At 69.9% G+C, this 98,404-nt stretch carries 85 protein-coding genes, 8 pseudogenes and 1 riboswitch; of the genes and pseudogenes, 25 read left to right on the top strand and 68 right to left on the bottom strand.

Going from position 1 to position 98,404, the window contains the following annotated elements; translation table 11 throughout:
* Positions 1-117 precede the first annotated feature (117 nt).
* From fxsA to ACZ7IB_RS19250, 4 genes are all read right to left on the bottom strand, one after another.
* Complete coding sequence (gene fxsA / locus ACZ7IB_RS19235) at positions 118-705, bottom strand: FxsA family membrane protein (protein ID WP_470913818.1); 588 nt, start codon at positions 703-705, stop codon at positions 118-120.
* A gap of 85 nt (positions 706-790) precedes the next feature.
* Positions 791-1,558 (bottom strand): polyprenol monophosphomannose synthase, encoded by a 768-nt coding sequence (locus ACZ7IB_RS19240; protein WP_470913820.1) that lies wholly within the window; start codon positions 1,556-1,558, stop codon positions 791-793.
* 550 nt (positions 1,559-2,108) lie between these two features.
* Positions 2,109-3,755 carry an amidohydrolase gene (locus ACZ7IB_RS19245; protein WP_470913822.1) on the bottom strand — a complete coding sequence of 549 codons (1,647 nt, stop codon included), beginning with the start codon at positions 3,753-3,755 and terminating at the stop codon, positions 2,109-2,111.
* Positions 3,756-3,801: 46 nt separating this feature from the next.
* Positions 3,802-4,242, bottom strand: a complete 441-nt coding sequence (locus tag ACZ7IB_RS19250; protein WP_024493538.1) for an Lrp/AsnC family transcriptional regulator — start codon at positions 4,240-4,242, stop codon at positions 3,802-3,804.
* Positions 4,243-4,445: 203 nt separating this feature from the next.
* Between ACZ7IB_RS19250 and ACZ7IB_RS19255 the strand changes: the two genes are divergently transcribed.
* Positions 4,446-4,844 (top strand): hypothetical protein, encoded by a 399-nt coding sequence (locus ACZ7IB_RS19255; protein WP_470913824.1) that lies wholly within the window; start codon positions 4,446-4,448, stop codon positions 4,842-4,844.
* A 467-nt stretch (positions 4,845-5,311) separates the two neighbouring features.
* Here the strand turns inward: ACZ7IB_RS19255 and ACZ7IB_RS19260 are convergent, their stop codons facing one another.
* Positions 5,312-6,484: an acyl-CoA dehydrogenase family protein gene (locus ACZ7IB_RS19260; RefSeq protein WP_470913826.1), complete on the bottom strand. Its 1,173-nt coding sequence runs from the start codon at positions 6,482-6,484 to the stop codon at positions 5,312-5,314.
* Between the two features lie 376 nt (positions 6,485-6,860).
* Between ACZ7IB_RS19260 and ACZ7IB_RS19265 the strand changes: the two genes are divergently transcribed.
* A complete protein-coding gene (locus ACZ7IB_RS19265; protein WP_470913828.1) occupies positions 6,861-8,120 on the top strand; it encodes a glycoside hydrolase family 18 protein in 1,260 nt (419 codons plus the stop codon).
* Between the two features lie 260 nt (positions 8,121-8,380).
* Here the strand turns inward: ACZ7IB_RS19265 and ACZ7IB_RS19270 are convergent, their stop codons facing one another.
* The 4 genes from ACZ7IB_RS19270 to ACZ7IB_RS19285 form a co-directional block, all read right to left on the bottom strand.
* Positions 8,381-8,848 (bottom strand): hypothetical protein, encoded by a 468-nt coding sequence (locus ACZ7IB_RS19270; RefSeq protein WP_470913831.1) that lies wholly within the window; start codon positions 8,846-8,848, stop codon positions 8,381-8,383.
* Between the two features lie 204 nt (positions 8,849-9,052).
* The gene (locus ACZ7IB_RS19275) at positions 9,053-10,258 is read right to left on the bottom strand and encodes a cytochrome P450 (RefSeq protein WP_470913833.1); all 1,206 of its coding nucleotides are present in this window, start codon (positions 10,256-10,258) and stop codon (positions 9,053-9,055) included.
* 13 nt (positions 10,259-10,271) lie between these two features.
* Positions 10,272-11,663 carry an NAD(P)/FAD-dependent oxidoreductase gene (locus ACZ7IB_RS19280; RefSeq protein ID WP_470913836.1) on the bottom strand — a complete coding sequence of 464 codons (1,392 nt, stop codon included), beginning with the start codon at positions 11,661-11,663 and terminating at the stop codon, positions 10,272-10,274.
* Positions 11,660-11,887, bottom strand: a complete 228-nt coding sequence (locus ACZ7IB_RS19285; protein WP_470913839.1) for a ferredoxin — start codon at positions 11,885-11,887, stop codon at positions 11,660-11,662. The genes ACZ7IB_RS19280 and ACZ7IB_RS19285 overlap by 4 nt, the downstream gene beginning before the upstream one ends.
* A 685-nt stretch (positions 11,888-12,572) precedes the next feature.
* On the opposite strand from ACZ7IB_RS19285, the gene ACZ7IB_RS19290 reads away from it, so the two are divergent.
* Both ACZ7IB_RS19290 and ACZ7IB_RS19295 read left to right on the top strand, forming a co-directional pair.
* Complete coding sequence (locus ACZ7IB_RS19290; RefSeq protein WP_470913841.1) at positions 12,573-13,412, top strand: SDR family oxidoreductase; 840 nt, start codon at positions 12,573-12,575, stop codon at positions 13,410-13,412.
* Between the two features lie 6 nt (positions 13,413-13,418).
* Positions 13,419-13,598: a hypothetical protein gene (locus ACZ7IB_RS19295; protein WP_470913844.1), complete on the top strand. Its 180-nt coding sequence runs from the start codon at positions 13,419-13,421 to the stop codon at positions 13,596-13,598.
* A 202-nt stretch (positions 13,599-13,800) separates the two neighbouring features.
* On the opposite strand, the gene ACZ7IB_RS19300 is transcribed toward ACZ7IB_RS19295, so the two are convergent.
* Positions 13,801-15,621, bottom strand: coding sequence for a glycoside hydrolase family 15 protein (locus ACZ7IB_RS19300; protein WP_470913847.1), 1,821 nt, complete (start codon positions 15,619-15,621; stop codon positions 13,801-13,803).
* Positions 15,622-15,712: 91 nt separating this feature from the next.
* On the bottom strand, positions 15,713-16,096 hold the full coding sequence (locus ACZ7IB_RS19305; RefSeq protein WP_470913849.1) for a hypothetical protein: 384 nt from the start codon (positions 16,094-16,096) through the stop codon (positions 15,713-15,715).
* 937 nt (positions 16,097-17,033) lie between these two features.
* Here ACZ7IB_RS19305 and ACZ7IB_RS19310 point away from each other — a divergent pair.
* Positions 17,034-17,627 carry a GNAT family N-acetyltransferase gene (locus ACZ7IB_RS19310; protein WP_470913851.1) on the top strand — a complete coding sequence of 198 codons (594 nt, stop codon included), beginning with the start codon at positions 17,034-17,036 and terminating at the stop codon, positions 17,625-17,627.
* Positions 17,628-17,779: 152 nt separating this feature from the next.
* Here the strand turns inward: ACZ7IB_RS19310 and ACZ7IB_RS19315 are convergent, their stop codons facing one another.
* On the bottom strand, positions 17,780-18,205 hold the full coding sequence (locus ACZ7IB_RS19315) for a hypothetical protein (RefSeq protein WP_470913853.1): 426 nt from the start codon (positions 18,203-18,205) through the stop codon (positions 17,780-17,782).
* 153 nt (positions 18,206-18,358) lie between these two features.
* Between ACZ7IB_RS19315 and ACZ7IB_RS19320 the strand changes: the two genes are divergently transcribed.
* Complete coding sequence (locus ACZ7IB_RS19320) at positions 18,359-18,931, top strand: O-methyltransferase (RefSeq protein WP_470914122.1); 573 nt, start codon at positions 18,359-18,361, stop codon at positions 18,929-18,931.
* Between the two features lie 638 nt (positions 18,932-19,569).
* Here the strand turns inward: ACZ7IB_RS19320 and ACZ7IB_RS19325 are convergent.
* Together ACZ7IB_RS19325 and ACZ7IB_RS19330 are read right to left on the bottom strand one after the other, a co-directional pair.
* Positions 19,570-20,436 carry an RNA polymerase sigma-70 factor gene (locus ACZ7IB_RS19325; protein ID WP_470913855.1) on the bottom strand — a complete coding sequence of 289 codons (867 nt, stop codon included), beginning with the start codon at positions 20,434-20,436 and terminating at the stop codon, positions 19,570-19,572.
* The gene (locus tag ACZ7IB_RS19330; RefSeq protein ID WP_470913858.1) at positions 20,433-21,011 is read right to left on the bottom strand and encodes a carboxymuconolactone decarboxylase family protein; all 579 of its coding nucleotides are present in this window, start codon (positions 21,009-21,011) and stop codon (positions 20,433-20,435) included. The genes ACZ7IB_RS19325 and ACZ7IB_RS19330 overlap by 4 nt, the downstream gene beginning before the upstream one ends.
* Positions 21,012-21,620: 609 nt before the next feature.
* Here ACZ7IB_RS19330 and ACZ7IB_RS19335 point away from each other — a divergent pair.
* Positions 21,621-21,827 (top strand): annotated as a pseudogene (locus ACZ7IB_RS19335) (tyrosine-type recombinase/integrase); the annotation flags it as partial.
* Positions 21,828-21,839: 12 nt separating this feature from the next.
* Here the strand turns inward: ACZ7IB_RS19335 and ACZ7IB_RS19340 are convergent.
* Positions 21,840-23,207, bottom strand: a complete 1,368-nt coding sequence (locus tag ACZ7IB_RS19340; RefSeq protein ID WP_470913860.1) for a peptidase C39 family protein — start codon at positions 23,205-23,207, stop codon at positions 21,840-21,842.
* A gap of 175 nt (positions 23,208-23,382) precedes the next feature.
* Between ACZ7IB_RS19340 and ACZ7IB_RS19345 the strand changes: the two genes are divergently transcribed.
* Complete coding sequence (locus tag ACZ7IB_RS19345) at positions 23,383-24,012, top strand: uridine kinase family protein (protein WP_470913862.1); 630 nt, start codon at positions 23,383-23,385, stop codon at positions 24,010-24,012.
* Positions 24,013-24,372: 360 nt separating this feature from the next.
* Positions 24,373-26,280, top strand: coding sequence for an AAA family ATPase (locus ACZ7IB_RS19350; RefSeq protein WP_470913865.1), 1,908 nt, complete (start codon positions 24,373-24,375; stop codon positions 26,278-26,280).
* An 83-nt stretch (positions 26,281-26,363) separates the two neighbouring features.
* Here the strand turns inward: ACZ7IB_RS19350 and ACZ7IB_RS19355 are convergent, their stop codons facing one another.
* The 10 genes from ACZ7IB_RS19355 to ribD form a co-directional block, all read right to left on the bottom strand.
* Positions 26,364-27,464 carry a hemolysin family protein gene (locus tag ACZ7IB_RS19355; protein ID WP_470913867.1) on the bottom strand — a complete coding sequence of 367 codons (1,101 nt, stop codon included), beginning with the start codon at positions 27,462-27,464 and terminating at the stop codon, positions 26,364-26,366.
* Positions 27,461-28,831, bottom strand: a complete 1,371-nt coding sequence (locus tag ACZ7IB_RS19360) for a hemolysin family protein (RefSeq protein ID WP_322108756.1) — start codon at positions 28,829-28,831, stop codon at positions 27,461-27,463. The genes ACZ7IB_RS19355 and ACZ7IB_RS19360 overlap by 4 nt, the downstream gene beginning before the upstream one ends.
* A 185-nt stretch (positions 28,832-29,016) precedes the next feature.
* Positions 29,017-29,481 carry a PH domain-containing protein gene (locus ACZ7IB_RS19365; RefSeq protein WP_266422241.1) on the bottom strand — a complete coding sequence of 155 codons (465 nt, stop codon included), beginning with the start codon at positions 29,479-29,481 and terminating at the stop codon, positions 29,017-29,019.
* A gap of 35 nt (positions 29,482-29,516) precedes the next feature.
* Complete coding sequence (gene hisG / locus ACZ7IB_RS19370) at positions 29,517-30,365, bottom strand: ATP phosphoribosyltransferase (RefSeq protein WP_093894540.1); 849 nt, start codon at positions 30,363-30,365, stop codon at positions 29,517-29,519.
* 81 nt (positions 30,366-30,446) lie between these two features.
* Positions 30,447-30,719, bottom strand: coding sequence for a phosphoribosyl-ATP diphosphatase (locus ACZ7IB_RS19375; protein WP_018524273.1), 273 nt, complete (start codon positions 30,717-30,719; stop codon positions 30,447-30,449).
* A 35-nt stretch (positions 30,720-30,754) separates the two neighbouring features.
* A complete protein-coding gene (gene ribH / locus ACZ7IB_RS19380) occupies positions 30,755-31,240 on the bottom strand; it encodes a 6,7-dimethyl-8-ribityllumazine synthase (RefSeq protein WP_093894539.1) in 486 nt (161 codons plus the stop codon).
* A gap of 29 nt (positions 31,241-31,269) precedes the next feature.
* Positions 31,270-32,568 carry a bifunctional 3,4-dihydroxy-2-butanone-4-phosphate synthase/GTP cyclohydrolase II gene (locus tag ACZ7IB_RS19385; RefSeq protein WP_470913873.1) on the bottom strand — a complete coding sequence of 433 codons (1,299 nt, stop codon included), beginning with the start codon at positions 32,566-32,568 and terminating at the stop codon, positions 31,270-31,272.
* Positions 32,565-33,209 (bottom strand): nicotinamide mononucleotide transporter family protein, encoded by a 645-nt coding sequence (locus ACZ7IB_RS19390; protein ID WP_470913876.1) that lies wholly within the window; start codon positions 33,207-33,209, stop codon positions 32,565-32,567. Before ACZ7IB_RS19390 ends, ACZ7IB_RS19385 begins: the two co-directional genes overlap by 4 nt.
* Positions 33,206-33,823, bottom strand: a complete 618-nt coding sequence (locus ACZ7IB_RS19395; RefSeq protein WP_470913878.1) for a riboflavin synthase — start codon at positions 33,821-33,823, stop codon at positions 33,206-33,208. Before ACZ7IB_RS19395 ends, ACZ7IB_RS19390 begins: the two co-directional genes overlap by 4 nt.
* Positions 33,824-34,924 carry a bifunctional diaminohydroxyphosphoribosylaminopyrimidine deaminase/5-amino-6-(5-phosphoribosylamino)uracil reductase RibD gene (ribD, locus tag ACZ7IB_RS19400; protein WP_470913881.1) on the bottom strand — a complete coding sequence of 367 codons (1,101 nt, stop codon included), beginning with the start codon at positions 34,922-34,924 and terminating at the stop codon, positions 33,824-33,826. It abuts the gene before it with no gap.
* Positions 34,925-35,080: 156 nt separating this feature from the next.
* A riboswitch (FMN riboswitch) is annotated at positions 35,081-35,211 on the bottom strand.
* A gap of 269 nt (positions 35,212-35,480) precedes the next feature.
* Between ribD and ACZ7IB_RS19405 the strand changes: the two are divergent.
* Both ACZ7IB_RS19405 and ACZ7IB_RS19410 read left to right on the top strand, forming a co-directional pair.
* A pseudogene (locus ACZ7IB_RS19405) lies at positions 35,481-35,831 on the top strand (chitinase); the annotation flags it as partial.
* A pseudogene (locus ACZ7IB_RS19410) lies at positions 35,818-36,036 on the top strand (nucleoside-diphosphate sugar epimerase); the annotation flags it as partial. The pseudogenes ACZ7IB_RS19405 and ACZ7IB_RS19410, both read left to right, overlap by 14 nt.
* Here ACZ7IB_RS19410 and ACZ7IB_RS19415 read toward each other — a convergent pair.
* On the bottom strand, positions 36,020-37,210 hold the full coding sequence (locus tag ACZ7IB_RS19415; RefSeq protein ID WP_470913883.1) for an ROK family transcriptional regulator: 1,191 nt from the start codon (positions 37,208-37,210) through the stop codon (positions 36,020-36,022). The pseudogene ACZ7IB_RS19410 and the gene ACZ7IB_RS19415 sit on opposite strands and share 17 nt — an antisense overlap.
* Positions 37,211-37,360: 150 nt before the next feature.
* Here ACZ7IB_RS19415 and ACZ7IB_RS19420 point away from each other — a divergent pair, with 150 nt between their 5' ends.
* Positions 37,361-38,593, top strand: a complete 1,233-nt coding sequence (locus tag ACZ7IB_RS19420; RefSeq protein ID WP_470913885.1) for an MFS transporter — start codon at positions 37,361-37,363, stop codon at positions 38,591-38,593.
* Positions 38,594-38,624: 31 nt separating this feature from the next.
* On the opposite strand, the gene ACZ7IB_RS19425 is transcribed toward ACZ7IB_RS19420, so the two are convergent.
* Positions 38,625-39,920 (bottom strand): alginate lyase family protein, encoded by a 1,296-nt coding sequence (locus tag ACZ7IB_RS19425; protein ID WP_470913887.1) that lies wholly within the window; start codon positions 39,918-39,920, stop codon positions 38,625-38,627.
* Between the two features lie 249 nt (positions 39,921-40,169).
* Between ACZ7IB_RS19425 and ACZ7IB_RS19430 the strand changes: the two genes are divergently transcribed.
* Positions 40,170-41,561, top strand: a complete 1,392-nt coding sequence (locus ACZ7IB_RS19430; protein WP_470913888.1) for a uracil-xanthine permease family protein — start codon at positions 40,170-40,172, stop codon at positions 41,559-41,561.
* 134 nt (positions 41,562-41,695) lie between these two features.
* Positions 41,696-42,430 (top strand): DUF5995 family protein, encoded by a 735-nt coding sequence (locus tag ACZ7IB_RS19435; RefSeq protein WP_470913890.1) that lies wholly within the window; start codon positions 41,696-41,698, stop codon positions 42,428-42,430.
* A 36-nt stretch (positions 42,431-42,466) separates the two neighbouring features.
* Here ACZ7IB_RS19435 and ACZ7IB_RS19440 read toward each other — a convergent pair whose 3' ends face one another.
* Both ACZ7IB_RS19440 and ACZ7IB_RS19445 read right to left on the bottom strand, forming a co-directional pair.
* Entirely contained in the window at positions 42,467-43,399 is a 933-nt protein-coding gene (locus tag ACZ7IB_RS19440) for a GNAT family N-acetyltransferase (RefSeq protein ID WP_470913892.1), read from the bottom strand.
* Positions 43,396-45,555, bottom strand: a complete 2,160-nt coding sequence (locus ACZ7IB_RS19445; protein ID WP_470913893.1) for a peptidase C14 — start codon at positions 45,553-45,555, stop codon at positions 43,396-43,398. The genes ACZ7IB_RS19440 and ACZ7IB_RS19445 overlap by 4 nt, the downstream gene beginning before the upstream one ends.
* On the opposite strand from ACZ7IB_RS19445, the pseudogene ACZ7IB_RS19450 reads away from it, so the two are divergent.
* The 3 genes and pseudogenes from ACZ7IB_RS19450 to ACZ7IB_RS19460 all read left to right on the top strand — a co-directional run.
* Positions 45,547-45,774: pseudogene (locus ACZ7IB_RS19450) on the top strand (dihydrodipicolinate synthase family protein); the annotation flags it as partial. The gene ACZ7IB_RS19445 and the pseudogene ACZ7IB_RS19450 overlap by 9 nt on opposite strands.
* A complete protein-coding gene (locus ACZ7IB_RS19455) occupies positions 45,758-46,780 on the top strand; it encodes a hydroxyacid dehydrogenase (RefSeq protein ID WP_470913895.1) in 1,023 nt (340 codons plus the stop codon). The pseudogene ACZ7IB_RS19450 and the gene ACZ7IB_RS19455, both read left to right, overlap by 17 nt.
* Before the next feature lie 73 nt (positions 46,781-46,853).
* Positions 46,854-47,702, top strand: coding sequence for a fumarylacetoacetate hydrolase family protein (locus ACZ7IB_RS19460; RefSeq protein ID WP_470913897.1), 849 nt, complete (start codon positions 46,854-46,856; stop codon positions 47,700-47,702).
* Positions 47,703-47,730: 28 nt separating this feature from the next.
* Here the strand turns inward: ACZ7IB_RS19460 and ACZ7IB_RS19465 are convergent, their stop codons facing one another.
* From ACZ7IB_RS19465 to ACZ7IB_RS19485, 5 genes are all read right to left on the bottom strand, one after another.
* A complete protein-coding gene (locus ACZ7IB_RS19465; RefSeq protein WP_470913899.1) occupies positions 47,731-49,437 on the bottom strand; it encodes a flavin monoamine oxidase family protein in 1,707 nt (568 codons plus the stop codon).
* Between the two features lie 48 nt (positions 49,438-49,485).
* Entirely contained in the window at positions 49,486-50,283 is a 798-nt protein-coding gene (locus ACZ7IB_RS19470) for a carbon-nitrogen hydrolase family protein (RefSeq protein ID WP_470913901.1), read from the bottom strand.
* Between the two features lie 289 nt (positions 50,284-50,572).
* Positions 50,573-51,028, bottom strand: a complete 456-nt coding sequence (locus ACZ7IB_RS19475) for an Lrp/AsnC family transcriptional regulator (protein ID WP_114243475.1) — start codon at positions 51,026-51,028, stop codon at positions 50,573-50,575.
* Positions 51,029-51,140: 112 nt separating this feature from the next.
* Positions 51,141-52,598: an aldehyde dehydrogenase family protein gene (locus ACZ7IB_RS19480; protein ID WP_470913903.1), complete on the bottom strand. Its 1,458-nt coding sequence runs from the start codon at positions 52,596-52,598 to the stop codon at positions 51,141-51,143.
* A gap of 197 nt (positions 52,599-52,795) precedes the next feature.
* On the bottom strand, positions 52,796-54,262 hold the full coding sequence (locus ACZ7IB_RS19485) for a GuaB1 family IMP dehydrogenase-related protein (protein WP_470913905.1): 1,467 nt from the start codon (positions 54,260-54,262) through the stop codon (positions 52,796-52,798).
* A gap of 306 nt (positions 54,263-54,568) precedes the next feature.
* On the opposite strand from ACZ7IB_RS19485, the gene ACZ7IB_RS19490 reads away from it, so the two are divergent.
* Positions 54,569-55,591, top strand: coding sequence for a terpene synthase family protein (locus ACZ7IB_RS19490; protein WP_470913907.1), 1,023 nt, complete (start codon positions 54,569-54,571; stop codon positions 55,589-55,591).
* Positions 55,592-55,729: 138 nt separating this feature from the next.
* On the opposite strand, the gene ACZ7IB_RS19495 is transcribed toward ACZ7IB_RS19490, so the two are convergent.
* The 4 genes from ACZ7IB_RS19495 to fmt all read right to left on the bottom strand — a co-directional run bounded on the left by ACZ7IB_RS19495 (position 55,730) and on the right by fmt (position 60,336).
* Positions 55,730-56,746, bottom strand: coding sequence for a sugar-binding transcriptional regulator (locus ACZ7IB_RS19495; RefSeq protein WP_470914124.1), 1,017 nt, complete (start codon positions 56,744-56,746; stop codon positions 55,730-55,732).
* 152 nt (positions 56,747-56,898) lie between these two features.
* Positions 56,899-57,582, bottom strand: coding sequence for a ribulose-phosphate 3-epimerase (rpe, locus tag ACZ7IB_RS19500; protein ID WP_470913910.1), 684 nt, complete (start codon positions 57,580-57,582; stop codon positions 56,899-56,901).
* A gap of 314 nt (positions 57,583-57,896) precedes the next feature.
* On the bottom strand, positions 57,897-59,330 hold the full coding sequence (locus ACZ7IB_RS19505; protein ID WP_470913912.1) for an RsmB/NOP family class I SAM-dependent RNA methyltransferase: 1,434 nt from the start codon (positions 59,328-59,330) through the stop codon (positions 57,897-57,899).
* 73 nt (positions 59,331-59,403) lie between these two features.
* Complete coding sequence (gene fmt, locus ACZ7IB_RS19510) at positions 59,404-60,336, bottom strand: methionyl-tRNA formyltransferase (RefSeq protein ID WP_470913914.1); 933 nt, start codon at positions 60,334-60,336, stop codon at positions 59,404-59,406.
* A 390-nt stretch (positions 60,337-60,726) separates the two neighbouring features.
* Here fmt and ACZ7IB_RS19515 point away from each other — a divergent pair, with 390 nt between their 5' ends.
* A complete protein-coding gene (locus tag ACZ7IB_RS19515) occupies positions 60,727-61,275 on the top strand; it encodes a hypothetical protein (protein ID WP_470913916.1) in 549 nt (182 codons plus the stop codon).
* A gap of 81 nt (positions 61,276-61,356) precedes the next feature.
* Here ACZ7IB_RS19515 and ACZ7IB_RS19520 read toward each other — a convergent pair whose 3' ends face one another.
* The 14 genes from ACZ7IB_RS19520 to pyrR all read right to left on the bottom strand — a co-directional run bounded on the left by ACZ7IB_RS19520 (position 61,357) and on the right by pyrR (position 78,083).
* A complete protein-coding gene (locus tag ACZ7IB_RS19520; RefSeq protein WP_470913918.1) occupies positions 61,357-63,501 on the bottom strand; it encodes a primosomal protein N' in 2,145 nt (714 codons plus the stop codon).
* A 205-nt stretch (positions 63,502-63,706) separates the two neighbouring features.
* A complete protein-coding gene (gene metK, locus ACZ7IB_RS19525) occupies positions 63,707-64,930 on the bottom strand; it encodes a methionine adenosyltransferase (protein WP_470913920.1) in 1,224 nt (407 codons plus the stop codon).
* A gap of 243 nt (positions 64,931-65,173) precedes the next feature.
* A complete protein-coding gene (coaBC, locus tag ACZ7IB_RS19530; RefSeq protein ID WP_470913922.1) occupies positions 65,174-66,376 on the bottom strand; it encodes a bifunctional phosphopantothenoylcysteine decarboxylase/phosphopantothenate--cysteine ligase CoaBC in 1,203 nt (400 codons plus the stop codon).
* A gap of 132 nt (positions 66,377-66,508) precedes the next feature.
* On the bottom strand, positions 66,509-66,781 hold the full coding sequence (gene rpoZ / locus ACZ7IB_RS19535; protein ID WP_003970369.1) for a DNA-directed RNA polymerase subunit omega: 273 nt from the start codon (positions 66,779-66,781) through the stop codon (positions 66,509-66,511).
* 80 nt (positions 66,782-66,861) lie between these two features.
* Positions 66,862-67,479 (bottom strand): guanylate kinase, encoded by a 618-nt coding sequence (gmk, locus tag ACZ7IB_RS19540; protein WP_470913924.1) that lies wholly within the window; start codon positions 67,477-67,479, stop codon positions 66,862-66,864.
* A gap of 38 nt (positions 67,480-67,517) precedes the next feature.
* Entirely contained in the window at positions 67,518-67,841 is a 324-nt protein-coding gene (locus ACZ7IB_RS19545) for an integration host factor (protein ID WP_014157387.1), read from the bottom strand.
* Positions 67,842-68,085: 244 nt separating this feature from the next.
* Positions 68,086-68,925 (bottom strand): orotidine-5'-phosphate decarboxylase, encoded by an 840-nt coding sequence (gene pyrF, locus ACZ7IB_RS19550; RefSeq protein WP_383972240.1) that lies wholly within the window; start codon positions 68,923-68,925, stop codon positions 68,086-68,088.
* Positions 68,922-70,031, bottom strand: a complete 1,110-nt coding sequence (locus ACZ7IB_RS19555) for a quinone-dependent dihydroorotate dehydrogenase (RefSeq protein ID WP_470913927.1) — start codon at positions 70,029-70,031, stop codon at positions 68,922-68,924. Before ACZ7IB_RS19555 ends, pyrF begins: the two co-directional genes overlap by 4 nt.
* 65 nt (positions 70,032-70,096) lie before the next feature.
* Positions 70,097-73,405 (bottom strand): carbamoyl-phosphate synthase large subunit, encoded by a 3,309-nt coding sequence (carB, locus tag ACZ7IB_RS19560; RefSeq protein WP_470913929.1) that lies wholly within the window; start codon positions 73,403-73,405, stop codon positions 70,097-70,099.
* Positions 73,398-74,540, bottom strand: a complete 1,143-nt coding sequence (gene carA, locus ACZ7IB_RS19565; protein WP_470913931.1) for a glutamine-hydrolyzing carbamoyl-phosphate synthase small subunit — start codon at positions 74,538-74,540, stop codon at positions 73,398-73,400. The genes carB and carA overlap by 8 nt, the downstream gene beginning before the upstream one ends.
* Positions 74,537-75,118, bottom strand: a complete 582-nt coding sequence (locus ACZ7IB_RS19570) for a PH-like domain-containing protein (protein ID WP_266363169.1) — start codon at positions 75,116-75,118, stop codon at positions 74,537-74,539. Before ACZ7IB_RS19570 ends, carA begins: the two co-directional genes overlap by 4 nt.
* Positions 75,115-76,401: a dihydroorotase gene (locus ACZ7IB_RS19575; RefSeq protein WP_266363167.1), complete on the bottom strand. Its 1,287-nt coding sequence runs from the start codon at positions 76,399-76,401 to the stop codon at positions 75,115-75,117. Before ACZ7IB_RS19575 ends, ACZ7IB_RS19570 begins: the two co-directional genes overlap by 4 nt.
* A 2-nt stretch (positions 76,402-76,403) precedes the next feature.
* A complete protein-coding gene (locus ACZ7IB_RS19580; RefSeq protein ID WP_470914126.1) occupies positions 76,404-77,405 on the bottom strand; it encodes an aspartate carbamoyltransferase catalytic subunit in 1,002 nt (333 codons plus the stop codon).
* Positions 77,406-77,498: 93 nt separating this feature from the next.
* Positions 77,499-78,083, bottom strand: coding sequence for a bifunctional pyr operon transcriptional regulator/uracil phosphoribosyltransferase PyrR (pyrR, locus tag ACZ7IB_RS19585; RefSeq protein ID WP_114243494.1), 585 nt, complete (start codon positions 78,081-78,083; stop codon positions 77,499-77,501).
* A gap of 222 nt (positions 78,084-78,305) precedes the next feature.
* Here pyrR and bldD point away from each other — a divergent pair, with 222 nt between their 5' ends.
* Together bldD and ACZ7IB_RS19595 are read left to right on the top strand one after the other, a co-directional pair.
* Complete coding sequence (gene bldD, locus ACZ7IB_RS19590; protein ID WP_014044812.1) at positions 78,306-78,806, top strand: transcriptional regulator BldD; 501 nt, start codon at positions 78,306-78,308, stop codon at positions 78,804-78,806.
* Positions 78,807-78,908: 102 nt separating this feature from the next.
* Positions 78,909-79,792: pseudogene (locus ACZ7IB_RS19595) on the top strand (IS30 family transposase); the annotation flags it as partial.
* 81 nt (positions 79,793-79,873) lie between these two features.
* Here ACZ7IB_RS19595 and nusB read toward each other — a convergent pair.
* The 13 genes from nusB to ACZ7IB_RS19660 all read right to left on the bottom strand — a co-directional run bounded on the left by nusB (position 79,874) and on the right by ACZ7IB_RS19660 (position 93,149).
* Positions 79,874-80,305 carry a transcription antitermination factor NusB gene (gene nusB, locus ACZ7IB_RS19600; RefSeq protein ID WP_470913937.1) on the bottom strand — a complete coding sequence of 144 codons (432 nt, stop codon included), beginning with the start codon at positions 80,303-80,305 and terminating at the stop codon, positions 79,874-79,876.
* Between the two features lie 2 nt (positions 80,306-80,307).
* Positions 80,308-80,874: an elongation factor P gene (gene efp, locus ACZ7IB_RS19605; protein ID WP_266745095.1), complete on the bottom strand. Its 567-nt coding sequence runs from the start codon at positions 80,872-80,874 to the stop codon at positions 80,308-80,310.
* A gap of 50 nt (positions 80,875-80,924) precedes the next feature.
* Positions 80,925-82,031: an aminopeptidase P family protein gene (locus ACZ7IB_RS19610; RefSeq protein ID WP_470913940.1), complete on the bottom strand. Its 1,107-nt coding sequence runs from the start codon at positions 82,029-82,031 to the stop codon at positions 80,925-80,927.
* Between the two features lie 104 nt (positions 82,032-82,135).
* Positions 82,136-82,948, bottom strand: a complete 813-nt coding sequence (locus ACZ7IB_RS19615) for a Pro-rich N-terminal domain-containing protein (protein WP_470913942.1) — start codon at positions 82,946-82,948, stop codon at positions 82,136-82,138.
* Between the two features lie 138 nt (positions 82,949-83,086).
* Positions 83,087-83,527: a type II 3-dehydroquinate dehydratase gene (gene aroQ / locus ACZ7IB_RS19620; protein ID WP_266735872.1), complete on the bottom strand. Its 441-nt coding sequence runs from the start codon at positions 83,525-83,527 to the stop codon at positions 83,087-83,089.
* On the bottom strand, positions 83,524-85,170 hold the full coding sequence (aroB, locus tag ACZ7IB_RS19625; protein WP_470913946.1) for a 3-dehydroquinate synthase: 1,647 nt from the start codon (positions 85,168-85,170) through the stop codon (positions 83,524-83,526). Before aroB ends, aroQ begins: the two co-directional genes overlap by 4 nt.
* Positions 85,167-86,351: a chorismate synthase gene (aroC, locus tag ACZ7IB_RS19630; RefSeq protein WP_114243501.1), complete on the bottom strand. Its 1,185-nt coding sequence runs from the start codon at positions 86,349-86,351 to the stop codon at positions 85,167-85,169. Before aroC ends, aroB begins: the two co-directional genes overlap by 4 nt.
* A 148-nt stretch (positions 86,352-86,499) precedes the next feature.
* On the bottom strand, positions 86,500-87,336 hold the full coding sequence (locus ACZ7IB_RS19635; protein WP_470913948.1) for a shikimate dehydrogenase: 837 nt from the start codon (positions 87,334-87,336) through the stop codon (positions 86,500-86,502).
* Positions 87,323-89,095, bottom strand: coding sequence for an endolytic transglycosylase MltG (gene mltG / locus ACZ7IB_RS19640; RefSeq protein WP_470913950.1), 1,773 nt, complete (start codon positions 89,093-89,095; stop codon positions 87,323-87,325). Before mltG ends, ACZ7IB_RS19635 begins: the two co-directional genes overlap by 14 nt.
* A gap of 95 nt (positions 89,096-89,190) precedes the next feature.
* Positions 89,191-89,664, bottom strand: a complete 474-nt coding sequence (gene ruvX / locus ACZ7IB_RS19645; RefSeq protein ID WP_470913953.1) for a Holliday junction resolvase RuvX — start codon at positions 89,662-89,664, stop codon at positions 89,191-89,193.
* 8 nt (positions 89,665-89,672) lie between these two features.
* Positions 89,673-92,342, bottom strand: a complete 2,670-nt coding sequence (alaS, locus tag ACZ7IB_RS19650; protein ID WP_470913956.1) for an alanine--tRNA ligase — start codon at positions 92,340-92,342, stop codon at positions 89,673-89,675.
* Positions 92,342-92,704, bottom strand: a complete 363-nt coding sequence (locus ACZ7IB_RS19655; RefSeq protein ID WP_266363141.1) for a DUF6167 family protein — start codon at positions 92,702-92,704, stop codon at positions 92,342-92,344. The genes alaS and ACZ7IB_RS19655 overlap by 1 nt, the downstream gene beginning before the upstream one ends.
* Positions 92,705-92,711: 7 nt before the next feature.
* A complete protein-coding gene (locus ACZ7IB_RS19660) occupies positions 92,712-93,149 on the bottom strand; it encodes a DUF948 domain-containing protein (RefSeq protein ID WP_383077936.1) in 438 nt (145 codons plus the stop codon).
* A 224-nt stretch (positions 93,150-93,373) separates the two neighbouring features.
* Here ACZ7IB_RS19660 and ACZ7IB_RS19665 point away from each other — a divergent pair.
* Positions 93,374-94,025: pseudogene (locus tag ACZ7IB_RS19665) on the top strand (AAA family ATPase); the annotation flags it as partial.
* Between the two features lie 87 nt (positions 94,026-94,112).
* Here the strand turns inward: ACZ7IB_RS19665 and rpsD are convergent.
* Positions 94,113-94,727, bottom strand: a complete 615-nt coding sequence (gene rpsD / locus ACZ7IB_RS19670; protein ID WP_030918857.1) for a 30S ribosomal protein S4 — start codon at positions 94,725-94,727, stop codon at positions 94,113-94,115.
* A 188-nt stretch (positions 94,728-94,915) separates the two neighbouring features.
* Between rpsD and ACZ7IB_RS19675 the strand changes: the two genes are divergently transcribed.
* On the top strand, positions 94,916-95,614 hold the full coding sequence (locus ACZ7IB_RS19675; protein WP_470913961.1) for a DUF2470 domain-containing protein: 699 nt from the start codon (positions 94,916-94,918) through the stop codon (positions 95,612-95,614).
* 28 nt (positions 95,615-95,642) lie between these two features.
* Here ACZ7IB_RS19675 and ACZ7IB_RS19680 read toward each other — a convergent pair whose 3' ends face one another.
* Positions 95,643-97,001, bottom strand: coding sequence for a replication-associated recombination protein A (locus tag ACZ7IB_RS19680; protein ID WP_470913963.1), 1,359 nt, complete (start codon positions 96,999-97,001; stop codon positions 95,643-95,645).
* A 69-nt stretch (positions 97,002-97,070) separates the two neighbouring features.
* The gene (locus tag ACZ7IB_RS19685) at positions 97,071-97,706 is read right to left on the bottom strand and encodes a vitamin K epoxide reductase family protein (RefSeq protein ID WP_470913966.1); all 636 of its coding nucleotides are present in this window, start codon (positions 97,704-97,706) and stop codon (positions 97,071-97,073) included.
* A 147-nt stretch (positions 97,707-97,853) separates the two neighbouring features.
* Here ACZ7IB_RS19685 and ACZ7IB_RS19690 point away from each other — a divergent pair.
* Both ACZ7IB_RS19690 and ACZ7IB_RS19695 read left to right on the top strand, forming a co-directional pair.
* Positions 97,854-98,228 (top strand): annotated as a pseudogene (locus ACZ7IB_RS19690) (ATP-binding cassette domain-containing protein); the annotation flags it as partial.
* Positions 98,206-98,316 (top strand): annotated as a pseudogene (locus tag ACZ7IB_RS19695) (ABC transporter permease); the annotation flags it as partial. The pseudogenes ACZ7IB_RS19690 and ACZ7IB_RS19695, both read left to right, overlap by 23 nt.
* Positions 98,317-98,404: the final 88 nt, after the last annotated feature.

Below are 98,404 nucleotides of genomic sequence, written 5' to 3' on the forward strand. Positions count from 1 at the left end.
CCCCCCCCCACCCCCCCCCCCCCCCCCCCCCCCCACCCCACCCCCCCCCCCCCCCCCCCCCCCCCCCCCCCCCCCCCCCCCCCCCCCCCCCGGCTCCGTCGCGTCACGGTCCGGAAATCAGGGGGTCAGCGGTGGCCGGTGGCCCTCGTCGGGGCGGGAACCCGGCTGTGTGCCTTCCTGGCGGATGACCTCACCCTGCACGATCTTTCCGTCCGGCCGGTGAATACGGGCCTGCTGGAAGGCGTCGGAGAGGCTGCCGGGGTTCGCGGCGCGCATGCGGCGCTCCAGCGACCGCTCCGCGTACCGGCCCGTCATCGAACGAACCGGCGGCACTAGCAGCAGAAGCCCCGCCACGTCCGAGATGATCCCCGGAATCATCAGCAGCAGCCCGGCCAGCATCAGGAAGCCGTTGCCCTTGCTGCCCGAGGGTGCGGCCTGCGGAGCGGCGGCCCCGGGCTGCCCCGGCATCTGCTGGAGCGTCTCGGTGAGATTGCGGAAGGCCCGGCGGCCGGCCCGCTTCATCACCGCGGCCCCGAGCACGATCCCCGCCACCAGGAGCAGCAGCACGGTGAATCCGCCCGCCGTGTCGGCCACGACGGTGAGCAGCCAGATCTCCAGCACCGCCCAGGCGGCGATGGCGAGGGGGACGAAGGTACGGGCGCGTGAGCGCCTGGGGGCGGTCGGGGGCGGTGTGCCGGTCGTCATGGTCCCCAGTGTGCCCGTACGGACGTCCGATCGACGTATGGGGGTGATCACGAGCGACGGACCGGCGCCCGCCGCCTTCGGTGGATCAGGTCACCTTGCGGCCGAGGACCCGGTTCGTACGGGAGGTGACACCCCAGGAGGTGACCCGCCAGAGCGCCTCGACCAGAATGTCGCGGCTCATCTTGGAGTCGCCGATCTCGCGGTCCACGAAGGTGATAGGGACCTCGACGACGTGATACCCGGCGTCGATGGCGCGACGGGCCAGGTCGACCTGGAAGCAGTAGCCCTGTGAGGCGACCCGGTCGAGGCCGATACCCTCCAGGGTCTCGGCGCGGAAAGCCCGGTAGCCGCCCGTGACGTCCCTGGTCCGCAGCCCGAGGAGGAGCCGGGAGTACGTACTGCCGCCGCGAGAGATCATTTCCCGGGACTTGGGCCAGTTGACCACCCGCCCGCCCGGCACCCAGCGGGAACCGAGCACCAGGTCGGCGCCCTTGAGCGCGGTGAGCAGACGGGGCAGCTCCTCGGGCTGGTGGGAGCCGTCGGCGTCCATCTCCACGAGCACGCCGTAACCGTGCTCGATGCCCCAGCGGAAGCCCGCGAGGTAGGCCGCGCCCAGCCCTTCCTTGCCCTTGCGGTGCAGCACCTGGACCTGGCCATCGGCCGAGGCGAGCTCGTCGGCGATCTTGCCGGTGCCGTCGGGGCTGTTGTCGTCGGCGACAAGGATGTCGGCTTCCGGCACAGCGGCGCGCACCCGGCTCACGATCGGCTTGATGTTCTCGGCCTCGTTGTAGGTCGGAATGATCACCAAGGTTCTGCCGAGCGGGCCGTATCGCCTCTGACCGCCGTCGTTCACTTACTGCCCCTTAAGTCCGTACGCAGGTGCACACCATATCGAGCGGGCGGGGGCCCGATACCGACGCGGTCAGGCGGGAGCGGACACCGCCACGGACAGAAGGAGGGAAGTACGGACAGACCCCCTGACGGGAACCGACGGGAACTACGGATGGGGGCCCAGCGCCCTTCGGGCCGACCTGGGACCCGCTGGCTGCGGGTCGACCTAGAGCCGTTGTCTACTGAACGTCCGGGCCCCACCCGGGTCGCACCTACCGTCCGGCTGAAACCTTCCCTCGCCCCCGAGGCGCGGGCGCTGAACCTGGCTGTCAGTGGTGGTGCGCCGGTGCGGCACACCACCCCATGACCCAGCGGCGTTCGACGACTGCGTGGAGGTTTAACCGGTCGGACGTCCTGTGGTGGACTCGGCCGAACCTACCGGCCGGTGGGCGCGTTCTGTCAATAGCGGCCTGACCTGCAATGATTACGGAACTTGCCTGGTCAGTAGCGAAGATCCGCAGGTCGCGGCGGAGCGGGGACGTCTTCGATCGGCGGTACGAAATGTCCCGACGTCACTCGTTCGGCCGTACGTAGACATTTTGTCCGAAGACCGCGGTGCTCAGGCAGACCGGGAGCTCGGCACCCGGGGTGAGGTCCGGCAGGCCGGGCGTTCCCGACCTCGGGTCGGTCGACCAGCGGGCGACCCGGTCGTCCGGGGCCTGGACCACCAGGTCAGTGGTGCGCCAGATCGCATAGTCGGCCGGGGCGCCGGGTACGAGGATCCCCGCGTCGTCGCGGCCGATGGCCCGCCAGCCGCCCCTGGTGTGAGCAGTGAAGCCGGCTCGCACGGAGATCCGGTGTTCGGGCGTGCGATGGAAGGCGGCGGCCCGTACGGTCCCCCACGGGTCCAGCGGGGTCACGGGGCTGTCCGAGCCGAAGGCCAGGGGCACACCGGCCCGCAGGAGCGCCGCGTACGGGTTGAGGGTCCTGGCCCGCTCGGCGCCGAGCCGCTGCGCGTACATGCCCTCCTCGCCGCCCCAGGCCGCGTCGAAGGCAGGCTGCACGGAAGCGGTCAGACCCAGCTCCGCGAAGGCGGCGACGGTCTCGGGGGTGAGCATCTCGGCGTGCTCGATACGGTGCCGGGCGGCCCGGATCCGGGCCAGGCCGAGCGTCTCGGAGGCGGCCCGGACGCCCTCCACCACGGCGGAGACCGCCGCGTCGCCGATGGCGTGGAAGCCGGCCTGCAGCCCGGCCTCGGTGCAGGCGGTGACATGGGCGGCGATCCGCGCCGCGTCCAGGTGGGCGGTGCCCGTGTGTCCGGCCGGACCGTCGGCGTACGGCTCGTGCAGGCAGGCGGTGTGCGAGCCGAGCGAGCCGTCGGCGAAGAGGTCCCCGGCGGCGCCGATCGCACCGAGTTCCCGGATGCGGCGGGCGTCCTTCTCGTCGCCGACCTGCTCGGCCCAGTAGCCGAAGACCCGTGGCCCGATCTCCGTCGCGGCGAGCTTGAGCAGCGCGACGAAGTCCTCCTCGTCGGAGATGTCCGGGCCGCCGCACTCGTGGACGGTGCCGATGCCGAGCGACGCGGCGTGGCGCAGAGCGGCGCGCTGGGCGTCGGCGCGCTGCTGCTGCGAGACGGCGCCGTGGGCCGCGGAGCGCACCGCGTGGTGGGCGGCGCCGGTCAGCGGGGCGCCGGGGTGGTACCCGGTCAGTTGGGTGACGCCCGGAACCAGATCGAGCAGGGCGGTGGTGACGGCCGCGGAGTGCACATCGATACGGGGCAGGTACACCGGTCGTCCGCCGGCGGCCGCGTCGAGCTCGCCGCGCGACGGCGGGCGTTGCTCCGGCCAGCGCGTGGCGTCCCAGCCGTGGCCGAGGACGACCCGGTCCGCGGGGTGCGCCGCCACGTACGCGCGCAGGAGACCGAGCGCCTCGTCGAGGGTCCGGGCACCGGAGAGGTCGAGGCCGGTGAGGGCCAGGCCGGTCGATGTGGTGTGGACGTGGGCGTCGGTGAACGCGGGGGTGACCAGCGCACCTTCGAGGTCGATCACTTCGTCGACGCCGCTCGCGAAGGCGTCGGCGGCCCCTTCCGAGCCCACCCAGGCGACATGGCCGCGTTCGACCACCATGGCGGTGGCGAAGGGGTCGGCGGGGCTGTGGACGTCTCCACCGCGCAGCAGCACGGTGCGGTGTTCGCTCTGGCGGGCGGTGCTCTCGGTCATGGGACCAGTCTCGCGCCTGCCCGGACCCGCGCGTTCCGCGGCCCCCTCAGATCTGCGGAGGCCGGGCCTCGTACGGCGTGGAGAGTACGACGGTGGTCCGGGTGGAGACACCGGCCAGCGAGCGGATCCGGGTGAGCAGGTGTTCCAGCTCCAGCGGGGTCGCGACACGTACCTTGAGGATGTAGTTCTCGTCGCCCGCGACGCTGTGACACGCCTCCAGCTCCGGGACGCCCGCAAGCCGCTCCGCGATGTCGTCCGGCGCGCTCGGGTCGAAGGGTTTCACCGAGATGAACGCGGTGAGCGGCAGGCCGACGGCCTCGGGGTCGACGACCGCGGCATAGCCCCGGATCACCCCGCGCTGCTCCAGCCTGCGGACACGCTGATGAACCGCCGAGGTGGACAGGCCCGTGGCCTTGCCCAGGTCGGTGTAGCTCATCCGCCCGTCCTTGACGAGCAACTCCACGATCTGTCGGTCCAGCTCCTCCATACGGATCAACCTATTGCCCCAGGTCCCTCCAGGCACAGCGGTGAGGGCCCCGGAAGGGCACCTGCGGCGGCCATGTGACGAATGCCACAGGTTTACGGGTGGGTAGTCGACCCCCTCGTGGTTACGGCCGATGCGTGACGGGAAGTGCTTGCTGTGGTCGAGGCCGTGGCGCCTTGTCGGCCCACCTGAGGGGGGAATTTCCCATGCAGAGCCTGAAGCTCACCGGACGTACCGAACCGGAGCCCGTTGATCCGGTCGAGGACACCGCTCCCGACGCGTACGACATGTTCGAGATGTACCGGGTGATCTGCCCGGACTGCGCGCAGCCGATCGCGCTGCTGGCGGACGAGGACGTACTGCCGGAGCACGCACTGTGCCCGACTCCGTGGAATCCGTTCGTTCTGACGGTCTGTGCCGGTACCGGCCGCGCGGCGTCCCAGACGCGGCCCGCCGACGAGTCGCTCGACCTCCAGGAACAGGAGACGGCCCTGCTGTTGACGCTCCCCCAGGGACTCGACTGGCGCATGCAGCCGTTCTCGCATGCCGGCGGCCCCGGCTCGCGCCCGCTGCGGGTGCCGCAGATGCGGCGCGACGCCGCCTGAGGGGGCCCTTCCCGCACCTGCGCGGGACCGCCCGGACGCATCCGGGCTCATCCGGCACATCTGCGCTGCACCACTACGGCCCGGCCGGCGTGGTGCCCGCTGTCGATGAGACTCCGCCGCCCGGGGACCCGGCGAACGGGCTCTCGAATCGGCCGGGCAGTGACCCGGGCCCGCCCCGCACCGTTGGCCAGGCATGACCCTGCTGCACTCAACGGCCGGCCCCGGTCGCCGCCGTCTCGCCGCTCCGACCGCCGAAGAATCGGTTCCGCACCCCGGTTCACAGCCGGTGCCGCAGCCCGTGCCTCCCCGGTCCACGCCGCGACCGGCGCCGCACTCCACGGATCCGCCCATCTACCGGTCCCTGCTGCGTCATTGGGAGGGCGCGGGACGGACCCTGCCGGGCCGCCATGACCAGGAGTGGAACCGGATCATGACGACGCCCGTGTGGTCGGAGCGACCGCTACGGGTCAGCGTGTCTCAGGACCCGCGAGGTGGCGCGCGATGACCATCCGCTGGATCTGATTGGTGCCTTCGACGATCTGCAGCACCTTGGCCTCGCGCATCAGCCGCTCGACGGGGAAGTCGAGGGTGTAGCCGTATCCGCCGAGCACCTGGACCGCGTCGATGGTCACCCGCATGGCCGCGTCCGTGCAGAACAGCTTGGCCATGGCCGCCTGGCGCGAGAAGGGCCTGCCCTCGTCGCGCAGCCGGGCCGCCTCCAGGTAGAGCGCCCGGCCCGCCTCGATCTGGGTGGCCATGTCGGCGAGCATGAAGCGCAGGCCCTGGAAGTCCGCGATGGGGCGGCCGAACTGCTGCCGCCCGGTGGCGTAGGCGACGGCCTCGCTCAGGGCGGCCTGGGCGACGCCGATCGCACAGGCGGCGATGCCCAGGCGTCCGGAGTCGAGTGCGGACAGGGCGATCGCGAAGCCCTGGCCCTCCTCGCCGATCCGGCGGGCGTCGGCGACCCGTACTCCGTCGAAGTTCAGCTGGGCGGTGGGCGAGCCCTTCATGCCCATCTTCTTCTCGGGTGCGGCCGCGTTCAGCCCCCCGGCGTCGCCGGGGACCAGGAAGGCCGTGATGCCACGGGCGCCCTCGGCTCCGGTGCGGGCCAGGACCGTGTAGAAGTCGGCGATGCCGCCGTGGGTGATCCATGCCTTGGTGCCGGTGATGACCCAGTCGTCGCCGTCCCGTACGGCCTTCGTACGGAGCGAGGCGGCATCCGAGCCCGAGGCGGGCTCGGAGAGGCAGTAGGCACCCAGCAGGCCACCCCCCAGCATCGCCGGCAGGTGTTCGGCCCGCTGCTCCTTGGTGCCGTATCCGGCGAGCGCGTGGCAGGCGAGGGAGTGGACGCTGACACCGAGTCCGACGGTGAGCCGGGCGGCCGCGAGCTCTTCGAGAACCTGGAGGTAGACCTCGTACGGCTGGTCGCCACCGCCGTGGGCGGAGTCGTAGGGCAGTCCGAGCAGTCCGGACTCGGAGAGCAGAGTGAAGACTTCGCGCGGGAACCGGCCCGCGTCCTCCTCCTCGGCCGCCCGCGGCGTGATCTCTCGCTGGGCGATGTCGCGGACGAGCGCGACGAGCTGCCTGGACTCCTCGGTGGGCAGACGGCGTTCCACCAATTGCGGGGCACGGTCGGTCATGACGGCGCTCTCCTCCCTGTCGGGCGTTGCGACGGTCGCGCGCGCGGGGTGTGGGCGGCGCCGCCGGGGGGCTTCCGGGCACGGCCCGGAGAAGCACTGCTGCCCAGCCGATGCCGACCTCCCGGATTACGAGAGTCGCTGGCCAGCGGCTGTTGGCGGCTTGAGTATGCCCGATCGGACGATATCCGTCACGGGGTGACGGAGCGACTCGGCAGCGAGCGGGGTGGTCACCGGAATTGGTCCGAACCATTGACCCAACTGGTCTAGTCCATCTATGGTTCCACCGAAACGCTTTTTCCGCGTTCATGCCAAGTCCATGGGGTGGCCGAAAGCACGCCCCCCAACTACCGAGTTCCCTCCCCCACGAGGAGACAAGATGTTCGGACCGCATAAACCCCGCGCCCGCCTCCGGGCGCTCGCCGCAGCCGCCTGTACCGCCGCCCTGCTGGGTGCGGGCACCGCATCGGCCGGCGCGGCCCCCACCACCGCGCAGGCCGCGGCCCCTGCAGCCGCCGACGCCACCCCCACAGCGGCCGGCGGCAAGGTGGTCGGATACTTCACCAACTGGGGTGTCTACCAGCGCAATTACCACGTCAAGAACATCGAGACATCGGGCTCGGCCGACAAACTCACGCACATCAACTACGCCTTCGGCAATGTCACCGGCGGCAAATGCGCGATCGGCGACTCGTACGCCGACTACGACAAGGCGTACACGGCCGACCAGTCGGTCGACGGCGTGGCGGACACCTGGGACCAGGACCTTCGCGGCAACTTCAACCAGCTGCGCAAGCTGAAGAAGCTGCACCCGAACCTCAAGGTCATCTGGTCGTTCGGCGGCTGGACCTGGTCCGGCGGCTTCGGCGAGGCCGCGAAGAACCCGGCCGCGTTCGCCGAGTCCTGCTACAGCCTGGTGGAGGACCCCCGCTGGGCCGATGTCTTCGACGGCATCGACATCGACTGGGAGTACCCCAACGCCTGCGGTCTGACCTGCGACACCAGCGGACGTGACGCCTACGGCAACCTGCTGGCCGCGCTGCGCTCCAAGTTCGGTGCGGACAACCTGGTCACCTCGGCGATCTCCGCCGACGGCTCCGACGGCGGCAAGCTCGACGCCGTCGACTACGGGGGCGCGTCGAAGTACGTCGACTGGTACAACCCGATGACGTACGACTTCTTCGGCGCCTGGGACGCGAAGGGCCCGACCGCCCCGCACTCCCCGCTGACCTCGTACAGCGGCATCCCGCAGGAGGGCTTCAACAGCGAGGCCGCCATCAACAAGCTGAAGGCACAGGGCGTACCGGCCTCGAAGCTGCTGCTCGGCATCGGTTTCTACGGTCGCGGCTGGAGCGGCGTCACCCAGGACGCGCCCGGCGGCACCGCGACCGGAGCAGCCCCCGGTACGTACGAGGCGGGAATCGAGGACTACAAGGTCCTGAAGACCGGTTGCCCAACCACCGGCACGATCGCCGGTACGGCGTACGCACATTGCGGCACCAACTGGTGGAGCTACGACACCCCGGCCACCATCGCCACCAAGATGGACTACAAGAACCAGCAGGGGCTGGGGGGCACCTTCTTCTGGGAGCTCAGCGGTGACACCACCAATGGCGAGCTGATCAAGGCGATCAACTAGTCACTGTGCAAGGTCCTGCCAGGCATCGAGCGCAGTTCGGCGCGACAGGACCCAGGAGCGGGGCGGCGGGCCGATCGGCCTTCCGCCCCGTTTCGTCCGTGCCGGCCTGATCCGCCCGGGGTCCAACAGGCCGTGGTTCACACGTCGTTCCCGCTCCGGCCGAAGCTTGCGTGACTCGCTCGGGCATGATGGTGCCGCACCCGCTCCGAAAATGTGCTCCCCGGACCGCTGCGTGGCCCCAAGGAGGAGGATTCCGCTTGTCACGCCAGGTTCTGACGGTCTGCCCAGAGCGGCCCGACGGCTTTCGAACGATCGGGGAGGCGCCGGCCAGGGCGCGCAGCGGCGCAGTGATCAGCGTCCGTTCCGGCACCTACGCCGAGAGTCTGGGCATCACCGTCCTCGTCACCATCGCCGCCGAACAGTCCCGCGGCAGCGTCGAGATATGCCCGACCCACGGCAGCGCCGTGGGGCTCCAGGCCGAAGCCGTGATGCTCACCGATCTGGTGCTGCGCGGCCGCGACGAGGAGCTGCCGGTGGTGGACGCCGCGCGCGGCCAGATCGCGATGAACAGCTGCGACATCACCGGCGCCTCGTGGACCGCCCTGCCGGCACGCGGTGCCGGTTCGGTGGCCCTGCAGGACTGCCGGGTGAGCAATCCGCGCGGCGCGGGCCTGGTGCGGCCGTCGGCCACCGCCCGGGCGGCGCCGGACGGCAGCAGTCGCGGTCATGGCATCTCGCCTGGTCGGCCGGCGGTGGGTGTCACCCGGGGACCCGACCACAGTGCCGGCACAACGGGCCCCGGGGTGGAGACGTCCGTCACTGCCCCGGGGGAGCCCGCCCGCGTCAGCGGACACCGACGGCTGCCAGAGCCCGCTTCTGGGCGTGGCTCCGGCTTGCGCCCCCACACGGTGAGGGCGTCGGCCACAGCCCCATCAGCTCTGCTCGATGTGCAGATGAATCGGACCTCGCAGGATCGGGCTGGGCCGGTACGGCGGCGGGTCGGTCACCAGCCTGGGCCGGTCGAGTCGGCGCACCAGTTCGCTGAGTGCGATCTGGGTTTCCAGCCGGGCCAGCGGGCCGCCGAAGCACAGGTGGATGCCGCTGCCGAACCCGAGGTGCTGGTTGTCCTGTCGATCGGGGTCGAAGCGGTCGGGATCGTCGAAGCGGTCCGGATCGCGACTGCCGGAGGCGAGCATGAGCGTGATCCGGGAGCCCTTGGGGATGACGGTGTCTGCGATGGTGATGTCGCTGTACGCCGCCCGCCAGGGGATGATGTGGACGGGGGGCTCGTAGCGCAGCAGCTCCTCGACCAGACGCACGATCAGGTCCGGTTCGTCACGGAGCCGTTGGAGTACGTGCGGGTGGCGCAGAAGCGTCAGCATGCCGTTGGTGATGAGGTTGACGGTGGTCTCATGGCCGGCGATGAGCAGCAGGTGGGCGGTGCTGATGATTTCCTTGTCGGTCATCCGCCCATCGGGCCCGTCGTCGTTGGCCAGCCGTGACAGCAGGTCGTCACCGGGCCGGTCGTGGCGTGGCTCCAGCAGCCCACCGAGATACTGGTGCAGGTCCTTGGTGGCCTGCACGCCGTGGTTCATTTTCTCCGGCGGGTCGGTCTTCGGGTTGTAGTCGAGCGAGTCGATGATGGCGTTCACCCACTGGCGGAACCGTGGTTCGTCCTCGCGTGGCACACCGAGCAGTTGGCAGATCACGGTGACGGGGAACGGGTAGGCGAAGTCGTCGACGACGTCGACCAGCTGCGTGTTCGCGAAGTCGTCGATCAGGCTGCTGACGATCTCGGTCAGGTTGGGTTGCATGCCGGTCACCAGCCCCGGGGTGCACGGGGGGCCGAAGTGGCGCATCGCCAGGCGCCGCAGGCGGTCGTGCTCGGGCGGGTCGGTGGTGATGAACGAAGGCGTGTCGCGCTCTTCGGCTGCCGACGTCGGCCGCGACAGGTTGCGGGCGTCCGAGCTGAGGTGCGGGTTGTGCAGTATGTCGGTGATCTCGCGGTAGGTGCTGATGACGTAGCTGCCGTCCTCCTGCAGGGCCACCGGGGTCTTGCGCAGCTCGGCGTACAGCGGGTATGGGTCGGCGCGGGCGGAGTAGTCGAGGATTCGGTGCAGGGTGCTGGTCGCGGTCATGTTGCCTTCCCTCCTACCGGTGGGTCCGCACGGCCGTGACGTGCCGCTCGCTCGGGTCATGGCCGGTGACCACTACCGTGGCGCCCTGGCTGAGCAGGATGGGGCCGGGGAAGTCGACGGGCACCGGCTTCGCGTCGACAGGTTGGTCGGGTGTGGGGCAGGGTGGCGGGAAGGGCGCGGCCGTCTCGATCAGCTTTCGGTAGTGGTCCAGCCACTTCGCGTTGTTGAAACTGACCGCCGCGGTGACGCGGCCTTGGTAGCCGTACGCGGCGACGAAGCGGTGGTCGGGCACTGAGCCCTGGGTGACAAGGACCTCGTCGGCGAAGGTCGGCACACCGACGGACTTGATGTTGACACCGAACTGGATGGACCAGAACGCCGGGATGGCCAGGTGCGGCCAGCGGTCCGCCTGAGCGTTGACCATGTTGTGTGCCGCGATGTCGGCCTGTTCCACGGCGTTGGCCCAGTGTTCCAGTGAGATGAAGCGGTACTCGTAGACCGGGTGCGGGCAGCGTGCCACGTCTCCGGCGACGAAGACGTCATCGGTGACCAGGCCGTTGAGGTCGAAGGCGCGGCAACCCGAGTCGCAGGCGATTCCCCATACGCCTGCCGCCAGTCCCGAGTCCTGCAGCCAATCGGTGTTGCGGATGCCGCCGAGCGCCACCACCGCCACGTCGGCGTCGACGGTGCTGCCGTCGGAGAAGTGAGCGCGGCACAACCGCCCCTGCGCGTCACCTTCCAGCTGGGTTACCTTGACACCGCAGCGCAGGTCGACGCCATGCGCACGCTGCAAGTCGGCGGCAACGTCACCGATCATGGCGCCGAGTGCCCCGACGAGCGGGGCGGGTCCGAGCTCGGCGACGGTGACCGAAATGTCACGCTCGCGGCAAATGGAAGCGATCTCGGAGCCCGTGAAGCCCGCGCCGATGATCAGTACCCGGGAAGGGCCGGCGGCGAGTGCTTGCTGCAGGCCGTCGGCGTCCCCGCGCGTGCGGACGACGAAGACGCCGTTCAGGGAGGCCTCTGCCTCGACGGGCCAGGGCCGGGCGCGTACTCCTGTGGAGATCAGCACTCGGTCGAACGCAACTTCGTTGCCGTCGGCGAGGTGCACATGATTGGTCGCCAGGTCAAGGCCGCTGGCGGGCACGCCCAAAAGCCACTGCGCGTCGATGTCGCGACGCCGCGGCAGCGTGGTGCCGTCGGTCGGCACCCATCCAGTCAGCACCTGCTTGGACAGAGGGGGCCGGTCATAGGGCTCTCCCAGCTCGTCGCCGATCATGGTCAACGACCCGGTGAATCCCTCACCGCGCAGAGCCTCCGCGGCCCGCAGTCCTGCCAGTGAGGCTCCGACAATCGCGATGCGCCCCTCGCGCTTGAACCTCTGGAGGGTGTGAGCGCTGCTCATGACGGCGACGCCTCCACTGGTGCCTCCCGCTCTTTCAGCTGATCGACGAGAATGGCCTGGAGCGGGCAGGCTGCCGCAGCGCGTTCCACCTGTTCGCGCTGAGCGTCGTCGGGGTTCGGGTGATACATCAGCGCTTCCTCGCCGTGCATCCGGAACACGTCCGGGGCAAGGAATGCGCACTGCGCGTAACCCTGGCATCGGGAAAGATCTACGACGACCCTCATGCCGACCCTCCGTTTCAGAGGCTGCAGAACTGCGGTCCCTGTGGTGGCGCCGCGACGGCCCGCAGAACGCGAGGGTCGGTCTCCGAGAGAGAAGATCGGCTGTTGCCCGCCCCTTCGAATGCGAAGGTGACAGCGGTGCTCATCAAAGGTCTCCGCAGGTAGAACTGGCCGTCTCGAACCTGGCGACCGGTGTCTGCGACACCGCCTGGAGAACCTGACTGTTCTCATCAGCGTATCCCTCGCACATATCGCTCGCATGCCGGAAAGGGGGGCGGACATCAGGCGATGGCCGCGTAGATGGCCATCGCCTGTGAGGGAGGAACGCCCTGAAAACCATCGTCGCGGGCCCTCAGCCGCAGGCTGCCTCTGATACCCGATGGTGGCCGCAGAACGTCCGGTTGCCCTGCGTCGGACATGACTGACCGACCGCAGGAACAGCCGGTGGGGGCCGAACCAGCCCGTAACCCGACCGTGTGACGTGCCCGTCCGAAACGCGGCGGTCTGGCGCGGCGATCCGTCAGCCCGCGGCGCAGAGTGCTTTCCTCTGGTGCGCAGGTCTGCATCAGCTCCTGGGCGCCCGTCCCGGTGGGCAGGCCGAAGCCCCCTCCCTCATGTGCGTCGCCTGTTCCCGAAGGCGTGTATCGCGTAGGCGGGTGCACCCTTCGAAATTGCCTGAGGAGAGATCGTGGCAGGTAGCGCCGACGAAGGCCGCGGGACCGTGTCCGCGCAACTCCTCAGGGGTCAGAAGGCGCTGGTGACCGGCGCCAACTCGGGTATCGGCCTGGCCACCGCCATCGCCCTGGGCCGAGCCGGCGCGGACGTTGTCGTGAACTACGTCGCCGGCGCGGACGAGGCCGAAAAGGTCGTGGCGCAGATCAAGGGCTTCGGAGTCCGTGCCTACGCCCACGAGGCCGACGTGTCCGACGAGGCCCAGGTGGTCGCCATGGTCGCCCGGATGGTCGAGGCGTTCGGCACCATCGACATCATGGTGGCCAACGCGGGGCTCCAGCGGGACGCGGCCGCTACGGAGATGACGCTCGCCCAGTGGCAGAAGGTCATCGACGTCAACCTGACCGGCCAGTTCCTGTGCGCCCGGGAGGCCGCCAGGGAGTTTGTCCGGCGCGGCGTGGTGGAAGAGGTGTCCCGCGCAGCCGGGAAAATCATCTGCATGAGCTCGGTCCACCAGATCATCCCGTGGTCGGGACATGTGAACTACGCGTCTTCCAAAGGCGGTGTGGCCATGTTGATGCAAACCCTCGCCCAGGAGCTCGCCCCCCAGCGGATCAGAGTCAACGCGGTTGCACCCGGCGCGATCCGCACGCCGATCAACCGCGACGCCTGGTCAAGCCCCGAGGCCGAGGCCGATCTCCTGAGGCTGATCCCGTACGGCCGCGTGGGCGACCCGGGGGACATCGCCAACGCCGTCGTCGCGCTCGCGTCCGACCTGCTCGACTATGTCGTCGGCACCACGCTCTACGTCGACGGGGGAATGACGCTCTTCCCCGGCTTCGCCACCGGCGGCTGACTGCTGGTGCAAGACCATGTCACGGTCCGCCGGGTGATGATCCTCGGCGAGAACACCGGGCTGATCGCCGTCGCTCCCCGCAGCAGTCACCAGTCGCGGTGCCCCCGTTCGGCCGCCGCGCCCACAGCTCTTCCTGCGCTGATCCGCCAGTGCGCCGGGCTCTTCGCCGAGCACCCCCAGGCATGAGTGCCCTGGACGACACACAGACCCCGGTGGCTCTACCGGGCATTGAGGCGATCGAAAAAAGGCAGCAGACCCCCTGTACGGCGCCACCGTCATCGACATCGTGGGCTGCGGTAGGCGGACGCGAGGGACGGCACCGACCATGCGGCGGACGCGTTCGCAGGCTGAGCGGCGAACGCGTCCGCCGCTCAGCCGTGGCATGCGGTCAGCGCCCCTGCTCATGGTCGAGCGCCTGATCGAGGGTGACGGCGGCCATGATCAGCGACAGGTGGGTGAACGCCTGTGGGAAGTTTCCCAGTTGCTCCCCACTCGGACCGACTTCCTCGGAGAAGAGTCCGACGTGGTTGGCGTAGGTCTGCATCTTCTCGAAGGTGTAGCGGGCCTGGGGCAGCCGGCCCGCCCGGGCGAGCGCGTCCACGTAGAGGAAGGTGCACAGACTGAAGGTGCCTTCCGAGCCGCGTAGCCCGTCCGGAGATGCCGCCGGGTCGTAGCGGTAGACAAGGCTGTCGGAAACGAGCCTGCGGTCCATCGCGTCGAGTGTGGACAGCCAGGAGGGGTCCCTGGGGGCGATGAACCCGACCCTCGGCATGAGCAGCAGCGAGGCGTCCAGGACGTCGCCGTCGTAGTGCTGGATGAATGCGCGCTCCGTCTCGCTCCAGCCGCGTTGCATGACCTGCTCGAAGACGGCGTCTCTCGCCCTGCGCCATCCCTCCAGATCAGCGGGCCTGCGGAAGGACTCGGCCAGGCGAAGCCCGTGGTCGAAGGCGACCCAGGACATCACCCGGCTGTAGGTGAAGTCCTTTCGGCCGCCGCGGGTCTCCCAGATGCCCTCGTCCGGTCTGTTCCAGTTCTCGGCGAACCAGTCCAATGTTCTGGCCAGTGCCCGCCACCCCTGGTAGGTGGCCTGCTGCGCGATCTCGCCCCCTTGCGCCAGCGCGTATACCGCCTCGCCGTAGATGTCGAGCTGAAGCTGGTCGGCAGCGCCGTTTCCGATGCGGACGGGGAAGGAACCGCGGTAGCCCTCGAATTGATCGAGTGTCTCTTCCGGCAGTTCGGGGTTGCCGTCGATCCGGTACATGGTCTGCAACGACTCTCCGTCCTTGCCCTCGCGCTCGCGCAACCTGTCCACCAGCCAGTGCACGAAGGCTGTGGCTTCCTCGACGAAGCCGAGGTCCAGCATGGCCCGTACGGACAGCGCGCCGTCGCGCACCCAGGTGAACCGGTAGTCCCAATTGCGCTCGCCGCCGACCTGCTCGGGCAGACCCGTCGTGGCCGCCGCGATCAAGGCGCCGGTGGGGGCATAGGTAAGGAGCTTGAGGGTGATGACCGAGCGGTGCACGAGCTCGGGCCAACGGCCCCGGTAGCGGGACTGGCACAGCCACTGCTGCCAGAAGCGGACGACCTCCTGGAGCTGTTCTGTCAGCCCGTCGACGGTGGGGAAGGCAGGCGCCTCGGCGCCGGACGCGCAGACGGTGAAGACCGCGCCGTGGGACTCACCGGCCCTCAGCGTCACCTTGCCGCGCACGTCCTGGCCGTCCCGCTCCAGCGGGAAGGTGGTCTGCAGGTGCCCATCGATGCCCGGAGCCCGGAACAGGGCGCCCTGGCCGTCGAGTTCCAGCTGATGCTCGGCCCGGCCGTAGTCGAAGCGCGGGCGGCACTCGAGCGTGAAGTCGACGGTGCCCCGCACGGCGCGTACACCGCGGATCAGGGTGTGGCGGTCCGTGGGGGTGCGGGTCTGGTCGGGAGGCATGAAGTCGACCACTTCGCCCACGCCGTCCGGCGACATGAACCGGGTCACCAGGACGGCCGTGTCGGGGTAGTAGAGCTGTCTACAGGCAGCGTCGGTTCCCTCGGGCGCCAGACGAAAGTACCCGCCGCGGTCGTGGTCGAGCAGGGCGGCGAAGATGCTGGGAGAGTCGAACCTTGGAGCGGCGAACCAGTCGACGACGCCCTGCGACGAGACAAGCGCCGCGGTCTGCAGGTCACCCACCAGACCGTGCTCGGCGATGGGGGGATAGCGGTCCATGGCTGCTCCGGAGTCTCGGAAGACACCCCGTCATCCACCATCCCTCACCCCGGCCGTCCGCACCAATTGCAGTCTCACGCCATCACGGGTGTCATGTGACGCGAAGACTGTCTCCTATCTCCCGCGAGGGCACGCGCGCATGACACCCGGCAAGAGCGAGAAGGAGGGCTTGGCGCAGCCGGTCGGTCGCTGGTGCGCCGCTCAGACCGTCCGGGGTCGCGTATACCCGGCAGGTGAGTCCCGCGGCCCGGCCGGGCTCGGCAAAGGGGTCGCGTCCGTCGATCAGGATCGTCGGCGAGCCTGCGAAATGCACTTCTTCGGCCTCGGCCTGGTCGGCGACGGTGTGTGTCTGGAACGTCACGTCGTGCAGACCCAGCCCGTCAAGCGTCCGGCGGAGCCGGTCGGCTGCAAGTTGGGTGTTCGGGCAGTCGGGTACGACCAGCAGCTCGATCTTCATGGCTTGAGCATTGCTCATGTCGGGTCTCCGGGCAGCTCAGGTGCAGCAGTCGCATCCGGGGCGGCAGCCGCAGGGGGCGGGTCGTCCGGTGTAGGCGCCGGGGAACAGCCGGGCTCACACGCTCGGGCCGCTCGCCCACCAGCCGGTAGGTCCGGCCCGGCGACAGGCGACCCCCCGCTCGGCCGGCAACGGCCGCAGGTCGGTGGTGGAGAACATGCCGCGGTCGGGAGATCGCTGCGGGCCGCTGGGTACGGCGGGGCGGCAGCAGGCCGGCGAGGCGGCATTCGGGCTTGAGGGCGTCGTCGTGAAGCAGACAGCGGGCCTCGTCGTCCATCGGCCGTGAGGGGCCGTTCCAACTCATGGCCGTAGGACGCGCACGTTCTCGATCTCATGGACGTGCTGGCGCAGCTTCAGGTCGAAACCGACCAGGCTTCAGGGACCGGCCGGCCACTCGGTCCGCACAGACAGAACAAATGCTTAGGGGACGAGGGGATCGTGGCGCCAGGATCTCGGTCATCGACCCCGTCCCTGCTCGTGGACCGTAGTCCATACCTCGTCGAGGAGGCTTGGGTAGTCCTCGCCGTAGGCGGCGATGGCGGCGTAGACCGCATCGATGAACATGCACCTCGCCGCTCACGAGTGTCCTCACAGCGCACTCCCCCTTGTCCGAAGCAGCAACTGGCCCCGGCTTCCCCGCGGGCCCGAATCCGGGGAAATCATCTCGGCTCCCACTGACAACGCCGGCACGTCCCCAACACGCTCGCCTCAAGCTGTGGGCCGACCGGTCGGCTTTTTGCGTTGTTCCTGCTGTCAGCGACGCGTGTGCCCACTCGGTCGTCCTGGACGGCGTATCGGGAGGAGGGGCATTGAACCGACCGTTCCCCGGCGTCGGATCATTGGTGTTCAACGGCTTAATTGGCTCGTCACAGTCCCGGCCGACCCGTAGCATCCGCCTGTGATCGAGAACATGACAGGTGATCAGGCCATAGCGACGGACAGAGAGCCGTGCTGGCGAGGAAGGAAGGTCGGTCTCGCGCCTGTCGACGTCGACGACGCCGAGTTGATGCACAGCTGGCTCTCCGACCCCGTCGCCGCTCATGAGATCGGCTTCTGGCCTCGTTCCCTCTCCGCCCTCCGCGAGCGTGTGGAGCGCGACAGAGATGATCAGGACCGTGACGACTTCCTCGTCCTGCTTTCCGACAGCACACCGATCGGCCACATCGCCCTCGTCGACCAGAACATTACCGACGGTACGGCGGAAGTCTGTCTGCTGCTGGACTCACACTACCGAGGGCAGGGATACGGCACGGACGCGCTCGACGCGCTGGTCGATCTCGCCTTCGGCGAACTGCCCATGCACCGCATCCAGGCAGTCACTCACACCGTCAACACCGCCGCGCTCACCGTCCTGGCCAAAGCGGGATTCGTCCAGGAGGGAGTGCGTCGCTCAGCATGTCTGCACCGGGGACGCCGCTATGACCTCGCGGTCCTGTCCCTGCTCCGCGACGAGTGGGAGGCGCTCGCACGCCCGAAGTCCTGGGACATCTGAGCAAGGCGGAGAGTTGAGACGTTCCCTGCCCCGATCCAGGTCCGCTGGAAGCTGATTGAGCCGTTGATGCCGCTTCTTCGAGCTGTGCGGCGAGCCGGGCATGGCCTGGGGGCTGTCGATGACGGCAGCAGAGAGGCGGGAAGGTAAGGGGCCTACCGCTGCCGGACGACCAGGTACCGGAACCGGGCGCGGAAGTTGACGAACGCACGCAGCGTGCCGCGGGTGGCTGCGGTGGTGGGGATCTGGAGCTGGGTGCAGTACGCGGTCCAGGTCTTCCAGTCGGCCCGGTGGGCCAGGGGCGTTTTCGACCGGTGCGTCGGCGGCGCGGGCCGCAGCGTCCAGGGCCGCGTGAAGCCGGAAGGACGCCCGCTGGTGGCGCAGGCCGGGGGCGGGGACATCACCAGGGACTCCCCCAGCAGCTCGTAGCGGACGCTGCGGTCCTCGGGCAGTGCCAGGACATCGGCGACTGTGACCAGGTCCCGCCACCACTGACGGGTCGGCTGTTCTCCGTCGCGCCACCGTGCCGATGAGTCTTGCTGTCGTAACGAACATCCGGCAGGCACAGCGTGGGCAGCCACCGAGGGCGCTGGTGGCGGCGGTGAACGGCGGTACGTGGCTTCGTCCACTTCTCGTAGGGCTTTGACCAGGAAGGCTCGCCGGGTCCGGACAGGCGAAACTCCGTGCGCACGCCTCTGCTGGCGGATATCGTCATGTTCACGATGAAGGGGAGCGTGATCATGGCAGAACGTGCGGTTCCGCCTCGCGTCGTGGCCGCCGAGCGTGTCGCCTCCGAAGCGGGATTCAAGAAGAGTTGCATCCCCGAAGTGGGCAGGTTGCTCAGGCTGGCCGCTGCTGCGAAACCCCACGGAATCCTTGCGGAGAGCGGCACCGGCTCGGGAGTGGGCACCGCCTGGCTGCACAGTGGCCTTGGCTCCGGTGCACGCCTGGTTACCGTAGAGCGTGACGAGGAGCTGGCCCGTCGAGCAGCCAGTGTCTTCGCGGACGACAAGCGCGTCAGCGTTCTCACCGGGGACTGGCGACTGCTTGAACAGCATGCCCCCTTCGACGTCTTCTTCTGCGACGGCGGGGGCAAGCGTGACGACCCGCAGGGGGTCGTCGAGCAGCTTGCTCCCGGTGGCCTGCTCATCCTGGACGACTTCACCCCCTCGCCCCATTGGCCGCCTCGTTTCGGCGGCGAAGTGGATGAGCTCCGCCTGTTCTACCTCACTCATCCAGCCCTGAACGCCACTGAAATACTCACAACACCAGCCAGTTCAGCGGTTGTTGCGGCACGCCGCCTCTAGCGAAGAAGGCTTGCAGGCAGGACGGCGGCGGCCGAGCGCTGGAACTCGGCGACGAGCGACTCAAGGCTGCTCGCAGGGAATTCGCCCGTGCCGGCCTCTGAACCGAACTCTCCAGCGCCGCCGGCCTCGCAGGCATGCGCAGCATCGGTGACATCGGCGAGCCGGTGGTCTGCATATCCACTTCCAGCGGGTTCGAAGACCACAATGCGGGCACTCGGACAACCGAAATGATCGCCCCGGAATGGGATGAAGTGCGCCGCAGGCTGCACGCAGCAGGGATCCGCGGCTGACTCCAGCCCAGGTACTTCTGGCAACCGGGACGGCCTCCGCCAACTCGACCACCAATACCGGACCACCCATGTGTCGGAGCCCAGCCAGCAGAGCATGGTGGCCCAACTGGTCACCCGGTGTGCGGAGTCCGCTGAGTAGGCCCGGAGCGCGGTGCCGGGATTGCTCCCGGTCCGTTTCTCCGGACCTCTCACCGAACCCGCCGTGCGCCTCTCAACGCAACGGGCTCTCCACGGTCTCTGCCGTCAGACGGGGTTCGCAGGCTGCCATGGGTTGGGGATCGCTGGACACCCTTCAGGTCCCCGATTTCGGTCTGTCCGACGCGGCCCAGCCAGTGGACGGATGCGGCCTTACCTGGCGAGTTCGGCCGGTTCGTCGAGCCGCGTCAGCTTCCGCGGGTTTCTCACGACGTAGATCCGGGTGACCCTCCCGTTCTCCACCACGAGGCTCACCGCGGCCGGCTCGCCGTCGATCTCGATCCGGCCCGCGGGCGCGCCGTTGAGCCACACGGCCGTCGCCTCGAACGCGGCCACCACCCGGTTCGCGCGCGCGAGCAACGGCGCCACCAGTTCGGCCCCGTGGATCGGGGCCGGAGCGGCGGCCACGACCCCGCCGCCATCGGCGATCATGACCACGTCCGGCGCCATGACCTCCATCAGCTCCTGCAACTGCCCGGTTCGCAAGGCGAGCAGGAACCGCTCCACCACGGCCTGCTGCTCCGACCGGCTCACCTGCACCCGCGGCCGCCGTGCCGCCACGTGCTCGCGTGCCCGCCGCGCGATCTGCCGCACCGCGGCCGCGGACTTGCCCGTCACCTCGGCGATCTCGCCGTACGGCACATCGAAGACCTCGCGGAGCACGAACACCGCCCGCTCGGTCGGCCCGAGCGTTTCAAGGACGGTCAGCATCGCGATCGAGACACTCTCCGCGAGTTCGACGTCCTCGGCGACATCCGGGCTGGTCAGCAGTGGTTCCGGCAGCCACTCGCCAACGTATTCCTCGCGGCTGCGCGAGAGCGTTCGCAGGCGGTTGAGCGCTTGCCGCGTGACGACCCGGATGAGGTACGCCCGCGGGTCACGCACCTGCGAGTGGTCGACATCGGCCCACCTCAGCCAGGAATCCTGCAGCACGTCCTCCGCATCGGCCGCCGACCCGAGCATCTCGTAGGCGACCGTGAACAGCAGGCTGCGATGGGCGACGAACGGGTCCTCGGTCATGCCGTCGACGCCACGCCGGAACGCTCAGGGCGCCCGGCCAGCGGAATCTCGCAGGCGTCGGAGAAGCCCTGCGACGTGATCCCGTGCGCCGTATTGCACCTGGTCGCCATGTTGGCGAAACCGATGAACACGGTGAGTTCGACCAGCGCCGCGGGGCCGAGCCGTTCGAGCAGACGCTTCGACAGCTCGTCGGTGACGGCCGGTGGCGTGTTCGTCATGGCCTCGGCGTACTCGAGCACGTCGCGCTCCAGCGGCGTGAACACCTCCGACTGCCGCCAGCGCGGCACCTGGCTCGCCTTGGCCAGGTCCAGGTTCTGGTTCAGCGCGTGGAAGTAGTTGATGTCGAGGCACCAGCTGCAGCCGACCTGTGCCGCGACGGCCATGTGCGCGAACGTCTTGAGGCTCGCGTCGGCCGCGTCCCACGCGCCCACCTTGGCCGAGAACTCCTGGTTGGCCTCGGCGAGCTCGGGGTTGTTCCACAGCACCTCGACGGGCTCGGGCACGACCCCGAGCTGCTTGATCAGGCTTTCGCGGAGCTCGGCGGTGAGCTCGGCCTTCGGGACGCGTAGCGCCATGGTGTTCTCCTCGTACGTGTGCCTGTTTGGCTGTTCGGCATGAAGACACCGCCGGACCGGCGCATGTGACAACCGTCGCCACCACGCATGAATCGTCAGCGCAGAGGCCGCCGGCAGCGCCCTGGCCGCGATCGAACTGCTCACACCGGGCCATGCTTCGGCCCTCGCCGGTGCATCGGAGTCGGGGGCCGTACTCTTCGCCGCACTCGCCTGCGCGCCGCAGACCCAGAGCCCAGTGCGCGGTCGTCGATCATCCAGCACTGGCGCGATGCCCGGACTGGAGCGAAAGAAGGCGAGTGGCGCGATATACCCGCGCCCGCTTCCCTTCAGCCCTTCATCGATGGGCTTCGGGTCCGCAACGCGAGTGGCGGCCTGCCGTACCCGATCTCCTGCGTAAGACCGACCGGCAAATGGGGGGTGGGAGAAGGAGCGGGGCTGGGTGCGTGCAGCTGCAAGGCGGAGGAGGGAGGCAACGCGAAGGGGGTCCCCCATGCCTTTAAGGCACCTTTACGGCATGGGGGAGTTGTCGACTGACGACAACGCCGCAGATGTGCGTGCCCAGCCCCGCGACGCCGCCCTCCATTTGCCGGTCGGTCCAAGTCGTGGGACCGGGCCATCAGACGGCTCGGGCTGCCTGAATACGACCCGCACGACTTACGACACAAATGGACCACCGTGACCTTGACGAGCGGCGTGTCCATCCACGAAGTGTCTCGCCGGCTCGGGCATCGCTCGATCAAGGTCACGGTGGACAAGTACGGCCGCCCCACCCAGGACGCCAGGAACGCTGCCGTCAGGTGGTCGAGGCGGCCGTAGCGCCGCATATGCTCACAACAGGCCGAGTGACTTCAGAACCCGGTGCTGCCTCGGTGCTGGGTCGGCGGGCCAGTAGATGTAGCAGACACCGCCCGTACCGCTTCTGACCTTGCCGTTTGCGTCGTAGCGCTTGGTGCGGAGCCAGATCGTCTCCCACTCCTGGCGCTTGTAGACCCGCTGCACGGCCTCGTTGCTCGGCGAGGCCGGGTCGTTGGCGATCACGTCGCCGTCCGCGGTGAACCCGATCACGGTCATCAGGTGGCCGGAGGTCCCGTACCCGGCGCCGGTCAGCTCCTCCTTGCGGAAGGACTGCGACGTTATGACCGGGATACCCGCCCGGATCAGCGTCTCCAGGTCCGTCAGCGAGCCGAGCCGGGTCACCACCGCGCTCATGTCGTGGTACGTCGCGGCGTACGCGGCGTTGAACGGCCAGTTGCCGCAGCCCTCGTACTGGTAGTCGTACGTGAACCGGGCGGCATGGCAGACCTGCGGGTCGGCCAGGCCCGGCTTGACCCAGGCGAGCTCCTCGGCGGTGGGCCTGCGCCCCCAGTACTCGATGATCATCTGCGAGGAGGTGGGGCTGCACCAGGCCTCGCCGCCGTTGTCGTACTCCGGGTACTGGCCCGCGTGCACATTCTGCGAGTAGCGCGGCACCGACAGCTCCCGGGCGAGGCCGGGGGTGCTGGCGGGCACGGTGAAGCGGTCCGGGACGTCGGAAGCCATCGCGCCGAGCCGCCGGACGGTGGGCGTGAGGCGGCTGCCCGGGGGGCGGTAAAGCGTGAGCCGCAGCCGGTAGGACACCAGCCGCAACCCGCTCGCCGCGTCGTCCACCGAGAAGGTGTCGGTCCAGATGGAGCTCTTGCCGTCGGTCTGGTCGTCGACGGACGTCCTGCGGATGTCGGCGTCGCCCGCGGCCCAGCGGCCCATCACGTACCAGGGTGTCGAGGTGGTGTCCGAGTAGCGGCCCTGCAGCTCGATCTGGATCCAGGTGCCCGCCGGGGTGTCGGCGTTCCAGGAGGCGATCACCTCGGTCGCCGGAACGGCGGACCGGTGGACCGGCGAGGTCCAGGTCGCGTACTCCCAGTCGGCGGTCTGACCGGTGTGCGGATCGGTGTAGTCGGTGACCCCCATGGCGTGGCCGATCACCAGACCGGGCCGACGCCCCGCGACGGCGCGCGTCCCGGCGCCGCAACCGCTGCGCCAGTCGGTGTACGTGTGCCAGGAACGGTTCTCCACGAGAGAAGCGGTTGCCGAGCGGGCGGGGAGCGGGGCGGCGGGAACGGCGGCGGTTGCGGAGCCGGCGGACGACACCGTGCCGGCGGCAGCCGCTGCCGCGAGCGCGGCGGTCAGCATGGTTCTGCGCGAGGTCGGTCTGTTCATGGGCGAGACCCCCGGTCGTAAGCGGAATGGGGCTGCAAGTGCACGACAGTGGGCCAACTATTGCGGGTAGTGGCCGGATTCGGCCAGCGATTCGGCGTGCGTCAATAAACCAATATTGGTCTGGTCCACTGGCGTGACCTGCGATTGCTTCGGGTCGGCTCGTAGGCTGGAGCGCATGAACGACCTCTCGCTCCTCGCCGCGCGGCTGCGCACCCTGGCGCCGTCCTGCGGACCGGTGCGGCTGATCGCCGTCGACGGCCATGCGGGATCGGGGAAGAGCACCTTCGCGTCCCGCCTCGCGGCCCTGCTCGACGACGCCCCCGTACTGCATCTGGACGACCTGGCCACCCACGAGTCCTTCTTCACCTGGACGGACCGGCTGCGGGAGCAGGTGATCGAGCCTCTGTCGCGCGGTGAGTGCGCGCGCTATGCGCCGTACGACTGGACCGCGCGGACGTTCGCGGCGCCGCGCAGTCTGGAGCCCGCACCGGTCGTCCTGATCGAGGGGGTCGGGGCGGGCCGCCGGGCGCTGCGGCCCCATCTGGCGCGGCTGTTGTGGATGGATCTCGCTGCCGCGGAGTCCTGGGAGCGGGGACGCCGCCGGGACGGACCGGCTCTTTCGGCCTTCTGGGACGGGTGGACGGCGGCCGAGGCGGAACATTTCTCGGCCGATCCCTCACGCTCCCACGCCGATGCTCTGGTACGGCAGTTGCCTATGGGGTATGAGTGGCTGAAGGGGCCTGACGCGGCAGCAGGAGTGAACCATTCCGTCACAGAACGTGATCACATTGCGCCGCCGCACTGAGTGGTGAGAAATCGGCCTGGAAGTACCTCAACTCTGCTTGACCCGAGAGCGGTACAGGTCTTACGTTCTCAATGTGCGGCTTTTCGGAGCCCCCACAGACACGAAGCCCCCGGTTGTTCCCCCGTGATCGGGGGCTTCGTTCTGCCCTCGCGCCCTCTTTCCCACGCCGGTTCGACGGATTCCGCTCACCCTCGGTCACGGTCTCCCTTCCGCCTGCGGCGCTCTTAGTCGCACACTCCCTGCGCAGGTACGATGCCTCTCGGTGCGGTCAATTCCCGTCCGTGGCACAGTGATTCAGCGCGCCTCGGCGGGCAGGTCGTGCGGCGGGACATCCTGGGGGCACGGTTTGTGGGGGACCAGATGGACATCGGCACGCAGGGCGCACAGGCCCCGGCCGACCTCGCCTGGCTGCGCGGCGTGGACGCCTACACCATGGGCGCCTACCCACAGGCCGAAGAGGAGTTCAGGGCTGCGGTACGGATCGATCCCGGCATGGCGGACGGCTGGCTCGGCCTCCATGCGCTGAGGGCCGACACCACGACGGCGCTGCTGCGCATGTACCGCCATCGCGAACGCTTCGGCGAACAGCGCACCCGCCATCGGCGCACGCTCAACTCCTGGTACTGGTTGGGCTGGTGGGTTCAACCGGTGCTGGAGAGCCCGCGCGATCTGCTCCTCGCGCACGCCTCGCACTGGCTGGACGGGCGCCATGTCCCCGAACTGGACCGTGCGCTGGCCGGCCTGCCGCCGGTGGACGCGGACCCGCAGGTGCGCTTCCTGCACGCCTGCCGCTCCTATCTGGTCAAGGACTGGGAGCAGCTCGTACGCAACACCGAGCAGCTGATCGACGACCCGATGCTCGGTATCGAGGCGGGGCTGTTCGGCGGGATGGCGCGAGTGCGGCTGGAGATGTACGGGCAGGCCGAGCCGCTGCTCTCCGCCGCGCTGATGCGCTGCCGCAGCGAACAGCCGCAGCGCAAGGAACTGCGCTACTGGCTGGCCCGCGCACACGAGGGCACCGGCCGCAGCGCGGCCGCCCTGCCGCTCTACCGGGCGGTGCACCGGATCGACCCGGCGTTCATGGACACCTCGGCGCGGCTCGCCGCGATCGCGGACTACGACGGCCTCGAAGGCACCGACGAGGCCGCCGGTCTCACCGCCGTGTCACTGGCCGGGTTCGGCACGGACGCCGTGGCGGAGGCGCAGCCGGACGGGGATTCGCTGCTCGGCACCGATCTGGTGGACGGCCGGGAGCTGCGGCCGGGCGGCGAGACCCCGGGACTCGTGGGCATCGGGGTGCCGCCGTCCGACGGGGCACGGCGGAAGACCCCGGTGCCCGGCCAGCCGACAGCCCCCTTCCCGGCCGGGCCCAGCGATCCGGTGCTGCTCGCCGAGGCGCTGGCGGAGCTGGAGCGGATGGTCGGCCTGGAGCCCGTCAAACGCCAGGTCAAGGCGTTGTCCGCGCAGCTGAACATGGCCCGGCTGCGGGCCGGCCAGGGGCTTCCCGTGCAGCCGCCGAAACGCCATTTCGTCTTCTCGGGCCCCTCCGGCACCGGCAAGACCACGGTGGCCCGCATCCTCGGCCGGGTCTTCTACGCTCTCGGTCTGCTCGGTGGTGACCATCTCGTCGAGGCCCAACGGGCGGATCTTGTGGGCGAGTTCCTCGGCCAGACCGCCGTCAAGGCCAATGAGCTGATCGACTCGGCGCTCGGCGGGGTGCTCTTCGTCGACGAGGCCTACAGCCTCTCCAACACCGGCTACAGCAAGGGTGACGCGTACGGCGACGAGGCCCTCCAGGTCCTCCTCAAGCGTGCGGAGGACAACCGCGACCATCTGGTCGTCATCCTCGCGGGCTATCCGGAAGGCATGGACCGGCTGCTGGCCACCAATCCGGGACTCTCCTCACGCTTCACCACCCGGGTGGACTTCCCGAGCTACCGGCCGCTGGAGCTCACCTCCATCGGTGAGGTGCTGGCCGCGGAGAACGGTGATGCGTGGGACGAGGAGTCCCTGGAGGAGCTTCGCTCCATCAGCGGCCATGTCATCGACCAGGGCTGGATCGACGAGCTGGGCAACGGGCGGTTCCTGCGCACTCTGTACGAGAAGAGCTGCGCCTACCGCGATCTGCGGCTCTCCGGCTATGCGGCCGTGCCGAGCCGGGACGATCTGGCCACGCTGCGGCTGCCGGATCTGATGCAGGCGTACGGCGAGGTGCTGTCCGGCCGGGGGCCGGTGGGCCGAGGGCCGCAGGAGCCGCCGCCGTTGTGAGGGCGGGCTGCCGGAGTCGCCCGGTGGCCGTTGTCCTCGAGCGCCGGACGGGCTGGAGATCAGCCCGTCCGGCGGTCGAGACCCTAATGGACCGACGCGGTGAGTTCGCTGGTGCCTGCGGCCGTCGTGTCCGTCGTCCGGCGCGGCACCGAGACCCGGTGGGCCGGGTCGCGTACCTCACCGACCAGCATCTCCAGGACGTCCTCCATGGCGACCAGGCCGAGGACCCGGCCCGATGCGTCGGCGACCTGCGCCAGATGCGTCGCCGCGCGGCGCATCACGGTCAGGGCGTCGTCCAGGGGCAGTTCGGCCCTCACGGTCGCCATCGGGCGCCACACGTGCTGGGGGACGGCCCGCTCGCCGTCCTCCAGGTCCAGGACATCCTTGACGTGCAGATAGCCCATGAACGGGCCGCCGCCCTCCGCGCACACGGGAAAGCGTGAGTATCCGGTCCGTACGGTCAGCTCCTCGATCCGGTGCGGGGTGACGGAGGGGTCCACCGTCACCAGGGAGGCCCGGCTGAGCAGCACATCGGTGACGGGCCTGCTGCCCAGCTCCAGTGCGTCCTCCAGCCGCTCCTGCGCCTCCGGCTCCAGCAGTCCCGCCTGACCGGAGTCCTCGACGAGCCGGTTGAGCTGCTCGCTGGTGAAGACGGCCTCCACCTCGTCCTTCGGTTCGACGCCGAAGAGCCGGAGCACCAGCCGGGCACAGGTGCCCAGTGCGGAGGTGACCGGACGGCAGACGCGGGCGAAGCCGACGAGGCCGGGGCTGAGCCAGAGCGCGGTCTTCTCCGGCGCCGCCATCGCGAGGTTCTTCGGGACCATTTCGCCGATGACGAGATGGAGGAAGACCACGAAGACGAGTGCCAGCACATAGCCGAGCGGATGGATCAGGCCCTCGGGCAGGTGGACCGCCTGGAAGACCGGCTCCAGCAGATGGGCGACGGTCGGTTCGGCGACGGCGCCGAGGGTCAGCGAGCAGACGGTGATACCGAACTGGGCGGCAGCCATCATCTGCGGCAGGTTCTCCAGGCCGTACAGCACCTGGCGGGCCCGGCCCGACCCTGCTGCCGCGAGGGGTTCGACCTGGCTGCGCCGTACGGAGACGAGGGCGAACTCGGCACCGACGAAGAAGCCGTTCGCCAGCACGAGGAGCGCCGCGAACAGCAGCTGGACGAGGCTCATCGCACGGCCTCCAGGACGCCGTGGGCCACCGGTGCCTCGGTGACGGGGTCGGTCACCTCGGCCGTGCGTACGAAGCGGACCTTCTCGGCGCGGTAGTGGCCGACCTGGCGGACGGAGATCCGCCAGCCGGGCAGTTCGGCCCGGTCGCCGGGGGCGGGGATGCGGCCCAGCAGATCGGCGACGAGTCCGGCCACGGTCTCGTACGGTCCGTCGGGGACGTCGAGCCCTATCCGGCGCAGGGTCAGGACCCGACAGCTGCCTTCGGCGTCCCAGGCCGGGCGGCCGTCCTCGGGAGCGGCGGGGGCCAGTTCGGGCCGGTCGGCGCCTTCGGCGTCGTGCTCGTCCCTGACCTCGCCTACGAGTTCCTCGATGATGTCCTCGAGGGTGACGACCCCGGCGGTGCCGCCGTACTCGTCGACGACCACGGCGATCGGCTGCTCGTTGCGCAGCCGCTGGAGCAGCTGCTCGACGGGCAGTGTCTCCGGCACCAGCAGCGGCGGTACGGCGATCCGGCCCGCCGGCGTGCGCAGCCGGTCCTGGGCCGGCACGGCGAGCGCGTCCTTGAGGTGGATCATGCCGACGACCTCGTCGATGCGCTCCCGGTAGACGGGGAAGCGGGAGAGGCCGGTGGCGCGGGTGAGGTTGAGGACGTCCTGCGCGGTCGCCGAGGACTGCAGGGCGCTGACCTTCACCCGTGGGGTCATGACGTGCTGTGCGGTGAGTCCGGCGAGCGACAGGGTCCGTACGAAGAGATCCGCGGTGTCCTGTTCGAGGGTGCCGGCCTCGGCCGAGTGCCGGGCCAGGGAAACCAGTTCCCCGGGCGTACGGGCGGAGGCCAGCTCATCGGTGGGTTCGACACCCAGCAGTCGTACCAGCCGGTTGGCGACGGTGTTCAGCAGGCTGATCACCGGCCGGAGCGCGGCGGAGAAACGGTGCTGGGGGCCGGCGACGAACCGGGCGACCTGAAGCGGCCGGGAGACCGCCCAGTTCTTGGGCACGAGTTCGCCGATCACCATCTGGACGGCGGAGGCCACCATCATCCCGATCACCACGCTGATGCCGGGTACGGCGCCGTCGGGCAGACCGGTCGCGGTGAGGGGGCCGTCCAGCAGCTGGGCGAGTGCCGGTTCGGCGAGCATGCCGACGACCAGCGAGGTGATGGTGATGCCGAGCTGGGTGCCGGAGAGCTGGAAGGAGAGTTCACGCAGGGCTTCGACGACGGTGCGGGCCCGCCGGTCGCCCTCGGCGGCGGCGCGCTCGGCGTCCGGCCGCTCCACCGTGACCAGCCCGAACTCGGCTGCCACGAAGAATCCGTTGGCGAGGATGAGAAGGAATGCTGCGCTCAGAAGCAGCAGGGGGGTGGTCATGCCGCCGCCTCCTGGGAAGGGGCGGCGCAGGTACTACCGGACGATCCGTCCATTGCTGGAAGGAGTCACTCCTTGGGTCGCAGGAAAGCCCCGCAGGCCTCATGGACCCTCTGGTGCGGGGCGGGGCGCACGGGGCGCCGCCGTCCTCAAGAGTAATCAAGAAGAGGCCGTACGCGGCAGGGGGCTCAGCCGTTGTCCGTGCCGGTGCCGTGGTTCTCGGCGAGGGCGCGGAGCGCACGGGCGTCGCGGATGGCCTGCTGCTTGGCGATTCCCGGCTGGATACCGAGGGCGGGCATGCTGGTCCCGTCGCTCAGGTCGAGAAAGACCCAGGGGTCGCCGACGCGCAGATTGACGCGGAGAATCTCCGCCCAGGACAGTCGGCGCGTTCGGGTGAGATTGACCACCGTCACCCCGTCCTCGTTCGCGACGATCTTCGGGCGGCTGAGCAGCGCAAGCACGCCGAAGAACAGCAGCGCGGTGAAGATGAAGCTGGACCGCTCCCCCGCGCTCAGCTGCTCCAGAGTCAGGGCGATGACGGTGATGACGACGAACATCGCCGCCCCCACGGTCAGCAGGACCACCCGGGTTCGGGTCGGCCGGAACGTGACCGGGAGCGTGGGGAGTTCGGACCGGGGCGCGGGGGCGGACATGGTGTTCTTCTGTCTTCCGGGTGGTCGCCCGGCCGTCAGAGGCGGCAGGCGTGGATGGCGGTGGTGAGGATGGCGCGGGCGCCGAGGTCGTACAGATCGTCCATGATCCGCTGGGCCTCGCGGGCGGCGACCATGGAACGGACGGCGACCCAGCCCTCGTGGTGCAGCGGGGAGATGGTCGGCGACTCCAGGCCCGGGGTGAGGGCGACCGCGCGCTCCAGGTGTTCGACGCGGCAGTCGTAGTCCATCATCACGTAGCTGCGGGCGACCAGGACGCCCTGGAGGCGGCGGAGGAACTGCTGCACCTTGGGGTCGTCGTCCGGTGCGCCGGTGCGGCGGATGACGACGGCCTCCGACTTCATGATCGGCTCGCCGATGACTTCGAGTCCGGCGTTGCGCAGGCTGGTGCCGGTCTCCACGACATCGGCGATGACCTGGGCGACACCGAGTTCGATGGCGGTCTCGACCGCGCCGTCGAGGTGGACGACGGAGGCGTTGACGCCGACATCGGCGAGGTGCTTGGCGACGATGCCCTCGTAGGAGGTGGCGATCGTCTTGCCGTCGAAGTCCTGCGGCCCCTGGGCCGTGCCCGGCTTGGTGGCGTAGCGGAAGGTAGAACGGGCGAAGCCGAGCTGGAGGATCTCCTCGGAGTCGGCGCCGGAGTCCAGCAGCAGGTCGCGGCCGGTGATGCCGATGTCGAGGCGGCCGGAGCTGACGTAGATCGCGATGTCGCGCGGCCGCAGGTAGAAGAACTCGACCTCGTTCTCGGGGTCGACGAGGACGAGCTCCTTGGACTCCTTGCGCTGCTGGTAGCCGGCCTCATGGAGCATCGCCATCGCAGGCCCGGAGAGTGAACCCTTGTTGGGGACGGCGATGCGCAGCATGAGGCCAGGTTTCCTTTGCGAGGAGGGAGTCTTGTAGGGATATGCGGATGTACGGAGTGCTACGTGGTGCTCAGGTCGTGCTCAGAGGTGAGCGTAGACGTCGTCGAGGGAGATCCCGCGGGCGACCATCATCACCTGGACGTGGTACAGCAGCTGGGAGATCTCCTCGGCGGCGGCGTCCTTGCTCTCGTGCTCGGCGGCCATCCAGACTTCGGCGGCCTCCTCGACGACCTTCTTGCCGATGGCATGGACACCCTTGTCCACCAGCTCGGCGGTACGGGAGGTGGAGGGGTCGCCGTTGGCGGCCTTGAGCTGCAGCTCGGCGAAGAGCTCTTCGAAGGTTTTGTTCGCCATGATGGTCCTTAGAGTACGGGGTCCACGCCCCCCACTCAGCGCCAGGGCTCGCTGACCGTGCGCAGCGTGGCGGCGGTGGCGACGGCCGCGGTGACCGCTTCGTGCCCCTTGTCCTCGTTGGAGCCTTCCAGTCCGGCCCGGTCGAGCGCCTGCTCCTCGGTGTCGCAGGTGAGTACGCCGAAGCCGACCGGGACTCCGGTGTCGACGGCGACCTGGGTCAGACCGTTGGTGACGCCGTGGGACACGTACTCGAAGTGCGGGGTGCCGCCGCGGATGATCACGCCGAGGGCGACGACCGCGTCGTAACCGCGACCGGCGAGGACCTTGGCGACCACCGGGAGCTCGAAGCTGCCGGGCACCCGGAGCAGGGTCGGCTCGTCGATGCCCAGCTCGTGCAGGGCGCGCAGCGCGCCGTCGACGAGTCCGTCCATGACCTTCTCGTGCCACTGGGCGGCGACGACCGCCACACGCAGGTCACCGCAGTTGCGCACGGACAGTTCGGGTGCACCCTTGCCGCTCATGTCTCTCCTACCGCTCGTTTCCGTGATCGCTACTGGTTGCCGCAGGTCGACGCCGTGGCGGCGTCGAGCCAGGGCAGGTCGTGCCCCATGCGGTCGCGCTTGGTGCGCAGGTAGCGCAGATTGTGTTCGCCGGCCTGGACGGGCATCGGCTCGCGGCCGGTGACGGCCAGACCGTGCCGCAGGACCGCGGCCGTCTTGTCGGGGTTGTTGGTCATCAGCCTGAGGCTGCGGACGCCGAGGTCCTTGAGGATCTGGGCGCCGGCCGCGTAGTCCCGGGCGTCGGCGGGCAGGCCGAGCTCGAGGTTGGCGTCGAGGGTGTCGCTGCCGCGCTCCTGGAGTTCGTAGGCGCGCAGCTTGGACAGCAGGCCGATACCCCGGCCCTCGTGGCCGCGCAGATAGATGACTACGCCGCGGCCCTCCTCGGTGATCCGGCGCATGGAGGCGTGCAGCTGGGGCCCGCAGTCGCAGCGCTGCGACTGGAAGATGTCACCGGTCAGGCACTCGGAGTGGATCCGCACCAGGACGTCGTCGCCGTCCCCGATGTCACCGTGGACGAGCGCGACGTGCTCGACGCCGTCGGTCGTGGAGCGGTAGCCGTACGCGGTGAATGCACCGAAGCTCGTCGGCAGCCGCACCTCGGCCTCGCGGCGGACGGCCGGCTCCGAGCTGCGGCGGTAGGCGATCAGGTCCTCGATGGAGATGATCGTGAGGCCGTGCTTGCGGGCGAACGGGACCAGCTGGGGCAGTCGCAGCATCATGCCGTCCTCGCCGGCGATCTCGACGATCGCGCCGGCGGGCCGCAGCCCGGCGAGCCGGGCGAGGTCGACGGCGGCCTCGGTGTGGCCGTTGCGGACCAGCACGCCGCCGGAGCGGGCGCGGAGCGGGAAGATGTGGCCGGGCCGTACGAAGTCGCCGGGGCCGGCCTCGCCGCCCGCCAGCATCCGGAGCGTGGTGGCCCGGTCGGCGGCGGAGATGCCGGTGGTGACGCCGTGCGCCGCCGATGCGTCGACGGAGACGGTGAACGCCGTGCGCATCGATTCGGTGTTGTGGGCGACCATCTGCGGCAGTTCGAGCCGTTCCAGCTCGTCGTTCTCCATGGGCGCGCAGATCAGACCGCGGCATTCGCTCATCATGAACGCGACGATCTCGGGGGTGGCCTTCTCGGCTGCGACGACCAGGTCGCCTTCGTTCTCCCGGTCCTCGTCGTCGACGACCACGACGGGCCGTCCGGCGGCGATGTCGCGGATCGCCTGCTCGACGGGGTCGAGGCTGAGGTCCTCGACGGCGCTTTCGTGTTCCCGGTGCAACCAGGTGGGCTGGGCAGTCATGCCGTGGCTCCTTCCAGAGCGGGTGTCCGCGAACGCAGCCACCAGTCGCGCATGCCCCACAGGACGAGGGCGCCGTACACGACGTAGATGAGACCGGAGAAGGCGAGACCGCTGTGGAAGTTCAGCGGTACGCCGACCAGGTCGACGAGGAGCCAGGCGAACCAGAACTCGACCATGCCGCGGGCCTGGGCGAGCATCGCGACGAGCGTGCCGGCGAATATGTACGCGTCCGCCCACGGGCTCCAGGAGAGCGAGGGGAACGCGGTGAAGAGGCCGCCGACCGCGAGGGTGCCCAGTGCGGCGCCGCCCAGCAGATAGCCGCGCTCGCGCCAGGTGGCGAACCGTACGGCGAGGGAGCCGTCCTGGGCCTGTCGCTTGCCCCGGGTCCACTGCTGCCAGCCCCAGACGGCCACGGCGATGACCACGAGCTGCTTGCCGACGCTGCCCGCCTGGTGCACGGAGACATTGGCGGCGACCAGGACGACTCCGGACAGGAGCTGGGCGGGCCAGGTCCAGATCGAGCGGAGCCAGCCCAGGGTCAGCGCGATCAGACCGACCGTGTTGCCGATCACGTCGGACCAGATGATGTGCTGTCCGAAGACGGTGAACGCCTCCGCGTTCAGCCAGTTCAGCGAGGTCACTTCGCCGGCTCCTCGGGTTCCTGCGCGGTGTTGCCGAGCAGCCGCTCGACGTACTTCGCGATGACGTCCACCTCGAGGTTGACCGGGTCGCCGGGCTTCTTGATGCCGAGCGTGGTCAGGGCGAGCGTGGTGGGGATGAGGCTGATCGTGAAGTAGTCGGGTCCGGCGTCCACGACGGTCAGGCTGACGCCGTCGACGGTGATCGACCCCTTCTCCACCACGTAGCGGGTCAGGTCCGCGGGGAGGGCGATCTTCACGATCTCCCAGTTCTCGGAGATCGTGCGCTCGACGATGCGGCCTGTGCCGTCGACATGGCCCTGGACGATGTGGCCGCCGAGCCTGCCGCCGACCGCCATGGGGCGCTCCAGGTTGACCCGGGAGCCGACCTCCAGGGCGCCGAGGCTGGACCGGTTCAGGGTCTCGGCCATCACATCGGCGGTGAATTCGTGCTCACCGAAGTCGACGACGGTGAGGCAGACGCCGTTGACGGCGATGGAGTCGCCGTGCTTGGCGCCTTCGGTGACGACGGGACCGCGCAGGCGGAAGCGGGAGGCGTCGCCGAGCTTCTCGACAGCGGTGACTTCACCCAGTTCTTCGACAATTCCGGTGAACACTCAGTTTCCCTTCCGGGCAGGGCCGGGGACGGCGCTGATGCGCAGATCGGGGCCGATACGGACGGTCTCGGTCACATCGAGGCGCAACGCATCGGCGATGGTGGAGATTCCGGCGTCGGCGAGGGCCGCGGGGCCGGCGCCGAGGAGCACGGGGGCGAGATAGCCGACGACCTTGTCGACCGTTCCCGCCGCGACGAAGGCCCCGGCCAGGGTCGGGCCGCCTTCGAGGAGTACGGAGCGGATGCCCCGCCCGTACAGGGCGGTGAGCAGGGCGGGGACGTCCAGGCCGGGGCCGGTGGCGGCGCGCGGCAGCCGCAGGACGGCCTCTTCCGGGAGATGGCGGGCGTCGGCGTCGTCGGCGACGGCGATCAGAGTGGGCGCGGTGTCGTCGAGGACGCGGGCGCCGGGGCGTACGGCGGTGGCACCGGTGTCGACTACCACCCTCATGGGCTGTACGGCGCCTTCGACGCCCCGTACGCCGAGCTGCGGGTCGTCGGCACGGGCGGTGCCGGAGCCGACCACGACGGCGTCGGCCTCGGCGCGCAGCCGGTGGACGTCGGCGCGGGACTCGGGAGAGGTGATCCAGCGGCTGGTGGCATCGGCGGCCGCGATCCTGCCGTCGAGGGTCGCCGCGTACTTCCACAGGACGTACGGGCGGCCCAGGCGCACCGAGGTCAGCCAGGCCGCGTTGCCCGCCTCGGCCTCGTCCGCGAGGAGCCCCTGCTCAGCTTTGACCCCGGCCGCGCGCAGGGTGTCCGCACCGCCGGTGGCCTGCGGGTTCGGGTCGCCGACGGCGTAGACGACGCGGGCGACACCGGCCTCGATGAGCGCCTGGGCGCAGGGGCCGGTGCGGCCGGTGTGGTTACAGGGTTCGAGGGTGACGTAGGCGGTGCCGCCCCGGGCCCTGTCGCCTGCGGCGCGCAGGGCGTGGATCTCGGCGTGCGGCCCACCGGCGCGCTGGTGGAATCCTTCACCGGCCTGCCGGTCTGCGGCGTCGAGGATGACACAGCCGACGACCGGGTTGGGGCTGGTGGAGCCGAGACCGCGCGCTGCGAGCGTGATCGCTCGGCGCATGGCGGTGATGTCGGCTGCGGTGTCCACCGGGTCCTCCTGCCTCTTCGGGCACGGACTCCGGGGCCTGTCGACGACGACAGATGAAGCGGGAACGCAACAGGGGGACGCCGAATGCCGAATACACGGATGGTCCGGTTGCCCGAAGACCATCCGCCGACGGCGGCGTACCCGTGAAACGGCCCGCCGCGCACTGCCTCCCATCCGGACTTTAACCGTCGGTCCAGGAATCTCACCTGGTCAACCGGCCGCTGGATGCGGACGGGTCGCGGACTATAACCGCCGGTTCGGAATTACACCGACCCCGGAGTGCGCTGCTGCTGGTACACGGTCAGTGTGCCACGCCCGCTCATGGGCCATACGGGTGAGTGCCTGTGGAGTGGCTCACAAGGGCCTCCGGAACGGGGCGCACAACGGAACAGTCGAGCCTTAAAGGTCCAGACCTATCGACACAATGGTCTAGTCCTCTTAATCTCTGCGTCACCTCCGAGGAGCGATCCCGCGGTGTGCGCACACCGCGGGACATCAACACGACCCACCCCCTTGCCAGTTGTGTTCTGCCGAACCTCCCCGGGAGGAACCGAACGTGCTGTCCCCCACCCGTGCGAGAGCCACCCTGCTCGCAGCCTGCGCAGCCGCCGCCGGACTGCTCATGGGCTCGCTCGCCACCACCCCGTCGGCCGCCGCCGACCAGGAGCGGACCGGGAGGGACGGCAAGCCCGCCCATCTCGCCTTTGACATCCCCTGGGACAAAGTCACCCATTTGAATTACGCGTTCGCCCACGTCGACGGCAACAACAAGATCTCCGTGGGCGCCGACGGCCCGGACAACGCCTCGACCGGCATGACCTGGCCGGGTGTCGCGGGCGCGGAGATGGACCTGGACCTCCCCTACAAGGGCCATTTCAACCTGCTCAACAAGCCGGGTGCGCGACATCGGCGGACCCGAGATCAGGCCACTCACCGAACTGGCCCGCGCCCATCTCCGGGTGACCGGACGGAAGCGGCCCCTTCTGCCCGTACGGCTGGCGGGCAAGGCGTACGCCGGATACCGGCACGGAGACCATCTGAGCCCCGAACGGGCCGTGGGGAAGGCGACGTTCGAGGAATTTCTCGCCGGGCGGTTCAGCCGGCCGGAGTGAACAGCTCGTCCTGAGCCGCCTCCCGGGCGGCGAGCAGCGCGCCGCGGAGCACCGCGGCGCCGCCGAGCCGGCCGGCTCTGACCTCGGTACGAAGCGGGGACATCATGGCCAGCCGCTCCTCGACCCGTGCCGCGAGCGCGTCACCGCCCGCGTGGCCGACCTCGCCCGCGAGCAGCACACAGCCCGGGTCGAGGACGGAGGCGATGGCGGCGGCGCCGAGCGCGAGACGTTCGGCGAGGGCGCCCAGGAAGGCCTCGCTCTCCCCCTCCCCCGCAAGCGCGGCCCGTACGGCGAATGCGGCGCCCGGCTCCTTGTCCCCTTCGGCCGCGCCCGGGGGCACGTATATGCCGTGGGCGGCGGCCAGTTCGCAGACCGGGGCGGAGCCCACCAGCGAGTGGAACCCGCCGTCGCAGTTGACGGCCGACGGGGTACCGATCGTGCCGGGCACCGGCAGGAAGCCGATCTCGCCCGCGCCTCCCGAGGCGCCACGGCGGAGCTTCCCGTCCAGCATGACGGCGGCGCCGACGCCGTGGCCGAGCCAGAAGAGTACGAAGGTGTCACGGTCGCGGGCCGCGCCGATGCGCTGCTCGGCGACGGCGGCGAGATTGGTCTCGTTCTCGACCAGCACGGTGGCGGGCAGCCGCTGCTGCAGCACCCGTACCAGTCGTCGGTGCCAGGCGGGCAGCCCGGTGGTGTCACGCAGTTCGCCGGTGACCGGGTCGATCAGGCCGGGCGCGCCGATGCCGACGCTGTGCAGCCGGGCTGCACCCGCCTCCCTCGCGGTGCGTTCCAGCAGCGCGGCGGCCTGTTCGACGGCGGCCTCGGTGTCGGTGTCGCTACCGATGGGCAGGGTGGCCTCAGCGAGCGTGGCACCGAGGAGATCGGCGACGACCACGGCGACGCTGCCGGTGCGTATGTCGAGCGCGGCGAGGTGGGCGCGGTCGGCGGCGATCCCGTACAGCCGGGCGTTGGGGCCGCGGCGCTCGGAGCCGGACTCGCCGACCACCCGGACCAGACCGGCCCCCTGCAGCCGTTCGACGAGGTCGGCGACGGTGGGGCGGGAGAGTCCGGTCAGAGTCTTGAGCTGCGTGGCCGTCAGCGGGCCGTCCTGCTGGAGCAGTCGGAGGGCGAGCCGGTCGTTCATGGCCCGGGCGGTGCTCGGTGATGCGGGCATGCCGGGATCCTTCCAGATCGCTGCCACACGGAGACGAAACCTTGATGGTCTATTTATCAGGCAGGGTTCCTGATAGTTTACGGGCCGCACCGTGGAGACGGGCGCCGGGGTCGCCGGTGACAGAGGATTCCCAGGGGAGGGCACGGCGGTATGACAACGGATTCCACAGAGACGGTCTTCGGCATGGAGCAGGTGAGGCGGGCCAGGTTCGCCGTCGCCGCGGTCTTCGCCGTGCACGGCGCGGTGACCGGCAGCTTCGCCACCCGAGTGCCCTGGATCCAGGACCACGCGGAGGTCAGCGCAGGGCAGCTCGGCCTCGCCCTGGCCTTCCCGGCGATCGGTGCCTCCCTCGCCATGCCGCTGGCCGGTGCGATCAGTCATCGCTTCGGCGCCAGGACCGCGCTGCGCGGGCTGCTCGCCCTGTGGACACTGGCGCTGATCCTGCCCGCGCTGGCACCCAACCTGCTGACGCTGTGCGCCGCGCTCTTCGTCTACGGGGCATCGGCCGGCATGTCGGATGTGGCGATGAACGCCCTCGGTGTCGAGGTGGAGAACCGCCTCGACAAGTCGATCATGTCCGGGCTGCACGGCATGTGGAGCGTGGGCGCCCTGGTCGGTTCGGCGGCGGGCACGGTGGCCGCGCATCTGGGCTCCGACGCCCGGCTGCACCACACGATCGCCGCTCTGGTGCTCACGGCGCTCGGGCTGATCGCCTGTCAGGGCGTACTGGATCTGCGCAGCGAGCCGGACGAGGAGCCGCCGCCGCGCTTCACGCTGCCGCCGAAGTCGGCGCTGATCATCGGCGCGGTGGGCTTCTGCGCGGTGTTCGCGGAGGGCGCCAGTCTGGACTGGTCGGCGGTCTACCTCCGGGACATCATGGACACCTCCGCCGGGCTCGCCGCGGCGTCCACGACGGCGTTCGCGCTGACGATGGCGGTCGCCCGGATCGCCGGTGACAAGGTCGTCGACCGCTTCGGGTCGGTCAGGACCGTACGGGTCGGCGGCGTCCTCGCGACGGTCGGCGGACTGCTCGTGGTCGCGTCGCCGAACGCGGTACTGGCAATGTGCGGTTTCGGGCTCCTCGGCCTCGGTGTCGCCGTGGTTGTCCCGCTCGCCTTCGCGGCGGCCGGACGCAGTGGCCCGAACCCGAGTCAGGCGATCGCGGGCGTCGCCACCATCACGTACACCTCCGGGCTCATCGCCCCGTCCGCGATCGGCTCGCTGGCCGAGGCGACCTCGCTGGTCGTGTCGTTCGGCCTGGTGACGGTGCTGGCGTTCGGCCTGGTGCTGGGGGCCGGGGTGCTGCGGGCGGGCGACCGCAGGGCCGTGCCGTCCTCGGACGCCGCCGCTCCGAGCGCGGCGGCGGCCGAGCCGCGCCCCTGAGCCGTCGGCTGTGCGGGGCGTGGCGGACGGTTCAGCCGGCGATCGAGTCGAGCTGTTCCGCGGCGGGCCGCAGCGCCCACAGGTCACCGCCGGGCGGAGTCTCCAGCTGCCCGACGGCCGCCTCGGCCTTCGCGTCACCGGCGTCGGCGGCCGCGTGCACGATGTCACTGGCCGCGTACCGGTAGAACTCCAGCTCCGGGTGGGGCCAGGGAGCGGTCCCGGTCGCGGCGGGCAGCAGATAGTCGACCGCCTTGAACAGGCTCTGCCCCTGCGGCCCCTCGTACGCCCAGAGGTCCACGCCGACCTGCCTGCCGATGGCGGCGAGCCGGGTGTAGGCGACCAGGTCGAAGGTCGAGTAGTGCCAGCTGCGGGTGCGTGCCAGCTCCTGCGGCTGGGTGCCGTCGCCTGCGATCTGCTGGTCGATCCGCAGCGCACGGGCGTCCAGGACGACCTTGCGGGCGAGGGCCTTGTCGCCGGTGGCGAGGGCGAGGCCGGCGATCTGCATGTCCTGGAAGGTGCCGTGGTTGTTCTGAGCGGCTGTTTCCTGCTTGCCGAAGTCCGAGTTCACCAGCCAGTCGAGGAACGAGGTGTTCCACGCCCGCATGGCGGTCCGGTCGCTCTTCGACCAGCCGGGTGCGCCGGTGTCGAGCAGCGCGACCGCGTCCAGAACGGACGTGTACTGCTGGGAGAAGTCGATGATGCCGATCGCCCGGCCGTCGTACTTGCAGGGGATGAACTGCCCGTGGTTCAGGTTGGGGTTCATCCGCGTCGCGGGATCCAGGAACCAGGTGCGCAGGATGCCGGAGGCGTGCTCGGCGTACTGCTTCCGGCCCGTGTAGTACCAGGCGAGGCTGAGGGTGGTGACGGAGTTGAAGACCTTGCCGATGTCGGGACGGTCGGTGCCGGTGTCGACCTCGGGGTTGCGTACGCCGTCGCGCTGCACGTACGGGCAGCCCCAGGGGTTCTCCGTAGTCTTCGGCTGGGAGGGCCACCAGTACGGCGCCTGACTGAGGTAGTCGTGCGGGTCTCCGCTCGGCGCGGGCTTCGGCTTGTCGACGACCGTCCAGGGGCCCTGACCGAGCCAGTCGTCCGCCTTGGCGGTCAGCGCCCGGACGGCGGTGCGCAGGGCGGGGTCGCCGTGGTCGAGCCGGAGCTTCGTCTGCTGGATGCGGTGTCCGTCGATGACCACGGTCCTCGGCACGCGAGGCGGCGGGCGGTGGCCGTGCGCGGTGGCGGCAGCCGAGGAAGCGGTCGGCACAAGCACCGCGGCCAGGGCGACTGCGGCGGTGAGGAAGGCGCCCAGACGCCGACGTGGTCTTCCACTCATCGAAACACTCCCACTAATCATGTACGTGAACCATGTTCATGACCAAGACCGTGCGAGCGTAGGGCCGCCTGTTCGGAGTGACAATGCTTCGCGCACGATTCATGCATGGGATCCGGGGTGGAGCGCTTGCGCCCACAGCCCGGCCGCGAGCGCGGCGCGATCCGGCATTACCATGGCGCTGATTATTTCTGCGGTTTGCGCCATGCCGGGCGAGGCACGGGACTCCGCACCTACACACAGGGAGCGACCATGGGCCTCGGCGTGCGCTGGACCTTGCACGGCGACGGGAAGACCCCCGCGCCAGGGGCCGTGGTCAGGCCGGACGAACGGCTCTCCTGGCCCCGTACGTTCGGACTCGGCGCCCAGCACGTGGTCGCGATGTTCGGTGCATCGTTCGTCGCCCCGGTACTGATGGGCCTGGACCCGAACCTGGCGATCATGATGTCGGGGGTCGCGACGGCCATCTTCCTGCTGGCCACGCGCGGCCAGGTGCCCAGCTACCTCGGCTGTTCGCTCTCCTTCGTCGGGGTCGCCGCCACGATCCGGGCGAGCGGCGGCAGCAGCGCGGTGGTCACTGGTGCGGTCTTCGTCGTCGGCGCGGTGCTCTTCCTCGCCGGTCTAGCGGTACAGCGGTTCGGCGCGCGGATTATCCATGCGGCGATGCCGCCGGTGGTCACCGGCGCCGTCGTCATGCTGATCGGCTTCAACCTGGCTCCGGTGACCGCGTCGACGTACTGGCCACAGGACCAGTGGACAGCACTGCTGGTGATGCTGTTCACCGGATTGGCCGTGGTGTGCCTGCGCGGATTCTTCTCGCGTATCGCGATCTTCCTGGGCCTGGTCTTCGGATACGCGCTGTCCTGGGTCCTCGACCGGATCTTCGGCAAGATCCACTCCCCGGCGGGCGGCGCCGAGGCCGTCGACCACTGGCGGCTCGATCTGTCGGGTGTCGGCAAGGCCGACTGGATCGGTCTCCCGTCCTTCCACGCGCCGAGCTTCGAGTGGTCGGCGATCCTGGTCGCCCTGCCGGTGGTCATCGCGCTGATCGCCGAGAACGCCGGCCATGTGAAGGCCGTCGGCGAGATGACCGGCGCCTCGCTGGACGACAAGCTGGGCACCGCGATCGCCGCCGACGGCGCCGCGTCGATGCTGTCGACCGCGGTGGGCGGCCCGCCGAACACCACGTACTCGGAGAACATCGGCGTCATGGCCGCGACCCGCGTCTACTCCACCGCCGCGTACTGGGCCGCCGCCTGCTTCGCTCTGCTCTTCGGCCTCTGCCCCAAGTTCGGTGCGGTCGTCGCCGCCATCCCCGGCGGTGTGCTCGGCGGCATCACCGTCATCCTGTACGGCATGATCGGCCTCCTCGGTGCCCAGATCTGGCTGCATGGCAAGGTCGATCTGCGCAATCCGCTGAACCTGGTCCCGGCCGCCGCGGGCATCATCATCGGCGTCGGCGGCGTCAGCCTGAAGATCACCGACAACTTCGAGCTGAGCGGCATCGCCCTGGGCACGATCGTGGTGATCACCGGCTATCACGTACTCCGTGCCTTCGCCCCGGCGCACCTCAAGACCCAGGAACCCCTGCTGGACTCCGGGACGTCGGCTTACGACGAAACGACACCGACGGACAAGGCTTAAGTACCGAAGCGGGGGCTTCCGGTTGCTCGCACGCCAGGCACGGTGCGGTGCGCGTCGCAGCCGTTCCCCCGTTCCGATGAACCCTCGGCAGGTCTGCGCCGTGGCGCACTCATGGCCGGGACGCTGCCCCCCCCATGGCGCAGTCCGAACAGTTGCAGAAGCCCGCGCAGGGGGCCGGCCCGGTCGCCTGCGCGGACCCCGACATCACATCCGTGATCGATCGGATGCGTGCGTTCCGTTCCACCTGGCCGCCGATGGACGGCGTCGAGGACGGCGTGGAGGTCTTCAACCAGGTCTATCTGACAGTCACCGAGACCATCGGCCGGCAGATCGACGACGGTACGTTCCCCGACGGGCGGGCCGCTGCCGCACTGGATGTGCGGTTCGCGGAACGCTACCTGTCGGCGGTCGACGCGGCCACGGCGGGGCACCGGGCGCCCGACTGCTGGCGTCCGCTGTTCCAGTACCGGCGCCATCCCGGCGTACGGCCGCTGCAGTTCGCCCTGGCCGGCATCAACGCGCACATCGGCCACGATCTGCCGCTCGCCGTCGTGGACACCTGCCACACGCTCGGCTGCACCCCACCCGACCTCGAAGAGGATTTCGACCGGGTGGGCGACCTCCTCGTGACGCTGGAGGAACAGATCCGGGAGGATCTGATGCCCGGCCCCGATCTGCTGGAACTCGCGGACCCGCTCACCCATCTGCTCGGCTCGTGGAGTCTGGAACGGGCCCGCGAGGCGGCCTGGTCCGCGTCCCTGGTGCTGTGGCGATTGCGTGATGTCCCACTGCTCGCCGAGGAGTTCAGAAAGCGGATCGACGCGGGGGCAGGGCTGGTGGGGCGCTGTCTGCTCACTCCCTGTCGCTGACGGCGCCCGGCTTCGCAGAAGCAGTCGCCGTACCGGTCAGAAGCAGTCGCCGTACCAGTGGACCGCGCCGGGCGCGGTGACCGTGGCCCGGACCGAGTCGGCGGTGGCGCGCAGCGGGCGCGCCATGCCCACGTGTTCGTCCACCGACCGGGGGTCCGCCAGCAGGGCCGGCAGTGCGGCCCGGACCCCGGGGCCGTCGGGAATCCGGACCCGGGCCCGGTTCAGCCCCGCGGCCCGGCCACGTTCGCCGACGACGGCGAAGAACTCGCCCAGGCACTCGGGTGCGCCCGCGAATTCGCGTACCTCCACGCACTCCCCCTCGTGCTGGGCCACCATCCAGCCGACGAGCGCCCCCGACCCGGGGTCCTGAGCCACGAGCGACCGGTCGACAGGGCCGTACCAGGCGAGCACACGCACCGCCCAGTCCTCCGGAGCCCGCAACGAGCTGAGCGGTCTGTTCACGTTGTACGCATGGTGCAGGGCAGCCACCTCCACGGCGTCCTCCGCGGTGGCCTCGCGGACCCGGAACGCCCCGGGGGCAGCCGGGGGCGCGAGCGTCCCCTCGATGTACGCACTGCCGAATCCCTGCCATCCCGAGCCCCGGTAGACCCCGGGCGTTCCGGTGAACAGCAGTGACCAGGCGCACTGTTCGGCCATCATGGTGCGCTCCGCCTCCACCAGCAGCCGACGCACCAGCCCCTGCCCCCGGGCCTCGGGACGGGTGGCGACGCTGCCGATGCCGCCGACCCGCTGCGGAGTGCCGTGTGCGTCGCGGATCAGCCTCGGTACGTAGACGACGACCGCGTCGATCCCGCCCCCCGGACCGTTCTGCGCGACGAACGTATGGCGGTGGCGGTCCGGGTCGAGGGCATGGAGGGCGGCGATCTGCGGGGCGTCGAAGCACCGCTGCCACAGGGCGGCCAGGGCCGCATCGTCGGCCGTCGTCGCGGTTCTGATGACGGCGGTCACAGCGTCAGATTTCCGTCCGTGCGCATCGAGTCGCTGTTCGCGGGCATCGCGCCGCGCTTCGTACCGTCCTCCACGCACGCGGTGTGCAGGGCCGAATCGAGTGCGTCCGGGGCGAGGTGGAGCGTGCCGCCGGTGTAGCGGCTGCCGGTCGCCGCGTAGTGGTTCCTGCCGTCGGCGATGCGCACATGGGCGGTGTCCGGTCCCGAGGCGGCGCTGCTGAGCGCGTTGATGTCCCAGGTCACCTTCCCGGGGCCGGCCGCGCGGCCGAGAAGCACCTTGGCCTTGTTGCTGCCGGTGAGGCGGGTGCCGCCGGTGACGGTGATCCGCTGGTCGCGCACGGCGCTGAGTTCGATGCCGGTGTTGTCGTAACTGCCGCCGTCGATCCGCAGATCCGCCGATCCGACCGAGAGCGGGGCCGCGTTCTCGGCGCCGGTGACGGTGCAGTCGGTGAAGTGGACGGGCCCCGCACCGCGCAGGATCGCGCCGTCGACGCCCTTGAAGGTGCAGCGTACGAAGTGGACGGGAGCGGTGACCGGAGTCTGGACGAGGACGGCGCCCGTGGGCGGCTCGAAGGAGCAGTCGCTGATGGTGGTCGGCCGGGTGGAGCGGGCGGAGCGCTGGGCGATGGCGAAGGTCCTGGCGGTGCAGCCGCGCACCTGGGCTCCGTCGGCGTTGACGGTGAGGGTGCCGGCCTGGTCGAAGGTGGGGCGCGCGATCACCGTGATGTCCTCGAGGGTCAGATCGGTGATCTTGGTGTTGGCGGTGAACCAGGAGCAGACATGTCTGCGTACGGTGATCCGCTTCGCGGAAATCCCCCACTGCGCACCGGAGTTGGCTATGTCCATCAGTCCGGAGTTGCCGTCGAAGAGGAGATCGTGCTCGTACTGCCCGTGTGTCGTGAAGGGGTTGCCGCCCGCGTCGTCGCCGTCGCCGTGGCAGTTCACGACGGTGCAGTAGGCGGAGGCGGTGAGGTCGTTGAGATGACGGACGTTGCTGGTCGTGCAGTCCGCGACCCGTCCGTAGAGACAGTAGATCTGCTGCGTGAGATAGCCCGCGCCGCCGTACTCGACGGTGGGCGGGTTCTTCAGGGAGCACTCCTCGGTACGGAACCGGGTGCACCAGCGGCGCATGATGACCGGCCAGAAGGAGCCGGAGGCGTGGATCCCGGAGACGTCGCAGCCGACGGCGTACTCGAAGCTGACGGGGTGGGAGCCGCTGTACTCGTCCGGGCCGGCGCCCTCGAAGACCAGATTGCGGATGTGGGTGTTGTGGACCGGCTCGATGCGGGTCCAGGTGAGGTTGCGGCCCGCGGCGAGTTCCCAGCCGTTGAGGTAGCCGATCCGGATGTGGTCCGCGTCGATGATCTCGGTGATCTCGACCAGCTTCTGCAGCTCGCGCTCGTCACCGCCGCCGCCCGCGACCGGATCGGCCTGCACGGCCCACCACTGACCGACCTCGAACGCCTTGGCGTCGGGGACCGGGAAGGTGTCGGTGAGCTCGATGACCTTGCCGGAGAGCGCGTGCTCGACGGTGGTGTCGGTGACGGTGCCGCGGAAGGAGAGGACGGCGCCGAAGGGGTTGTCGTGGGTGTTCTTCTCGATGCCTTCGGTGCGCATGCGGTGGCCGCCGAAGTCGAGTTCGATGTTGGAGCGGTGCCAGAGGTGGCGTTTGGTGAAGAGGAGGTCGGTGTGGGCCTCGATGCGGTGGACGCTGTTGTCGGCGATCATCGCGTCGAGGGCGGCGTCGGCGGGTTCTTCGGCGTCGAAGTGGCCGAAGGCGCGGAAGTCGAGGGTTCCGGTGTGGAGCTGGAGCCAGCGGCCGGTCCTGGTGGCGGTGGGTGCGATGACCGTTCCGCCGTTGTGCGCGGTGTCGGACTTCCCGTCCCAGCGCACGGCCATCGCGCCGCCGTCGCCGGGGGCGTGGTAGCCGGCGACCAGGACCTGGGTGCCGTCGTCGAGCGGCTTGGTGTTCAGCGCGCGCAGCTCGGCGACCGTGTCGACACGCAGCACATCGCCTGCGTGCGACGGTGCGGCATGCGCCGAGCCGGAGGCCACGGCCGAACCGGCCATGACCAGACCGGCCAGCCCCGAAGCCCGCAACAGAGCACGACGGGACGAAGCGGAGGACTTGGCTGGGGACGATGCATTGACAGACATGGCGCGGTCTTCGATGTGCGCGGCGCGTTCCGCGACTGCATCGCCGGGGTGCACGAAGTGCTGCACCGCCAGGGCCTGTTGGCGAACATCAGGTGCCTGGACCCGGTCGAGACGCTCTCCCCGGGGCAGGCGGAGGAGATCAGCCGGGTGGCCGCGGCCTACCCTTGGCTGACCGATGACGCCTTCGTTGCGGAGCACCTCGATGCCTGGCTCTCCTGACCCTGTCGACCGCCCGCGGGTGGTCGTCGCCGTACCGCCGGGCCTGCGGGCCCAGTTCTTCACCGCCGAGGTGTGGCGGGAGCTGGAGCGCGCGGCGGAGCTGACGGTCCTGGACGACCACTGGGACCGGGCAGCGGTGGCCGCGGCGCTGCCCGGCACCCGCGCGCTGATCACCTCGTGGCGGGCGCCCAAGGTGGACGCCGGACTCCTCGCATCGGCCGACCGGTTGGAGCTGGTGGCGCACACCGGCTCGGCGGTCGCGCCCTATGTCACCGAGGAGGTGTTCCGGCGGGGCATCCTGGTCACCCAGGCGGGCGACGAGATGGCCCGCCCGGTCGCCGAGGTGGCTCTCGCGTTCACGCTCTCGCTGCTCCACCGCATCCAGCGCTTCGACCACGCGCTGCGCGGCGGGCTGGAGTGGGCGGCGGCGAGCGAGGCCCCGCCCCGCCACGAGATCCACGGCAGCGACATCGGCGTGATCGGCGCCTCCCGCACCGGACGTGCCTACATCGCCCTGGTGCGGGCGATGGGGGCGCGGGTCAGCGTCACCGACCCGTACCTCTCCGCTGCGGACGCCGAGGCGCTCGGCGTGAAGTCCGTACCGCTTCGGACTCTGCTGTCGCGCAGCAGGATCGTGGCCGTGCACGCGCCGGTCACCGAGGAGACCCACAGGATGATCGGCGCCGAACAGCTGGCGCTGATGCCGGACGGGGCCGGCCTGGTGAACACCGCCAGGTCGTGGCTGGTCGACGAGGACGCACTCCTCGCCGAACTGGCATCGGGCCGGCTGGACGCGGCGATCGATGTCTTCGACGCCGAGCCGCTGCCCGCCGGCCACCCTTTCCGCTCCCTGCCGAATGTGCTGCTCACCCCGCACCAGGCAGCGGGCAGCGTCGAGTGCCGGCAGCGGCTCGGAATGAGCGCCGTCAACGAGGTGCTGCGGCTGCTCGCCGGACGCCCCCCGGTCCACGCGGTCACCGCCGACGCCCTCATCCGTCTGCGCTAGCGCTGTGCGGTGATCAGGGACGAACGGCCCTACCCCTCCCCAACCCCCATACCTGTCAGGAGAGTTCACCGTCATGCGACTGATGCGCATCGGCGAGCCGGGCCATGAGCGCCCCGTTGCCATCTGCCCCGAGGGCCGTCACCACGACCTGTCCGGCATCACCCACGACATCGACGGCGCGTTCCTCGCCACGCTCGCCGACAATCCGCACCTGATCCCCGCCGAGCCGGCGCTCCCGGAGATCGACATCACGGGCCGACGGATCGGAGCCCCGGTGGCCCGTCCCTCCGCACTGCTCTGCATCGGCCAGAACTACGCGGCCCACGCGGCGGAGTCGGGTGCCGAGCCACCCACGCAGCCGATCCTCTTCTACAAGTCGCCGAACACGGTCGTCGGCCCGTACGACGACGTGCTGATCCCGCGCGGCTCGAAGAAGACCGACTGGGAGGTGGAGCTGGCCGTCGTCATCAGCCGTCGCGCCTCCTACCTGGACTCGCCCGCCGACGCCGCCGCACACATCGCGGGCTACGCCGTCAGCAACGACGTCTCCGAGCGCGCCTTCCAGCTGGAGCAGTCGGGCGGCCAGTGGTCCAAGGGCAAGAGCTGCGCCACGTTCAACCCGCTGGGGCCGGTGCTGGTGACGGCCGACGAGGTCGGTGACCCGCAGCAGCTGCGGCTGCGCAGCTATGTGAACGGGGAGCCGAGGCAGGACTCCAGCACCGCGGACATGATCTTCAGCGTGGCGCATCTGGTGCACCATCTGTCGCAGTATCTGGTGCTGGAGCCCGGCGACGTCATCAACACCGGTACTCCGCAGGGTGTGGCGCTGTCCGGCCGCTTCCCCTACCTGGGTCCGGACGATGTGATGGAGGTCGAGATCTCGGGCCTGGGCCGGCAGCGCAGCGTCTGCCGGCCCGCGTGACACCGAACAGGTCCCGGACCGACCGGTCTCAGTCCTCCGGGAGTTCGACCGGGGCGATGTCGTCGAAGACATCGCCGGGGCCGGGGTTCGTCGCATCGGTCGCGCCGCCGAACTGGGTCATCACACCCCACACGGCGTTGAGCGCGGTCTGTACTGCGCCCTCGGCCCATCCGGCCGTCCAGGAGATGTCGTCGCCCGCGAGGAAGAGTCCGCGCTTGTCGGCGGGCAGCCGGTCCTGCATGAAGTGGGTGAACAGCCGCCGCTGGTAGCGGTAGTGGCCCGGCAGATTGGCCTTGAACGCGCCCATGAAGTAGGGCTCGTTCTCCCAGGAGACCGTCACCGGGTTGCCGATGATGTGCTTTCTGATGTCGACGTTCGGGTAGATCTCGCCGAGCGACTTCAGCATGACCTCCATACGCTCGTTCGGGGAGAGCGGCAGCCACTTCAGGCTGTCGTCGCACCAGGTGTACGAGAGGCAGATGACGGCCGGCCTGTCGGGCCCGTCGTCGAGGAGGTAGGTGCCCCGGGTCATCCGGTCGGTGAGCGTCATCGACATGGTGTCCCGCCCCGTCGGCACCCCCCTGTCGTCGACGGCCTTGTCCAGCCAGAACGGCCGGTCGACCGGGACGAACAGCTTGGACGACTCCATGTAGTGGGTGCGCTCCATCGCCGTCCAGTGGTCGATCGGGAAGAGCGCGTCGTCGCAGTCGATCTTCGAGAGCAGCAGCCAGGACTGCCCGGTGAAGATCGCGGCGGGGTAGGTGCGTATGTCACCGGTGGCGTCGGTGACGGTGATCCGGTTTCCGGCGGTGCGGGTCAGCCGGGTCACGGCGGGGCGCGGCTCGCCATTGTGCAGCGAGGACAGTGACGTGCCGAGCGGCCAGTGGACGACCTTCTGCGGTTCGCGGTCCCAGATCCGCAGCGGGAGCTGCTGGCTGCCGCCGACGATGCCCCGGTGGTGGTCGTCCGCCTCGGTGTAGACGACGCGCAGGATCTCCAGGATGGAGTTGGGGAAGTCGGTGTCCCAGCCGCCGGTGCCGAAGCCGACCTGGCCGAAGATCTCACGGTGCCGGAACGACTTGAAGGCGTCGGAGTCGCAGAGGAATCCGTAGAAGGTCTGGTTGTCGAGCTTCTGGACGAGCTTCGCCCAGATCTCCCGGATGCGGGGCACATCGCGTTCGCGCATCGCGCGGTTCATGTCGGAGAAGTCCGCGCCCTCGTCCAGACACCGGTTCCAGGCGTCCATCACATCGCGGTAGACCTGCGGCAGATCGGCGATGGTCCGCGCGTAGTGCGACTCGCCCTTGAGGTCGACGACGGTCGACGGGGTGGCCGGGGAGAGCGGGTTGGGGAACGGCTTCGTCTCCAGGCCGACCAGATCGATGTAGTGCTGGAGAGCGGTGGAGGACGGCGGGAAGCGCATCGCGCCCATCTCCGCGGTGAGTTCCGGATCGCAGCCGTCGAATCCGACCGTGCGCAGCCGGCCGCCGATCTCGTCCGCTTCGTAGACGACGGGCTTGAGCCCCATCTTCATCAGCTCGTACGCGGCGACGATGCCGGAGAGCCCGCCGCCGATGACGGCGACCTCGGTGCCGTGCTCGGTCGCCGGTATCTGCCCGATCCCCGCGGGGTGCGCCAGGAAGTCGTCGTACGCGTAGGGGAAGTCCGGCCCGAACATGGTGATCGGCTCAGCCGCGTCGGTGTGCTGGACGGCGTTGGGCACCGTGGACGTCATGGGGTACGGACTCCTTGCGCGAAAAAAATGGAACGAGGGGTGGCGGGCTCAGACGAGGGAGCCGTACAGACCGGGGCGGCGGTCGTTCAGATACGGGTTGGCGGCACGCGACGCGCTCAGGAACTCGGGGTCGACCTCACCGATGACCAGTTCCTCGCCGCGTCCGGCGCGGGTGCGGACGGTGCCGTCGGGACCGGCCAGGCAGCTCAGCCCGACGAACTCGAACTCGCCTTCCGGGCCGGTCCTGTTGACGTACGCCACGTACATCTGGCTCTCGAACGCGCGGACCGGTACGACGGACTCGGCGACGAACTGGAAGGGGTGCATCTGCGCGGTGGGTACCAGCAGCAGATCGGTGCCCGCAAGGGCGTGCGAGCGGACGTTCTCCGGGAACTCGACGTCGTAGCAGATCATGATCCCGATGTGTACGCCGTCCAGCTCGGCCTGGACGACAAGCTGCTCGCCCGGGGTGAACCACTCCTGCTCGAAGCAGCCGAAGAGGTGGGTCTTGCGGTAGTTCGCGAGCGCCGACCCGTCCGGCCCGATGAGCTGCGCGGCATTGAAGATCTGCTCGCCCGCGCGCTCCGGGTAGCCGTAGAGGACCGCGAGCCCGTGCCGTGCGGCGATCTCGGCGACGGCCCGGGCAGAAGGCCCGTCCGCCGGCTCGGCCAGCCGTGGCACGTCGGCCCCGATCGCGTACCCGGTCAGGAACAGCTCGGGACAGACGAGAAGCCGAACCCCGGCATCCGCCGCCCGCCGTGCGGCTCCGTCGAGCACCTTGATGTTCTCGTCCACATGCCCGGGTCGTCCGGAGCTCTGGAGCAGGGCGGTTCGCAACGGCGGCATGGCTGACCTCGGGCGGTGCGGGCGGGGCGGGGACGTATCGACGGTACGGTCCGCCACTCGAACCGGACAAGGCACGACCGTTGCGCGTACACCGTCGATCCATTGCGCGCCGACGGCCTGTGGCGGCGATTCATTGCGCTTGACGTCTCTGCAGGTCAAGCAGGTGACGCAGGTCTCAGCCCGACACCTCGTCGAAGACCCGCAGCCGGGGTATCACCGGCCCGCCCGGTAGCTGTCCAGCCCGTCCGGCGATTGAGGACAGGGCGGCCGCCGGGCGCAGCCCGGCGCCCTACTCGGGCGACCCCGACGAGTACCGCCGCAGCAATGGCGACAGCACGAGCACGGACTTCGTCCGCTCCACATACGGCTCGCCCGCAATCCGCTCGAGCACCTGCTCGAAGTGGCGCATGTCCGCGGCGAAGACCTGCACGATCGCGTCGGCCTCCCCCGTCACCGTGGAGGCCGACGCGATCTCCGGATACCGCGCAAGCCCCTGCTTGATCGCCTCCGGCGACGTATTGCGGCTGCAGTAGATCTCGATGAACCCCTCGGTCTCCCACCCCAGCGCCGCCGGGTCCACCCGCACCGTGAAGCCGGTGATCGCGCCCTCGGCGCGCAGCCGGTCCACGCGGCGTTTCACGGCGGGCGCGGACAGGCCGATGAGCGCGCCGATGTCCGCGTAGGAGCGCCGGGCGTCTTCGGCGAGGGCGTGGACGATGCGTTCGTCGAGGTCGTTCAGGCGCACTTCGGGCGGTTCACTTCTCTGCGATGGCCGGCGTCGGGGGCGGCAGGGTGCCGCCCCCGAAGTAGACCACGGCCCCGCCCCGCGGGGCGCGCTCACCGCATCCGGTGACCGGTCAGAACGGGAACTGCGAACGGCCGTGCTGCACCGAGATCCACTTCTGGGTGGTGAAGGCCTCGATCATCGATTCGCCGTTCAGCCGGCCGAGGCCGGAGCTCTTCTCGCCGCCGAACGGGACGATGGGCTCGTCGTGGACCGTGCCGTCGTTGATGTGGATCATGCCGGTGTGGATCCGCTGCCCGATCCGTACGCCGCGCTCGATGTTGCCGGTGTGCACCGCGCCGCTCAGGCCGTACGGGGTGTCGTTGGCGATCCGTACCGCCTCGTCCTCGCCGTCGAACGGCACGAGGAGCGCGACCGGCCCGAAGATCTCCTGGGACAGGACGGGGGAATCCGCGGCCAGACCGGTCAGCACGGACGGGCTCACCAGATTGCCGTCGGCGCTGCCGTGCAGCAGGGCCGTCGCGCCGGCCTCGACGGTCTGGTCGACGAGCGATGAAATGGCCTCGGCCTGCGAGGAGTTGATCAGCGGGCCGATCTGGGTCTCCGGGTCGGCCGGGTCCCCCACCCGTAGCGAAGCGACCTTGGCGACGAACTTCTCGGTGAATTCCTTCTCCACCGAGCGGTCGACCAGGATCCGGTTCGCGGCCATGCAGACCTGGCCCTGGTGCACGTACCGGCTGAAGACGGCCGCGTCCACGGCGTAGTCCAGATCGGCGTCGTCGAGGACGATGAGCGCGCTGTTGCCGCCGAGTTCGAGCACGGCGCGCTTGAGGTTCGCCGCGCAGACCGTGGCGACGTGCCGTCCCACCTTGTCCGAACCGGTGAAGGAGATGACCTGCGGAATGGGGTGCTCCAGCAGTGCGTCACCGATCTCCGCGATGTCGGTGACCACGACGTTCAGGAGCCCGGCCGGCAGCCCCGCCTCCTCGAACACCTTCGCCACCTGCGTGCCGCCGCAGACCGGGGTGTTCTGGTGCGGCTTGAGCACCACGGCGTTGCCGAGCGCCAGGGCGGGGGCGACCGACTTCAGCGACAGCAGGAACGGGAAGTTGAAGGGGCTGATGACACCCACGACACCGACGGGCACCCGGTAGACGCGGTTCTCCTTGCCCTCGGTCGGCGAGGGCAGTATCTGCCCGGAGGGCCGCAGCGCGAGCTGGATCGACTCCCGCAGGAACTCCTTGGCGAGATGCAGCTCGAAGGCCGCCTTCAGCCGGGTGCCGCCCAGTTCCGCGACGATCGCATCGCCGATCTCGGGCTCGCGCTCCTCGACGACGCGCAGCGCCCGCTCCAGCACCAGCCGGCGGGCGTACGGATTGGTGTCGCCCCACGCCCGCTGGGCGGCCTCGGCGGACCGGTACGCCTGGTCCACCTCGTCGGCCGTGGCGACCGTGATCGAGGCGAGCTTCTCCCCGTTGTACGGATTGAAGTCGATGATGTCCCAGGACCCCTTGCCCGGCCTCCACTCTCCGTCGATGTACTGATGGGCCAGGTCGGTGAAGAAGGACATGAGATCCCTTACCACAGAGAGGCGGGCAGCTGATTGCGCTTCATATTACTTACATCTCAATGGGGTTGGAGCGGTTCACCATGGTATCCGAGGGCAGGAATCGGACATCCCCGAGCCACGCGAGGGCACCCGGAAACGCCGTTGCCCCTCACGGCACGAACGGCCGTGAGGGGCAACGGTGTTGCGGGATCTCGGAATCAACTCCAGCTGGCGTGCAGCGGCTTGCCCTCGGCATAACCGGCGGCACTCTGCACCCCGACGACCGCCTTCTCGGCGAACTCCTCCAGGGAGGCCGCTCCGGCATAGGTGCAGGAGGAACGGACGCCCGCGATGATCGAGTCGATCAGGTCCTCGACGCCGGGCCGGGCCGGGTCGAGGAACATCCGCGAGGTGGAGATGCCCTCCTCGAAGAGCGCCTTGCGGGCCCGGTCGTACGCCGACTCGTCCGACGTACGGTTCTTCACGGCGCGCGCGGACGCCATGCCGAAGGACTCCTTGTAGAAGCGGCCGTCGGCGGACTGCTGGAGGTCACCCGGCGACTCGTACGTACCGGCGAACCAGGAGCCGATCATCACGTTGGACGCGCCCGCGGCGAGCGCCATGGCGACATCGCGCGGGTGACGGACGCCGCCGTCCGCCCAGACGTGCTTGCCGTACTTCTTCGCCTCGGCGGCACACTCCAGGACTGCGGAGAACTGCGGCCGGCCCACACCGGTCATCATCCGGGTGGTGCACATGGCGCCGGGGCCGACACCGACCTTGATGATGTCCGCGCCGGCCTCGACGAGGTCGCGCACACCCTCGGCGGCGACGATGTTGCCCGCGACGATCGGCACCTGCGGGTCGAGCGCCCGGACGGCCCTGACCGCGCTGATCATGGACTCCTGGTGGCCGTGGGCGGTGTCCACGACGAGCGTGTCGACGCCCGCGTCCAGGAGCTGCTTGGCCTTGCCGGCCACATCGCCGTTGATCCCGACTGCGGCGGCGATCCGCAGCTTGCCGGCCGCGTCGGTGGCGGGCGTGTACAGGGTGGCGCGCAGTGCGGCCTTACGGGTGAGGATGCCGACGAGCCGGCCGTCCGCGTCGACCGCGGGGGCGAGCTTGCGGTGGGCGCCGTCGAGCTTGTTGAACGCATCGCGCGGGTCGATGTCCGCGTCGAGCAGCACCAGATCCCTGGACATGACCTCGGAGAGCTGGGTGAAGCGGTCGACACCGGTCAGGTCGTGGTCGGTGACGACACCGAGGGGCCGCTGCTCCTCGTCGACGACGACGCCCGCGCCGTGCGCGCGTTTCGGCAGCAGGGACAGGGCGTCGGCGACCGTCTGGCCCGGGGCCAGCACGATCGGCGTGTCGAGCACGAGGTGGCGCGTTTTCACCCAGGAGACGACATCGGCGACGACGTCGATCGGGATGTCCTGAGGGATGACGACGAGCCCGCCGCGGCGGGCGATCGTTTCGGCCATCCGGCGTCCCGCGATGGCCGTCATGTTCGCGACGACGAGCGGGATGGTGGTGCCGCTGCCGTCCGGCGAGGAGAGGTCGACACCCTGACGGGAACCGACCGCCGAACGGCCCGGAACCATGAAGACATCGTCGTACGTGAGGTCGTACGGGACCGAGGGGGAGTCTGTGTAGCGACCAGTGCCGGGCTCAAGAAAACGCATAACGCTCATTTTTTCATACGAAACGGAGCAGGTCGCTTCCAGGAAGACACAGCAAATGGCCCCCGCGTTCATACGTTCCCCCAAAGGAACGGAACGGGAGTCCCGGGCAAGTGGAACCTGCCTTACCCACGGACCCTACCCGTACGGCATCCGAATCATTCGCGATCATCTTCCCTGGACCTGGTGACAAGCGGTCGGGTAGCTTCAAATCCGCAGGTCCCGTGGGTCACGACTACGCCCCGGAGGAACTGGCGGACGGTCACAACTTCCGTCACACGTACGACCGGAGAGGATCACGACCCACCCGTGGAGAGCGAACTGCCGGACATCTACTGCCCGTTCCCCCAACGGACGAATCCGCACGTCGGGCACACCCGGGCCCACCTCGACAGCTGGATCCGCAACACCGGTCTGGTGCACCGCGATTCAGCCAGGGAGCGCTTCGAGCAAGCGGACTTCGGAGCGTTCGTCGGCATGGTGCATCCGACCGCCGACGGCAAGAATCTCGACCTCGTCGCCGACTGGTTCGTATGGCTGTTTCTCGTCGACGACCAGCTCGACGACGGTCACCTGGGCCGCAGCCCGGAGCGGGTGCGGGACGTGGTCGCATCGATGCGGTCCGTGATCGAGGGCACCGGTACGGGCACCCTGCCGGACGAGGACCTTCCCGCCGCCGTGGTCGCCCTGGTCGATCTGTGGGAACGGACGACGCCGACCGCGGCCGCGCACTGGCGCACCCGGTTCGGCCGGCACCTCACCACGTATCTCACGACGGCCACCACCTGGGAGGCCGGGAACCGGGCCGCAGGGGTGGTGCCGTCCGAGGAGACGTACATCGCCAAGCGTCGCCACACCGGCGCGATACATGTCTGCATGGACCTGATAGAGATCGTGGCCGGGATCGAGGCTCCCGAGTCGATCCACCACGATTCCCGGTTCATCACCGCGCTGGAAGCGTCGTGCAATGTCGTGTGCTGGGCCAACGACGTGTACTCGTACGAGAAGGAGCAGGTGCTCGGCGAGATCCACAATCTCGTCCATCTGGTCCGGCACCACCGCGGTTACGGCAAGCAGCAGGCGCTCGAACACGTCTGCGCGGAGATCGCCACGGAGACGGAGCGGTTCCTCACCGCCGAGGCCGAACTGCTGGCCGTGTACCCGCAGCTGTCCTGGATGCTCACACCGTACCTGGACGGGATGCGGAGCTGGATGCGCGGCAACCTGGACTGGTCACGGCAGACCCCCCGCTACAACCCGGCCGATGTGAGCCAGTACGAGGAGCCGGAAGAGTACCTGGAGGCCACGGTCCTGGGCGTGGCCCAGAACTGAACCACCGGACTCGTCGGTCAAGGCCACTCAATCGCCGGGCGGCAAAATCAAGCCCGTCCGGCGGTTGAGGACACAGCGGCCACCGGGCGGCCCCGGCAACAATCACCGCAACCACCGCTGCCCGCCCCCGGCACCCGCTTAGACCCCGTCCGGATCCGCCCGCTCCAGCGCCGGCCGCCGCGGCGCCGCCGACTCGGTCAACAGATAGTCGGCCGCCGCCGTATCCGTCACCAGGCTGGTGACGAGCCCGGACCGCAGTACCGCCCCGATCGCCGCGGCCTTCCGCTGGCCGCCCGCGATCGCCACCACCTCGGGGATGCGGCGCAGCCGGTCGGCCTCGACCGTGATGCATCGCTCCCCCAGGTCCCGGCCGACCCGCCGCCCCTCCGTGTCGAAGAGGTGCGCGGACATCTCGGCGGCGACGCCGAGCGACGCGTAGTGCGCCCGCTCCTCGTCCGTGAGCATGTCGTGGACGGTGGAGATGCCCGGCTCCCAGGAGCCGATGGACACCGCTGCGACCGTCACCTTGTCGAAGTACTCGAAGGCGCGGGCGATACCGGTCTGATGGCGCAGCGCGGCGGCCGTGGCCGGGTCGGGCAGCAGCATCGGCGCGTAGATCGGGTGGGCCTCACCGCCGGCCACCTGGGCGGCCCGCCGGACCGCCTCGACCGAGCCGCGCTCGGCCGTCCCGGCGTCGTACACCCCGGTGAGCTGCACGACCGTGCACGGCGGCAGCCGGTCGAGCGCCGCCGCCATGTGGATGGTGGACCGGCCCCAGGCCAGGCCGAGCACATCGCCCTCGTTCACCAGTTCCCCGAGAAGCTCCGCCGCGACCTCACCCAGGTTCTCCGGGTCCGGTGCGTCGTCCTGCTCCTCCGCCGGAGATTCGACGACGACCGCGTGACGCAGCCCGTAGCGGGCCCTGAGCGCGTCGGAGCGCTCGGCGTCCAGCTCGGCGGGGACGCGGATCTCGATCCGTACGAGGTCGCGCTCAAGAGCCGTCTCCAGGACCCGGGCCACCTTGAAGCGGCTGACGCCGAACTCCTCGGCGATCTGGATCTTCGACTTTCCTTCGAGGTAGAAGCGACGGGCCATGGCCGCCGCCTGCACCAGCTCCGCGGGCCCCATCCGCAGGGCGGACCGTCCCGCCGACATTGCAGACACCGCGATCTCCTCACTGCTGTTCACACTCTCGATACGCCGTTCATCCTGTCAGATCCGGCGATCCTTGATCGGTCCTGTCGGACCGCGTTCATCTGCCCTTGGCCGGGCCGACCTGTAATCGGAGGCCGGAGCGGGTTCCGGCTTCAGTGGCGGCACGCCCAGGCCGCCGAGGCGGTGGCCGCTTCCGCCTTGGCGCGCAGGGCGCGCACCGCTTCGGCCGGGTCCTCGGCCCCGTACACCGCCGAACCCGCGACGAAAACGTCCGCACCGGCCTCGGCGCACCGCTCGATGGTGGACTCCGAGACGCCGCCGTCGATCTGGAGCCACAGTTCGAGGCCGTGCTTGGAGATCAGCTCACGGGTGCGGCGGATCTTCGGCAGCATGATGTCCAGGAAAGCCTGGCCGCCGAAGCCCGGCTCCACCGTCATGATCAGCAGCATGTCGAGTTCGGGGAGCAGGTCCTCGTACGGCTCGATGGGCGTCGCGGGCTTGAGCGCCATGGAGGCGCGGGCACCCTTGGCCCGGATCTCCCGCGCCAGCCGTACGGGGGCTGCCGCGGCCTCCACGTGGAAGGTGACGGAACCGGCGCCCGCCTCGATGTACTGCGGTGCCCAGCGGTCCGGGTCCTCGATCATCAGATGGCAGTCCAGCGGAGTGTCCGTGGCCCGGCTCAGCGATTCCACGATCGGCACGCCGAGGGTCAGATTGGGCACAAAGTGGTTGTCCATCACATCGACATGGAGCCAGTCGGCACCTTCGACTGCCTTCGCCTCCTCGGCGAGACGGGCGAAGTCGGCGGACAGGATGCTGGGGTTGATCTGAGCCATGTGCCAAGCCTGCCATGTTCCGCGCCACTTCCCCGCCCTGGTGCGGGCCAAAGCCTCACGGGATCATTACAGTTCGCGGAATCCAGGCCTCCCGGCCGTGCGATACGGGCGTTTCAGCCCGCGTCGGGCCCTTCGGGGGCGGTACGGGGCCCTGAGGCGGTGGGCCTACTGCCGACAGGCGGCCAAGGGCCTTCTGCCAACGGGCCGGCACCGAATCCGGCGGGCGGCCGGTCCCGGCGGCGGCCAGTACCCGTGCCGGTCGCACGTGCCTCGGACCCTGACCGCCTGCCGGTCTCGCGCGGCCCCGGCCTGCCTCAGGCGGTCCGGCGCAGCAGTGCCAGGTACATCGCGTCGGTGCCGTGCAGATGCGGCCACAACTGGACGTCGGGACCGTCGCCCAGCGCGGGCACTCCCGGCATCAGCGGGCGGGCATCGACCCACTCCGCATCGGCCGGCGGGCCGCCACGCCCCTTGAGCACGTCCTCGACGACGACCCGGGTCTCCGCAAGATGCGGTGAGCAGGTCGCGTAACCGACGATGCCGCCGACCCGTACCGCCTTCAACGCCTCACGCAGCAGACCGCGTTGCAGCGGTGCGAAGCTCTCCAGGTCCTCCGGGCGGCGCCGCCAGCGCGCCTCCGGGCGGCGGCGCAGCGCGCCGAGGCCCGAGCACGGGACGTCCATCAGGATCCGGTCGAAGGTGCCGGGCTGCCACGGCGGGCGGGTTCCGTCGGCGGTGATCACCTGGTACGGGCCGGGGTTGCCGGCCAGCGCGCGCGCTACGAGGCGGGCCCGGTGCGGCTGCTTCTCGGCGGCGAGCAGGGCGGCACCGCGTCCGGCGGCGAGTGCGCCGAGCAGGGCGGCCTTGCCGCCGGGCCCCGCACAGCCGTCGAGCCACCGGGTGTCGCTGCCCTCCAGCGGTGCGTTGGCAAGGGCGGCGGCAACCAGCTGGCTGCCCTCGTCCTGGACCCCGGCCCGGCCCTCCTGCACGGCGGTCAGCGCGCCGGGCTCGCCGCCCTCCGCCATCCGTACGGCGTAGGGTGACCAGCGGCCGGGCAGGCCGTTCTCGTCACCGAGGGCGGTGAGCAGTTCGTCGGTGGTGGAGCGGCCGGGGCGGGCGACCAGGGTGACCTCGGGCCGTTCGTTGTCCGCTTCGAGGAGGTCCTCGATCCCGGCACGGCCGCCGCCCAGTGCGTCCCAGAGCGCGGACACGACCCAACGCGGATGCGAATGCACGACCGCGAGGTGGTCCTCGGCGTCCTCGTCGTACGACGGGGCCACGCGCGCCACCCAGCCGTCGAGGTCGTCCGCGGAGACCTTCCGAAGCACGGCGTTGACGAACTTGGCCCGCCCTTCGCCGAGCACCACACGGGCCAGCTCCACGCTGGCGGAGACCGCCGCGTGGGTGGGGATACGGGTGCCGAGCAGCTGGTGCACGCCCATGTTGAGAACATCGAGGACCGGCGGGTCGACCTCGCGCAGCGGCCGGTCGATGCAGGCCGCGACGATCGCGTCGTACGTCCCCTGGCGGCGCAGCGTCCCGTAGACCAGTTCGGTCGCCAGCGCCGCGTCCCTGTTGTCGAAGTCTCCCTTGGCGCGGGCCTTCTTCAGCAGAGGAGGAAGGACGAGGTTGGCGTACGCATCGCGTTCGTCGACGGCCCTGAGCGCTTCGAAGGCGAGGAACCGGACGGGGTCCTTCTTGGGGCGGCGATGCGGCTTGGCGGGACGGCTACGCTGCTGGTCGTTCACGTGAAAGGTGCTCCGCTGATGGTGAGGGGGCGAACCCTCCCAGCGTACGTCGCCGCCCCGGCCCGGGATTCCGCTAGATCCCCATCAGCTCGCCGTGGACGATCCGCACCCCGCGGGCCCAGTCCGCGGCCCGCATCGGCTTCTTGCCCTGCGGCTGGACCCAGAGCAGTTCGACGGCGTGCGAGCCGGTGCCCACGTACACATTGTTCTTGGCCGCCGACAGCTCGCCGGGCGCCAGATCGGCACGGTCCAGCACGGGCACCGCCTGGATCACCTTCAGTCGCTCCCCGCGGAACAGCGTCCACGCCCCGGGGGCGGGAGTGCAGCCACGCACCACCCGGTCGACCCGCAGGGCAGGGGCGGACCACTGCACCTGGGCGTCCTCGACGGTGATCTTCGGCGCCAGGGTGACGCCCTCGGCGGGCTGGGGTACGGCGTGCAGCGTGCCGTCCTCGATGCCGTCCATGGTCGCGACGAGCAGCCCCGCGCCCGCGAACGCCAGCCGGGTGAGCAGGTCACCGCTGGTGTCGGTAGGCCGTACCTCTTCGGTGAGGACGCCGTACACCGGGCCGGAGTCGAGCCCCTCCTCGATCAGGAAGGTCGACGCACCGGTCACCTCGTCCCCGGCCATGATCGAGTGCTGTACGGGGGCCGCGCCGCGCCAGGCGGGCAGCAGCGAGAAGTGGAGGTTGACCCAGCCGCGGGCGGGCACGTCGAGCGTGGTCTTGGGCAGCAGCGCTCCGTAGGCGACGACCGGACAGCAATCCGGGCCGATCTCCCGCAGCCGCGCCAGGAAGTCCTCGTCGCGCGGCCGGGCGGGCTTGAGCACCTCGATCCCGGCCTCCTCGGCGCGCTCGGCGACGGGGCTGGCGACCAGGCGGCGGCCTCGCCCGGCGGGGGCGTCGGGCCGGGTGACGACGGCGGCCACCTCGTGCCGGTCGGAGGCGATCAGGGCGTCCAGGGCGGGTACGGCTACCTCGGGGGTGCCTGCGAAGACGAGCTTCATGGGTGGCTGACTGCCTCTCGGGCCGAAACGTACGGTGACGAGCAACGCATAAGACCGACCGGCAAATGGGGGGTGGGAGAAGGAGCGGGGCTGGGCGCGTGCAGCTGCAAGGCGGAGGATCGATGCATGGCGGAGCCATGGTGAGTGACGACAACGCCGCAGATGTGCGTGCCCAGCCCCGCGACGCCGCCCCCCATTTGCCGGTCGGTCCAAGTCTATGGGCCGGGCGACCGGGGGGCGTACGCATGACTGCGCGCCCCTTGGATATGCACATGCGCCCCTGCACCGTGACCAGATCCCCGGCTGACGCGTTGGTCAAGAGAGATTGACCGAAGCGAGCCGCCACGGTGCGGCCCGATCCCTTTCAACGCCGGTTCGAGAGGCTTCTTCATGGCCGACCACGCAACCCACGACGCCCAAGCGCGGGCCAGCCTGCATCTGTTGGTGCGGGACATCGAGCGGGTCCGGCGGCAGGTGGACGCGCTGCGCACGCTCACCGCCCAACTGGGCAACGTCTACCGTCCGCGCCGCTCCGGCCCGTCCACGGGCTTCGTCGTCTACGGCAGGGCCCCGGCCCCCACCGTCAGGCTGGCCCAGGAGCTGCGGGACAGTGTCGAGACCCTGGTCACCGCGGCAGTGGACTTCGACCGCTCGTTGGGCTTCTCCTGGGACGCGGTGGGCTCCGCGCTCGGGGTCACCAAGCAGGCGGTGCACCGCCGCTACGGCGCCCGCCGCAACACCCGGCAGCCGGGAACGGCCGAGGCCACCGCGGAGACAGCGGTGCCGCGCCCGCTGCCCATTGCACCCGGCTCCGCCAATGCGCCCGCACTGCCCGCCGTACCCGCCGCACGCTCCATGCCCCCGCAGCCGTCGGTGGACCGCACGTCCCCGCGCGAGGACGTGCGTCCGGGCATCTTCCCCGGCCCACGCAACGGCTGACCACCCCACCCCTCTGCCCCGCCGCGCCCGATGCACGGCGGGGCAGCCGCCTCTCCTCATCCGGCCTCACCCACCGAACCGTCACCCGATGTCCGGCGGATCCACCCTGATCCGGACCTGCGCACCGCCTCCCCGGGACATCCTCGCCGCCTGTGCCGCCTTCAGCGCGGCCGCAAGCGCCGCCCCGCTCCCAGGCGGCACCCTGAGCAGCGCCCGCTCCCAGGACTCCCCCGGCGGTGCGTCCCAGGGCCTGCGGGGCCTGCCCGGCTCGGCGCCCGGCACCGGGACCGGGCCGAGCACCTCGGCCTCCGGCGGCAGTTCGGCGGCCGTGAGAAACGCGGCGAGCGCCTCCGGCGAGCCGGTCACCGAGGCCATCCGGGACACCGGGGGGAAGCCGAGCTCGGCCCGTTCCGCCAGCTCACGGCGGGCGTGTCCGACCGGGTCCCAGCGGACCAGGGCCTGTACGGGCCGCAGCGTCGGCTCGGCGACGATCACCACCGTGCCACCCTCCGGCTGCCCCCTCACCAGCGAGGCCGCGGCCGTCCAGCGGCGCAGTGCCTCCTCGCCGGCCCGTAGGTCGGGGCGCCCGACCATCGCCCAGCCGTCCAGCAGCAGCGCCGCCGCGTAGCCGCCCTCGGCGACGGGTTCGGCGCCGGGGGTGCTGACGACCAGTGCCGGCGCGTCCGGCACCGAGTCCAGGATGTGATCGCGGCCCGACGTCCGTACCGGCACCGCGGGAAACGCCCGGCCGAGCTCCTCGGCGGTGCGGCGGGCGCCGACGATCTGGGCCCGCAGCCGACTGGAGCCGCAGGCGACGCAGTGCCAGGCGGTCTCGGCCCGCCCGCACCAGGCGCAGTCGAGATCCCGCTGGTCCGGTGCCTGAAGCGGTCCCGCACAGTGCCGGCACCGGGCGGGTTCACGGCAGCGCTCGCAAGCCAGCCGCGGCGCGTATCCGCGGCGCGGCACCTGGACCAGGACGGGGCCGCTGCGCAGCCCGTCCCGTACTGTCTGCCAGGCCAGGCTGGGCAGCCGGGCCGCCCTCGCGGCCCCGTCCCTCGCCAGCTCCCCGTCGCCGACCGTACGCACCAGGGGCGCCGCGATGCGCAGCTGCTCCCGGTCCGCGCGCAGCGGCAGCGCCCAGCCGCTCTCCACCAGCTGGGCGGCCTCCACGGTGCAGTTCGTACCACCGAGCAAAAATGCGCACCGGCCATGCGCGGCCCGCAGTTCGAGCACCTCGCGGACGTGCGGGAAGGGGGCATTGTCGTCGCTGTGGCTGGAGTCCCCGTCGTCCCAGACGGCGACCAGGCCCAGATCGGCGACGGGTGCGAACATCGCGGCCCTCGTCCCGACGACCGCCCGCACCGAGCCGCGCCGGACGGCGAGCCACTCCCGGTACCGCTTCTCCGGTCCGGAGTCGGCGGTCAGCAGCGCGTGACTGCCCTCGCCGAGCAGCTCGGTGAGCGCGGCATCCACCCGCCCCGCGGTCCGGCCGTCCGGCACGACGACCAGCGCGCCGCGCCCTGAGGCGAGCGTCGCGGCCATGGCCCTGGCGATCTCCTGGGGCCAGTGCGGGCCGGGCAGGGCGGTCCATACGGCCCGGGGCGCACCGCCCTCGGCCAGCGCCCGCAGGAACGCGGGCCCCTGGGCGTACCGCTCCCAGCTCCCCGCCGATGGCGCGGGCGGCGGTGGCAGGGGCTCGGGCGAGGGCTTGGACTCGGCCCGTCCGTTCCTGGGCGGCACGGCGAGCTGCAGCACATCGGCGAGGCTGCCCGCGTAACGGTCGGCGACAGCCCGCGAGAGGGCCAGCAGCTCCGGTCCCAGCACCGGTTCGGGCGATACGACATAGGCGAGCGCGGCCAGGGCTCCCGTGTAGTCCGATTCGGCGAGCCGCTCGACGAGGAACCCGTCGATCAGGCCGCCCCCTTCGCGCCGCCCGCCGCGGACATTGCGCCCCCCGGCCCCGAATCGCACCCGCACCCGCACTCCGGGCTGCGCGTCGGCGTCGAGCTCCTCGGGCACGGCGTAGTCGAAGTACTGGTCGAGATGGAGCACGCCCTTGTTGACCAGCACCCGGGCGACGGGCAGCTCCTTGGCGAGCGCGGCGCCGCGCCAGGTCCGCGGCTTGGCCCGCGGCACGTTGGCCTTCCGTACCGTCTCCCGAATGAGCGCAAGCTGCTCCGGGGCCCCGCCCCCGGGGTCCTCGGATCGCTCGTTGTCGCTGCTCACAGCCAAATTCCTACCAGACACCACTGACATTGATACTCGTACGCGGGTTCTGGTGGTCGTGGCTCTGCCACTGACTGACGCCCTGCTGGGCTGTCTTCGCGGTGTGCACCGGCCCCGGCGAGAGCACACCGGCGGCCGCACGCACCGGGGCCCGGACACCGCGTGCGGCGTCCGGGCCCCGGCGTACGGACTGGGAGCGGCAGACTTACAGCCCGGCCGCCGTGCGCAGCGCGTCCACGCGGTCCGTGCGCTCCCAGGTGAAGTCGGGAAGCTCACGGCCGAAGTGGCCGTACGCCGCGGTCTGGGCGTAGATCGGGCGGAGCAGGTCGAGGTCGCGGATGATCGCAGCCGGGCGGAGGTCGAAGACGGCGCCGATGGCGTGCTCGATCTTCTCGGTCTCGACCGCGGCGGTGCCGAATGTCTCGACGAACAGACCGACGGGCTCGGCCTTGCCGATCGCGTATGCGACCTGCACCTCGCAACGGGCGGCAAGGCCCGCGGCGACGACGTTCTTGGCGACCCAGCGCATGGCGTACGCGGCCGAGCGGTCGACCTTCGACGGGTCCTTGCCCGAGAAGGCGCCACCGCCGTGGCGGGCCATGCCGCCGTAGGTGTCGATGATGATCTTGCGGCCGGTCAGGCCGGCGTCGCCCATCGGGCCGCCGATCTCGAAGCGCCCGGTCGGGTTGACCAGCAGCCGGTAGCCGTCGGTGTCCAGCTTGATGCCGTCCTCGATCAGCTGCGCGAGCACGTGCTCGACGACGAACTCGCGAATGTCGGGCGCGAGCAGCGAGTCGAGGTCGATGTCGCTGGCGTGCTGCGAGGAGACGACGACCGTGTCGAGACGGACGGCCTTGTCGCCGTCGTACTCGATGGTGACCTGAGTCTTGCCGTCCGGGCGCAGGTACGGGATGGTCCCGTTCTTGCGGACCTCGGAGAGCCGGCGCGAGAGCCGGTGCGCGAGGTAGATCGGGAGCGGCATGAGTTCGGGCGTCTCGTCGCAGGCGTACCCGAACATCAGGCCCTGGTCGCCGGCGCCCTGCTTGTCGAGATCGTCCCCTTCTTCACCTGCGGCGGAACCCTCGACCCGCTTCTCGTACGCGGTGTCGACGCCCTGCGCGATGTCGGGCGACTGCGCGCCGATGGACACCGAGACGCCACAGGAGGCGCCGTCGAAGCCCTTCTTGGAGGAGTCGTAGCCGATCTCGAGGATCTTGTTGCGCACGAGGGTCGGAATGTCGGCGTAGGCCTTGGTCGTGACCTCACCCGCAACATGCACCAGACCGGTGGTGATCAAGGTCTCGACGGCGACGCGGGACCGGGGGTCCTCACGGAGCAGCGCGTCGAGAATGGTGTCGCTGATCTGGTCAGCGATCTTGTCGGGGTGACCCTCGGTGACAGACTCCGAGGTGAAGAGACGGCGGGACACATCGCTCCCTGGGGTTGCAGCGGCTGCTGGCTGATCATTTGGCGGACCGCCGGGAGCTGCGCCCAGCACGGTCCGGGGGTCAGTTTATCCGTCGCTGTCGCTCAGCGGACAACGTGTCTCGCCCTTTGGGAGTTCTGTGACCTGCGGCACGGCCCGTCACGGTACGAAAATCGCCTTCCGGAAAAGCCATTTGCGCCCATATTTCAGGGGTTTCGGCCTGCGCGATGGCGTGAAACGAGAATTTCATCCGAGCCGCGACGACACGAGATCCCAGACCGTGTCGGCGAGCGCCTCCTTGGGACCGAACGGCACCGGGGTCTCACCGCCGTCGGCTGCGAGGACCACCGCTTCGTTCTCCTCGGAGCCGAATGTCCTGCGCTCCCCCACCTCATTGACGACGAGGAGATCGCAGCCCTTGCGGCGGAGCTTCTCGCGGCCGTGGGCGAGGACATCGTCGGTCTCGGCGGCGAAACCGACGACGATCTGGTCCGGCCTGGCGCGTTCACCGGCGACCTCGGCGAGGATGTCGGGATTGCGGACGAGCTTGATGGGCGCGGGCTCCTGACCGTCCTTCTTCTTGATCTTCCCGGTCGCGTACTCGGCGGGACGGAAGTCGGCGACCGCCGCCGCCATCACGACCACATCGGCGTCCGCGGCGGCCTTCAGCACCGCCTCGCGCAGCTGTATGGCGGTACCTGCGTGCAGGACGTCGGCGCCGGCCGGGTCCGGCAGACCGGTGTTGGCCTCGATGAGCGTGACCCGGGCGCCGCGGGCGACCGCGGTGCGGGCCAGCGCGAAACCCTGCTTGCCGGAGGAACGGTTGCCGAGGTAGCGCACCGGGTCGAGCGGCTCGCGCGTACCGCCTGCGCTGATCACGACGTGACGGCCGGCCAGGTCGGCTTCGACGGGCCCGCGGGCCAGCACCCGGCGGCAGACCTCGAAGATCTCCCCGGGGTCGGGCAGCCGGCCCTTGCCGGTGTCGACGCCGGTCAGCCGGCCGACGGCGGGCTCGATGACGACGGCGCCGCGGCGGCGCAGCGTGGCGACGTTCTCCCGGGTGGCGGGGTGCTCCCACATCTCGGTGTGCATGGCGGGCGCGAAGACGACAGGACAGCGGGCGGTCAGGAGCGTGTTGGTGAGCAGGTCGTCGGCGAGACCGTGGGCGGCCTTGGCGAGCATGTCGGCCGTGGCCGGGGCGACGACGACCAGGTCGGCTCCCTGCCCGATCCTGACGTGCGGCACCTCGTGGACATCGTTCCAGACCTCCGTCGACACCGGGTGGCCCGAGAGCGCCGACCAGGTGGCCGCCCCCACGAAGTGCAGCGCCGACCCGGTCGGGACGACCCTCACGTCATGACCGGACTCGGTCAGCCGGCGCAGCACCTCGCACGCCTTGTACGCGGCGATGCCTCCGCTGACCCCAAGAACGACCTTCGGCTTGTCCACTGCGTCTCCCCGCACTCGGATACGAACACCCCCATGCTGCCTCACCGCACCCGGTCCGGTGCTGTCGCCCCGGACACACCACAGGCCCGGCAGCCGTGGCCGCCGGGCCTGTGGTGAAGGTGCAATTCCTGCTTACTGCGCGGGGCCCTCGATGGCCTCGGAGGTGAGCAGGCCCGCGTTGATCTCGCGGAGCGCGATCGAGAGCGGCTTCTCGTGCACGTGGGTGTCGACGAGCGGACCGACGTACTCCAGGAGACCCTCGCCGAGCTGCGAGTAGTACGCGTTGATCTGGCGCGCGCGCTTGGCGGCGTAGATCACGAGGCTGTACTTCGAGTCGGTGGCCTCAAGGAGCTCATCAATCGGCGGGTTGATGATGCCCTCGGGCGTGGTGATGGAAGAGGACACTCTCTGCCTTCCGAAGGGGGTAAAGATCAAAGAAATCTTTGACAGTGCGGAGTTCCGTACTGCCGCGCGTGCCGGCTGCGTCAGTCGCTGTCGGCACGGTGGCCGGAAGCCTCCAGCATCAAGGCTAGCAGCTCACGTGCCACGTCCTCGACGGAGGTGTTGACCAGCGTCGTATCGAACTCGGACTCGGCAGCCAGCTCGATCCTGGCAGCGGCGAGCCGGCGCTCGATCACCTCGGCGGATTCGGTCCCCCGGCCGGTGAGCCGACGCACCAGCTCCTCCCAGCTCGGCGGGGCCAGGAAGACGAGCCGGGCGTCCGGCATCGACTGCCGGACCAGCCGGGCGCCCTGGAGATCGATCTCCAGCAGCACCGGCTCGCCCGCCTCCAGGCGGTCAAGCACGGCACGGCGCGGCGTGCCGTACCGATTGCCGGCGAACTCGGCCCACTCCAGCAGCTCGCCATTGGCGATCAGCTTGTCGAACTCGTCGTTGTCCACGAAAAAGTAGTGGACACCGTTGCGCTCGCCGGGGCGCGGCTTGCGGGTCGTCGCCGACACCGAGAGCCATACCTCGGGGTGGGCCTTGCGCATATGGGCGACGACCGTGCTCTTGCCGACGCCCGAGGGGCCGGAGAGCACGGTCAGCCGCGGACGTACGTCCGGGGGTACGGGGGACGTCCCCCGGGATGTTGCAGCCATGAAGCGATTATCCAGGTTCTCAGGGGTGCCTGAGAACGTCAGGCGGCGCTGCCGCCGAACTCTCGCTCCAGGGATGCGATCTGGTTGGAGCCGAGACCCCGGACCCGGCGGCTCTCGGAGATGCCGAGCCGCTCCATGATCTGCTTGGCGCGGACCTTGCCCACGCCCGGCAGGGACTCCAGGAGGGCAGAGACCTTCATCTTGCCGATGACGTCGTTCTCCTGGCCCTGCTTGATGACCTCGTGGAGGGAGGCGCCGGAGTGCTTGAGTCGATTCTTGACCTCGGCCCGCTCCCGGCGAGCCGCGGCGGCCTTTTCGAGCGCGGCTGCGCGCTGTTCAGGGGTAAGGGGCGGAAGAGCCACGCCTACGTCACCTCGGATGTCGATCTGTCGGATACGGACCGGTGAGGAAGCTGGACGCTCCACACCAGGTGAGCGACGGACAACTTGTGTACGTCGGCTCTCGACGGAGACTAGCGGCCAAGACCGCTCGAGTCAGCGAGAACCAACGAAAAGTCCTGGTCAGCCTCAGCCGACCAGGACATTTCAGTCATAACAACCGAGTTTTTTGGTCAGGATTCAGTCAACACGCTGTTACGTGGCATGTTCACCTACCTGCGACGGCCGCCCGGACCTCGTCCGTGAGCCGTTCGGCGGCTGCGCGCAGCCCTGCCACGTCCGGTCCCTGGCTCAGTACACCGCGGCTCACACTGGGCACCACATTGCCCACCGCGTCGCCGAAGACACCGGGCAGATCCGCGGGCGTCGCACCCTGGGCCCCGATCCCGGGGGCGAGCAGGGGGCCGTTGATGGCGAGATTCACGCCCGCGTCCCCGAGCGTGGCGCCCACCACCGCGCCGACGGAGCCGAGCGGGGTGGCCCCTTCGTTCTCGGCGGCCATATGGTCGAGCATCAGCTGGGCCAGCGAACGGCCGTCGGCGGCAGTGGCGCGCTGAACCTCCGCCCCCTCCGGGTTGGAGGTGAGGGCGAGCACGAAGACGCCCGCGCCGGAGAGGACGGCCGCGTCGAGCGCCGGGCGCAGCGAACCGAAGCCGAGGTACGGCGAGACGGTGACCGCGTCCGAGAACAGCGGCGAGTCCTTGTCCAGGTAGGTCGCCGCGTAGGCACCCATGGTGGAGCCGATGTCTCCGCGCTTGGCGTCCATCAGGACGAGTGCACCGGCCGCCCGCGCCTCCTCGACGGCCTTCTCCAGGACCGCGATGCCGCGCGAGCCGAAGCGCTCGAAGAACGCGGACTGCGGCTTGAGGACGGCGACCCGGTCCGCCAGTGCCTCGACGACCGTACGCGTGAAGTGCTCCAGACCTGCGACATCGTCGTTCAGGCCCCAGGCGGTGAGGAGCGAGGCGTGCGGGTCGATGCCGACACAGAGCGGCCCGCGGGTGTCCATGGCGCGGCGCAGGCGTGCGCCGAACGGTTCCGGGATCATGCGGTGGCCTTCCTGGTTTCTGCGCCGACGGCTTCGGCGAGGGTGGCGTGCGGGGAGGCGGCCAGGCGCGCGGCCAGGCCCTTGTGAATCGCCCGGGCGTAGAACGGGCCCTCGTAGATGAAGGCGCTGTAGCCCTGGACGAGCGTGGCGCCGGCGAGAATGCGCTGCCAAGCGTCCTCGGCGTTCTCGATGCCCCCGACACCGACCAGGGTGATCCGGTCGCCCACGCGCGCGTACAGGCGGCTCAGGACCTCCAGGGAGCGTGCCTTGAGAGGCGCACCGGACAGCCCGCCGGTCTCCCTGACCAGGGACGGCGAGGACTTCAGGCCGAGGCCGTCCCGGGCGATGGTGGTGTTGGTGGCGATGATGCCGTCCAGACCCAGCTCGACCGCGAGATCGGCGACCGCGTCGACGTCCTCGTCCGCGAGGTCCGGAGCGATCTTTACGAGCAGGGGGACCCGCCGGTCGGTGACGGTCCGGTCGGCTGCCTCACGCACGGCGCTGAGCAGGGGCCGGAGCGCCTCGGTGGCCTGGAGGTTGCGCAGGCCGGGGGTGTTGGGCGAGGAGACGTTCACGACGAGGTAGTCGGCGTGGCGGGCGAGCCGCTCGGTGGACTTCACGTAGTCGCCGACCGCTTCGGCCTCCGGCACGACCTTGGTCTTGCCGATGTTGACGCCGACCGTGGTCCGGAAGACCGGCTTGCGGGTGGCCAGGCGGTCGGCCACGGCCGCGGAGCCCTCGTTGTTGAAGCCCATGCGGTTGATCAGCGCGCGGTCCGCCACGAGGCGGAAGAGACGCTTCTTGGGGTTGCCGGGCTGCGGCTCGCCGGTGACCGTACCGATCTCGATGTGGTCGAAGCCGAGCATCGACATGCCGTCGATCGCGACGGCGTTCTTGTCGAAGCCCGCGGCGAGGCCGAACGGGCCGTGCATGCGCAGACCGAGCGCCTCGGTACGCAGCCCCTTGTAGCGGGGGGCGAGCGCGGCGGCGACGCAGGTGCGCAGCGCGGGGATGCGGGCGGCGAGGCGGATCCACCGGAAGGCCAGGTGGTGCGCCTGCTCCGGGTCCATCCGCTTGAAGACCAGCTGGAAGAAGAATTTGTACATCGGGGTGTCCTCGGTGTCCTCACAGAGAGGGGGACACCGTTTCCGGTGTCCCCCTGCTGGGCCTGCTAGTCGCGCGCCGCGGTCAGATGTTCCGCGTGTTCCTGGAGGGAACGTACGCCGACGTCTCCGTGGTTGAGTGCGTCGATGCCCTGGACGGCGGCGGCGAGTGCCTGGACCGTCGTGAGGCACGGCACGGACCGGGCGACGGCCGCGGTACGGATCTCGTAGCCGTCGAGACGGCCGCCCGTTCCGTACGGCGTGTTGACGATCAGGTCGACCTCGCCGTCGTGGATGAGCTGGACGATGGTCTTCTCGCCCTGCGGTCCGACGCCCTCGGACTGCTTGCGCACGACCTTGGCGTGGATGCCGTTGCGCTTGAGCACCTCGGCGGTGCCGGAGGTGGCCAGCAGTTCGAAGCCGTGGGCGACCAGCTCGCGCGCCGGGAAGATCATCGAGCGCTTGTCGCGGTTGGCCACGGAGATGAACGCGCGGCCCTTGGTGGGCAGCGGGCCGTACGCGCCGGCCTGCGACTTGGCGTACGCCGTGCCGAAGACCGAGTCGATGCCCATGACCTCGCCGGTGGAGCGCATCTCCGGGCCGAGGACGGTGTCGACACCGCGGCCGTGGATGTCGCGGAACCGCGACCACGGCATGACGGCCTCCTTGACGGAGATCGGCGCGTCGAGCGGCAGGGTGCCGCCGTCGCCGTTCTTCGGCAGCAGACCCTCCTCGCGCAGCTCGGCGATGGTCGCGCCCAGCGAGATACGGGCGGCGGCCTTGGCGAGCGGCACCGCGGTCGCCTTCGAAGTGAAGGGGACGGTGCGCGAGGCGCGCGGGTTGGCCTCCAGGACGTACAGGATGTCGCCGGAGAGCGCGAACTGGATGTTGATCAGTCCGCGTACGCCGACGCCCTTGGCGATGCCCTCGGTGGAGGTGCGCAGCCGCTTGATGTCGTAGCCGCCGAGCGTGATCGGGGGCAGCGCGCAGGCGGAGTCACCGGAGTGGATGCCGGCCTCCTCGATGTGCTCCATGACGCCGCCGAGGTAGAGCTCGGTGCCGTCGTAGAGCGCGTCGACGTCGATCTCGATCGCGTCGTCGAGGAAGCGGTCGACCAGGACCGGCCGGGTGGGGCTGATCTCGGTGGACTCGGCGATGTACGAGGAGAGCCGCGTCTCGTCGTACACGATCTCCATGCCCCGGCCGCCGAGCACGTACGACGGGCGCACGAGGACGGGGTAGCCGATCTCGTCGGCGATGGCCTTGGCCTCGTCGAACGTGGTGGCGGTGCCGTGCTTCGGGGCCGGGAGTCCGGCCTCGGCCAGGACGCGGCCGAAGGCGCCGCGGTCCTCGGCGGCGTGGATCGCCTCCGGGGAGGTACCGACGACCGGCACGCCGTTGTCCTTGAGCGCCTGCGACAGACCCAGCGGGGTCTGGCCGCCGAGCTGGACGATGACACCGGCGACCGGGCCCGCGAGGGACTCGGCGTGCACGATCTCCAGCACGTCCTCGAGCGTCAGCGGCTCGAAGTACAGGCGGTCGGAGGTGTCGTAGTCGGTGGAGACGGTCTCCGGGTTGCAGTTGACCATCACGGTCTCGTAGCCCGCGTCGCTCAGGGCGAAGGAGGCGTGGACGCAGGAGTAGTCGAACTCGATGCCCTGGCCGATGCGATTGGGGCCGGAGCCGAGGATGATCACCGCCGGCTTGGTGCGGGACGCCACCTCGCTCTCCTCGTCGTAACTGGAGTAGAAGTACGGCGTCTTCGCGGCGAACTCGGCGGCGCAGGTGTCGACCGTCTTGTAGACCGGGCGGATTCCCAGGGCGTGCCGCACCTCGCGCACGACGTCCTCGCGCAGGGTGCGGATGTCGGCGATCTGGGCATCGGAGAAGCCGTGACGCTTGGCCTCTGCCAGCAGTTCGGGGTCGAGCTCGTCCGCGGCGGCCAGCTCGTCGGCGATCTCCTTGATCAGGAAGAGCTGGTCGACGAACCAGGGGTCGATCTTCGTGGCGTCGAAAACTTCATCCTGGGTGGCGCCGGCCCGGATCGCCTGCATGACGGTGTTGATCCGGCCGTCGGTCGGGCGGACCGCCTCGGCCAGCAGCTCGGCCTTGTCGCCGGTCTCACCGGTGAAGGAGAACTGCGAGCCCTTCTTCTCCAGCGAGCGCAGCGCCTTCTGGAGCGCCTCGGTGAAGTTCCGGCCGATCGCCATGGCCTCGCCCACCGACTTCATGGTGGTGGTGAGGGTGGAGTCGGCGGAGGGGAACTTCTCGAAGGCGAACCGCGGGGCCTTGACGACGACATAGTCGAGCGTCGGCTCGAAGGAGGCCGGGGTCTTCTCGGTGATGTCGTTCGGGATCTCGTCGAGCGTGTATCCGACGGCCAGCTTGGCGGCGATCTTGGCGATCGGGAAGCCGGTGGCCTTCGAGGCGAGCGCCGAGGAGCGGGAGACGCGGGGGTTCATCTCGATCACGATGACGCGGCCGTCGGTCGGGTCGATGGCGAACTGGATGTTGCAGCCGCCGGTGTCGACGCCGACCTCGCGGATGATCGCGATGCCGATGTCGCGCAGCCGCTGGTACTCGCGGTCGGTGAGCGTCATCGCCGGGGCGACGGTGATCGAGTCACCCGTGTGGACGCCCATCGGGTCGAAGTTCTCGATGGAGCAGACGACCACGACGTTGTCGTTCTTGTCGCGCATCAGCTCCAGCTCGTACTCCTTCCAGCCGAGGATGGACTCCTCCAGGAGCACCTCGGTGGTCGGGGAGAGCGTCAGGCCCTGTCCGGCGATCCGGCGCAGCTCCTCCTCGTCGTGCGCGAAGCCGGAACCGGCGCCGCCCATCGTGAAGGAGGGGCGGACGACGACGGGGTAGCCGCCGAGCGTGTCGACGCCCTGGATCACGTCGTCCATCGTGTGGCAGATGACCGAGCGGGCGGACTCGCCATGGCCGATCTTCGCGTTGACGGCCTCGACGACGCCCTTGAAGAGGTCGCGGTCCTCGCCCTTGTTGATGGCTTCGACATTGGCGCCGATGAGCTCGACGCCGTACTTCTCCAGGACACCGTTCTCGTGCATGGAGATCGCGGTGTTGAGCGCGGTCTGGCCGCCCAGCGTCGGGAGCAGCGCGTCGGGGCGCTCCTTGGCGATGATCTTCTCGACGAACTCGGGGGTGATCGGCTCGACGTACGTGGCGTCGGCGATCTCCGGGTCGGTCATGATCGTCGCCGGGTTGGAGTTCACCAGGATGACGCGCAGGCCCTCGGCCTTGAGGACGCGGCAGGCCTGGGTGCCGGAGTAGTCGAACTCGGCGGCCTGACCGATGACGATCGGGCCGGAGCCGATGACCAGGACGGACTGGATATCGGAGCGCTTAGGCACGCTGGCCCTCCATCAGGGATACGAAGCGGTCGAAGAGGTACGCGGCGTCGTGCGGGCCGGCGGCCGCCTCGGGGTGGTACTGGACGCTGAAGGCCGGCTGGTCGAGGAGGTGCAGCCCCTCGACGACCTGGTCGTTCAGGCAGACGTGGGAGACCTCGGCGCGGCCGAACTTCGTGTCGGACACCTTGTCCAGCGGGGCGTCGACGGCGAAGCCGTGGTTGTGCGCGGTGACCTCGACCTTGCCGGTCGTGCGGTCCTGCACAGGCTGGTTGATGCCGCGGTGGCCGTACTTCAGCTTGTAGGTGCCGAAGCCGAGGGCGCGGCCCAGGATCTGGTTGCCGAAGCAGATGCCGAAGAGCGGCGTCTTCCGCTCCAGGACGCCCTGCATGACGGAGACCGGGTGGTCGGCGGTGGCCGGGTCGCCGGGGCCGTTGGAGAAGAAGACTCCGTCGGGCTCGACCGCGTACACCTCGTCGAGGGTGGCGGTGGCGGGCAGGACGTGCACCTCGATGCCGCGCTCGGCCATCCGGTGCGGGGTCATGCCCTTGATGCCGAGGTCGATCGCGGCGACGGTGAACTTCTTGGTGCCGATCGCGGGGACGACATACGTCTCCTTGGTCGCGACCTCGGTGGAGAGGTCGGCGCCCACCATCTCGGGGGCTTCCTTGACGCGGGCCAGCAGCGTGGCCTCGTCGGCGACGGCGTCACCGGAGAAGATGCCGACGCGCATGGCGCCACGCTCGCGCAGGTGGCGGGTGAGGGCGCGGGTGTCGATGCCGCTGATGCCGACGACGCCCTGGTGCTCCAGTTCATCGTCGAGCGAGCGCTGCGAGCGCCAGTTGGAGGGCACCCGGGCGGGGTCGCGGACGACGTATCCGGCGACCCAGATCCGCTTCGACTCGGGGTCCTCGTCGTTCACACCGGTGTTGCCGACGTGCGGGGCAGTCATCACGACGACCTGACGGTGGTACGAGGGGTCGGTCAGCGTCTCCTGGTAGCCGGTCATGCCGGTGGAGAACACCGCCTCGCCGAAGGTCTCCCCCACGGCCCCGTAGGCGCGGCCGCGGAAGGCGCGGCCGTCCTCCAGGACGAGTACGGCGGGAGCTTTGGCGGCTCCCCGGGTGGAGATCGTCATCGTGCGGTGCCTTCCGTAGTGCTGGTGAGTTGTTCGATGGCCTCGACCCAGGCCGGGTGCTCGGCCGAGTGGTCGGAGCGGAAACCGGAGTCGATCAGCTTGTCGCCGTGCGCCCAGGTGATGATCAGCAGGCCGCCCTCGGGGAGGACCTTGCCCGCGATGCCCTTGTCGAGCCGGGCCTCACGCAGTGCGGCGGCCGGGACGAAGAAGTCGGCCGCCCCGGGTCGTACGACGTCGAGTCCCTGGTCGGTCAGGGTGAGCTCGACGCGGCTGCGGGTACCGAGGCCATGGGCGACGATCCGGTCGAGCCACTGCCCGGCGGTCGTCGAGGCGTGGTACCTGCCGGTCAGCGTCAGCAGCTTCTCGCCGTCCGCGAACCCCTCCGGGGTGGAGCTGAGTTCCGGCAGATCGGACTGGAGGCTCCCCCGCCACTTCCATCCCTGGCGCATCAGCCAGTAGACGAAGGCGATGAGGACGATCAGTCCGATGACCCAGCTGATGCGAGCGGACCAGTCGGTCACTTCGGCCGACTTCTGCTCGGCGGCGAGCTGGAGGTACAGGGGGGTGAGTGATGTCACGCGAGCTTCCCGTCGACGACCGTGGCACGGCCCCGCAGGAAGGTGTGGGTGACTCGTCCCGGCAGCTCGCGACCCTCGTAGGGAGTGTTGCGGCTGCGGGAGGCGAAGCCCGCGGGGTCCACCACACCACGGTATGCCGGATCGACCAGCGTGAGGTTGGCGGGCTCACCGGCCGAGACGGGCCGGCCGTGTCCGTCGAGACGGCCGATGGCGGCCGGCCGGAACGACATCCGGTCGGCGACGCCCGCCCAGTCGATGAGGCCGGTGTCGACCATCGTCTGCTGGACGACGGAGAGCGCGGTCTCCAGGCCCACCATGCCCATGGCGGCGGCGGCCCACTCGCAGTCCTTGTCCTCGTGCGGGTGCGGGGCATGGTCGGTGGCGACGCAGTCGATGGTGCCGTCGGCGAGCGCCTCGCGCAGGGCCATGACGTCGGCCTCGGTGCGCAGCGGCGGGTTCACCTTGTAGACCGGGTTGTAGGACCGCACGAGCTCGTCGGTGAGGAGCAGGTGGTGCGGGGTGACCTCGGCGGTGACGTTCCAGCCCTTGGACTTGGCCCAGCGGACGATCTCGACGGAGCCGGCGGTCGACAGGTGGCAGATGTGCACCCGGGAGCCGACGTGGGCGGCGAGCAGTACGTCGCGGGCGATGATCGACTCCTCGGCGACGGCGGGCCAGCCGCCGAGACCGAGTTCCGCGGAGACGATGCCCTCGTTCATCTGGGCGCCCTCGGTGAGGCGGGGCTCCTGGGCGTGCTGGGCGACGACACCGTCGAAGGCCTTCACGTACTCCAGCGCACGGCGCATGATCACCGCGTCGTCGACGCACTTGCCGTCGTCGGAGAAGACTTTCACTCCGGCGGCCGAATCGTGCATGGCGCCGAGCTCGGCGAGCTTCTTGCCCTCCAGGCCGACAGTGACGGCGCCGATCGGCTGCACGTCGCAGTAGCCGGACTCCTTGCCGAGCCGCCAGACCTGCTCGACGACACCGGCGGTGTCGGCGACCGGGAAGGTGTTGGCCATGGCATGCACGGCGGTGAAGCCACCGACGGCCGCCGCCTTCGTCCCGGTGAGGACGGTCTCGGAGTCCTCGCGGCCGGGCTCGCGCAAGTGGGTGTGGAGGTCGACCAGGCCGGGCAGCAGGATCTGGCCCTCCGCCTCGACGACGGTCGCGTCACCGGCCTCGATGCCGGTACCGACAGCGGCGATGGTCTCGCCGTCGATCAGGACGTCCTGGGATTCGCCGCCGAGGACCTTCGCGCCGCGGATAAGGATCTTGCTCATGGTTACTTGTTCTCCTCGGTACGGGCGGGGGTGGCGGGCGACGGGTGAGCCGGGGCGGCGGGCTCGGAACCGCCCAGCAGCAGGTACAGGACTGCCATGCGGATCGAGACGCCGTTGGCGACCTGCTCGACGACCGTGCACCGGTCGGAGTCGGCGACCTCGGCGGTGATCTCCATGCCGCGGACCATCGGACCGGGGTGCATGACGATGGCGTCCTCGGGCATCTTCGCCATGCGGTCGCCGTCCAGGCCGTAGCGCCGGGAGTACTCGCGCTCGGTCGGGAAGTACGCGGCGTTCATCCGTTCGCGCTGCACACGCAACATCATCACCGCGTCGGACTTCGGCAGCACCTCGTCGAGGCTGTAGCTGACGTCGCACGGCCAATGCTCGACCCCGACCGGGACGAGAGTCGGCGGGGCGACCAGGGTGACGTGGGCGCCGAGCGTGGTCAGCAGGTGGACGTTGGAGCGGGCCACCCGGCTGTGCAGGATGTCGCCGACGATGGTGACCCGGCGGCCTTCGAGGTCCCGGCCGATACCGGCGTCGGCCCCTACGAGGCGGCGGCGCACGGTGAAGGCGTCCAGGAGGGCCTGGGTGGGGTGCTCGTGGGTGCCGTCCCCTGCGTTGACAACGGCGCCGTCGATCCAGCCGGAGGTGGCGAGGCGGTACGGGGCACCGGAGGCACCGTGCCGGATGACGACGGCGTCGGCGCCCATCGCCTCCAGGGTCAGCGCGGTGTCCTTGAGCGACTCGCCCTTGGAGACGGACGAGCCCTTCGCGGAGAAGTTGATGACATCGGCGGAGAGGCGCTTGGCGGCGGCCTCGAAGGAGATGCGGGTACGCGTCGAGTCCTCGAAGAAGAGGTTGACGACGGTACGGCCGCGCAGGGTGGGGAGCTTCTTGATCGGCCGGTCCGCGACCCGTGCCATTTCCTCGGCGGTGTCGAGGATCAGGACGGCGTCGTCGCGGGTGAGGTCGGCGGCCGAGATGAGGTGACGCTTCATCTGGGTGTTCTCCGGGTGGCTGGAGGGTTCAGGCATGCGGGCGTGCGGAAGCTGCCGTACGGGTTCGAGGTACTCCGTACGGGTGAAGTGCAGCTACTGCTCGCCCGCCGGGGCGGTCTGCTGGACACCGAGCAGCACGGCGTCGCGGCCGTCCTCCTCGGCGAGCTGGACCTTGACCGTCTCCCGCAGCGACGTGGGGAGGTTCTTGCCGACGTAGTCGGCACGGATCGGGAGTTCGCGGTGACCGCGGTCGACGAGGACCGCGAGCTGCACCGCGCGGGGCCGGCCGATGTCGCCCAGCGCGTCGAGCGCTGCGCGGATCGTGCGGCCCGAGAAGAGGACATCGTCGACGAGGACGACCAGGCGGCCCTCGATGCCCTCGCCGGGGATCTCGGTGCGGGCCAGGGCGCGCGCAGGGCGCAGCCGCAGGTCGTCGCGGTACATCGTGATGTCGAGTGACCCGACCGGCATCTTCCGGCCGGTGATCTCTTGGAGTTTTTCGGCGAGCCGGCCGGCGAGGAAGACGCCCCGCGTCGGGATGCCGAGGAGCACCACGTCGTCGGCGCCCTTGGCGCGTTCGACGATCTCGTGGGCGATTCGGGTCAGTACTCGGGCGATGTCGGGAGCCTCGAGAACGGGGCGTGCCGCATTGCCGGTGGCTTCGTGCTGTGCGTCCATAAGAAACGGACCTCCTTCTCCGCCTCACTGGACGGACCTTAAAGGACGTCGAAATTGCGTCATCAACGTTACCAGGGCTTGCACAGCGCCCTGGTAACACCCCCGGGAGGTGCCGGTCCGGACCATTCGGCTTGACGCATCCAAGTAACGCTGCGTAACCTCACAGTGAGTTACCAGCCACGCGGCGGAGCCGCAAAAATGTTCCAGCGTCCGGGGAGCCTTATGTCCAGCGAATACGCAAAACAGCTCGGGGCCAAACTCCGTGCCATCCGCACTCAGCAGGGCCTCTCCCTCCATGGCGTGGAGGAGAAGTCCCAGGGCCGCTGGAAGGCCGTCGTGGTCGGTTCGTACGAGCGCGGCGACCGTGCCGTGACCGTCCAGCGCCTTGCCGAACTCGCTGATTTCTATGGAGTCCCGGTACAGGAGCTCCTGCCCGGTACGACGCCCGGCGGGGCCGCCGAGCCGCCGCCGAAGCTCGTCCTGGACCTGGAGCGCCTCGCCCACGTCCCGCCGGAGAAGGCCGGGCCGCTGCAGCGCTACGCGGCGACGATCCAGAGCCAGCGCGGCGACTACAACGGCAAGGTGCTCTCGATCCGCCAGGACGACCTGCGCACGCTGGCCGTGATCTACGACCAGTCGCCGTCCGTGCTCACGGAACAGCTGATCAGCTGGGGCGTGCTGGACGCGGACGCGCGTCGCGCCGTCGCCCACGAAGAGGGCTGACACCCCTCGCAGAAACGTACCGCCGTGTCGGCACGGACTCACCCTTCCGGGTGCCCGCGCCGACACGGCTTTTTTGTTGCCGGCAACCGGCCTCCCACACGCCGAATGATCCGCCGCAACCGCACGGACGGCACCCGCGGCCAGTGGCACTACCGCCCGCACGCGGCCCGGGCCCGCGCGGACGCCCGCCGGCCCCGTCCCGAACCCCGCAAGATCAGCGAGAACCCGGAACTGCGAGACGCCGTCCGGACGATGCTGGACGAGAAGTGGGGCCCGGAACAGATATGCCAGGCTCTGCGGGCGAGGTTCCCCGACCGGCCGGAGATTCATGTGGTCCACGAGACCGTCCACCAGGCGCTCCATGTCCAGGGCCGGGGCCAGCTGAGGCGTGAGCTCGCCGGCGCCCTGCGCAGCGGCCGTGCCCGCCGCCGGACCCAGCGGCAGGCCAACTGCCGCCGGCCGCGCTTCACCACACCCATGGTGATGATCAGCGAACGGCCGGCTGAGGCCGAGGACCGGGCCGTGCCCGGCCACTGGGCGGGCGACCTGATCATCGGCAAGGACGGGAAGTCCGCGATCGGCACCCTGGTCGAGCGGGCGACCCGCTACGTGATGCTCCTGCACCTGCCGGGCGACCACGGAGCCGAGGCTGTCCTGGGCGCTCTGACAGCCACCGTCCGACCCTGCCCGCACATCTCTCGCGGTCCCTGACCTGGGACCAGGGCAGCGAGATGGCCCGGCACGGCGAGTTCACCCTCGCCACCGACATCCCGGTCTACTTCTGCGACCCCGCCAGCCCCTGGCAGCGCGGGTCGAACGAGAACACGAACGGCCTGCTGCGGCAGCACTTCCCCAAGGGCACGGACCTGTCCGTCGACAGCCCCGAGCACCTGATCGCAGTCGCCGACCGGCTCAACCGCCGCCCACGCAGAACGCTCGGCTGGGAAACCCCAGCCGAGCGCCTGCATAAACTACTCGCGGCCTGATCAACACATCCACGTGTTGCAAGGACCGCTAGAAACCGCCGAAAGACCGCAGGCCCTTCGTTGGCTGAACGCCTCCGGAGGCTACTGCTCCCGGCGGAGGTTCGGCTTGAGGTCCTTGAACCGGGCCAGCAGCCCGTTCACGAAGGACGGGGAGTCATCGGTGGAGAACTCCTTGGCGAGCTGGACCGCCTCGTCGATCACCACTGCGTCCGGGGTTTCGTCCACCCAGATCAGCTCGTACGCACCGAGCCGCAGGATGTTCCGGTCGACGACCGGCATGCGGTCGATCTCCCAGTCCACGGCGTAGGTCACGATGAGGTCGTCGATCCGGTCCGCGTACTGCGCGTACCCCTCGACGAGCTCCATCGTGTACTCGGTGACCGGCGGCTGACGGTTGTCGGCCCGCGAGTGCCGCACCCAGTCCGCGAGGACCGTCTGCACGGACTCACCGCGCTGGTCGGCCTCGAAGAGGATCTGGAAGGCGCGCTTGCGGGCCTTGTTCCGGGCAGCCACGGTTAGCTGTTCACCCGGCCGAGGTAGTCGCCCGTGCGGGTGTCGACCTTGATCTTCTCACCCGTGGTGATGAAGAGCGGGACGCCGATCTCGTAGCCGGTCTCCAGCGTGGCGGGCTTGGTGCCACCGGTGGAGCGGTCGCCCTGGACGCCCGGGTCGGTGTGCTGGACGGTCAGCTCGACGGCGGCCGGCAGCTCGACGTAGAGCACCTCGCCCTCGTGCTGGGCGACGGAGGCGGTGAAGCCCTCGATCAGGAAGTTGGCGGCGTTGCCGACAGCCTTGCGGTCGACCATGAGCTGGTCGTACGTGTCCATGTCCATGAAGACGAAGTACTCGCCGTCCATGTACGAGAACTGCATGTCGCGACGGTCGATGGTGGCCGTTTCGACCTTCACGCCGGCGTTGAACGTCTTGTCGACGACCTTGCCGGAGAGCACGTTCTTGAGCTTGGTGCGCACGAAGGCCGGGCCCTTGCCGGGCTTGACGTGCTGGAACTCGACGACGGACCAGAGCTGGCCTCCGTCGAGCTTGAGCACCAGGCCGTTCTTGAGGTCGTTCGTGGAAGCCACGGTTGCGGAATCTCCTGGACTGAAGCTGGTGGAACGGCCGAGGATGCGCGCTAGAGCGCGAGCAGCTCCTTGGTCGTAATGGTGAGTAGCTCGGGTCCGCCGTCCGCCTCGGGGCGCACGACGAGCGTGTCATCGATCCGGACCCCGCCCCGGCCCGGGAGGTGGACCCCCGGTTCGACGGTGACCGGCACACAAGCGTCCAGTTTACCCATGGCTGCAGGTGCCAGCTGCGGGTCCTCGTCGATTTCGAGCCCCACCCCGTGCCCTGTCCATGGTGCGAGGCCCCCGCCATGGCCCGCGGAGTCCAGGAGATAGCGGGCCGCACGGTCCACATCGCGGTAGGCGGCCCCCGGCACGAGAGCCTCGCGCCCGGCCCGCTGAGCGGCGAAAACCAGGTCGTAGAGCTCGATCTGCCAGTCGGCGGGCGCGGTCCCGATGACGAACGTACGGCCGATCTCACAGCGGTAGCCGCGATAGTTCGCGCCCAGGCAGACGGAGAGAAAATCCCCCTCCTCCACCCGCCGGTCCGAGGGGCGGTGGCGGCCCTGGCCGGAGTTCGGCCCGGTGGCCACGGAAGTGGCGAAGGCGGGGCCGTCGGCACCGTGGTCCACCAGGCGGCGCTCCAGCTCCAGGGCGAGATGCCGTTCGGTGCGGCCCACCAGGATGGATTCGAGGAGTTCGCCCAGGGCCTGGTCGGTGATCTCGGCGGCGATCCGCAGACAGGCGATCTCCTCCTCGTCCTTGACCACCCGCAACTGCTCGACGGTGGCACCGAGGTCGGCGAGCCGCAGCCGCGGGGCGACCGAGCTCATGGCCCGGTGGCGGGAGACCGTCAGATGGTGTTCCTCGACGGCCAGGGACTCCGCACCGACGGAGGTGGCCAGACCGGCGGCCGCGACCGCCGGATCGCCGTCGGTGGCCGGCATCAGTGACACCCGCAGCTGATCGTCGGTGCGCCCGTCGGCGGGATCGCCGGTCGGGGCGTGGGGGCAGAGCAGGACGTCCTCACCGGGGCCGAGCAGCAGCACGGCGCCCGGGGGCGCTCCGCCCGCGAGATAGCGGACGTTGGCGGGGCGGGAGACCAGAGCGGCCGCGGATCCGACGGCGGCGCACCGGTCGCGGAGCAGCCCGCGGCGGACGGCGTACACGTCTGACATGTGACGAGCCTACGAGCGGTGGCGCAGGCCTGCTCGGTCAGCGCATCCGACCGGGGGCCGCGGCCGGGCCCGTCACCTGACCGGGAACACCGCCCGATGGCGGTTCACCAGGCCGGGGGGCTGGCTATGGAGCGGGCGAGTATGTCGTCCAGGACGCGGGCGGTGGTCTCCACGTCGTACGTCGAGTTGTCGATGATCGGCAGTCCGGAGCCGTACCATCCGGCCATCCGGCCGTGGATGCGGGCGACCTCCTCGTCCGAGAGGCGGCGGTTCCCGCTGCGGGCGGCGTTGCGCTCCAGCACGATCTCCAGGCCGGGCAGCAGAACGACGGGCAGCAGTCCGGGGCCGACATGGCGCTTCCAGCCGCCGAGGCCGACGACCGGCCGGTCCGGGAAGACGGCGTCGTCCAGGATGCAGGAGATCCCGTTGGCGAGGAAGTTGCGGGCGGCGAAGCCGCAGGTGCGACGGGCGAGACGGTACTGGGCCTCGGAGTGGTCGTTCCACCCGGCCTGGGGGTCGGCGAAGCCGGAGCAGACCCATTCGCGGACGTCGTCGAGGCTGACGTGAGCCGTGGGAACCCGGCGGCGGCCGGCCCAGAGCTTGGCCACGGTGGTCTTGCCCGCGCCCGCGGGGCCGATCAGGAGAACGGCGAGGGTCGCGCTGCCGGTGCCGGGCTCGGCGGGCGGCGCGGGCAGCGGGACGGGCCCGCCGGGCGGCAACTGGATGTGCCCGGTGGTCTCCCTGGAGACAGGCGCCGACGCGTGCTGCGGGGCGGGTCCGCTCCAGCCCTGGCGCGTGGGAGGGGTGGTGGGCGGCGGCCCCGGCGGTCCGGGGTGCTGGGCCTGGTGCGTCCAGCCGACAGGTCCGCTTCCGGGGCCTTGGGGCGGCGGCAGCGGGGCCCCCACTGCGTGCTGCATCCGGTGCCACTCCGTCTCGTACAGGCAACTGGCGCTGGTGGAACGGCAACCGTACCGTCCCCGGCCGCCACTGAGGGAACGGCCGGGAACGGTCCACAGTGCCCGGTCGGCCGGTCGGCCGTCCGGTGCACCGGTCCGTCAGCCGGTCAACTCGTCCGCGAGGGCGCGCAGAGCGAGGCGGTAGGAGCCGATGCCGAATCCGGCCACGGTCCCCGTGGCGACCGGCGCGACCACGGAGTTGTGGCGGAATTCCTCCCGTGCGTACGGGTTCGAGATGTGCACCTCGATCAGCGGGGCGGTGCGCTGGGCCGCCGCGTCCCGCATTCCGTACGAATAGTGAGTGAAGGCCCCCGGGTTGAGAACGACCGGAATCGAACCGTCTGCGGCCTCGTGGAGCCAGCGGATCAGCTCGCCCTCGTCGTTGGTCTCCCGGACGTCGACATCGAAGCCGAGCTCCTTGCCGAGGGCCTGACAGGTCTCGACGAGTCCGGCGTACGACGTGGCGCCGTACACATCGGGCTCGCGGGATCCGAGGCGGCCGAGGTTCGGCCCGTTGAGGACGAGGACCCGGCGGGTCACGCCGACACCTCCCCGTAGGCGGCGAGCAGCACTGCCGGGTCGGGGCCCTCCAGCACGGTGGGCTTGCCGAGGCCGTCGAGGACGATGAAGCGCAGCAGGTCGCCGCGGGACTTCTTGTCGACCTTCATGTTCTCCAGCAGCTTGGGCCACTGGTCGCCGCGGTAGGTGAGCGGCAGTCCGACGGACTCCAGGACGGCGCGGTGCCGGTCGGCGGTGGCGTCGTCGAGGCGTCCGGCCAGCCGGCCCAGCTCGGCGGCGAAGACCATGCCGACCGAGACGGCCGCGCCGTGCCGCCACTTGTAGCGCTCGTTCTTCTCGATGGCGTGGGCCAGGGTGTGACCGTAGTTGAGGATCTCGCGCAGTCCGGACTCCTTGAGGTCGCTGGAGACGACCTCGGCCTTGACCCGGATGGCGCGTTCGATCAGCTCGGCGGTGTGCGCTCCGGTGGGCGTACGGGCGCCTTCGGGGTCCGCCTCGATGAGGTCGAGAATCGCCGGGTCGGCGATGAAACCGGCCTTGATGATCTCGGCCATGCCGCTGACGTAGTCGTGAACGGGCAGCGAGTCCAGGGCGGCGAGGTCGCAGAGGACCCCGGCGGGCGGGTGGAAGGCGCCGACGAGGTTCTTGCCCTCGGCGGTGTTGATGCCCGTCTTGCCGCCGACGGCCGCGTCGACCATACCGAGCACGGTCGTGGGTACGGCGATCCAGCGCACCCCGCGCAGCCAGCTCGCCGCGACGAACCCGGCCACATCGGTGGTGGCTCCGCCGCCGACGCCGACGATGACATCGGTGCGGGTGAAGCCGGTCTGCCCGAGCGCCTTCCAGCAGTACGCCGCGACCTCGACGGTCTTGGCCTCCTCGGCGTTCGGCAGCTGGATCGCGATGGCCTCGTAGCCCTGCTCGGCGAGGTCCTGACGGACCGCCTCACCGGTCTCGGCGAGCGCCTCGGGGTGCAGTACGGCAACCCGCTTGGCACGGTCGCCGATGAGCGTGGGCAGCTCGCCGAGGAGCTGCCGGCCGACCAGCACCTCGTACGGGTCGGTGCCCGCGCTGCCGGCGATCTGGATACGGGTGGGGCCCTGCTCGGTCATACGTGTGTTCTCCACGCCGGGGGTGACGGGGTCGCCCGTGCGCTCCGGCAGTTCCAGTGCGTCGAGGACCGCCTGGGCGACCTCTTCGGGGGTGCGCTCGTCGGTGGCGACGGTCGCCCGGGCCACCTCGGTGTACAGATGACGGCGGGCGTCCATCAGCTCGCGCCACTGCCGGCGCGGGTTGACGGCGAGCAACGGACGGGCGGTGTTCAGGCCGACCCGCTTGACGGCCTCCTCCACGTCCATCGAGAGATAGACGACGGGGTGGTCGGCGAGCAGTGCGCGGGTCGTCTCGTCGAGCACGGCGCCACCGCCGAGGGAGAGAACACCGGTGTGCTCGGCGACGGCGGTGTGCACCGCCTGGCGCTCCAGCTCGCGGAAGTGTTCCTCGCCCTCGTCGTAGAAGATCTCCGAGATCGGCTTGCCTGCCGTGACGACGACGTCCGCGTCGGTGTCCCGGTAGGTGGTGCCGAGCCGGTCGGCGAGCAGTTCACCGACCGTGGACTTGCCGACGCCCATCGGGCCGACGAGGACGATCAGCGGGCCGCTCATCGGATCTGGAGGTGGTCGAGGTACGACTGAACGTTGCGGTGGGTCTCGGGGACGCTGTCGCCGCCGAACTTCTCGGCGACGGCGTCGGCGAGAACCAGGGCGACCATCGCCTCGGCGACGATGCCCGCAGCCGGCACGGCACAGACATCGGAGCGCTGGTGGTGGGCCTTGGCGGGTTCGCCGGTGACGACGTCGACGGTGGCGAGCGCGCGCGGCACCGTCGCGATGGGCTTCATCGCGGCGCGGACCCGCAGCAGCTCGCCGGTGGTCAGACCGCCCTCGGTGCCACCGGAGCGGCCGGAGGCCCGCTTGATGCCGTCCTCGGTGACCAGGATCTCGTCGTGCGCCTTGGAGCCGGGGACCCGGGCCAGGTCGAAGCCGTCGCCGACCTCGACCCCCTTGATGGCCTGGATGCCCATCAGGGCCGCGGCGAGCCGGGCGTCGAGACGGCGGTCCCAGTGCACGTGCGAGCCGAGGCCGACGGGCACGCCGTACGCCAGCACCTCGACCACACCGCCGAGGGTGTCGCCGTCCTTGTGGGCCTGGTCGATCTCGGCGACCATTTCCTTGCTCGCGTCGGCGTCCAGGCAGCGCACCGGATCGGCGTCGAGCCTCTCGACGTCTGCGGGCGTCGGGTAGACGCCGTAGGGCGCCTTGGCCGCGGCCAGCTCGACGACGTGGCTGACGATCTCGATGCCGGCGGTCTCCTTGAGGTACGACCGCGCGACGGCACCGAGCGCGACCCGAGCCGCGGTCTCCCGGGCGCTGGCGCGCTCCAGGATCGGCCGGGCCTCGTCGAAGCCGTACTTCTGCATGCCGGCGAGGTCGGCGTGGCCGGGGCGGGGGCGGGTCAGCGGGGCATTGCGGGCCAGCGCGGCCAGTTCGTCGGGGTCGACCGGGTCGGCCGACATGACCTGCTCCCACTTGGGCCATTCGGTGTTGCCCACCATGACGGCGACCGGGGAGCCCATGGTCAGCCCGTGGCGTACCCCGCCGAGGAAGGTGACCTCGTCCTTCTCGAACTTCATGCGAGCGCCGCGGCCATAGCCGAGCCGCCGCCGGGCCAGTGCGTCCGCCACCATCTCCGTGGTGATCGGGACACCGGCGGGAAGACCCTCCAGCGTCGCGACCAGTGCGGGGCCGTGCGACTCCCCTGCGGTCAGCCAGCGCAACCTGCTCAACGGTGCTCCTCATGCTCGCGCCTGAAACTGCAACGGCGCGACCGGGTGCGCGGCCCTGGCCCGCCGCCTTCGATCCTCCCACGCTTGGGCACCCGAACCGGCCGCCGGTCCAGCAGACGGACGGATCGGGACCCGCACATGCGCGTGGTCAGCGTGCGGCCAGCGCCTCTTCGCCGGCCTGCCGCATCGCCGCGAGCGGCGCGGGCGCGCGGCCCGTCATCTGCTCGACCTGGAGGACGGCCTGGTGCACCAGAAGGTCGAGACCTCCGACGACTGCGCCGTTACGGGCCGCCCAGGCGGCCGCGAGTCCGGTCGGCCAGGGCTGGTACAGCACGTCGAAGAGAGTGCCGGGCCGATCCGGTACGGCATCGGTCAGCGCGTCCGTGGCACCTGCCGGGGTGGTGGCGATGACCAGCGGGGCGCGCAGCGCCTGCTCGGCCTCCGCCCAGTCGGAGATCCGGACGTCGACGCCGAGGCGTTCGCCCCAGCCGCGCATCTCCTGGCCCCGTTCCCGGCTGCGGACGTACGCCGTGACCGGTCCCGTACAGATCTCGGACAGCGCGGCGAGCGCCGAGGAAGCGGTCGCACCGGCGCCGAGCACGGCGGCGGAGTCGGTGTTCTCCACACCGCGTTCGCGCAGCGCGGCGATCATGCCGGGGACATCGGTGTTGTCGCCGGTCCTTCGGCCGTCATCCGTGAAGACGACCGTGTTGACCGCCTCCACCGAGGACGCCGTCTCGCTGATGGAGTCCAGCAGTGGGATGATCGCGCGCTTGAGCGGCATGGTCAGCGACAGGCCGGCCCACGAGGCGTCGAGCCCCTCGACGAAACCGGGCAGCCCCGCCTCGTCGACTTCGAAGCGGTCGTACGACCAGTGGGAGAGGCCGAGTTCGGCGTACGCGGCACGGTGCAGGACCGGGGAGAGCGAGTGGGCGATGGGCGAGCCGAGGACGGCTGCCCGGCGGCGCCCGTCAGTCGAGGCCATGCTGTTCCCTGAACTTCTTGTTGAGCTTCTCGTGCTCGGCGGCCGTCTTGGTGAACTCGGTCTTCTTGCCGTCGAGCGAGATGAAGAACATCCACCCGTCACCAGTGGGATTGAGCGTGGCTCGCAGGGCTTCGTCACCCGGATTGCTGATCGGGCCCGGCGGAAGGCCCGCGTGGTAATAGGTGTTGTAAGGGTCCGGATTGTTCAGGATCTCACTCGACCCGATCTTGATCTTGCTCTGTTTCTTGAGGTAATTGAATGAGGAGTCGAATTGAAGCTTACGGTTCGTGACCGTGTTGCCCGGCTTCAAGCGGTTGTATGCGACTTCAGCCATCTTGCGGAAGTCGTCGTGCGTGAGGCCCTCCGCCTGGACCAGGCTGGCGACAGTGAGAACCTGCCATGGGCCTTCCAGCTTGTACTTCTTGGCCGTTCCCTCGAGGTCGAGCTTGTCGTACTCCTCGTTGGCACGGGAGACCATCTTCTTCAGGATCGTCTCCGGCTCGGTTTCCTTGGTGACCGGATAGGCGGCCGGGTAAAGGAAACCTTCCAGCGGGTCCTTGATGTCCTTGTCGTTGATCGCCCAGTCGGGCAACCCGAGGTCGGACGCCTTGGACGTGGCAATTCCCTTGGTCGTTCCCTTTTTGAGGCCCAGTTTCTTGTCGACCATCCCGTAGATGGTGTCATTGCGGTAACCCTCGGGAATCACCAAAAGATTCTGGCTGTTCGGGTCGATCATCATCTTCAGGGCCTCGGCCGCGGACATCTTCTCGTGGAGGAGATAGACACCTGCCTGGATCGACTTGCCCTTGGGGTTCTCGTTCTGCGCGGCGACGAACGCGTCGACGCTCTTGATGACACCCTTCTGCTTCAGGATGTTGCCGATGTCGGAGCCGAAGGCGCCCTTTTCGATCTCGACCTCGACCTCGCCGGTGCCCGTTCCGGTGTAGTCGGGCGCCGCGCCGAACTTGTCCTGCCAGTACGAGTAACCGACGTAGCCCACTCCGCCGAGGCCGCCGACCAGGACCACCGCGACGACCAGGCAGGCGACGCCGCTGCGGCTCTTCTTCTTGCCCTTGCCCCGGCGCTCGTTGCCGCCGCGACCGCCGCGGCGTGACTCACGCGGGTCGTCGTCGTGCTCGCCGTCGTTGTCGTCGCGGTCGTCGGCGCCCGTGAAGAAGGGGTGGGTCTCCTTCGGCTGGACCTCCGGGTCCCAGTCGGGACTCTGCGTGGGGGCCTGCTCGGCAACGGCCTCGCGGCGGCCCGGGGGCTGCGGCGGCGGGTAGGCCTCCGGCGTGCTGTAGTAGTCATGCGTCTCGCCGTAGCCGGCCTGCGGGCCGCCGTACGGGTCGGCCTGCTGGGCTTCATACGGCGTCGAGGCGGGTTGTTGCCCGGTGTCCCAGCCGCCGTTGTCGTATTGGGGCTGCTGGGGCTGGGGTTGCTGCTGCTGCGCATACGGGTCCTGCGGGGCTCCGTACGCGGGCTGCTGCTGATAATGCTGCGGCGCGTACGGATCCTGCGGCTGCTGCGGCGCGTACGGATCCTGCGGCTGCTGCTGCGCGTACGGATCCTGCGGCTGCTGCTGCGCGTACGGGTCCTGAGGCTGCTGCTGTGCGTACGGGTCCTGGGGGTAGGGCTGCTGCTGGCCGCCGTACTGGTTCTGGCCGTGGGCAGACTGCTGCCCTCCCCATCCCTGCACCCCGTACATGGGGTCCTCGGGATGCCACGGTTCGGAGCCGGGGCCCCGGCCATACTCAGTCATCGATCCCCTAGAGCCGCGAGACGACATTCCGTCTCTTTGCTGTGCGGTGTTTATTCGAACACCGCCGCATCGCGCGGAACGTTACCGTATCGCGATCAGACAACCACTTCGACGCCTTCGCCGGGAGCTTTACCCGACGCCCGTTCGGACTCCAGAGCGTTCTGAAGGATCACCACAGCGGCAGCCTGATCGATGACGGAACGGCCTTTCTTGGACTTCACGCCCGAGGCGCGCAGTCTTTGACTGGCCGTCACTGTGGTCATCCTCTCGTCCACCAGTCGCACCGGAATGGGCGCGACCGAGCGGGCGACCTCCTGGGCGAAGACCCGGATCTTGGCGGCGGCGGGGCCTTCACCGCCCCCGAGGGACCGCGGCAGGCCGATGATGATCTCGATCGGCTCGTACTCCTCGACGATCTGCCCGAGCCGCCGGTGGGCCGCCGGGACATCGCGTCCCGGAACGGTCTCCACCGGCGTGGCAAGGATCCCGTCGGGGTCGCACGAGGCGACCCCGATCCGGGCGTCCCCGACGTCGATCGCGAGACGACGGCCGCGGCGCATCTGCGTCATCCCCGCCGTCACGCCGTCTCGGTGACGAGGCGTTCGACGGCGGCCACGGCGGCGCCGATGGCCTCGGGGTTCTGGCCGCCGCCCTGGGCGACGTCCGGCTTGCCGCCGCCACCGCCGCCGAGGGTCTTGGCGGCCGTACGGACCAGGTCACCGGCCTTGAGTCCGCGCTCACGGGCGGCCTCATTGGTGGCGATCACGGTCAGCGGGCGGCCGCCCGCCGTGGTGAACAGGGCCACGACGGCCGGGCGGCCGCCCTGGATGCGTCCGCGGACGTCGAGGACGAGCTTGCGCAGATCATCGGCCGAGGTGCCGTCGGGGACCTGACCGGTGACCAGGGCGACGCCCCGTACGTCCCTGGCGGAATCGGCCAGCCCGGCGGCGGCCTGGAGGACCTTCTCCGCGCGGAACTTCTCGATCTCCTTCTCGGCGTCCTTCAGCTTGCCGAGCATTCCGGCGATCTTCTCCGGGAGCTCCTCGGGACGGCCCTTGACCAGCTCCTGGAGCTGGGCGACGACCGTGTGCTCCTTGGCGAGGAAGTTGTACGCGTCGACACCGACGAGGGCCTCGATACGACGCACACCGGAACCGATGGACGATTCACCGAGCAGCTTCACCAGTCCCAGCTGGGCGGTGTTGTGGACGTGCGTACCGCCGCAGAGCTCCTTGGAGAAGTCGCCGATGGTGACGACCCGGACCCGCTCGCCGTACTTCTCGCCGAACTCGGCGATGGCGCCCTGCTTCTTGGCCTCGTCGATCGACATGACCTCGGCCTGGACGTCGAGTTCGCGGGAAAGGACCTCGTTGATCTTCTGCTCGACGTCGGTCAGGACCGTGCCGGGTACGGCGGCGGGCGAGCCGAAGTCGAAACGGAAGCGGCCCGGCGAGTTCTCCGAACCGGCCTGGGCGGCCGTCGGGCCCAGTGCGTCGCGCAGCGCCTGGTGCGTGAGGTGCGTGGCGCTGTGGGCGCGGGCGATGGCGCGGCGGCGGGTGTTGTCGATGGCGGCGTAGGCACAGGCGCCGACGGTCACCTCGCCGACCTGCACCGAGCCCTTGTGGACGGAGACGCCGGGGACCGGCTGCTGGACGTCGCGCACCTGGATGACGGCGCCGCTGTCGAGCCGGATCCGGCCCTGGTCGGCGAGCTGGCCGCCACCCTCGGCGTAGAACGGGGTGCGGTCCAGGACGACTTCGACCTCGTCGCCCTCGGAGGCGGCGGGCGAGGGTACACCGTCGACGAGCAGGCCGACGATGGTCGATTCGCCCTCGGTGGCGGTGTAGCCGGTGAACTCGGTGATGCCGGAGTTGTCGGCGACCGCACGGTAGGCGGACAGGTCGGCGTGGCCGGTCTTCTTGGCCTTGGCGTCGGCCTTGGCGCGCTCCCGCTGCTCCCTCATCAGGCGGCGGAAGCCGTCCTCGTCCACCGAGAGGCCCTGTTCGGCGGCCATCTCCAGGGTGAGGTCGATCGGGAAGCCCCAGGTGTCGTGGAGCAGGAACGCCTTGTCGCCGGCGAGGACCTTGCCGCCGGCGGCCTTGGTCTCGGTGACGGCGGTGTCGAGGATGTTGGTGCCGCCCTTGAGGGCCTTGAGGAAGGCGGCCTCTTCGGCGAGGGCGACGGTCTCGATGCGCTTGCGATCGGTGATCAGCTCCGGGTACTGCTGCCCCATCGTGTCGATGACGACGTCGACCAGGTCCTTGACGACCGGTCCGGTGGCACCCATCAGGCGCATGTTGCGGATGGCGCGGCGCATGATGCGGCGCAGCACATAGCCGCGGCCCTCGTTGCCGGGGGTGACACCGTCGCCGATGAGCATCACGGAGGTACGGATGTGGTCGGCGACCACACGGAGCGAGACGTCCGAACCGTGGTCTGCGCCGTACTGGACACCGGTCAGCTCGGTGGCCTTGTCCATGACGACACGCAGGGTGTCGGTCTCGTACATGTTCTGTACGCCCTGCAGGATCATGGCGAGGCGTTCCAGGCCCAGACCCGTGTCGATGTTCTTCGACGGCAGGTCACCGAGGATCGGGAAGTCCTCCTTGCCGTCACCGGCGCCCCGCTCGTACTGCATGAAGACCAGGTTCCAGATCTCCACGTAGCGCTCGTCGTTGACGGCCGGGCCACCCTCGACGCCGAACTCGGGGCCGCGGTCGTAATTGATCTCGGAGCAGGGGCCGCAGGGTCCGGGGACACCCATGGACCAGAAGTTGTCCTTCTTGCCCAGGCGCTGGATGCGCTCGGCCGGTACGCCGATCTTGTCGCGCCAGATGGCCTCGGCCTCATCATCGTCCAGATAGACCGTGATCCACAGCCGCTCGGGGTCGAGACCGAAGCCGCCGTCCGCCACGGAGCTCGTCAGAGCCTCCCAGGCGTAGTTGATGGCGCCTTCCTTGAAGTAGTCACCGAAGGAGAAGTTGCCGCACATCTGGAAGAACGTGCCGTGCCGGGTGGTCTTGCCGACCTCTTCGATGTCCGGCGTACGGACGCACTTCTGCACGCTGGTGACGCGCGGGGCGGGCGGCTTGACCTCGCCGAGGAAGTACGGCTTGAAGGGGACCATGCCCGCGGGGACCAGGAGCAGAGTCGGGTCGTCCGCGATGAGCGACGCCGAAGGGACGACGGTGTGACCGCGCTCCTCGAAGAAGCTCAGCCAGCGGCGACGAATTTCAGCCGACTCCATCAGTGGTCCTCATTCCGGTTGTACGAGTTGTAGGGGAGCTTGCGGTAGTTGGTGGCTTCGAGGGACCTGTCCGGTCCGACGGGCTCGGCCGCCTCGACGGCGAAATGCCGCCGTACGGGGAGGTCGGGGTCGACCGGTGCCTCCAGGCCCAGCGCCTCGCCCAGTTCGGCCTCGCGCCGAGCCATGGACTCACGGACGTCCAGAGCGAAGTCCTTGAGCTTGTGGCCGGTCTCGATCGCCTTGTCCGCGGCCTGCGCCGCGAGACTCTCGGGGGTCAGCTGCTTGAGCTTCCGGTTGACCTTGGCAGTGGCCCAGACACCGGCGGCGGCGCCGGCGGTGAACCAGAACGTACGGCGGAACATCGCTGCGTCAGTCCTTCGATCCGCGGGAGTTTCTGCCGCTGCGCTTCCTGCCGCGCGCGGCAGGCACGGTGCGGCCGACGATCACCGTACGACGGGCAGGTTCCGGTTCCGGATTGGTCTTGCGGCCGATGGCCTGCCGTACCCCGTAACCGAACGCGGCGACCTTGACGAGCGGGCCACCGAAGGCCGAGGCGACAGTGGTGGAGAGCGCCGAGGCGTTCGAGGTGACTTCCTGGACGTCCGTGGCGATCGCGTCGACCTTGTCGAGCTGGGTCTGCGCGGAGCGCACGGTGGCGGAGGCGTCGGCAAGCAGTGGGACCGCCTGCTCGGTCACGTCTGCCACGAGCTTGGTGGTCGCCCTGAGCGTCTGGGCCAGCCTCACCAGTACGACGGCGAGGAACGAAACCAGGATCGCCCAGAAGACGGCCACCAGAATCCCGGCCACCTCTCCACCGGACACAGTGCACCGCTCTCTAGCTCGTCGCTGTCTCTGTACTGTCTCTGTCTGTCTCTGCCAGGTCCGGCGACCGCTGTCGCAACAGCCGATCGTCGTCTCCCGAGCCTATCGCGCCGGTGGTCGCGCCCTGTACCGCATTACCGGCGGCAAGGACCGCAGTTGCCATAAGGAGATTGCACGGAGAGCTTCCGCACCAGTACTCCGCGTGTTTCATGCAACGCCCCCAGCGCCCCTTTCCGTCCCCCGCGATCCGAGTACCCCCCGCCAGCCCCCTCGGCGATCTCCCGGCGGAACTGAACAGATTCGTGGGACGGAAGGACGAACCGGCCGATCTCGGTCAGCTGCTGGACGAGTCGCGGCTCGTCACCGTGGACGGAGTGGGCGGGGTGGGCAAGACCCGTTGCGCCACCAAGATCGCAACGCTCAGAAACGGTACGGCGACGGGATCCGGATGGTGGAGCTGTCCGCCGCCACGATCCCGGGCTGCTGGAGCATGCGCTGATCGACGCCCTCGGACTCACCGATCACACCAGCAGACCGCCCCGCACGACACTCCTCGAACATCTTGCCGGGCGCCAACTCCTCCTGGTGATCGACGGCTTCGAGCATCTCGCGGACGCCTGCGCCCAGCCGGTACGGGAACTGCTGCGCGGGTCCCCGCTGCTGCGGGTGCTCGCCGCCGGGCGGCTGCCCCTGGAACTGGACGGCGAGCTCACGTTCCCGCTCGCACCGATGACGGACGAGGACGCGATGCCGCTCTTCGCGGAGCGGGCCGCCGCGGTGCGGCCGGAGTTCCGGCTGACCGACCACAATCGCGCAACCGCGCGGGAGCTGTGCCGCCGGCTGGACGGGATCCCGCTCGCGGGCCCCGAAAAAAATGCCGAGGCCCGCCGCCTCCCGTACATCGGGAAGGGGCGGGCCTGAGCGCCGGTGAGAGCGGCTACGCCAGGATCAGCGGGCGTAGTACTCGACGACGAGCTGCTCGTCGCAGATCACGGGGATTTCCTTGCGGTTCGGGTCCCGGTCAAGGCGGAAGGCCAGGGCCTTCAGGTTCACCTGCAGGTAGCGCGGGGTCTCGCCGTCGGGGGCGTAACCACCCTCGCGGGCAACCTGGAAGGGGTGCTTGTCGCGGCTGCGCTCGCGGACCATCACGATGTTGTCGGGACGGACACGGAAGGACGGCTTGTCGACCTTGCGGCCGTCGACCTCGATGTGACCGTGCACGACCATCTGGCGGGCCTGGTAGATGGTGCGGGCGATGCCCGAACGCAGGACCAGGGCGTCGAGGCGACGCTCGAGCTCGACGACAAGCGCCTCACCCGTCTTGCCCTCGGCCTTCTTGGCGCGGTCGTAGGCACGCGCCATCTGACGCTCGCTGATGTCGTACTGGGCGCGCAGACGCTGCTTCTCCAGCAGACGGACCTTGTAGTCCGAGTTCTGCTTGCGGCCACGGCCGTGCTCGCCCGGCGGGTAGGGGCGGGCCTCGAAGTACTTGACAGCCTTCGGCGTCAGCGCAATGCCGAGCGCGCGGCTCTTCTTGACCTTGGGACGCGACTGGTTAGGCACGTTCTCCAGACCTCCGTTGTAGGTTAGGTTAGGCTCACCTTACTTGAGGAGATCGCATGTCTCGCCCGGGGAACACCACACACGTCACGGACAGCACTGACAGCGTCGACACCCCTCAGGGTGCCGATACGACGGAGGACCGATCAGATCGTGGTCAGCCGCGTCCCGGCGGGCTAGAAAACACTCGGATGCCGTCAGCAGCCGAGCGCACACGAACTCTCGTACAGAGTACCTGTTCGGCAGTACTGCTCGTCCCCGGGCTGAACGCACCCGGCTCCGATCAGCTGATGCCGCTGACCAGGAATGTGGGCCCCGACGGGGATCTGTTCCTCGAACTCCCCGCTGATTCCCCGGCCGTGGGGGCCGCGACGCACGCCGAGGACGACGAGCTGACCGCTGTGCTGGAGATCACGGACGTCGCCCCGGTCTCCGTACCGCACCGCATCCGCGGCCGCGCCTGGGTCTCGGGCCAGCTCACCACCGTACCCGGCATGTCGGGGCCCGGCCGGATGACGCTCCGGCTGGAGACGGGCGAGGCGTACGTCGACGATCTGTGGGGCGCCGAGGAGGTCGACCCCGACGGATTCCGGGACGCGTCCCCCGATCCGCTCGTCGGACACGAGGCGGAGCTGCTGCAGCATCTGCACGCGGCGCACGGCGAACTGCTGGACACGCTGTGCGGGCTGCTCGGCGAGCGTGCGGCCCGTCGCTGCGCGGCTCACCGGCCCTCCGTCGTACCGCTCGCGCTGGACCGGTACGGGCTGCGTGTGCGCTTCTGCGAGGACCGGGGGTGCTTCGACGCACGCTTCGAATTCCCCGAGCCGGTGCGGGACGTCGGCGAGCTGCGCCACGCCATGCACACGCTCTTCGAGGCGGCGGCGCACTGAACGGGTGAACGGCCCCTGCGCGTCCTCCTCAGTCGGCGGACGGGCCGGCGAGCCGCTCGCGGACCCGCTCCACCACATCCGCGTAGCGCGCTTCCGCGCCGTAGCGCGTGGGCTGGTAGTAGTGCTTGTCGCGTACGGCGTCCGGGGCGTACTGCTGAGCGGCGATACCGCCGGGGACATCGTGCGGATACACATAGCCCTGGGCATGACCCAGCTTGGCGGCGCCCTTGTAGTGGCCGTCGCGCAGATGGGCCGGAACCGGGCCCGCGAGACCCTTCCGTACGTCCTCCTGGGCGGCGAAGATCGCCAGTGTCGCCGCATTGGACTTGGGGGCGAGGGCCAGGGCGATCGTGGCATGGCTCAGGGTGAGCGCCGCCTCGGGGAAACCGATCATGGCGACCGCCTGGGCGGCCGCGACAGCGGTGGGCAGTGCCGTTGGGTCGGCGAGACCGATGTCCTCGCTGGCCGAGATCATCAGCCGCCGGGCGATGAACCGCGGGTCCTCCCCCGCCTCGATCATCCGGGCCAGATAGTGCAGCGCGGCATCCACATCGGAGCCGCGGATCGACTTGATGAGCGCACTCGCCACGTCGTAGTGCTGGTCGCCGTCCCGGTCGTACTTGACGGCGGCACGGTCGACGGTCTCCTCCAGGGTCAGGAGGGTGATCTCCTTCTCCTGTTTGGCCAGCGCCGCACCGGCCGCGGCCTCCAGCGCCGTGAGCGCCCGGCGGGCGTCGCCGCCCGCGATGCGCAGCAGATGCGCCTCGGCGTCGCTCGGCAGCGCCACCGCGCCGCCGAGTCCGCGCTCGTCGGTCAGGGCACGCCGCAGCAGGCCACGCAGATCGTCGTCGGTGAGTGATTCCAGGGTGAGCAGCAGCGAGCGCGACAGCAAAGGCGAGATGATCGAGAAGTACGGATTCTCGGTGGTCGCCGCGATCAGCGTCACCCAGCGGTTCTCCACCGCCGGGAGCAGCGAGTCCTGCTGCGCCTTGGAGAAGCGGTGGATCTCGTCGAGGAAGAGGACGGTCTCCTTGCCGTAGCCTCCGGTGGCGCGGCGGGCACCCTCGATGACGGCCCGCACTTCCTTGACGCCCGCGGTGATCGCGGAGAGCTCGACGAAGCGCTTGTTGGTGGCCTTGCTGACCACGTACGCCAGAGTCGTCTTTCCGATGCCGGGCGGGCCCCAGAGGATCACCGACGACGGGCCTGCGGGCCCGCCGTTCCCCTCGCCGACGAGGCGGCGCAGCGGCGAGCCCGGCTTGAGCAGATGCTGCTGGCCGACGACCTCGTCGAGGGTGCGGGGACGCATCCGGACAGCCAGTGGGCTGCTGGACGGGTCATTCTCCTGGCGGTCTTCGGCGGCTGCGGTAAAGAGGTCGGGCTCCACGTTTTGAAGCCTATGTCACGGCACTGACATCCCTGCCGGGCCGGTTGCCCGGCAGGAGCGACGGGCCGGTCAGCTGGTCCAGAAGTCCCACCAGCGAGTCAGGATCAGCATGCCGATGATGCCGATCCACAGGACCGGCGGCACCCAGTGGAACTCCGTCAGTCCGTTGCGCAGCCAGTTCGGCGCGGGCAGGATCCGGTGCTTGATGTTGTGCGTGGTGACGTAGCAGAACATGAAGATCGTGGCGACCCAGGCCAGGACGCACCACAGGCAGAGCGAGTTGATGTTGTAGAGCGACTGGTACTGGAGCCAGGTGCAGAAACCGACGCCGAACAGCGTGCCGGCATTCATCCCGAGCCAGTACCAGCTGCGGAAGCGGGCGCCCGCGAGCAGAGCCAGGCCGATGCCGATGATCACGGAGTAGGTGGCCAGGCCGAGCATCGGGTTCGGGAAGCCGAAGGCTGCCGCCTGCTCGCTCTTCATGATGTTGCTGCACGCGACGACCGGGTTGAGACTGCAGCCCGGTGTGAAGTTGGGGTCTTCCAGCAACTTGAACTTGTCGATGGTGATGGCCCACGCGGCGAGGAGTCCGGCGGCACCCGTGATCACCAGCAGCAGTGCGAACGCCCGACTGCCGCCGATGGTCGTCTTCCCGCCGTCCTCGTCCTGGTCGGAGGAGGGATGGTCAACCGCTGCAGTCGTCATATCGCCGTTCCATCAGTGAGTGGCCTGCTGGGCATGGTCATTGTGCCGCACCGCACCACTGGTCTTCCGTTCGATGGACATAAAGGTGTACGCAAGGTCTGCGCACGACCTGTACGGAACCCTCGGGTCCGCGAGGGGCTCCGGACCATGACCGAACTTGTGGTGGAGGTGCGCGGCCTGCGTAGGCGCTACGGCGAAGTGACCGCTGTCGACGGCCTGGACCTGGGCATCCGGCAGGGCGAGGTGTTCGGAATCCTCGGACCGAACGGGGCCGGGAAGAGCACGACCGTGGAAATCCAGCAGGGCCGTCGCAGCCGCGACGGAGGAACCGTGTCGGTGCTCGGCGTGGATCTGGCTTCCGCCGACCGCCGTTGGCGTTCCCCGGTCGGAACCGTCTGGCAGCATGAATCCGCGCCCGCTGAGTTGACGGTGCGCGAGACGGTGACGCACTTCGCCCGCTACTGCCCGAGGCCGCGCGACTGCGAGCACGTCATCGCGCTGGGGGCCCGGAGAGGTCGCGCTGATGCCGGGTGCCTGATGCATCGGCGGTCTGGTGCTGTGCCTGCTGACCTTCCGCTGGAAGGACCGGCGCGACGGCCGACCGGGGTAGGCCGGTGAGCCTTGCGCTCCCGGGGGGGGGGGGGGGGGGGGGGGGGGTGAGGCCCACGGAGATACCAGTCCCCTTTCGTCCCCGCCTG

The organism is Streptomyces sp. NPDC037301, assembly GCF_055602785.1.

Bases quoted from the DNA above. Each gene is read 5' to 3' on its own strand.
- ACZ7IB_RS19420 (WP_470913885.1), top strand. From the start codon at position 37,361: ATGACAACGGATTCCACAGAGACGGTCTTCGGCATGGAGCAGGTGAGG.
- ribH (WP_093894539.1), bottom strand. From the start codon at position 31,240: ATGAGCGGCAAGGGTGCACCCGAACTGTCCGTGCGCAACTGCGGTGAC.
- ACZ7IB_RS19250 (WP_024493538.1), bottom strand. From the start codon at position 4,242: ATGGAGGAGCTGGACCGACAGATCGTGGAGTTGCTCGTCAAGGACGGG.
- mltG (WP_470913950.1), bottom strand. From the start codon at position 89,095: ATGACTGAGTATGGCCGGGGCCCCGGCTCCGAACCGTGGCATCCCGAG.
- ACZ7IB_RS19300 (WP_470913847.1), bottom strand. From the start codon at position 15,621: ATGGACCGCTATCCCCCCATCGCCGAGCACGGTCTGGTGGGTGACCTG.
- ACZ7IB_RS19635 (WP_470913948.1), bottom strand. From the start codon at position 87,336: ATGGCCTCGACTGACGGGCGCCGCCGGGCAGCCGTCCTCGGCTCGCCC.
- bldD (WP_014044812.1), top strand. From the start codon at position 78,306: ATGTCCAGCGAATACGCAAAACAGCTCGGGGCCAAACTCCGTGCCATC.
- ACZ7IB_RS19465 (WP_470913899.1), bottom strand. From the start codon at position 49,437: ATGACGTCCACGGTGCCCAACGCCGTCCAGCACACCGACGCGGCTGAG.
- ACZ7IB_RS19610 (WP_470913940.1), bottom strand. From the start codon at position 82,031: ATGTCAGACGTGTACGCCGTCCGCCGCGGGCTGCTCCGCGACCGGTGC.
- ACZ7IB_RS19365 (WP_266422241.1), bottom strand. From the start codon at position 29,481: ATGTCCGCCCCCGCGCCCCGGTCCGAACTCCCCACGCTCCCGGTCACG.
- ACZ7IB_RS19445 (WP_470913893.1), bottom strand. From the start codon at position 45,555: ATGTCTGTCAATGCATCGTCCCCAGCCAAGTCCTCCGCTTCGTCCCGT.
- fxsA (WP_470913818.1), bottom strand. From the start codon at position 705: ATGACGACCGGCACACCGCCCCCGACCGCCCCCAGGCGCTCACGCGCC.
- rpe (WP_470913910.1), bottom strand. From the start codon at position 57,582: ATGGCTCAGATCAACCCCAGCATCCTGTCCGCCGACTTCGCCCGTCTC.
- ACZ7IB_RS19615 (WP_470913942.1), bottom strand. From the start codon at position 82,948: ATGCAGCACGCAGTGGGGGCCCCGCTGCCGCCGCCCCAAGGCCCCGGA.
- aroB (WP_470913946.1), bottom strand. From the start codon at position 85,170: ATGAGCGGCCCGCTGATCGTCCTCGTCGGCCCGATGGGCGTCGGCAAG.
- ACZ7IB_RS19270 (WP_470913831.1), bottom strand. From the start codon at position 8,848: ATGACCGCGACTGCTGCCGTCCGGCGCCGCCCGGGCGGTGGCCGACGG.
- ACZ7IB_RS19495 (WP_470914124.1), bottom strand. From the start codon at position 56,746: ATGTCGGCGGGACGGTCCGCCCTGCGGATGGGGCCCGCGGAGCTGGTG.
- ACZ7IB_RS19285 (WP_470913839.1), bottom strand. From the start codon at position 11,887: ATGAGGGTCGTCGTAGATCTTTCCCGATGCCAGGGTTACGCGCAGTGC.
- ACZ7IB_RS19430 (WP_470913888.1), top strand. From the start codon at position 40,170: ATGGGCCTCGGCGTGCGCTGGACCTTGCACGGCGACGGGAAGACCCCC.
- ACZ7IB_RS19655 (WP_266363141.1), bottom strand. From the start codon at position 92,704: ATGTTCCGCCGTACGTTCTGGTTCACCGCCGGCGCCGCCGCCGGTGTC.
- ACZ7IB_RS19255 (WP_470913824.1), top strand. From the start codon at position 4,446: ATGCAGAGCCTGAAGCTCACCGGACGTACCGAACCGGAGCCCGTTGAT.
- fmt (WP_470913914.1), bottom strand. From the start codon at position 60,336: ATGAAGCTCGTCTTCGCAGGCACCCCCGAGGTAGCCGTACCCGCCCTG.
- ACZ7IB_RS19455 (WP_470913895.1), top strand. From the start codon at position 45,758: ATGCCTGGCTCTCCTGACCCTGTCGACCGCCCGCGGGTGGTCGTCGCC.
- ACZ7IB_RS19425 (WP_470913887.1), bottom strand. From the start codon at position 39,920: ATGAGTGGAAGACCACGTCGGCGTCTGGGCGCCTTCCTCACCGCCGCA.
- gmk (WP_470913924.1), bottom strand. From the start codon at position 67,479: ATGGCTGCAACATCCCGGGGGACGTCCCCCGTACCCCCGGACGTACGT.
- ACZ7IB_RS19325 (WP_470913855.1), bottom strand. From the start codon at position 20,436: ATGACCGAGGACCCGTTCGTCGCCCATCGCAGCCTGCTGTTCACGGTC.
- ACZ7IB_RS19260 (WP_470913826.1), bottom strand. From the start codon at position 6,484: ATGACCGACCGTGCCCCGCAATTGGTGGAACGCCGTCTGCCCACCGAG.
- ACZ7IB_RS19245 (WP_470913822.1), bottom strand. From the start codon at position 3,755: ATGACCGAGAGCACCGCCCGCCAGAGCGAACACCGCACCGTGCTGCTG.
- hisG (WP_093894540.1), bottom strand. From the start codon at position 30,365: ATGCTGCGCATCGCCGTCCCCAACAAGGGTTCACTCTCCGGGCCTGCG.
- ACZ7IB_RS19350 (WP_470913865.1), top strand. From the start codon at position 24,373: ATGGACATCGGCACGCAGGGCGCACAGGCCCCGGCCGACCTCGCCTGG.
- ACZ7IB_RS19375 (WP_018524273.1), bottom strand. From the start codon at position 30,719: ATGGCGAACAAAACCTTCGAAGAGCTCTTCGCCGAGCTGCAGCTCAAG.
- ACZ7IB_RS19360 (WP_322108756.1), bottom strand. From the start codon at position 28,831: ATGACCACCCCCCTGCTGCTTCTGAGCGCAGCATTCCTTCTCATCCTC.
- ACZ7IB_RS19470 (WP_470913901.1), bottom strand. From the start codon at position 50,283: ATGCCGCCGTTGCGAACCGCCCTGCTCCAGAGCTCCGGACGACCCGGG.
- ACZ7IB_RS19265 (WP_470913828.1), top strand. From the start codon at position 6,861: ATGTTCGGACCGCATAAACCCCGCGCCCGCCTCCGGGCGCTCGCCGCA.
- ACZ7IB_RS19415 (WP_470913883.1), bottom strand. From the start codon at position 37,210: ATGCCCGCATCACCGAGCACCGCCCGGGCCATGAACGACCGGCTCGCC.
- alaS (WP_470913956.1), bottom strand. From the start codon at position 92,342: ATGGAGTCGGCTGAAATTCGTCGCCGCTGGCTGAGCTTCTTCGAGGAG.
- ACZ7IB_RS19485 (WP_470913905.1), bottom strand. From the start codon at position 54,262: ATGCGTTTTCTTGAGCCCGGCACTGGTCGCTACACAGACTCCCCCTCG.
- ACZ7IB_RS19685 (WP_470913966.1), bottom strand. From the start codon at position 97,706: ATGACGACTGCAGCGGTTGACCATCCCTCCTCCGACCAGGACGAGGAC.
- ACZ7IB_RS19305 (WP_470913849.1), bottom strand. From the start codon at position 16,096: ATGAGCAATGCTCAAGCCATGAAGATCGAGCTGCTGGTCGTACCCGAC.
- pyrF (WP_383972240.1), bottom strand. From the start codon at position 68,925: ATGATCCCGGAACCGTTCGGCGCACGCCTGCGCCGCGCCATGGACACC.
- ACZ7IB_RS19280 (WP_470913836.1), bottom strand. From the start codon at position 11,663: ATGAGCAGCGCTCACACCCTCCAGAGGTTCAAGCGCGAGGGGCGCATC.
- ACZ7IB_RS19385 (WP_470913873.1), bottom strand. From the start codon at position 32,568: ATGACTGCCCAGCCCACCTGGTTGCACCGGGAACACGAAAGCGCCGTC.
- ACZ7IB_RS19575 (WP_266363167.1), bottom strand. From the start codon at position 76,401: ATGAGCAAGATCCTTATCCGCGGCGCGAAGGTCCTCGGCGGCGAATCC.
- ruvX (WP_470913953.1), bottom strand. From the start codon at position 89,664: ATGACGCAGATGCGCCGCGGCCGTCGTCTCGCGATCGACGTCGGGGAC.
- carA (WP_470913931.1), bottom strand. From the start codon at position 74,540: ATGACGATCTCCACCCGGGGAGCCGCCAAAGCTCCCGCCGTACTCGTC.
- pyrR (WP_114243494.1), bottom strand. From the start codon at position 78,083: ATGGACGCACAGCACGAAGCCACCGGCAATGCGGCACGCCCCGTTCTC.
- ACZ7IB_RS19480 (WP_470913903.1), bottom strand. From the start codon at position 52,598: ATGTCCTTCTTCACCGACCTGGCCCATCAGTACATCGACGGAGAGTGG.
- ACZ7IB_RS19275 (WP_470913833.1), bottom strand. From the start codon at position 10,258: ATGACCGCGACCAGCACCCTGCACCGAATCCTCGACTACTCCGCCCGC.
- ACZ7IB_RS19340 (WP_470913860.1), bottom strand. From the start codon at position 23,207: ATGAACAGACCGACCTCGCGCAGAACCATGCTGACCGCCGCGCTCGCG.
- ACZ7IB_RS19580 (WP_470914126.1), bottom strand. From the start codon at position 77,405: ATGAAGCGTCACCTCATCTCGGCCGCCGACCTCACCCGCGACGACGCC.
- ACZ7IB_RS19460 (WP_470913897.1), top strand. From the start codon at position 46,854: ATGCGACTGATGCGCATCGGCGAGCCGGGCCATGAGCGCCCCGTTGCC.
- ACZ7IB_RS19515 (WP_470913916.1), top strand. From the start codon at position 60,727: ATGGCCGACCACGCAACCCACGACGCCCAAGCGCGGGCCAGCCTGCAT.
- ACZ7IB_RS19345 (WP_470913862.1), top strand. From the start codon at position 23,383: ATGAACGACCTCTCGCTCCTCGCCGCGCGGCTGCGCACCCTGGCGCCG.
- ACZ7IB_RS19435 (WP_470913890.1), top strand. From the start codon at position 41,696: ATGGCGCAGTCCGAACAGTTGCAGAAGCCCGCGCAGGGGGCCGGCCCG.
- ACZ7IB_RS19555 (WP_470913927.1), bottom strand. From the start codon at position 70,031: ATGTACAAATTCTTCTTCCAGCTGGTCTTCAAGCGGATGGACCCGGAG.
- ACZ7IB_RS19675 (WP_470913961.1), top strand. From the start codon at position 94,916: ATGCCGTCAGCAGCCGAGCGCACACGAACTCTCGTACAGAGTACCTGT.
- ACZ7IB_RS19330 (WP_470913858.1), bottom strand. From the start codon at position 21,011: ATGGCGCTACGCGTCCCGAAGGCCGAGCTCACCGCCGAGCTCCGCGAA.
- ACZ7IB_RS19355 (WP_470913867.1), bottom strand. From the start codon at position 27,464: ATGAGCCTCGTCCAGCTGCTGTTCGCGGCGCTCCTCGTGCTGGCGAAC.